Annotated in this window: 102 protein-coding genes and 2 pseudogenes (2 of these 104 only partly in view); 68 read left to right on the top strand and 36 right to left on the bottom strand. The window is 67.1% G+C overall.

Annotated features, from left to right (window positions below; translation table 11 throughout):
- Positions 1-743: the 3' portion of a DUF3307 domain-containing protein gene (locus ACZLHH_RS13130; protein ID WP_134951469.1), read on the top strand. 13 nt of this gene lie to the left of the window's left edge; only the last 743 of its 756 coding nucleotides appear in the window; the start codon falls outside the window, past its left edge; it ends in the stop codon at positions 741-743.
- 49 nt (positions 744-792) lie between these two features.
- On the opposite strand, the gene ACZLHH_RS13125 is transcribed toward ACZLHH_RS13130, so the two are convergent.
- The 7 genes from ACZLHH_RS13125 to ACZLHH_RS13095 all read right to left on the bottom strand — a co-directional run bounded on the left by ACZLHH_RS13125 (position 793) and on the right by ACZLHH_RS13095 (position 4,956).
- The gene (locus tag ACZLHH_RS13125) at positions 793-1,185 is read right to left on the bottom strand and encodes a diacylglycerol kinase (RefSeq protein ID WP_180844397.1); all 393 of its coding nucleotides are present in this window, start codon (positions 1,183-1,185) and stop codon (positions 793-795) included.
- 82 nt (positions 1,186-1,267) lie between these two features.
- Entirely contained in the window at positions 1,268-1,894 is a 627-nt protein-coding gene (locus tag ACZLHH_RS13120; RefSeq protein ID WP_180844398.1) for a hypothetical protein, read from the bottom strand.
- A gap of 49 nt (positions 1,895-1,943) precedes the next feature.
- The gene (locus ACZLHH_RS13115; protein ID WP_180844399.1) at positions 1,944-2,480 is read right to left on the bottom strand and encodes a nuclear transport factor 2 family protein; all 537 of its coding nucleotides are present in this window, start codon (positions 2,478-2,480) and stop codon (positions 1,944-1,946) included.
- 72 nt (positions 2,481-2,552) lie between these two features.
- A complete protein-coding gene (locus ACZLHH_RS13110) occupies positions 2,553-2,900 on the bottom strand; it encodes an RcnB family protein (RefSeq protein WP_180844400.1) in 348 nt (115 codons plus the stop codon).
- Positions 2,901-3,061: 161 nt separating this feature from the next.
- On the bottom strand, positions 3,062-4,093 hold the full coding sequence (arsB, locus tag ACZLHH_RS13105) for an ACR3 family arsenite efflux transporter (RefSeq protein WP_180844401.1): 1,032 nt from the start codon (positions 4,091-4,093) through the stop codon (positions 3,062-3,064).
- A gap of 14 nt (positions 4,094-4,107) precedes the next feature.
- On the bottom strand, positions 4,108-4,611 hold the full coding sequence (locus ACZLHH_RS13100; RefSeq protein WP_180844402.1) for an arsenate reductase ArsC: 504 nt from the start codon (positions 4,609-4,611) through the stop codon (positions 4,108-4,110).
- Positions 4,612-4,626: 15 nt separating this feature from the next.
- On the bottom strand, positions 4,627-4,956 hold the full coding sequence (locus tag ACZLHH_RS13095; protein ID WP_180844403.1) for an ArsR/SmtB family transcription factor: 330 nt from the start codon (positions 4,954-4,956) through the stop codon (positions 4,627-4,629).
- Between the two features lie 17 nt (positions 4,957-4,973).
- On the opposite strand from ACZLHH_RS13095, the gene arsH reads away from it, so the two are divergent.
- Positions 4,974-5,702 carry an arsenical resistance protein ArsH gene (arsH, locus tag ACZLHH_RS13090; protein ID WP_180844404.1) on the top strand — a complete coding sequence of 243 codons (729 nt, stop codon included), beginning with the start codon at positions 4,974-4,976 and terminating at the stop codon, positions 5,700-5,702.
- Here the strand turns inward: arsH and ACZLHH_RS13085 are convergent, their stop codons facing one another.
- Together ACZLHH_RS13085 and ACZLHH_RS13080 are read right to left on the bottom strand one after the other, a co-directional pair.
- Positions 5,703-7,685: a TonB-dependent receptor plug domain-containing protein gene (locus ACZLHH_RS13085; RefSeq protein WP_180844405.1), complete on the bottom strand. Its 1,983-nt coding sequence runs from the start codon at positions 7,683-7,685 to the stop codon at positions 5,703-5,705. It lies immediately after the preceding gene.
- Positions 7,686-7,758: 73 nt separating this feature from the next.
- The gene (locus ACZLHH_RS13080) at positions 7,759-8,169 is read right to left on the bottom strand and encodes a MerR family transcriptional regulator (RefSeq protein WP_180844406.1); all 411 of its coding nucleotides are present in this window, start codon (positions 8,167-8,169) and stop codon (positions 7,759-7,761) included.
- Between the two features lie 84 nt (positions 8,170-8,253).
- Between ACZLHH_RS13080 and ACZLHH_RS13075 the strand changes: the two genes are divergently transcribed.
- Positions 8,254-8,883 (top strand): cation efflux transmembrane domain-containing protein, encoded by a 630-nt coding sequence (locus ACZLHH_RS13075; RefSeq protein ID WP_180844407.1) that lies wholly within the window; start codon positions 8,254-8,256, stop codon positions 8,881-8,883.
- A gap of 1 nt (position 8,884) precedes the next feature.
- On the opposite strand, the gene ACZLHH_RS13070 is transcribed toward ACZLHH_RS13075, so the two are convergent.
- Positions 8,885-9,826 carry an aspartyl protease family protein gene (locus tag ACZLHH_RS13070; RefSeq protein ID WP_180844408.1) on the bottom strand — a complete coding sequence of 314 codons (942 nt, stop codon included), beginning with the start codon at positions 9,824-9,826 and terminating at the stop codon, positions 8,885-8,887.
- A 171-nt stretch (positions 9,827-9,997) separates the two neighbouring features.
- On the opposite strand from ACZLHH_RS13070, the pseudogene ACZLHH_RS13065 reads away from it, so the two are divergent.
- Positions 9,998-11,275, top strand: a pseudogene (locus ACZLHH_RS13065) (RHS repeat-associated core domain-containing protein); the annotation flags it as partial.
- A gap of 4 nt (positions 11,276-11,279) precedes the next feature.
- Positions 11,280-11,855, top strand: coding sequence for a hypothetical protein (locus ACZLHH_RS13060; protein WP_229298137.1), 576 nt, complete (start codon positions 11,280-11,282; stop codon positions 11,853-11,855).
- A 37-nt stretch (positions 11,856-11,892) separates the two neighbouring features.
- Here the strand turns inward: ACZLHH_RS13060 and ACZLHH_RS13055 are convergent.
- Positions 11,893-12,154: pseudogene (locus ACZLHH_RS13055) on the bottom strand (IS3 family transposase); the annotation flags it as partial.
- A gap of 220 nt (positions 12,155-12,374) precedes the next feature.
- Between ACZLHH_RS13055 and ACZLHH_RS13050 the strand changes: the two are divergent.
- Positions 12,375-12,710 (top strand): DUF6984 family protein, encoded by a 336-nt coding sequence (locus ACZLHH_RS13050; RefSeq protein WP_101765599.1) that lies wholly within the window; start codon positions 12,375-12,377, stop codon positions 12,708-12,710.
- Between the two features lie 45 nt (positions 12,711-12,755).
- On the opposite strand, the gene ACZLHH_RS13045 is transcribed toward ACZLHH_RS13050, so the two are convergent.
- Entirely contained in the window at positions 12,756-13,130 is a 375-nt protein-coding gene (locus tag ACZLHH_RS13045; RefSeq protein ID WP_180844409.1) for a hypothetical protein, read from the bottom strand.
- A 573-nt stretch (positions 13,131-13,703) separates the two neighbouring features.
- On the opposite strand from ACZLHH_RS13045, the gene ACZLHH_RS13040 reads away from it, so the two are divergent.
- The gene (locus tag ACZLHH_RS13040; RefSeq protein WP_180844410.1) at positions 13,704-14,033 is read left to right on the top strand and encodes a hypothetical protein; all 330 of its coding nucleotides are present in this window, start codon (positions 13,704-13,706) and stop codon (positions 14,031-14,033) included.
- On the opposite strand, the gene ACZLHH_RS13035 is transcribed toward ACZLHH_RS13040, so the two are convergent.
- Positions 14,027-14,431, bottom strand: coding sequence for a ribonucleotide reductase subunit alpha (locus ACZLHH_RS13035; protein WP_180844450.1), 405 nt, complete (start codon positions 14,429-14,431; stop codon positions 14,027-14,029). The two genes, ACZLHH_RS13040 and ACZLHH_RS13035, sit on opposite strands and share 7 nt — an antisense overlap.
- 194 nt (positions 14,432-14,625) lie before the next feature.
- Between ACZLHH_RS13035 and moaA the strand changes: the two genes are divergently transcribed.
- The 19 genes from moaA to ACZLHH_RS12940 all read left to right on the top strand — a co-directional run bounded on the left by moaA (position 14,626) and on the right by ACZLHH_RS12940 (position 34,514).
- A complete protein-coding gene (gene moaA, locus ACZLHH_RS13030) occupies positions 14,626-15,606 on the top strand; it encodes a GTP 3',8-cyclase MoaA (RefSeq protein ID WP_049462755.1) in 981 nt (326 codons plus the stop codon).
- Between the two features lie 8 nt (positions 15,607-15,614).
- Positions 15,615-16,610 carry a bifunctional molybdenum cofactor biosynthesis protein MoaC/MoaB gene (gene moaCB, locus ACZLHH_RS13025; RefSeq protein WP_180844411.1) on the top strand — a complete coding sequence of 332 codons (996 nt, stop codon included), beginning with the start codon at positions 15,615-15,617 and terminating at the stop codon, positions 16,608-16,610.
- Positions 16,610-17,863: a molybdopterin molybdotransferase MoeA gene (locus ACZLHH_RS13020; RefSeq protein ID WP_180844412.1), complete on the top strand. Its 1,254-nt coding sequence runs from the start codon at positions 16,610-16,612 to the stop codon at positions 17,861-17,863. The genes moaCB and ACZLHH_RS13020 overlap by 1 nt, the downstream gene beginning before the upstream one ends.
- Positions 17,863-18,123: a MoaD/ThiS family protein gene (locus ACZLHH_RS13015; protein WP_021204222.1), complete on the top strand. Its 261-nt coding sequence runs from the start codon at positions 17,863-17,865 to the stop codon at positions 18,121-18,123. The genes ACZLHH_RS13020 and ACZLHH_RS13015 overlap by 1 nt, the downstream gene beginning before the upstream one ends.
- 3 nt (positions 18,124-18,126) lie before the next feature.
- On the top strand, positions 18,127-18,693 hold the full coding sequence (locus tag ACZLHH_RS13010; RefSeq protein WP_478478674.1) for a molybdenum cofactor biosynthesis protein MoaE: 567 nt from the start codon (positions 18,127-18,129) through the stop codon (positions 18,691-18,693).
- 72 nt (positions 18,694-18,765) lie between these two features.
- Positions 18,766-19,314: a molybdenum cofactor guanylyltransferase gene (mobA, locus tag ACZLHH_RS13005; protein WP_180844413.1), complete on the top strand. Its 549-nt coding sequence runs from the start codon at positions 18,766-18,768 to the stop codon at positions 19,312-19,314.
- On the top strand, positions 19,311-19,676 hold the full coding sequence (locus tag ACZLHH_RS13000) for a DUF7009 family protein (protein ID WP_180844414.1): 366 nt from the start codon (positions 19,311-19,313) through the stop codon (positions 19,674-19,676). The genes mobA and ACZLHH_RS13000 overlap by 4 nt, the downstream gene beginning before the upstream one ends.
- Positions 19,677-19,820: 144 nt before the next feature.
- Positions 19,821-21,239, top strand: coding sequence for a NarK family nitrate/nitrite MFS transporter (locus tag ACZLHH_RS12995; protein ID WP_180844415.1), 1,419 nt, complete (start codon positions 19,821-19,823; stop codon positions 21,237-21,239).
- A 72-nt stretch (positions 21,240-21,311) separates the two neighbouring features.
- A complete protein-coding gene (locus ACZLHH_RS12990) occupies positions 21,312-25,067 on the top strand; it encodes a nitrate reductase subunit alpha (RefSeq protein ID WP_180844416.1) in 3,756 nt (1,251 codons plus the stop codon).
- On the top strand, positions 25,067-26,611 hold the full coding sequence (narH, locus tag ACZLHH_RS12985; protein WP_012511273.1) for a nitrate reductase subunit beta: 1,545 nt from the start codon (positions 25,067-25,069) through the stop codon (positions 26,609-26,611). Before ACZLHH_RS12990 ends, narH begins: the two co-directional genes overlap by 1 nt.
- Positions 26,611-27,291, top strand: coding sequence for a nitrate reductase molybdenum cofactor assembly chaperone (narJ, locus tag ACZLHH_RS12980; RefSeq protein WP_125426476.1), 681 nt, complete (start codon positions 26,611-26,613; stop codon positions 27,289-27,291). The genes narH and narJ overlap by 1 nt, the downstream gene beginning before the upstream one ends.
- On the top strand, positions 27,288-27,995 hold the full coding sequence (gene narI / locus ACZLHH_RS12975) for a respiratory nitrate reductase subunit gamma (protein ID WP_010485313.1): 708 nt from the start codon (positions 27,288-27,290) through the stop codon (positions 27,993-27,995). Before narJ ends, narI begins: the two co-directional genes overlap by 4 nt.
- A 3-nt stretch (positions 27,996-27,998) precedes the next feature.
- On the top strand, positions 27,999-28,898 hold the full coding sequence (locus ACZLHH_RS12970; RefSeq protein WP_180844417.1) for a peptidylprolyl isomerase: 900 nt from the start codon (positions 27,999-28,001) through the stop codon (positions 28,896-28,898).
- Between the two features lie 23 nt (positions 28,899-28,921).
- Entirely contained in the window at positions 28,922-30,253 is a 1,332-nt protein-coding gene (locus ACZLHH_RS12965) for an MFS transporter (RefSeq protein WP_180844418.1), read from the top strand.
- 150 nt (positions 30,254-30,403) lie between these two features.
- Positions 30,404-31,618: an oxygen-independent coproporphyrinogen III oxidase gene (locus ACZLHH_RS12960; RefSeq protein ID WP_180844419.1), complete on the top strand. Its 1,215-nt coding sequence runs from the start codon at positions 30,404-30,406 to the stop codon at positions 31,616-31,618.
- A gap of 11 nt (positions 31,619-31,629) precedes the next feature.
- Complete coding sequence (locus ACZLHH_RS12955; protein ID WP_014037435.1) at positions 31,630-32,406, top strand: helix-turn-helix domain-containing protein; 777 nt, start codon at positions 31,630-31,632, stop codon at positions 32,404-32,406.
- Between the two features lie 19 nt (positions 32,407-32,425).
- A complete protein-coding gene (gene modA / locus ACZLHH_RS12950) occupies positions 32,426-33,169 on the top strand; it encodes a molybdate ABC transporter substrate-binding protein (protein ID WP_180844420.1) in 744 nt (247 codons plus the stop codon).
- A 3-nt stretch (positions 33,170-33,172) separates the two neighbouring features.
- Positions 33,173-33,856, top strand: a complete 684-nt coding sequence (gene modB / locus ACZLHH_RS12945) for a molybdate ABC transporter permease subunit (protein ID WP_006371078.1) — start codon at positions 33,173-33,175, stop codon at positions 33,854-33,856.
- Positions 33,846-34,514 (top strand): ATP-binding cassette domain-containing protein, encoded by a 669-nt coding sequence (locus ACZLHH_RS12940; protein ID WP_180844421.1) that lies wholly within the window; start codon positions 33,846-33,848, stop codon positions 34,512-34,514. The genes modB and ACZLHH_RS12940 overlap by 11 nt, the downstream gene beginning before the upstream one ends.
- A 473-nt stretch (positions 34,515-34,987) precedes the next feature.
- Here the strand turns inward: ACZLHH_RS12940 and ACZLHH_RS12935 are convergent, their stop codons facing one another.
- From ACZLHH_RS12935 to ACZLHH_RS12920, 4 genes are all read right to left on the bottom strand, one after another.
- On the bottom strand, positions 34,988-36,517 hold the full coding sequence (locus tag ACZLHH_RS12935; protein WP_071227941.1) for a diflavin oxidoreductase: 1,530 nt from the start codon (positions 36,515-36,517) through the stop codon (positions 34,988-34,990).
- Positions 36,514-36,942 carry a PAS domain-containing protein gene (locus ACZLHH_RS12930; RefSeq protein ID WP_005409905.1) on the bottom strand — a complete coding sequence of 143 codons (429 nt, stop codon included), beginning with the start codon at positions 36,940-36,942 and terminating at the stop codon, positions 36,514-36,516. Before ACZLHH_RS12930 ends, ACZLHH_RS12935 begins: the two co-directional genes overlap by 4 nt.
- Positions 36,943-37,149: 207 nt before the next feature.
- On the bottom strand, positions 37,150-37,464 hold the full coding sequence (locus ACZLHH_RS12925) for an AzlD family protein (RefSeq protein ID WP_032128129.1): 315 nt from the start codon (positions 37,462-37,464) through the stop codon (positions 37,150-37,152).
- Positions 37,461-38,192 (bottom strand): AzlC family ABC transporter permease, encoded by a 732-nt coding sequence (locus ACZLHH_RS12920; protein ID WP_014037422.1) that lies wholly within the window; start codon positions 38,190-38,192, stop codon positions 37,461-37,463. The genes ACZLHH_RS12925 and ACZLHH_RS12920 overlap by 4 nt, the downstream gene beginning before the upstream one ends.
- 127 nt (positions 38,193-38,319) lie before the next feature.
- On the opposite strand from ACZLHH_RS12920, the gene ACZLHH_RS12915 reads away from it, so the two are divergent.
- The 16 genes from ACZLHH_RS12915 (at position 38,320) to ACZLHH_RS12840 (ending at position 66,567) form a co-directional block, all read left to right on the top strand.
- Positions 38,320-38,784 (top strand): Lrp/AsnC family transcriptional regulator, encoded by a 465-nt coding sequence (locus ACZLHH_RS12915; RefSeq protein WP_071227942.1) that lies wholly within the window; start codon positions 38,320-38,322, stop codon positions 38,782-38,784.
- Between the two features lie 477 nt (positions 38,785-39,261).
- Complete coding sequence (locus ACZLHH_RS12910) at positions 39,262-39,942, top strand: TonB C-terminal domain-containing protein (RefSeq protein ID WP_071227943.1); 681 nt, start codon at positions 39,262-39,264, stop codon at positions 39,940-39,942.
- Between the two features lie 16 nt (positions 39,943-39,958).
- On the top strand, positions 39,959-40,489 hold the full coding sequence (locus ACZLHH_RS12905) for an RNA polymerase sigma factor (RefSeq protein ID WP_180844422.1): 531 nt from the start codon (positions 39,959-39,961) through the stop codon (positions 40,487-40,489).
- Between the two features lie 69 nt (positions 40,490-40,558).
- Positions 40,559-41,539 (top strand): FecR family protein, encoded by a 981-nt coding sequence (locus tag ACZLHH_RS12900; RefSeq protein WP_071227944.1) that lies wholly within the window; start codon positions 40,559-40,561, stop codon positions 41,537-41,539.
- A gap of 58 nt (positions 41,540-41,597) precedes the next feature.
- Positions 41,598-42,149, top strand: coding sequence for a hypothetical protein (locus ACZLHH_RS12895; RefSeq protein ID WP_071227945.1), 552 nt, complete (start codon positions 41,598-41,600; stop codon positions 42,147-42,149).
- A 144-nt stretch (positions 42,150-42,293) separates the two neighbouring features.
- Entirely contained in the window at positions 42,294-42,854 is a 561-nt protein-coding gene (locus ACZLHH_RS12890; RefSeq protein WP_258014052.1) for a hypothetical protein, read from the top strand.
- A gap of 57 nt (positions 42,855-42,911) precedes the next feature.
- Positions 42,912-43,349 carry a type II secretion system major pseudopilin GspG gene (gspG, locus tag ACZLHH_RS12885; protein ID WP_014037416.1) on the top strand — a complete coding sequence of 146 codons (438 nt, stop codon included), beginning with the start codon at positions 42,912-42,914 and terminating at the stop codon, positions 43,347-43,349.
- A gap of 9 nt (positions 43,350-43,358) precedes the next feature.
- A complete protein-coding gene (gene gspK, locus ACZLHH_RS12880) occupies positions 43,359-44,264 on the top strand; it encodes a type II secretion system minor pseudopilin GspK (protein WP_071227947.1) in 906 nt (301 codons plus the stop codon).
- On the top strand, positions 44,261-45,424 hold the full coding sequence (gspL, locus tag ACZLHH_RS12875; RefSeq protein ID WP_071227948.1) for a type II secretion system protein GspL: 1,164 nt from the start codon (positions 44,261-44,263) through the stop codon (positions 45,422-45,424). The genes gspK and gspL overlap by 4 nt, the downstream gene beginning before the upstream one ends.
- Complete coding sequence (gene gspM / locus ACZLHH_RS12870) at positions 45,421-45,948, top strand: type II secretion system protein GspM (protein ID WP_071227949.1); 528 nt, start codon at positions 45,421-45,423, stop codon at positions 45,946-45,948. Before gspL ends, gspM begins: the two co-directional genes overlap by 4 nt.
- Positions 45,945-48,326, top strand: coding sequence for a type II secretion system secretin GspD (gene gspD / locus ACZLHH_RS12865; RefSeq protein WP_071227950.1), 2,382 nt, complete (start codon positions 45,945-45,947; stop codon positions 48,324-48,326). Before gspM ends, gspD begins: the two co-directional genes overlap by 4 nt.
- Entirely contained in the window at positions 48,323-49,756 is a 1,434-nt protein-coding gene (gspE, locus tag ACZLHH_RS12860) for a type II secretion system ATPase GspE (protein WP_071227951.1), read from the top strand. Before gspD ends, gspE begins: the two co-directional genes overlap by 4 nt.
- Before the next feature lie 7 nt (positions 49,757-49,763).
- Positions 49,764-50,963, top strand: a complete 1,200-nt coding sequence (gene gspF / locus ACZLHH_RS12855; protein ID WP_180844424.1) for a type II secretion system inner membrane protein GspF — start codon at positions 49,764-49,766, stop codon at positions 50,961-50,963.
- A 272-nt stretch (positions 50,964-51,235) separates the two neighbouring features.
- The gene (locus ACZLHH_RS12850) at positions 51,236-52,411 is read left to right on the top strand and encodes a substrate-binding domain-containing protein (RefSeq protein WP_049463074.1); all 1,176 of its coding nucleotides are present in this window, start codon (positions 51,236-51,238) and stop codon (positions 52,409-52,411) included.
- Positions 52,412-52,811: 400 nt separating this feature from the next.
- Positions 52,812-53,987: a substrate-binding domain-containing protein gene (locus ACZLHH_RS12845; protein WP_071227954.1), complete on the top strand. Its 1,176-nt coding sequence runs from the start codon at positions 52,812-52,814 to the stop codon at positions 53,985-53,987.
- 196 nt (positions 53,988-54,183) lie between these two features.
- The gene (locus ACZLHH_RS12840; RefSeq protein WP_180844425.1) at positions 54,184-66,567 is read left to right on the top strand and encodes a filamentous haemagglutinin family protein; all 12,384 of its coding nucleotides are present in this window, start codon (positions 54,184-54,186) and stop codon (positions 66,565-66,567) included.
- A 380-nt stretch (positions 66,568-66,947) separates the two neighbouring features.
- Here ACZLHH_RS12840 and ACZLHH_RS12835 read toward each other — a convergent pair whose 3' ends face one another.
- The 3 genes from ACZLHH_RS12835 to gspH are packed head-to-tail and all read right to left on the bottom strand — an operon-like array spanning position 66,948 to position 68,364.
- Positions 66,948-67,562, bottom strand: coding sequence for a prepilin-type N-terminal cleavage/methylation domain-containing protein (locus ACZLHH_RS12835; protein WP_180844426.1), 615 nt, complete (start codon positions 67,560-67,562; stop codon positions 66,948-66,950).
- A complete protein-coding gene (gspI, locus tag ACZLHH_RS12830) occupies positions 67,559-67,921 on the bottom strand; it encodes a type II secretion system minor pseudopilin GspI (RefSeq protein ID WP_032128115.1) in 363 nt (120 codons plus the stop codon). The genes ACZLHH_RS12835 and gspI overlap by 4 nt, the downstream gene beginning before the upstream one ends.
- Positions 67,918-68,364: a type II secretion system minor pseudopilin GspH gene (gspH, locus tag ACZLHH_RS12825; RefSeq protein ID WP_180844427.1), complete on the bottom strand. Its 447-nt coding sequence runs from the start codon at positions 68,362-68,364 to the stop codon at positions 67,918-67,920. Before gspH ends, gspI begins: the two co-directional genes overlap by 4 nt.
- A gap of 103 nt (positions 68,365-68,467) precedes the next feature.
- Between gspH and ACZLHH_RS12820 the strand changes: the two genes are divergently transcribed.
- Complete coding sequence (locus ACZLHH_RS12820) at positions 68,468-68,932, top strand: general secretion pathway protein (RefSeq protein WP_177179494.1); 465 nt, start codon at positions 68,468-68,470, stop codon at positions 68,930-68,932.
- A 130-nt stretch (positions 68,933-69,062) separates the two neighbouring features.
- Here ACZLHH_RS12820 and ACZLHH_RS12815 read toward each other — a convergent pair whose 3' ends face one another.
- A complete protein-coding gene (locus tag ACZLHH_RS12815; RefSeq protein WP_121503439.1) occupies positions 69,063-69,398 on the bottom strand; it encodes a hypothetical protein in 336 nt (111 codons plus the stop codon).
- Positions 69,399-69,599: 201 nt separating this feature from the next.
- On the opposite strand from ACZLHH_RS12815, the gene ACZLHH_RS12810 reads away from it, so the two are divergent.
- The 6 genes from ACZLHH_RS12810 (at position 69,600) to ACZLHH_RS12785 (ending at position 76,384) form a co-directional block, all read left to right on the top strand.
- Positions 69,600-71,216 (top strand): ShlB/FhaC/HecB family hemolysin secretion/activation protein, encoded by a 1,617-nt coding sequence (locus ACZLHH_RS12810; protein WP_180844428.1) that lies wholly within the window; start codon positions 69,600-69,602, stop codon positions 71,214-71,216.
- 38 nt (positions 71,217-71,254) lie between these two features.
- Positions 71,255-73,039, top strand: coding sequence for a DUF2341 domain-containing protein (locus ACZLHH_RS12805; RefSeq protein WP_071227961.1), 1,785 nt, complete (start codon positions 71,255-71,257; stop codon positions 73,037-73,039).
- A gap of 10 nt (positions 73,040-73,049) precedes the next feature.
- On the top strand, positions 73,050-73,463 hold the full coding sequence (locus tag ACZLHH_RS12800) for an ExbD/TolR family protein (RefSeq protein WP_005409874.1): 414 nt from the start codon (positions 73,050-73,052) through the stop codon (positions 73,461-73,463).
- Positions 73,464-73,502: 39 nt separating this feature from the next.
- Positions 73,503-74,168, top strand: coding sequence for a cell envelope integrity protein TolA (tolA, locus tag ACZLHH_RS12795; RefSeq protein WP_180844429.1), 666 nt, complete (start codon positions 73,503-73,505; stop codon positions 74,166-74,168).
- A gap of 42 nt (positions 74,169-74,210) precedes the next feature.
- A complete protein-coding gene (locus ACZLHH_RS12790; RefSeq protein WP_180844430.1) occupies positions 74,211-75,956 on the top strand; it encodes a putative porin in 1,746 nt (581 codons plus the stop codon).
- A gap of 98 nt (positions 75,957-76,054) precedes the next feature.
- Positions 76,055-76,384, top strand: a complete 330-nt coding sequence (locus tag ACZLHH_RS12785; RefSeq protein ID WP_005409871.1) for a hypothetical protein — start codon at positions 76,055-76,057, stop codon at positions 76,382-76,384.
- Positions 76,385-76,412: 28 nt separating this feature from the next.
- Here ACZLHH_RS12785 and ACZLHH_RS12780 read toward each other — a convergent pair whose 3' ends face one another.
- From ACZLHH_RS12780 to ACZLHH_RS12765, 4 genes are all read right to left on the bottom strand, one after another.
- Complete coding sequence (locus ACZLHH_RS12780) at positions 76,413-76,811, bottom strand: OsmC family protein (RefSeq protein ID WP_071227964.1); 399 nt, start codon at positions 76,809-76,811, stop codon at positions 76,413-76,415.
- Between the two features lie 116 nt (positions 76,812-76,927).
- Complete coding sequence (locus ACZLHH_RS12775) at positions 76,928-77,569, bottom strand: hydrolase (RefSeq protein WP_005409869.1); 642 nt, start codon at positions 77,567-77,569, stop codon at positions 76,928-76,930.
- A 55-nt stretch (positions 77,570-77,624) separates the two neighbouring features.
- Positions 77,625-78,305 carry a hydrolase gene (locus ACZLHH_RS12770; protein WP_180844431.1) on the bottom strand — a complete coding sequence of 227 codons (681 nt, stop codon included), beginning with the start codon at positions 78,303-78,305 and terminating at the stop codon, positions 77,625-77,627.
- Positions 78,306-78,376: 71 nt separating this feature from the next.
- The gene (locus ACZLHH_RS12765; RefSeq protein WP_180844432.1) at positions 78,377-79,243 is read right to left on the bottom strand and encodes a pirin family protein; all 867 of its coding nucleotides are present in this window, start codon (positions 79,241-79,243) and stop codon (positions 78,377-78,379) included.
- A gap of 151 nt (positions 79,244-79,394) precedes the next feature.
- Between ACZLHH_RS12765 and ACZLHH_RS12760 the strand changes: the two genes are divergently transcribed.
- The 11 genes from ACZLHH_RS12760 to ACZLHH_RS12710 all read left to right on the top strand — a co-directional run bounded on the left by ACZLHH_RS12760 (position 79,395) and on the right by ACZLHH_RS12710 (position 91,639).
- Complete coding sequence (locus ACZLHH_RS12760) at positions 79,395-80,321, top strand: LysR family transcriptional regulator (RefSeq protein WP_180844433.1); 927 nt, start codon at positions 79,395-79,397, stop codon at positions 80,319-80,321.
- A gap of 191 nt (positions 80,322-80,512) precedes the next feature.
- Entirely contained in the window at positions 80,513-81,016 is a 504-nt protein-coding gene (locus ACZLHH_RS12755) for an RNA polymerase sigma factor (protein WP_180844434.1), read from the top strand.
- An 82-nt stretch (positions 81,017-81,098) separates the two neighbouring features.
- Entirely contained in the window at positions 81,099-82,055 is a 957-nt protein-coding gene (locus ACZLHH_RS12750; protein ID WP_180844435.1) for a FecR family protein, read from the top strand.
- Between the two features lie 183 nt (positions 82,056-82,238).
- A complete protein-coding gene (locus ACZLHH_RS12745; protein WP_180844436.1) occupies positions 82,239-85,361 on the top strand; it encodes a TonB-dependent receptor in 3,123 nt (1,040 codons plus the stop codon).
- A gap of 53 nt (positions 85,362-85,414) precedes the next feature.
- A complete protein-coding gene (locus tag ACZLHH_RS12740; RefSeq protein ID WP_180844437.1) occupies positions 85,415-86,179 on the top strand; it encodes a Slam-dependent surface lipoprotein in 765 nt (254 codons plus the stop codon).
- A gap of 90 nt (positions 86,180-86,269) precedes the next feature.
- Positions 86,270-87,724: a surface lipoprotein assembly modifier gene (locus ACZLHH_RS12735; RefSeq protein ID WP_180844438.1), complete on the top strand. Its 1,455-nt coding sequence runs from the start codon at positions 86,270-86,272 to the stop codon at positions 87,722-87,724.
- A 136-nt stretch (positions 87,725-87,860) separates the two neighbouring features.
- Positions 87,861-88,265 (top strand): response regulator, encoded by a 405-nt coding sequence (locus tag ACZLHH_RS12730; RefSeq protein ID WP_019337750.1) that lies wholly within the window; start codon positions 87,861-87,863, stop codon positions 88,263-88,265.
- A gap of 9 nt (positions 88,266-88,274) precedes the next feature.
- The gene (locus tag ACZLHH_RS12725) at positions 88,275-89,870 is read left to right on the top strand and encodes a sensor histidine kinase (RefSeq protein WP_107433688.1); all 1,596 of its coding nucleotides are present in this window, start codon (positions 88,275-88,277) and stop codon (positions 89,868-89,870) included.
- A gap of 70 nt (positions 89,871-89,940) precedes the next feature.
- Positions 89,941-90,282, top strand: a complete 342-nt coding sequence (locus tag ACZLHH_RS12720) for a type II toxin-antitoxin system prevent-host-death family antitoxin (RefSeq protein WP_005413623.1) — start codon at positions 89,941-89,943, stop codon at positions 90,280-90,282.
- 3 nt (positions 90,283-90,285) lie between these two features.
- Complete coding sequence (locus ACZLHH_RS12715) at positions 90,286-90,912, top strand: ATPase (protein WP_132810239.1); 627 nt, start codon at positions 90,286-90,288, stop codon at positions 90,910-90,912.
- Positions 90,913-91,021: 109 nt separating this feature from the next.
- On the top strand, positions 91,022-91,639 hold the full coding sequence (locus ACZLHH_RS12710) for a hypothetical protein (RefSeq protein ID WP_125893630.1): 618 nt from the start codon (positions 91,022-91,024) through the stop codon (positions 91,637-91,639).
- Between the two features lie 84 nt (positions 91,640-91,723).
- On the opposite strand, the gene proP is transcribed toward ACZLHH_RS12710, so the two are convergent.
- The 3 genes from proP to ACZLHH_RS12695 all read right to left on the bottom strand — a co-directional run bounded on the left by proP (position 91,724) and on the right by ACZLHH_RS12695 (position 93,916).
- Positions 91,724-93,211 (bottom strand): glycine betaine/L-proline transporter ProP, encoded by a 1,488-nt coding sequence (proP, locus tag ACZLHH_RS12705; protein ID WP_049399749.1) that lies wholly within the window; start codon positions 93,209-93,211, stop codon positions 91,724-91,726.
- Positions 93,212-93,474: 263 nt separating this feature from the next.
- Complete coding sequence (locus tag ACZLHH_RS12700) at positions 93,475-93,603, bottom strand: hypothetical protein (protein WP_258014053.1); 129 nt, start codon at positions 93,601-93,603, stop codon at positions 93,475-93,477.
- 85 nt (positions 93,604-93,688) lie between these two features.
- Positions 93,689-93,916, bottom strand: a complete 228-nt coding sequence (locus tag ACZLHH_RS12695) for a hypothetical protein (protein WP_049462507.1) — start codon at positions 93,914-93,916, stop codon at positions 93,689-93,691.
- Positions 93,917-94,078: 162 nt separating this feature from the next.
- Between ACZLHH_RS12695 and ACZLHH_RS12690 the strand changes: the two genes are divergently transcribed.
- From ACZLHH_RS12690 to ACZLHH_RS12680, 3 genes are all read left to right on the top strand, one after another.
- Positions 94,079-94,495 (top strand): baeRF12 domain-containing protein, encoded by a 417-nt coding sequence (locus ACZLHH_RS12690; RefSeq protein WP_019337746.1) that lies wholly within the window; start codon positions 94,079-94,081, stop codon positions 94,493-94,495.
- Between the two features lie 5 nt (positions 94,496-94,500).
- Complete coding sequence (locus tag ACZLHH_RS12685) at positions 94,501-94,824, top strand: thioredoxin family protein (RefSeq protein ID WP_180844440.1); 324 nt, start codon at positions 94,501-94,503, stop codon at positions 94,822-94,824.
- Positions 94,825-94,926: 102 nt separating this feature from the next.
- A complete protein-coding gene (locus tag ACZLHH_RS12680; protein WP_197573200.1) occupies positions 94,927-97,272 on the top strand; it encodes a GH92 family glycosyl hydrolase in 2,346 nt (781 codons plus the stop codon).
- A gap of 935 nt (positions 97,273-98,207) precedes the next feature.
- Here ACZLHH_RS12680 and ACZLHH_RS12675 read toward each other — a convergent pair.
- Together ACZLHH_RS12675 and ACZLHH_RS12670 are read right to left on the bottom strand one after the other, a co-directional pair.
- On the bottom strand, positions 98,208-99,587 hold the full coding sequence (locus ACZLHH_RS12675) for a sensor histidine kinase (RefSeq protein ID WP_180844442.1): 1,380 nt from the start codon (positions 99,585-99,587) through the stop codon (positions 98,208-98,210).
- The gene (locus ACZLHH_RS12670) at positions 99,580-100,254 is read right to left on the bottom strand and encodes a response regulator (protein ID WP_180844443.1); all 675 of its coding nucleotides are present in this window, start codon (positions 100,252-100,254) and stop codon (positions 99,580-99,582) included. Before ACZLHH_RS12670 ends, ACZLHH_RS12675 begins: the two co-directional genes overlap by 8 nt.
- Positions 100,255-100,316: 62 nt before the next feature.
- On the opposite strand from ACZLHH_RS12670, the gene ACZLHH_RS12665 reads away from it, so the two are divergent.
- From ACZLHH_RS12665 to ACZLHH_RS12655, 3 genes are read left to right on the top strand one after another with little or no spacing between them, the layout of a single operon-like run.
- Positions 100,317-101,564: a TolC family protein gene (locus tag ACZLHH_RS12665; RefSeq protein ID WP_180844444.1), complete on the top strand. Its 1,248-nt coding sequence runs from the start codon at positions 100,317-100,319 to the stop codon at positions 101,562-101,564.
- A complete protein-coding gene (locus ACZLHH_RS12660) occupies positions 101,561-102,733 on the top strand; it encodes an efflux RND transporter periplasmic adaptor subunit (protein WP_180844445.1) in 1,173 nt (390 codons plus the stop codon). Before ACZLHH_RS12665 ends, ACZLHH_RS12660 begins: the two co-directional genes overlap by 4 nt.
- The gene (locus ACZLHH_RS12655; protein WP_180844446.1) at positions 102,730-105,807 is read left to right on the top strand and encodes an efflux RND transporter permease subunit; all 3,078 of its coding nucleotides are present in this window, start codon (positions 102,730-102,732) and stop codon (positions 105,805-105,807) included. The genes ACZLHH_RS12660 and ACZLHH_RS12655 overlap by 4 nt, the downstream gene beginning before the upstream one ends.
- Before the next feature lie 113 nt (positions 105,808-105,920).
- Here ACZLHH_RS12655 and ACZLHH_RS12650 read toward each other — a convergent pair whose 3' ends face one another.
- Positions 105,921-106,664 (bottom strand): SDR family oxidoreductase, encoded by a 744-nt coding sequence (locus ACZLHH_RS12650; RefSeq protein ID WP_180844447.1) that lies wholly within the window; start codon positions 106,662-106,664, stop codon positions 105,921-105,923.
- 106 nt (positions 106,665-106,770) lie between these two features.
- Between ACZLHH_RS12650 and ACZLHH_RS12645 the strand changes: the two genes are divergently transcribed.
- The gene (locus ACZLHH_RS12645; RefSeq protein WP_180844448.1) at positions 106,771-107,664 is read left to right on the top strand and encodes a LysR family transcriptional regulator; all 894 of its coding nucleotides are present in this window, start codon (positions 106,771-106,773) and stop codon (positions 107,662-107,664) included.
- Between the two features lie 65 nt (positions 107,665-107,729).
- On the opposite strand, the gene ACZLHH_RS12640 is transcribed toward ACZLHH_RS12645, so the two are convergent.
- From ACZLHH_RS12640 to ACZLHH_RS12620, 5 genes are all read right to left on the bottom strand, one after another.
- A complete protein-coding gene (locus ACZLHH_RS12640) occupies positions 107,730-109,097 on the bottom strand; it encodes a heavy metal sensor histidine kinase (protein ID WP_180845254.1) in 1,368 nt (455 codons plus the stop codon).
- Positions 109,094-109,792, bottom strand: coding sequence for a heavy metal response regulator transcription factor (locus tag ACZLHH_RS12635; RefSeq protein WP_180845255.1), 699 nt, complete (start codon positions 109,790-109,792; stop codon positions 109,094-109,096). Before ACZLHH_RS12635 ends, ACZLHH_RS12640 begins: the two co-directional genes overlap by 4 nt.
- A gap of 45 nt (positions 109,793-109,837) precedes the next feature.
- Entirely contained in the window at positions 109,838-110,722 is an 885-nt protein-coding gene (gene copD / locus ACZLHH_RS12630) for a copper homeostasis membrane protein CopD (RefSeq protein WP_180845256.1), read from the bottom strand.
- A gap of 10 nt (positions 110,723-110,732) precedes the next feature.
- Positions 110,733-111,110, bottom strand: coding sequence for a copper homeostasis periplasmic binding protein CopC (gene copC / locus ACZLHH_RS12625; protein ID WP_049399735.1), 378 nt, complete (start codon positions 111,108-111,110; stop codon positions 110,733-110,735).
- Positions 111,111-111,209: 99 nt separating this feature from the next.
- Positions 111,210-112,064, bottom strand: a complete 855-nt coding sequence (locus ACZLHH_RS12620; protein ID WP_180845257.1) for a helix-turn-helix transcriptional regulator — start codon at positions 112,062-112,064, stop codon at positions 111,210-111,212.
- A 188-nt stretch (positions 112,065-112,252) separates the two neighbouring features.
- On the opposite strand from ACZLHH_RS12620, the gene ACZLHH_RS12615 reads away from it, so the two are divergent.
- Positions 112,253-113,106, top strand: partial view of a TonB-dependent receptor gene (locus ACZLHH_RS12615; protein WP_180845258.1) — the 5' end (the start) only. The gene runs 1,279 nt beyond the window's last position; 854 of the gene's 2,133 nt are visible here — the first part of the coding sequence; the start codon lies at positions 112,253-112,255; its stop codon lies beyond the right edge, outside the window.

Below are 113,106 nucleotides of genomic sequence, written 5' to 3'. Positions count from 1 at the left end.
TGCTCGTACTGTTGACCGCTCACCTTGTCGCCGATTTCGTGCTGCAGACCACGAAGATGATCGCGCGCAAGCAGGAACTGCATGGCCTGCTGCTGCACGTAGCAGTGGTGCTGCTCGTCATCGCCGCGCTGACCGGTTCAATCAACCCATGGGTCTATCTCATCATCGGTTTCAGCCATGCGGTGATGGACTGGATCAAGGTGCATTGGCTCCCCGATGGCGTGCACGCATTCGTCATTGACCAGTTGGTGCATATCGCCTTCATCGTGTTGATCGCGTTGATGTTCCCTCACGTTGCCCGCGATGGCTGGTACGGGATGATCCCGACCCAGGTCCAACTGTTGATGTATCAGGGCATGTCGATCGCGAGCGGCTTGATCCTGGTGGTCAACGTCGGCGGCGTCCTGGTGGAGAAGCTGCTTGCGCCGTTCACGGCAGGACTCAATATGGGAAGCGCCGAATCGGCGCCTACGACCGCAGCCGTGCAGAGCGACGATCACAAGGGCATGCAGACCGCAGGGCGCTATATCGGGCGGCTGGAAAGAGGCTTGATCTTCATGTTCCTGCTGCTGGGCCAGCCGGAGGGCGTGGGGTTGATGCTGGCCGCCAAATCGGTGCTGCGCTTCGCCGACCGGCAGGCGCGGGCACACACCGAATATGTGATCATCGGTACCATGCTCAGCTTCGGTTGGGCCATCGCCGCAACCATGTTGACCAAGCTCGCCATCTCGCATTGGCGCTAGCGGCTGCGGCGTTGTGGCGCCGGGCCATGCCCGGCGGATCGGGCGCGAGCTAACCCAGCAGGATCACGCCCCACACCGTGCCGACCATCAGCAGTGCGGTGGTCTGGGCGGCGCTGCCCATGTCCTTGGCGTTCTTGGACAGTGGGTGGTGGTCAAGCGAGATGCGGTCGACCACCGCTTCGATGGCCGAGTTCAGCAGCTCCACCAGCAGGCTGATGAAGCAGACCGCCAGCACCACGGCGCGTTCGACCTGGCTGATGTCCAGCACGAACGCGGTGGTGATCAGCAGCGCATGCAGCAGCAACAGCTGCCGGAAGGCGGCTTCGCCACGGAAGGTGGCGATGAAGCCGTCGCGCGAATGGATCAGCGTGTAGAAGATGCGGCGAAGGCCGGTCTTGCCATGCGGGTACTTGCCGCTGTCCTTGGGGGAGGGTGGCTGCATGCCGGTCCTGCCATGAAGTGATCTCACGACAGGATGTGCAGGCGGGCGTCGGGAAAGCGTCGGACGCCCGTTGGATTTTCCTTCAGCCGGCCTGGCGCTGCGCCTGGATGGTCTGGTCGAGGGCATCCAGATCGTCCGTCGGCGAGGCCAGCCATGCCGGGTACGCCTCGGTCTCGACGAAGGCGGAGGATCGCAGCACATCATCGAACGCCGGATTGTCCTTCTCCGGGTGGCGCAGCAGGCCGGACATCAGCCCGCAGATGCGGACGGCCGCCTGGAAGGCGCCCTGCAGAGAACCGGCCGGCTCGGTGACCGTGTTGAGGAAGGCCGCATAGGCCGGGCCATCGAACACGAAATCCTCGCGGTTCTTGAATGCTTCGCCGCTGAGGTTGGTTTCGCCGGAGACGTGCCGGGAGAATCCCCAGGACCAGATGTCGAGGAAGCGCAGGTCATCCAGCATCCGGCGCGCATCGTCATTCAGTGGAACGGCGCCGGACAGGGCGTGCTCCAGCGTGGCCGCTGCGAACGGCTCGGTGCCCTGGTGGGCCAGGAAATCGCTCAGGCAGCGCAGTGCAGCGGGATGATGCGGGTCCAGTTGCAGCGCACGGTAGATCACGCGGGCGCCTTCCACGTGACGGCCCTGGGCGATGAAGATGGTGAGCGCGTGGTGGGCGAGCTGGTCGGCGCTGAGGTCGGCAATCCGGGTCATCGGGTCTGGCTGGCATGGACGGACGGTGGGCACCAGTCTGACAGATCACTCATTCGGCCGGGCTGCGTGAATCGCGGATCGAATAGATCACCGAGAAGATCTTCCAGCCCTGTTCGGTGCGGATCAGCTGCCACATTTCCTTCCCCCAGTTGGTCTTCACTCCATCGTCGTGGAAGCTGTAGTCAAACGACACCGAGGCCACATCGCCATCCGTTTCGATCTTCGTGCTGGAGAATGTCTCCTCCTTCGGTTTCGGCGAGGCAACAGCCCCGTCGATCAGCGCGATGAAGTTGTTGGCGGGAATCTGCCGTGCCTTGATCGCATCGGGCTTGGCCTTGCGGATGTCCTGCAGGCGCACATCCTCGGAAACATACTGCCAGCCGATGTCTTCCGGTTTGTCCGAGAAGAACAGGCCCATGTAGGTCGGCTTGTCCTTGTTGATCAGCGAGGTGCGGAACGATTCGACCACCTGTTCGATGGCTTTTTCATCGGCTGGACTGTGGGCTGGACTGTTGTTGCCGGCATGGCCTGGCGACGCTGACAGCAGAAGCGCGAGGAGGGCGAGTGGTGCTCTTGATGTCTGCATCTGCAGCTTCCGGGGACAAGGGGATGCTGCCGGGGCATTTCGTTACATCAGCGCCCCGGCGCATCCCCTCATTCAACGATGCAGCGCGTCGATGATCAACCCGGTAGCAATCTCCACCAGCAGGTACTCGCTATCGGACTGCCGGACCCAGCGCTGGTCGCGGCCCGGCTCGCGCAGGTGGTAGCGCGCATAGTCATCCACCCAGTAACGGCGGTCCACTTCCGCCCATGGCAGGCGCTCGCCGCGACGCCAGGCCTTCTTCTGCCAGCCCGGCGGCGGTGCATCACGGTTGTGCGGGCCACCGGCGTGCGGCGGTGGCCCGTTGCCGCGCGCATGGTGCGGCGGATCGGCGAAGGCCGGTGCCGCGGCCAGCGCGGCAGCCGTGGTCAAAACGATGGCGAACAAGCGTGCGGTGTTCATCGCAACCTCCGGGCCTTGCCGCTGCATGCGGCGTCGTGCCGTGAAGTATGGATCAGGGAGTGTGAACGGACTTTTGAGCTGTCACCGTTGCAGCAGGGCGCATTCCACGGCGTTGCAACTGGCGGCTCGGGCGCGACGCCGCCGCCTCAGGCATGGCCGCCTCAAACGCGCTCGCGTGCCTCATACCAGTCGCGTGACCGGTTCACGATCTTCACCACCGAAAGCATCACGGGTACTTCAATCAGCACCCCCACCACCGTGGCCAGCGCCGCACCGGAGTGGACACCGAAAAGGCCCACGGCCGTCGCCACCGCCAGTTCGAAGAAGTTGCTTGCGCCGATCAGTGCCGACGGCCCGGCCACACAATGCGCCACAGCCAGGCGCCGGTTGAGCAGGTAGGCCAGGCCGGAGGTGAAATAGACCTGGATCAGGATCGGGACCGCGATCAACGCAATCACCAGCGGCTGCTGCACGATCTGCCGGCCCTGGAACCCGAACAGCAGCACCAGCGTCAGCAGCAGCGCCGACAGTGACAGTGGCCCCAGCTGGCGCAGCGCCGTCTGCAGCCCGGGCTGGCCATGGCGCGACAGGATCCAGCGCCGCAGCAATGCGGCCACCAGTACCGGAACCACGATGTACAGGCCGACCGACAGCAGCAGCGTATCCCAAGGTACGGTGATGGCCGACAGCCCCAGCAGCAGCGCCACCACCGGCGCATAGGCCACCACCATGATCGCGTCGTTCAGTGCCACCTGGCTCAGTGTGAAGTTGGCATCGCCGCGGCACAGGTTGCTCCATACGAACACCATGGCCGTGCAGGGCGCGGCCGCCAGCAGGATCAGGCCGGCGATGTAGCTGTCGATCTGGCCGGCGGGCAGCCAGTCCGCAAAGACGTGACGCAGGAAGAGCCAGCCCAGCAGCGCCATCGAGAATGGCTTCACCGCCCAGTTGATGAACAGCGTCACCCCGATGCCTTTCCATTGCTGCCCCAGCTGGCGCATCGCACCAAAATCCACCCGCAGCAGCATCGGGATGATCATCAGCCAGATCAGCACCGCCACCGGCAGGTTGACCTTGGCCACTTCAGCCGCCGCCAGGGAGGCGAAAGCACCGGGCAGGAAGTGCCCGAGCAGCGTGCCGGTGATGATGCACAGCGCGACCCAGAGCGTCAGGTGGCGCTCGAACCGGCCCATGGGTGCCGCTGTGCTCATGGTGTGCGCGCTGCCGGCAGCAGGTGGCCGATCTGGTCCAGCGCCTGCTGCAGCATTCCGCGGTCCTGCCACACGTGCCCGGGCAGTGCCAGCAGGGCCTGCACGCGTGCCTTCACGATGGCATGCGCGTGGGCGAAGGCGGCGGCCTTGTCGGCATCGCTGCCCTCTGCCTCGGCTGGGTCCGGCAGGCCCCAATGGCTGCGGATGAAGTCACCGAACACCACCGGGCAGGCTTCGGCTGCCGCTGCATCGCAGACGGTGATCACCAGATCCATCGGAGCCGCGTCGGCGAACTCATCCCAGGATTTGCTGCGCAGTCCCGCGACCGGCATGCCTTCGGCGCGAAGCTGTGCAAGCGCGAATGGATTGACCTTGCCGGTCGGGTGGCTGCCGGCACTGTAGGCCGTGAAGCGGTCGCCGCCCCACGCGCGCAGGGTGGCTTCGGCCAGCACGCTGCGGGCGCTGTTGCCGGTGCAGAGAAACAGGATGGAGCGGGACATGATGGCGTTTCCGAATCAGCAGCTGCAGGGATTGCCCAACGGCGCGCACTGTTCGCTGGGCGAACCGGCGCAGCAGTTGTGCGTGAGGTACTCGATCAGGCCGCTCATTGCGCTGAAATTCGCGCGGTAGCAGACGTGGCGGCCCTGGCTCTCGCTCTCGACCAGGCCGGCCTGTACCAGCTCCTTCAGGTGGAAGCTGAGGGTGGCGGGAGGAACCTGGAGGGCTGTGGCGATGTCGCCGGCCATGCGACCGGCTGGGCCAGCTTCGACCAGCAGGCGGAAGGCTGCCAGGCGGGTGGCGTGGCCGAGTGCGGTGAGCGCAGCGATTGCATTTGATGTTTCCATATTTCTAGAATAGTCGAATGAATAAGCCGATCACAAGTCCTTCGCTGCCCCATCTGAGGCAAGCCTCGCTTCCCCAGCCTGATCACCAGCGGTTGGCGGCCGAACGCCAGAGACCGCCACGCATCCTGCTGCTGTATGGCTCACTGCGTCCGCAATCGTTCAGCCGCAAGCTGGCACTGGAGGCCGAGCGCCTGCTGCAGCATCTGGGCTGCGAAACGCGCGTGTTCGATCCACATGCCTTGCCGCTGCTGGACAGCGTGGACAAGGGGCATCCGGAAGTGCAGCGGCTGCGCGAGTGGTCGCACTGGTCGGAAGGGCAGGTGTGGGTCAGCCCGGAGCGGCACGGCACGGTGACCGGCGTGTTCAAGAACCAGATCGACTGGCTGCCACTGGAAGACGGCAGCGTGCGGCCGACCCAGGGCCGGACGCTGGCGGTGATGCAGGTCTGCGGCGGTTCGCAGTCGTTCAACACGGTCAATACGCTGCGGGTACTGGGCCGCTGGATGCGCATGCTGACCATTCCCAACCAGTCGTCGGTGGCCAAGGCCTGGCAGGAGTTCGACGAAGACGGGCGGATGAAGCCTTCGCCCTACTACGATCGTGTGGTGGATGTGGTCGAAGAACTGGTGAAGTTCACGCTGCTCACCCGCGGCCGCGCCGACTACCTCGTGGACCGTTACAGCGAGCGCAAGGGCGATGCGTTGGCGGTGGAGCTGGCGCGGGCGGCGGGAGCGACCGGCGTCTGACTAGAACTTCACGCGCATGCCGCCGTTGACCACGAAACCCTCCAACGGCGCCCAGGCATCCACCGTCCACTGCCCGTCGTCGGCGCGGCGTGGGCGCAGCATCGGGTTGTAGCCGCTCTGTCGCACGTTGAGCAGGTTTTCCAGGTTGAGGAACAGGCTGACCTTGCCCAATACGATTTCACCCAGAGCGCCCAGCTCTACATACGGCCGGCTGCGCTGGCGCCACGGGTTGTCATCCAGTGCCTGGATTCCGGTGTAGTACGCTTCAAGGCCGACCCGGCCCCGGCCATGCTGCTCCCACATCGCGACCAGTCCGGCAGTATGGCGTGGAGTCAGTGCGACCGTCCTGCGGCCAACTCCCTCCACGCCGGGCTCCCGCGCGTCGGTGTAGACGTAGCTGCCGGTCACCGTGACGTCCTGCCAGCGGTAGCGCAGCAACAGTTCGCTGCCACGTGTGCGGGTCATGCCCTGCACATTCACCAGTTGCACGCGCTCGCCGGGCATCGTCGTGGAATCGACCAATCGGACCGCATGATCGATGTTCGATGCGAACAGACTCAGATTCGCTTCCCAGGCACCCTGCGCATAGCCGACATCGATGGCACCGGTGGTCGCCGTCTCGGCACGCAGGCCCTGCAGTGGTTCGAGTCGTGACAATCCTGCAGCCTCGATCTCTTCCACGAAGGGCGTGGGTGCATGGAATCCCTTGCCCAGCGATGCACGCACGGTCCAGTCGCGAGGGCGGAACAGCAGTGACAGGCGCGGGCTCAAGTGGTTGCCATAGGCACTGTGCTCATCCCAGCGTGCGCTGCCGGACAGGATCAGATCATCGAGCAGCGTCTGCTCTGCCTGTACGAATACAGCGGGTACCGTATAGCGGTAGTCGAAGGACTGGAACTGGCGCGAGCGGAAGCGGTCCTGCTGCGCGGCCACGCCAGCCAGCCAATTCGTGTTGCCGAAACCTGAGCCATAGCTCAACTCGGCGAAGCCGGTCTGATGGGTGTCGTTTTCCGGCGATGCGCCGTAGCGGTGCCGATGGCGTGTGGTCATTGCCGAAGCGCGCAGCTGCAGGCGATCGCTTTCACGCATGGGCAGTTCGACCACGGCGCCAGCGTCATAGCGTTCGGTGTGCTGGGTCAATGTGAAGGGCTGCCCATCAGCCACAACCCGGCCGGGCAGGGTGCCGCCCTGGCGGTTTTCCCGGGTAGCACCCGCGGTCAGCAACGCACGCGCGCCGTCCTCCGATTCCCAGAACGCGCGCGGGCGCAGGGTCATGCGTTCGTAGCCAGGCATGTCCGCCCACCCGTCGCCATCCAGGTCCTGCCGATCCTGGCGGTGATAGCCGCCCACCATCGACAGGCCCCAGTGTCCGCCCAACGGGCCGGCCACATAGCCGGTAAGGTCCTGGCCGCCACGGCTGGTGGCATTGAGCAGTACTTCGGCCTCGCGGGTGTCGCGAGGGCGGCGCGAGATCAGGTTGACCACGCCGCCCAGCGCAGCCGGCCCATACAGCGCCGAAGCACTGCCCTTGATGATCTCCACACTTCCCAGATCCGTAGGCGGGATCTGCAGCAGGCCGATGGAAGACGATTGCCCTCCATACAACGGCAGGCCGTCTGCAAGCAGCTGCGTGTAGCGTCCGCGAAGTCCCTGTATGCGGATGTTCGATCCGCCCATGCCAGGCGAGGTGTTCTGCACGCGCACGCCGGCGGTCTCGGCCACCAGCATCGATACGTTGCCGGGCGACATCAGCTGTTTTTCTTCGATCTCTTCCTGCGATACCACGTCCACGCGGATGGGCTCGTCCGACACCCGGCGCCCCGAGCGTGTGGACTGCACCGTCACCGCGTCCAGTTCCACTGCTTCGTCGCCATGGCCTTCATGCGCCGCAGGAGGCTCATGCGCGAAAACGGGGGCGGTGCTGGCAAGGAGTGCAGTAGTGAGTGCCAGGAACAGGGGCGTGGAACGCAGGTGCTGGGGCATGGTGTCGTCAGGGCGGCCAGGCCGCACGGTGGCGAAGTGACCCGGCGTTGTAAACCTTGAAGCAGCTACAAGGTCAAGCTGCCGGCGCGGGCTGCAGGGCTTCCAGTACCCGGCAGTCGGCCACGCGCCCGCCGGGGCAGTTGCCGATCATCCGCTGCAGTTCGCCCTGCAGCGCCTGCAGGTCGGCAATCCTGCGCGCGATGTCGGCAATGTGTGCCTTCACCACGTCATCCACCGAACTGCATTGGTGCTCGCGTTGTTCGCCGAAGGCGATCAGTTCGCGGATCTGCTCGATGGCGAACCCCAGCTCGCGCGCACGGCGCACGAATGCCAGCCGCCGTTGGTCCTGTGCGTCGTAGCAGCGGTAGTTGCCCTGCGAACGCAGCGGCGGCTGCAGCAGGCCGATCTTTTCGTAATAGCGGATGGTCTCTGCCTTGGTGCCTGTCTGGCGGGCCAACTGGCCGATGGTGAGTGGGGCTGTCATGGGCTTGACCTTGTAGGGGCTACAAGGTTGATAAAGGCAGCTCCCTTTCATTTCAAGCCCGGGCACGCCCGGCGGAGCGCCCCCATGGACCAGTGCTGCGGCCACAAGCGCCAGGAGCTGGCATCGATAGCGCTGCACAGCGCCCAGCGGCGGGTGCTGGTGGCGGTGCTGGCAATCAACTTGGCGATGTTCTTCATCGAGTTCGGCGCGGGCGTTGCCGCGCGATCCAGTGCCCTGCAGGCTGACGCGGTCGACATGCTGGGGGATGCCATCGTCTATGGCCTGAGCCTGTGGGCGGTAAACCGGGGCGCGCGCTGGGAAGCGGGCGCGGCGCTGGCCAAGGGCCTGCTGATCCTGGCCTTCTTCGTGTTCATCGTGTTCGAAGTGGCCGGCAAGCTGGTCAACGGCGTGCCACCGTCCAGCACGCTGATGTTGATGTTCGGTGGCATTGCCCTGGCGGCGAACCTCACCTGCCTGGCGCTGCTATGGCGATTCCGCAGGTTGAACATCAACATGAAGAGCACGTTCGAGTGCTCGCGCAATGACGTGGCCGCGAACCTGGGCGTGCTGGTGGCCGCAGGTGGCGTGGCCATGACCGGGCGCGGCTGGCCGGACATTGTCGTCGGTGCGGTGATCGCCCTGTTGTTCCTGAGGTCGGCAGTGGGCGTGATCGCGGAAGCGTGGCCGGCATGGCGGGCAGCACGCCGACAGTGACTCAGTTGCGGTGGTGCCTGCTTGGGCAGATCGCCACCTGTTGGCTGCGCTGATCGATCAGCACCACCGCTTCCTGCAGCGCATGGGCGCCCACCACCGCTTCCGGATAGCGGTCGGACACCCGTACGTGCAACCCCTGCAGTGCCAGGCCGCCAATCAATACGGTGGCATCCAGCCGTGCGCGTCCGCCATCGACCTCGCCGTGACTGAGGGTCAGTCGATCCCCGGTGGTCACTGCGGTACCGGCGGCCTGCCGGAAGAGTGCAGTGGGCAGCACCATCGCGACGTTGGCGCCGGTGTCCAGCTGCGCCTCCGTGCTGACTGCTCCAATCTTCACCGGGATGCGGAAGGCGCGTGAGTAGGCGAGCGCGTCCGGTTGCGCGGGCAGGAGGTCGATGTCGCGGCGGAACTGCAGGCGCCGTTGCGGGTAATCGATGATCAGCACGCCATCAGCGAAGAATCCGCGCGCAAGGATGCCGTCGAACACTGCGTCTTTGGATTGCCGTGCGTTGTAGTCGCGGGTGAGCGCGATGACGTCGCTGTGGCGCAGCCCGCCGAGCGTGAGGGCGTTGATGCGCACCGTATCGGCCCAGGCTGTCTGCACACCGTCGGAGTGGCGGGTGCTGGCGTCCGCGGGTAGCGCCAGTTTCCGCACCAGACGGCTGTCCGCGCGGGCCATGCCGCTGGCGCCGGTATCGATGGCGAAGCGGTACGGGCCGCTGCCGTTGACCTGCACCTGCACATGGATGCGCCCGTCGATGACGTCAAAGGGAACGTCGATGATGCGCTCGCCCGGGCGGGCGGGGAGGGTACAGGTGCTATCCGCCACGGGTGAGGCGAGGGTGGCCACGGGAAGCGTCAGCAGAGTGAGGATGGCGATGGCAGTGCTGCGCCAACGGCGAGTGCCGAGTGCGGTACGGCGATGCGGGGGAATGCGCCTCATGATCCTGTTCCATGGGTGTCCAGGATCTTCTGATGCGTGAGGGATGCAGGCGGTTGCAGGTGTTTCCTGCCCGCCGGCTGCTCCGAAAGCTGTCGCGGTAATCGGCTGGATCTGGAATCCGCGCGGGTGGAAATGTGACGGATGTCGCGGGCCTTGACTTGAACATGTCACCGTAACGGCACTGGCTCGACGGTACTGGCCAAGTACGCCTACGACGCGCTGGGTCGCCTGACCCAGACCCAGGACGGTGCGACCGGCACGCCGATTGAAACCTATGCCTACGACGCCACCGGCAATCGCACCGCGCTGACCACTTCGGCGGGCACTGCCAGCTACACCTATCCCGCAACCAGTCATCGCCTGACTGCGGTGGATGGTGAAGCGCGCAACCATGACGCGGTGGGCAACACCACCAGCATCGGCGGCAAGACGTTCATCTACAACGATGCCAACCGCATGAACGCGGTGAAGCAAGGCAACGCCGTACTGGAAAGCTACGCCTACAACCATCGCGGCGAGCGCGTGCTGCGCACCCCGGCTGGTGGCGCTGCACAGATCACTCTGTATAACGAAGCAGGGCAGTGGCTGGGCAACTACTCGGCCACGGGCCAGGCGCAGCAGCAGGCCATCTGGCTGGACAACTACCCGGTGGCGCTGATCAGCGTGCCAAGCGAAGGTGTGCCGGAGTTGGCCTACATCCAGCCGGACCATCTGGGTACGCCGCGCGTGGTGATCGACCCGGCGCGCGATGTGGCGATCTGGGAGTGGAGCAACAAGAGCGAGGTGTTCGGCAACCAGATTCCGAGTACCGACCCGGACGGCGATGGCGTGGCATTCGAGTTGGCGCTGCGATTCCCGGGCCAACAGGCGACGGATGCGAGTGGGCTGTTCTACAACTATCGGAGGGAATACGACCCGGCAGTGGGGCGGTATACCCAGAGCGATCCAATTGGGTTGATGGGTGGACTGAACTCGTTCGCGTATGGAAGCGGAGATCCCACTGGCCGTGTCGATCCGCTAGGCTTGGCCGATAAAAAATACATACCTCAGGCCGTACCTGTTTCACCGGAGTTGCAGGCGGTCGGAAATCGGCTCCAGAGGCTGGCAAACCAAGCAGCGTCCACCATTGACGCCACCTGTGGATGGCGTTGCTCACTGCCTTGGATACGCGGAACGCTCATCCATAGTGAGTTCAAGCGCCTGGTGGATACCACATGCCCGACGTCTCAGTATGCGACTGAGGTGAGCTACGCTGGCCGTAGGGTTGTTAGGTATGGGTACCCGGGGTCCTCACGGGCGGACGTTGTGTACGGCCCAGTTGATGCACCTCAAGCCATCTTCGATCTGAAGACTGGTTGGGCTTACATCTCCTGGGATCAGTACAATAAGTACGTCAAGAATCTCCCCGAGGGAACTCTCGTGGTGGAACTTAAGCCTGAAGGCCGTTGATAAGATGAACAAGCGATACATTTGCAGCCTTCTGCGGAAAAGGTCCGGCCTGATCGGCGGGTCAAGCGGATATTTTTTCCGAAGTGACTATGACTATGTGGCACAAGGAATTGTTCTGGAGTTCGTCCCAAGGGGGCTCTATGTATGGAATTTTGTATTTCCATTGTTTGACTCCTTTGGGCCGCATCTTTCCTACAGCAGCCGAATCGCGGATCGGCCGTTTATCGGAAGGGATCAAATGGCAGACGATGATGTGGTTGAGAGCATTCTTTCATCGATCGAGCTGCGAAACGTTATTGAAGCGAAGTCTTCAATGACCTTGATGGAATTTGCATCATTTCTTGAGACGCGGGGCTTGAGAGGTGCTCACGCTCATATCAATCATGCAACTGCATTGGCGCTGTTGGGGAAGACGGATCTAGCGCTGAAGTTGCTGAAGGAACTAGTCCCGGCGTTGGATGATCATGATCTGAAACTTTGCGATTCTCTAATAGTGGCCCTGAATCATGGAGTTGAGGCGGTCAAATCGATGCTGGACGTGGTGAAGGAGAAGAATGTTAAGAAGCTGGGCGGGGCCTGATCCAAAGGTTAATCGTCCACTGTTCCCCGGGTAGCCATCAGCCGCCAAGTGCCTGCTGCGTCTCGAACTTTATTGGGGCGGCTCGTCGCTGGAGCGGTGGCGCTGTCTTGGGTTCTAGAACATCTCGATGTGCAGGGCGACGTTTGCGCGTGTCTCGTCGTGATTGCTTTAGATCCTCTGCTTTGTATGTTCCCGCTACTGTCGCTGGAAGAAGTTCTCCATCGATGCGTTGTCATGGCTGTTTCCTATCCGGCTCATGCTGCACAGGATGTCTGCTCGCGCAGAACGCTCTGCCAGTTTTACTGGGTGAAGAGCGAATTGAGTTCGCCAGGGTTGACGATAACGAGCCGGGACTTGCTGATCTTCTTGATCGTTGGAAGGCGGTCGGCTATCCGCTGTCCGGCCTGAAGTGTTTCCGTCTCGAAACCAGCTCGACCGGAAGCGTCATTCTCATCTACGCCAGGACATGGCAGATCGAGCATCCGCCGATGGCGGATGCAGTGCCCTGAAGGACATCCCGTGCCCAGATTCCTCACCCCCGACGAGGTCTCCCTCATCCACAGGCTGCTGCCCGAGACGACCGAGCTGTCCGAACGGTTGTTGAAGGATCTGGCGCTCGCCCAGGTGGAGGACGTGGAGGTCGTCGGATTCGGGGGCGTGGTGTTCCTGTCCAGCACGACCCAGCTCTTCGGCAGTGACATTGCCACGGCCATGCTTGCCGATGCTGACGGCGTGCCGGTGAGAGTCACCCTGTGCCTGGATAATCACGATCAGCTCTTCGAACTGGAGCTGTGGAAGGTGGACTTCTCGCCGATCATCGGCGTCGATCTGAGAAGCGCTTTCAGCGAGCATTGACGCCTGTTGAAAGCGGTCCTCGCTGAAGGCCGTGGCGCATGGCATTCACCCTTCGGGCTGCAACCGCCCCACCGCCTGCGCGCACAACGACTGGCAGGCCATGACCAACCCCTCCATCACCCGGTCGCCCACGTATTGCCCGGGTTCGCCGTTCTGGCGGGTGCGCTCCGCCGCCAACAGCATTTCCAGCACCACCCGCAATCCACTCAACGCGCAATCGGCATCGGCCAGGGCCAGGCAGCGCCCGGGCAGCTGATGCCGCTCCGGCCAGGGTTGGCCATCGGCCGCCGCACCGACGCCGATGCGATGGAGGTTGGCAATGAAGGTGTTCCTGTCCACTGCGGGCACAGCCTGTGGCGAACCGTCGTCGTGGGCGGCGCTGCGGTAGGCGTGCAGATGCGGGAAGTCCGATTCGTTCATGGCAAGGCTCCGTGCAGGGCAATCGGTAGCCGCCACTCATAAAAGTGGCGGACGGTACGTGGTTCGAACACCGGGTTGATGTCAGTCCGGCGGGCCCGAAGGCCCCCACGCACCGCCCGCCATAGCCGGCAGACGGATTGCCAGCCGGCGCCACGCTGAGGTGACGCCGGCTGGCAAGCGCATACATCAACATCAACTCGGGTGTTCGAAGCCCGGCCACCCTTTTCCGGTGGCACGCCATCTGAGCCCCTGGCGCTGTGCAATGCCAATCAGAAGAGTTGCAAACATCGCTCGATTGGAGACGCTTTCGGCATTCTCCCACGCTGTTAAGCACTGCCAGCGCGGGCTGGCGCGGTGATCCGCCCGCACCGTGCAATCTGCGACAGGTGTCGAGGTTGGGCGAGGAAAGGAAGCGGGTGGGGAGGGGCGATGGCGACAGGCTCTGCGGGAGGGAGCCTGAGTCGAGCCTGGCGGGGCCCCACCGGCGCCAAAGCGTGACGTGCGACTCGGGTTGACGTTCCCAGCCACCAAGCGCAGGCTTGTTCAGCACGTTTCCTAACCAGAAGGAGACTTATGACCGCGACCGCTTCGCTGCACCCAACCCCCGACACCCAAGGCCGTTCGCGCCTCTGGAGTGTGTTCTGGCTGCAGGGCGTGATTCCCAGCAACATTCTGTGGGCGGTCGCCCTCTGGGCGCTGGTCAACCAGCGCACCACGCTGCTGCTGGGGGTATTTGCCGTGCTGCTGCTCTATACCGGCTGGATCATCCCGGCGGTCTGGCGGGCGGCGCCGACCGCGCGCACCCCCAACCTGGGCGTAGCGGCGCGTGGGCTGACCGTCGCCTGGGGGCTGAACACCGTCCTGGTGATCTTCTTCTTGACCCTGCAGCTGGTGGCTCAATAGAACTGAACAGGCTCGCCGCCCCGGTCGAAGGCGGCGAAGCGGCCGATCTGACCGTCATGGATGGCGTTGACCATCAGCTGCAGCGGGCGCGCGGCTTCGTCGCTGTTGGGCGCGAAACCGGCGCGGCCGGCCAGCGCCGCCACGAACACCAGGTCCCAGTCGATGCCGGTGGTAGTCGATTCCGTAGCCAGCGCCTGGAAGCTGGGCACCTCGGCCGGCAGCTTGTCCACGCACAGCACCGGCGACAGGGTGCCGCCCTCGCGGCGGTCATGCCGGTCGCGCTGGTCGTCGGTGGGCGATTCGGGCAGCTCGGCGCGCACGAATACGAACAGCAAACGTTGCGGTTCAGCCTGCTGGCCTGCGGCGTGCAGCAGCTGCTGGAAATCGTTCATCATCATGAGGGTTGTCACACGCCCGCTGCACGGAAAGCCGCATGCTGCCACAACGCCTGCCGTGCAGGGCCGAAGACGATTGATTTAAGTCATGCCCATGGAACTGACTGCCGCGTACTCTGGCAATCGTTCCAGCAGACGAGGGTTTCCGGGCCGTTCCGGGCGCCGGCAAGACGGTGGAGCAACAAGGTGGACCAGCCATGAGCCAACTCACCGACGGTTTTGGACGCAGCTTTCCGTACCTGCGCCTGTCGTTGACCGAAGCCTGCAACTTCCGTTGCAGCTACTGCCTGCCCGACGGTTACCAGGCCGATGGCCGCCCGCGCTTCCTGCAGGTGGATGAAATCGCGCGCCTGGTGCGTGCGTTTGCCGCGCTGGGCATGAGCAAGATCCGCCTGACCGGTGGGGAGCCCAGCCTGCGCAAGGATCTGGACGAGATCATCGCCACCGTGGCGGCGGCGCCGGGCATCCGCAAGGTGGCCATCACCACCAATGGCACGTTGCTGCCGCGTCGCCTGCCGGGCTGGCACCGCGCCGGCCTGACCGCGCTGAACGTGAGCATGGACAGCCTGCAGCGCGAACGCTTCAGGACCATCACCGGGCATGACCGCCTGCCGGAGATCGAACAGGGCCTGGCGCTGGCGCAGGCGCTGGGCCTGCCGGCGATCAAGCTCAACGCGGTACTGCTGCGTGGCCTGAACGACGACGAGCTGCCGCAGTGGATGGACTACCTGCGCGACCGCCCCTTCAGCGTGCGCTTCATCGAGCTGATGCGCACCGGCGACAACGAAGCCTATTTCCAGCGCCACCACCTGCGCGCCGACGTGGTGATCGAGCAGCTGCTGGCGGCCGGCTGGCACGAACGGCCGCGCGCCGCCGATGCCGGCCCGGCGCGCGAGTTCGGCCATCCCGACCATCGCGGCAGCATCGGCATCATCGCCCCGTATTCGCGTGACTTCTGCAAGGGCTGCAACCGCCTGCGGGTGACCGCCAAGGGTGATCTTCGGCTGTGCCTGTTCGGCGAGTTCGGCGTGCCGCTGCGCCCGCTGCTGCAGAGCGACGATGACCACGACGCGCTGCTGGCACGCATCACCACACAGCTTGGCCTGAAAGCGGCCGGGCATGGACTGCACCAGGGCCAGACCGGGCTGACCCCGCACCTGGCCTCCATCGGAGGATGAGCAACACGATGAGTGGGGAATTGAATGCGGCCTTCCATATGGCCGATGTCCGCGACAAGCGCATCACCCGCCGCCGCGCGGTGGCGGTGGGCGAGCTGCATGCCGGTCCGGTGGCCTATCCGCTGATCGTCGAGCGCCGCCTGCCCAAGGGCGATGCGCTGGTAATGGCCGAGATTGCCGGCCTGCAGGGCGCCAAGATGGCCTCGATGCTGATGCCGCTGTGCCACCCGCTGCCGCTGGAGCTGGTGCAGGTGTTCTGCGCGGCGGTGCCGGAACGGCAGGCGATCCGCGTGTGGTGCGAGTGCGCCAGCGAGGCGCGCACCGGCGTGGAGATGGAGGCACTGGCCGGCGTCAACGCGGCGCTGCTGACCCTGTACGACCTGAGCAAGCCGGTGGAACCGGCCCTGCGCATCGAAGGCATCCGCCTGCTGTTCAAGGAAGGCGGCAAGCGCGGCGTGTGGCTGCACCCCGACGGCATGGACGATGCCGAGCGCGCGCGCTTCAAGCCGCGTGCGCCGAAGGGCCTGGAGGGCGCGGCCTGCGCGGTGATCACGCTGAGCGATCGCGCCAGCGAGGGCACCTATGAAGATGTGTCTGGCCCGACCCTGGTGAGCGGCCTGAAAAAGCTGGGCGGCGAGGTGGTGGCGGCCGAGGTATTGCCGGATGGCATCGAGCCGTTGGCGGGCCACCTGCAGGCGTTGGCTGCCAAGGGCGTGCGCCTGTGCCTGTGTACCGGCGGTACCGGGCTGGGCCCGCGTGACCTGACCCCGGAGGCGCTGCGTTCCTTGAACGCACGGCCGGTGCATGGCCTGGCGCAGATGGTGCGGGCACTGAGCGCACAGCACACGCCGATGGCCTGGCTGAGCCGCGCCGAGGTGGTGCAACTGGGCAACATGCTGGTGTTCGCATTGCCAGGCAGCCCGAAGGCGGCGGCGCAGTGCCTGGACATCCTGGCGCCGGTACTGGGCCACGCCCTGGCGATGGTCGAGGGGGGTGGCCACTGATGATTGCCTATAGCGAAGCCCTGCAGCACCTGCTGGATGCGGCCACGCCGCTGCCGGCCGAGCGCCTGCCGTTGCATGAGGCCGGCGGCCGCACTCTGGCCAGTGACATCATCAGTGGGCAGTCGCTGCCGCCGTTCGACAATTCTGCGATGGACGGTTTCGCGCTGCGCGCCAACGGCACGACGTTCGAAGCCGGTACCGAATTCGCGGTGCAGGGTTGGCAGGCGGCCGGCGATGCCGGCGCCGAAGGTGGCGAGGGTGCCTGGGAAATCATGACCGGTGCGCGCATGCCGGTTGGGCTGGATACGGTGGTGCCGGTCGAGAACGTGGAGATCCTCGCCAGCGAGGAGGGCCGCCCGACCCGCATCGCCCTGAAGGGCACGGTGAAGCCGGGCCAGAACGTGCGCCTGCGCGGCCAGGATGTACGCGAAGGCGAGCGTGTACTGCAGGCCGGGCAGGTGCTGGACATCAATGCGCGCACCCTGCTGCATGCCATCGGCGTGGGCCAGGTGGCGGTGGTGGCGCGGCCGAAGGCGGCAGTGATCGCTACCGGCAAGGAGTTGGTGACCGAGGCGGCGCAGACGCTGGAATCCGGCCAGATCCGTGACAGCAACCGGCCGTATCTGGTTGGCCGCCTGCAGGCCGCCGGTGCCGAAGTTGTCTGGCAGGGCACGGTGGGTGATGACGTGGCGGCGTTCAATGCGGTGCTGGATGACGCGCTGGCTGCCGGCGCGCAGCTGCTGATCAGCACCGGCGCGGTGTCGGCCGGCCGCTACGATTTCGTTCCCGATGCGCTGCGCGGCCGTGGTGCGCGCATCGTGTTCCACAAGGTGGCGATCCGCCCGGGCAAGCCGCTGCTGTTTGCGGTGCTGCCCAATGGCGCGCTGTATTTCGGCCTGCCCGGCAACCCGGTGTCGGCTGCGGTGGGCCAGCGCTTCTTCGTTGAGCCGGTACTGCGCCGCCTGCTGGGGCTGGCACCGGAGCCGGTGTTGACATTGCCCCTGCAGGCCGACGTGCGCACGCCGCCCGGCCTGCGCTTCCACGCGCGGGCGCGGGTGGAGGTGGACGCACAGGGGCGCCTGAGTGCGCGCGTGCTGGCCGGGCAGGAGTCGTTCCGTTTGATGTCCATGCTGCAGGCCAACGCCTGGGTGGTGCTGGAAGGCGAGGGAGGTCTGGCCAGTGCTGGCACCTACGTGCGCGTGCAGGGCTGGGGTCATCAGGACCCGGTGCAGCTGGCGAGCCAGGAGTCATGATGAGACAGGTCAATCTGCAGTTGTTCGGTGCGTTCTCCGATCTGGATGCCAGCCGCGAGATTGCCGTGGAGGTGGCCGGTGGCACCGTGGCCGACCTGCGCCAGGCGTTGCGCGAGCTGCTGCCGCTGCGTTGGCCCGGTTTCCGCGCGGGCCTGCTGGACTATTCGGCATTCGCCGACCAGCAACGTGTGCTGCGCGACCATGACGCGCTGCCAGACGATGGCCGGGTGGCGATCCTGCCGCCGGTGAGCGGGGGCTGAGCGATGAGCGAGAAGATCATCGCCAAGGTGGTGGACCGCGCGCAGGCGGCGATCGATCCGGCCGAGGGCATCGCTGCGGTGTCCGATCCGGGTTTCGGTGGCATCGATGTGTTCATCGGCAAGGTGCGCGACGTCAACATCGGCCGGCCGGTGACCGGGATCACCTACGACCTGTTCGAACCGTTGGTGTTGAACGAGTTCAAGCGGTTGGCCGCCGAGGTCGAGGCCACGTTTGGTCCGAAGCTGAAGCTGTATGTGGCCCATGCCAAGGGCCGGCTCGGCATTGGCGATGTGGCGGTGGTGGTGGCGGCGGGCAGCCCGCACCGTGACGAGGCGTTCCGGGCCTGCCGGCAGTTGATCGAGGTGGTGAAGCACCAGTGCCCGATCTGGAAGCAGGAGCATTACGAGGACGGCGACAGCGAGTGGAGCGAGGGCTGCAGCCTGTGCCACGCGGACAGCGAGTCCGCACATGCCCATGACCATGCGCACGACCACCACCATGGAGTCCGCTGCAGCCACGCATGGCGTGGCTCTACCACCGAATGTCTGGATGGCCGTGGGGTTCAGTAGATCCACGCCATGCGTGGATGGGGCCGTTCCCGCGTATCCAACCGGCGCAGCCACGCATGGTGTGGCTCTACCATGAATGGAACCATCAACGGCATCGTGCTGGCCGGCGGCCTGTCCAGCCGGATGGGGCGCGACAAGGCGCTGCTGCCGTGGCAGGGGCGCACGCTGCTGGAACACATGCGTGGCCTGCTGCTGCAGGCTGGCGCCGGTCGGGTCTGGGTGAGCGGTGACTATCCGGCCTTCGGTGGCATCCCCGATCAGGTGGCGCGCTGCGGTCCCCTGGGTGGACTGCACAGCGTGATGCAGCAGGTGCCCGACAGCCCGGCCTGGGTGGTAGCGGTGGATACGCCGTTGCTGACGCCACGGCTGCTGCAACGGCTGGCTGCCGAGGGGCAGGGCGCATGCACGATCTTTGACGGGCATCCCTTTCCCATGCGGTTGAATGTGGACAATGCCACTCGTAGCGTGCTGGCCACGATGTTGGATGATGCGGACGGGCCGCGCTCGGTACAGGTCTTCCAGCGCCGCCTGCAGATGCACGCGCTGCTGCTGGAAAGCGTTGACGAAGCCTGCCTGGTCAACTGCAATACCCCCGAACAATGGGAGGATGTTGCGTCATGAAAGTGCAGTTGCAGGACCAATCAGTACGGCTTCGCCTGGATGAGGCCGAACTGGCGCGCCTGCTGGCCGGTGAATCGGTCGAGAACATGACCCGCTTCGGCGGTATCGAGGGCTGGGGCATGGCGGTGTCGCTGCATGGCGGCGAGCAGCCCGTGCTGCTGGACGGGGGCACCTTCTGCCGCCTGGTACTGCCGCGCCCGGCCGTCGAGGCCTTGGCGGCGCGGTTGCCGTGCCGGGAGGGCCTGCCCTTCGACATTGCCCTGGAAGATGGCAGCCAGCTTCAGCTGCAGTTCGATGTGGACGTGCGCGACAGCGTGCGCCAGCGCGGGGTGACCCGCCGCAACACCACTTCACCGGTTTGACATTTGTCAGGGGCACGGCGGAAACCGGCCTCTGATTGATCCAGATCAACCCCGTCGTAGTTGCTGCGCGGCCTAATGGCTGCATGACGACGGGTCACAACTTGAAAGCAATACCCACGTCATTCCACAGCCTTGGAGCCATGTATGACCGTCGGTAGCGATCCTGTTGTCCGCAGCACTGCCCGTCCGGGTCGCGTCATCAGCGACTGGACGCCGGAGGACCCCGGCTACTGGGCGCGCACCGGCAAGCGGGTCGCCACCCGCAACCTGGTCATCTCGATCCCCTCGCTGCTGCTGGCCTTCTCGGTCTGGGTGCTGTTCTCGGCGGTGTCGATCAGCCTGCCGAAGATCGGCTTCAAATTCAGCACCGACCAGTTGTTCTGGCTGGTGGCGCTGCCCAGCCTGTCCGGCGCCACGCTGCGCATCTTCTATTCGTTCGTGATTCCGATCTTCGGTGGCCGCCGCTGGACCGCGCTGTCCACGGCCTCGCTGCTGGCGCCGACGCTCTGGCTCGGCTTTGCGGTACAGAACCCGGCCACGCCGTACGGGGTGTTCGTGGCCATCGCGATCCTGTGCGGGTTCGGTGGCGCGAATTTCTCGTCGTCGATGTCCAACATCTCCTTCTTCTACCCCAAGCAGAAGCAGGGCCTGGCGCTGGGCCTGAACGCCGGCCTGGGCAACGTGGGCGTGTCGGTGGCGCAGGCGGTGATCCCGCTGGTCATCACCGTGGGTGTGTTCGGTGCGCTGGGTGGTGCACCGTTGCCCACGGTGGAGGGTGGGGCGCCGTTGTTCCTGCAGAACGCCGGCTTCATCTGGGTGCCGGCGATTGCGCTGTGTGCCATCGCGGCCTGGTTCGGCATGAACGACCTGACCAGCGCCCGCTCGTCGTTCTCCGAGCAGGCGGTGATCTTCCGCCGCAAGCACAACTGGCTGATGTGCTGGTTGTACATCGGCACCTTCGGTTCCTACATCGGTTTCTCGGCCGGCTTCCCGATGCTGGTGAAGAGCCAGTTCCCGGAGGTGAACCCGCTGGCCTACGCCTTCATCGGCCCGCTGCTGGGCGCATTGATGCGCTCGGTGGGTGGCAGCATGGCCGACCGCTGGGGCGGCGCACGCCTGACCTTCTGGGTGTTCGCGCTGATGATCGCGGCCGTGTTCGGCGTACTGCACTTCCTGCCCAGCCACGGCCAGGGCGGCAACTTCCATGGCTTCCTGCTCAGCTTCATGGCGCTGTTCGTGCTCAGTGGCATCGGCAACGGCACCACCTTCCGCATGATCCCGGTGATCTTCCGCACCCTGCATGAGCGCTGGTCGGCCAACGACAACGCCGAGGGCAAGGCTGCTGCTGCCCACCAGGCCAGCATCGAGTCGGCCGCGGTGGTCGGCTTCTCCGGTGCGATCGGTGCCTACGGCGGCTTCTTCATTCCCAAGAGCTACGGCTCGTCCATCACCTTGACCGGCAGCCCCGACATGGCGCTGTACGGATTCGTTGTTTTCTACGTCACCTGCCTGGCCGTGACCTGGTGGTGGTACTACCGGCGCGGTGCCGAGACACCCTGCTGACGACATGAAAACGCACCGCAGCCAGATGACACACACAGCCACGATGCCGATGTCCGCAAAGGGAGACCCCCGATGAGTTATTTCCTCGATCGCTTGCAGTTCTTCAAGCGTGACCCCCAGACCTTTGCCGATGGCCACGGATTCGCCAAGAGCGAAGGCCGTGACTGGGAAAACAGTTACCGCGCCCGCTGGCAGTACGACAAGATCGTGCGTTCCACCCACGGCGTGAACTGCACGGGTTCGTGCAGCTGGAAGATCTACGTCAAGAACGGCCTGGTCACCTGGGAAACCCAGCAGACCGACTACCCGCGCACGCGCCCGGACCTGCCCAACCACGAACCGCGTGGCTGCCCGCGTGGCGCCAGCTATTCCTGGTACCTGTACAGCGCCAACCGGCTGAAGTACCCGCTGATCCGCGGCACGCTGTTGCGCCTGTGGCGCGAAGCGCGCAAGAGCAAGGCGCCGGTCGATGCCTGGGCCGGCATCGTGGAGGACAAGGAGAAGGCGCGCTCGTACAAGACCCGCCGCGGCATGGGCGGCTTCGTGCGCCTGCAGTGGGAAGAGGCCAACGAGATCATCGCCGCCTCCAACCTGTACACGGTGAAGCAGTATGGCCCGGACCGCGTGGTCGGCTTCTCGCCGATTCCGGCGATGTCGATGGTGTCCTACGCCGCCGGCGCGCGTTACCTGTCGCTGCTGGGCGGCGCCTGCCTGTCCTTCTACGACTGGTACTGCGATCTGCCGCCGGCCTCGCCACAGATCTGGGGCGAGCAGACCGATGTGCCCGAGTCGGCCGACTGGTACAACAGCCGCTACATCATCGCCTGGGGCTCGAACGTGCCGCAGACGCGCACGCCCGATGCGCACTTCTTCACCGAGGCGCGCTACAACGGCACCAAGACGGTGGCGATCTGCCCGGACTATTCCGAGCTGGCCAAGCTGACCGACCACTGGCTGCACCCCAAGCAGGGCACCGATGCGGCACTGGCCTTCGCCTTCGGCCATGTGATCCTGCGCGAGTTCCACGTCGATTCGCCCTCGCAGTACTTCCAGGACTACTGCCGCCAGTACTCGGACATGCCGATGCTGGTGCGCCTGGAACGCCGCGACGACGGCCGCCTGGTGCCGGGCCGTTTCCTGCGCGCCAGTGAACTGGGAGGGCTGGGCGAAGCCAACAACCCGGACTGGAAGACGCTGGCCTATGACGAGACCAGCGGCCAGATCGTGGTGCCCAACGGCTCGATCGGCTTCCGCTGGGGCGAGAAGGGCAAGTGGAACATCGAGGAGAAGGAAAGCAAGGGCGCCGATACACGCCTGCGCCTGAGCCTGGCCGATGGCCATGAGGGCATCGAAGCGGTGAGCTTCCCGTACTTCGGTGGCATCGAGACCGATGGCTGGACCGCGGCGCCGGCCGACGACGTGCTTGAGCGCAACATCCCGGTGCGTCGCCTGGCGCTGGCCGACGGTGGCGAGACCCTGGTGGCCACGGTCTACGACCTGCTGCTGGCCCAGTACGGCGTGGACCGTGGCTTTGGTGGCGGTAACGTGGCATCGAGCTTCGACGACATGGTGCCGGGCACCCCGGCGTGGCAGGAGCGCATCACCGGCGTGCCGCGCGCCGAGGTGATCGAGATCGCCCGCGAGTTCGCGCGTACCGCCGACAAGACCCACGGCCGCTCGATGATCATCGTCGGCGCGGGCATGAACCATTGGTTCCACAACGACATGAACTACCGCGGCCTGATCAACATGCTGATCATGTGCGGTTGCGTGGGCCAGACCGGTGGCGGCTGGGCCCACTACGTGGGACAGGAGAAGCTGCGCCCGCAGACCGGCTGGCAGCCACTGGCGTTCGGCCTGGACTGGAGCCGCCCGCCGCGCCACATGAACGGCACCTCGTTCTTCTACTTCAACACCGGGCAGTGGCGCTACGAGAAGCTGCAGGTGGACGAACTGCTGTCGCCGCTGGCGGATGCGAGCAAGTACAGCGGCAGCCTGGCCGACCTGAACCTGCGCGCGGTGCGCATGGGCTGGTTGCCGTGTGCCCCGCAGCTGGACCGCAACCCGCTGCAGTTGGCGCGCGAGGCCGAAGCGGCCGGCGTGGCCCCGGCCGACTACGCGCTGGGCAAGTTCAAGGACGGCTCGCTGGACTTCGCGTTTGCCGATCCAGATGCACAGCAGAACCACCCGCGCATGATGTTCATCTGGCGCTCGAACCTGCTGGGGTCGTCGGGCAAGGGCCACGAGTACATGCTGCGGCATCTGCTGGGCACGCGTCATGGCCTGCAGGGCAAGGACCTGGGCGAGATGGGGGCGATCAAGCCGGAGGAAGTGACGTGGCGTGACGAGGCACCGGAAGGCAAGCTGGACCTGCTGGTCACGCTCGACTTCCGCATGTGCACCACCGCGCTGTACTCGGACATCGTGCTGCCGACCGCGACCTGGTACGAGAAGGACGACCTCAACACCTCGGACATGCACCCGTTCATCCACCCGCTGTCGAAGGCGGTGGACCCGGCCTGGGAATCGCGCAGCGACTGGGAGATCTTCAAGGAGGTCGCCCGCACGGTGAGCGAGATGGCGCCAGGCGTGCTGGGCGTGGAGAAGGACCTGGTGCTGGTGCCGACCCTGCACGACACCCCCAACGAGCTGGGCATGCCGTTCGGCGTGGCCGACTGGAAGAAGGGCGAGTGCGAGGCCATCCCGGGCCAGACCATGCCGTCGATGACGGTGGTGGAACGCGACTACCCGAACCTGTACCGCAAGTTCACCTCGCTGGGCCCGCTGCTGGACAAGCTGGGCAACGGCGGCAAGGGCATGAGCTGGGACACGAAGCACGAAGTCGAATTCCTCGGCAAGCTCAACCACACCGTGCACGACGCGGGCGTGAGCCAGGGCCGCCCGGCTATTTCGACCGCGATCGACGCGGCCGAAGTGATCCTGCACCTGGCACCGGAAACCAATGGCCACGTCGCAGTGAAGGCCTGGGAATCGCTGGGCACCTTCACTGGCCGCGAGCACACCCACCTGGCGGTGGGCAAGGAGCACGAGGCGATCCGCTTCCGTGACATCCAGGCACAGCCGCGCAAGATCATTTCCTCGCCGATCTGGTCGGGCCTGGAAGACGACAACGTCAGCTACAACGCCGGCTATACCAACGTGCACGAGCTGATTCCGTGGCGCACGGTGACCGGCCGGCAGCAGTTCTACCAGGACCACGAGTGGATGATCGACTTCGGCGAGGCCTTCATGGGCTACCGGCCGCCGGTCAACACGCGCACGGTGGAGCCGCTGCTGAACCAGCGCCCGAACGGCAACAAGGAGATCGTGCTGAACTGGATCACGCCACACCAGAAGTGGGGCATCCACAGCACCTACAGCGACAACCTGATCATGCAGACGCTGTCGCGCGGTGGCCCGATCGTGTGGATCAGCGAGGACGACGCGCGCAGCGCCGGCATCGTCGACAACGACTGGATCGAGCTGTTCAACGTCAACGGTGCGATTGCCGCGCGTGCGGTGGTCAGCCAGCGCGTGATGCCGGGCATGGCGATGATGTACCACGCCCAGGAACGCATCATCAACGTGCCGGGCTCGGAGATTTCCGGGACCCGCGGTGGCATCCACAACTCGGTGACCCGCATCGTGCTCAAGCCCACCCACATGATCGGCGGCTACGCGCAGTTGGCGTACGGCTTCAACTATTACGGCACCTGCGGTACCAACCGCGACGAGTTCGTGATCGTGCGCAAGATGGACAAGATCGATTGGCTGGACGATGAACAGCCCGCTGGTGCTTCGGCATCGGCCAGCAAGGAGGTGGTGTGATGAAGGTCCGTGCACAGATCGCGATGGTGCTGAACCTGGACAAGTGCATCGGCTGCCATACCTGCTCGATCACCTGCAAGAACGTCTGGACCTCGCGCGAGGGTGTCGAGTACGCCTGGTTCAACAACGTGGAAACCAAGCCGGGTATCGGCTACCCGAAGGAATGGGAGAACCAGGACAAGTGGAACGGCGGCTGGGTACGCACCCGCGCCGGCAAGCTGGTGCCGCGCGCCGGTGGCCGCTGGCGCATGCTGGCGAAGATCTTCGCCAATCCGGACCTGCCGCAGATCGACGACTACTACGAGCCATTCGATTTCGACTACCAGAACCTGCACACCGCCAAGGACAGCCAGCACCAGCCCACCGCGCGGCCGCGCTCTCTGATCAGTGGCGAGCGCATGCAGAAGATCGAGTGGGGCCCGAACTGGGAGGAGATCCTCGGCTCGGAGTTCAGCAAGCGCTCGCGCGACTACAACTTCGACCAGGTCCAGAAGGAGATCTACGGCGCCTTCGAGAAGACCTTCATGATGTACCTGCCGCGCCTGTGCGAGCACTGCCTGAACCCGGCGTGCGTGTCGGCGTGCCCCTCGGGTGCGATCTACAAGCGCGAGGAAGATGGCATCGTGCTGATCGATCAGGACAAGTGCCGCGGCTGGCGCATGTGCGTGTCGGCCTGCCCGTACAAGAAGATCTACTACAACTGGAAGAGCGGCAAGTCCGAGAAGTGCATCTTCTGCTACCCGCGCATCGAGATGGGTGAGCCGACGGTGTGCTCGGAGACCTGCGTGGGCCGCATCCGCTACCTGGGCGTGATGCTGTACGACGCCGACCGCATCGCCGAGGCCGCTTCGGTGGCCGCCGAAAAGGACCTTTACCAGGCCCACCTGGATATCTTCCTGGACCCGAACGATCCGGCGGTGATCGCCGCCGCGCGCAAGGAGGGCATCCCGGACAGCTGGCTGGATGCGGCCAAGCAGTCGCCGGTGTACAAGCTGGCGATCGACTGGAAGCTGGCGCTGCCGCTGCACCCGGAATACCGCACGTTGCCGATGGTCTGGTACGTGCCGCCGCTGTCGCCGATCCAGTCCGCCGCCGAACGTGGCCGCGTGGGCATGAGCGGCGAGCTGCCGGACGTGGCTTCGCTGCGTATTCCGATGCGTTACCTGGCCAACCTGCTGACGGCCGGTGACGAGGCGCCGGTGGTGCGTGCGCTGGAGCGGCTGATGGCGATGCGTGCCTGGCGCCGGGCCAAGAACGTGGACGGCGTGGAAGACACCGCCGTGCTGGAACAGACCGGACTGAGCATCGCCCAGGTGGAAGAGATGTACCGCTACCTGGCCATTGCCAACTACGAGGACCGTTTCGTGATTCCGACCGGCCACCGCGAGTACGCCAACGATGCCTTCGGCGAGCGTGGCGGCTGCGGCTTCACCTTCGGCAACGGCTGCAATGGTGACAGCCCGGCCGACCTGTTCGGCCAGCGCAAGAGCACCACCTTCGTGGTGGACAAGGGCCCGAACCACCGCCGCAAGGAGGTGGTGTGATGAGCGTGCTCAAGCTGGTCGGGGTGCTGCTGGACTACCCCCGCGAGGAACTGTGGGAGCACGGCGAGGAACTGCTCGCCGCCTGCGACGACCCGGCGCTGAATGCCGCCCGCCGCCAGCAGTTGCGCAGCTTCGTGCAGCAGCTGCTGGACACCGATGCGCTGGATGCGCAGGCGGCGTGGCTGGCCAGTTTCGACCGTGGCCGCTCGATGAGCCTGCTGCTGTTCGAACACATCCATGGCGAATCGCGCGACCGCGGCCAGGCCATGGTCGATCTGGTCGAGACCTACCGCCGCAACGGCTTCGAACTGGATGCGCGCGAGTTGCCGGACTACCTGCCGCTGCTGCTGGAGTTCCTGGCCCATCGCCCCGGCAGCGAGGCCCGCGAGTGGCTGCACCACATCGGCCATATCGCCGGGATGCTGGCGGCGCGTGCCGCCGAGCGTGAGCTGCCGCACCGGGTGCTGTTCGAGATCCTGGTCGAAGCCGGCGACGGCAAGGCCGATCTGCAGGCGCTGCGCCAGCGTGCCAGCGAGGAAGTCCGCGACGATACCGCCGAGGCCATGGACCGCTTGTGGGAGGAGGAGGCGGTGCGCTTCGGCGCCGAAGCCCCTGCCGAAGACTGCAAGCCGCCCGTGCGTTCACCGGCCCGTCCTTCGCATCGAGAGGTCCAGCCATGAGTTACTCCCTGCATCAATTCGCCTTCCAGTACTACCCGTACATCGCCGTGGCGGTGCTGCTGATCGGCAGCTGGGCCCGCTACGACAAGGCCATGTACACCTGGCGCACCGGCTCCAGCCAGATGCTGTCGGACAAGGGCATGCGGATCGGCAGCAACTGCTTCCACATCGGCATCCTGGCCATCCTCGGTGGCCACCTGGTCGGCCTGCTGACCCCGCATGCGGTGTACGAGCACTTCATCACCTCGTCGCAGAAGCAGATGCTGGCGATGGTGGTCGGCGGTGTGTTCGGCGCGCTGTGCTTCATCGGCATCAGCATCCTGCTGGTGCGCCGGCTGTTCAATGCGCGGGTACGGGCCACCGGCAGCTTCGGTGACACGCTGGTGCTGGTGCTGCTGTTCGCACAGTTGTGCCTGGGCCTGTACAGCATCCGCATCTCGTCCGGCCACCTGGATGGTGGGGTGATGGTGCAGCTGGCCGAATGGGCGCAGCACATCGTGACCTTCCGCGCCGGTGCCGCCGACTACATCGAGGGTGTCAGCTGGGTCTACAAGATGCACATCTTCCTGGGCCTGACCCTGTTCCTGATCGCGCCGTTCACCCGTCTGGTGCACGTGTGGAGCATCCCGATCAGCTATCTGTGGCGGCCCTACCAGGTGGTGCGCCGTCGCCAGGCCACGCTGCGCTACGGTCCGCGGGAGTAAACCATGGGCAGCCTGCCGAAGTTCCTGCCGATCACCGTGATCGACTCCGCCGCACCGGTGCCTGCCGAGGCGCATTCGCACCACCACGACGCGGCAGAGCAGGGGCCGCGCTCGCTCGGGCAGCCGGCGCCGTGCCGGCTGTTCGTGGACGAGACCGCAATCAGCGAGGCCGACATCGCCCGTGAGATGCAGCACCATCGGGCGATGCGCCCGGAACAGTCACGCGCCGAAGCGGCGCGTGCACTGGTGGTGCGCGAGCTGCTGCGCCTGGAAGCGCAGCGGCTGGGCCTGCAGGCGCCGGAGGGCGGCCGGGTCAGCGATGAAGAGGTGCTGATCCAGCAGTTGCTGGAAGACGCGATCGAAGACCGCGTGCCGACCGACGAGGACTGCCGCCGCTACTTCGAGCAGAATCCGGAGCGCTTCCGCTCGCCCGATCGCGTGCGCCTGCGCCATATCCTGCTGGCCGCGCCGGCCGACGACGTGGCCGGGCGCTTCGCTGCACGCACTGAGGGCGAGCGATTGGTCAGCCGGCTGAAGGAGTCGCCGCACCTGTTCGCCGATTTCGCCCTGCGCCATTCGCGCTGCCCGTCCAGCAGCGAAGGCGGCGACCTGGGCTGGTTGCAGCGCGGGCAGACCACGCCGGAGTTCGATCGCCAGGTGTTCCGCCTGCGCGAGGGACTGGCCGGTTTCCCGGTGGAATCGCGCTGGGGCTATCACGTGGTCTGCGTCGATGCCCGCGAGGAAGGCCAGCCGCAGCCATTCGAGGTGGTGCTGCCGCAGCTGCGTGACTATCTGGAACTGCAGGTGCGCCAGCGCGAGGTGCAGGCTTACCTGCTGCAGCTGCAGGAACGCTACCCGGTGCGCGGGCTGGATGAGATCGAAGCCGAAGCGGATATCGGCTGACCCCCATTGAACGAGGAAACCCCATGAACCAGGCCCTTGCCCCCGCCAGTGCCGGGCAGCAGCAACGTGCGCTGTGGCTGAGCACGTTTGCCTTCACCGTGTGCTTCGCGGTGTGGATGATCTTTTCGATCATCGGCATCCAGATCAGTCAACAGCTCGGATTGAATGACACCCAGTTCGGCCTTTTGATCGCCACGCCGGTGCTGACCGGTTCGGTCAGCCGGGTCTTCCTCGGCATCTGGTCCGACCAGTTCGGTGGCCGCAAGGTGATGGTGCTGGTGATGCTGTGTGGCGCTGTGGCTACCTGGATGCTGACCTACGCGCAGACCTACACCCAGTTCCTGATCGCCGCGCTGTGCGTGGGCATCGCCGGTGGCAACTTCTCGGTGGGCGTGGCCTACGTCTCGAAGTGGTTCCCGGCCAGCAAGCAGGGCACTGCGCTGGGCATCTTCGGTGCCGGCAACATCGGCTCGGCGGTGACCAAGCTGCTGGCGCCGCTGGTGATGGTGGCCGCGGGTTGGACCATGGTTGCCAAGGTCTGGGCGGTCGCGCTGGCGGTCACGGCGGTGCTTTTCTTCCTCTTCAGCAAGGAAGACCCGTCGCTGGAACAGCGCCGCCGCGAAGGCGTGAAGCCGGTGCCGTTCGCCGAGCAGATGGCGCCGCTGAAGAACCTGCAGGTGTGGCGGTTCTCGCTGTACTACTTCTTCGTGTTCGGTGGCTTCGTGGCGCTGGCGCTGTGGCTGCCGCACTACCTGGTGGGCGCTTACGGCATGGACGTGGGCCACGCCGGCATGCTGGCGGCGTGCTACTCGATCCCGGCCAGCCTGTTCCGCATGGTCGGTGGCTGGATGTCAGACCGGATGGGCGCGCGGCGGGTGATGTACTGGACCTTCGGCGTATCGGCCATCTGCACGTTCCTGCTGGCCTACCCGGATACCGAGTATGTGGTGCAGGGCATCCATGGCCCGATCCACTTCCATCTGGCGATCGGCGTGGTGATGTTCACCGTGCTGGTGTTCGTGCTGGGCTTCTTCATGTCGCTGGGCAAGGCCGCGGTCTACAAGCATATTCCGGTGTACTACCCGCAGCATGTGGGTGCGGTAGGCGGCGTGGTCGGCATGATCGGCGGCCTGGGTGGGTTCATCCTGCCGATCGTGTTCGGCGCGTTGAACGATGCGGTGGGCATCTGGAGCAGCTGCTTCATGCTGCTGTTCGTGCTGGTGGCGGCCGCACTGGCGTGGATGCATTTTGCGATCCGTCGGATGGAACGCCGCCACTTCCCGCAGATCGACCGCGAAACCGATCTGCCCGAAGCCATCGATGCGGCCGCCGCCGAGCGGGTACGCGGCAGGTGAACGGGGCTGCCGGCCAGCGGCCGGCACTACCAATGCGGTGAGCCACGCGGCGCCTGGTAGTGCCGGCCGCTGGCCGGCAGGAACCCATCGATGCGCCACGCTTGATTTCAATCAGGGCCACGCGAAGAGGAACGCCCGAAGATGTGTGCCATGAGCTTCCACGTCGATGAGAGTGAGGACACTGCGCTGCAGGCGGCATTGCTGCGGCAGCCCCGGCACGTGCTGTTCCCGCCGGCTGACCAGTTCAGCACCGGCTTTGGCGAAAGCGGCTGGCGTGCCGCCGTGCGCGCCAGCAACGAACACCTGATCCCGCGCGGCTTGACGCTCGGCTTCCAGGCCGGTCGCGGTGGTCGCGATGTGCCGCCGCAGGCCTATCTGGACACCTTGCTGCTGGCCCTCCGGCTGCAGGCCGATGCCCTGGCCGAGGACCGCGAAGTAGTGGCGATGGTGTTGCAGCTGGGACTGGCCGAGACCTTGCCACCGCCCCAGCTGGGCCAGCTGCTGGACGCCGTGCCGCAGCACCTGCGCACAGTGGCGCGGCCACAGGTGGAGGTGCGGCTGGACGCGGGCAGCGCGCTGGCGCCGGCGCAGCTGCGGGCGGTGGGCTGCACCCGCCTGAACGTGATCGATCGCGCCGATGCACCGGGGCCGACCCTGCTGGCGCAGGCGCGACAGGTGGGCTTTACCGCGCGCTACTACCAGCTGCGCGTGCCCGCCAGTGAGGACACCGGCTTCATCGAGCGTCTGCATGAGGTGCTGGCCGAAGCGCCCGAGCGCATCCTGTTGCCAGCGCCGTGCGCATTGCCACGGGATCCCTCGGCGGCCCACTGGCTGCAGGCCTGGCGCCTGCTGCGCGCGGCCGGTTACGAACCGATCGGTGGTGACCACTACCAGCGCGGCGACCTGCCCAACCCGCATGGGCCGGGTGACGGCCAGCGCCATTGCGACCTGGCGGGTGTGCCACGGCGTGACCGCAGTGATTTCATCGGGCTTGGCCTGTCCGCCTGCAGCCAGATCGGCGAAGTGTTCTACCGGCTGGAGGACGAGCTGGGCGAATGGCGGGCGCGATTGCAGTCCGGACACATGGGCGTGGCCGCGGGCTTGATCCTGTCCGAGGACGAGCGGATGGCGGCCGAGGTGGCACAGAGCATCGCCTGCGACCATGCCCTCGATGCCGCGGCCTTCGAGTGGCGTAATGATGAACCGTTCGAGGAATGCTTCGCCGAACAGCTGCCGGCGCTGTCGCCGTTGCTGGCGCGCGGCTGGGCGCAGTGGGATGCACGCATGCTGCGGCTGGCCGAAGAAGGGCGGTTGCTGTGGCGTATGATGGCCGCATGCTTCCGGCCGGCGGCCGCCATCGCTTGAGTCCTGCCTCGATGTCTTCGAATCCGCCTTCCCAGGGCCGTCTCGGACGGGCCACGCCGAACCCTGCCGCCGCTGATGACGGCGACGCGCTGCACTTCTGCAGCACCTGCGCGTTTTCCGATGCCTGCATGTCGCAGGGTTACGACAAGACCGCACTGGGCGACCTGCACGTGCTGGTCGACCACGTCGGCCCGTTCCATGCGGGTGACTACATCTTCCGCGCCGGCGAATCATTCGATTCGATCGCTGCGGTGCGCGCCGGCATGGTCAAGACCTTCGTCGATGACAGCCAGGGCAACGAGCAGGTGCTGGGCTTCAGCCTGCCGGGCGAGGTGATCGGCCTGAATGCGATCCACGGTTCGCGCTTCCCCTGCAATGCGGTGGCGCTGGACACCGTGCACCTGTGCCGCATCTCGTTCCCCAAGCTGAGCCTGCTGGCCACGCGCATGCCGGGGCTGCAGGCCAAGCTGTTCAGCCTGCTCAGTGCGGAGATCGGCAAGGTCGCCACGCTGGCCGCGAATCACCGTACCGAAGAGCGCATGGCGGCGTTCCTGCTGGACATGTCCGAGCGTTACGCGCGGCGCGGTTTTTCCGCGACGCGCTTCAACCTGACGATGGCACGCACCGAGATCGCCAATTACCTGCGGATGGCGCCGGAAACCGCCAGCCGCGTGCTGCGCCGCCTGAGCGATGATGGGATCATCGCGGTGAAGCAGCGCGAGATCCTGCTGCTGCAGCCCGAGCGCCTGGCGGCGCTGGCGGTGGCTGACGAATCCGATCCGAACTGAACCTGGCCGGGAGCCGACGATGAAGCGCGCTGGACTGTTGTTGCTGGGACTGCTGGCCACTGTGCCAGCCTGGGCGGCCGAGCTGACGGTGTCGGCGGCATCGAGCCTGACCGAGAGCTTCCGCGAACTGGGCACCGCCTATGAGAAGGCGCACCCGGGAACCAAGGTCGATTTCAACTTCGCCGCGTCCGGCGTGTTGCTGCAGCAGATCAGCCGTGGCGCACCGGTGGATGTGTTCGCGTCGGCCGATGAAACCACGATGGACCAGGCCCAGCAGCAGGACCTGCTGGCGGCTGGCACCCGCGAGGTGTTCGCGGTGAACGCGCTGTGGGTGGTGGTGCCGCCGCAGGCCAAGGCCGCGCCGCGTAGCTTGAAGGACCTGGCCGGTGCCGGTGTGCAGCGCATCGCACTGGGCAACCCGGACAGCGTGCCGGTCGGCCGCTATGCCAAGGGCGCGCTGGAAGCAGCGGGCCTGTGGCCGTCGGTGCAGGGAAAGACCATCACCACGCAGAACGTGCGCCAGTCGCTGGATTACGTGGCGCGCGGTGAAGTGGACGCCGGCTTCGTCTATGCCACCGATGCGCAGGCAATGCCCGACCGCGTGCGCCGCGCTTTCGCGGTGCCTGTGGCGGGGCGCATTGCCTATCCGCTGGCGGTGACCAAGGCCAGTACGCAACCGGCTGAAGCCAAGCGCTTCACCGCCTTCGTGGGTTCGGCACAGGGCCAGGCGATCCTGGCCAAGCACGGGTTCGGCAAGCCCTGAGGCATGGATCTCGACTGGAGCGCACTGGGGTTGTCGCTGAAGGTGGCCGGTTGGGCCACCGCGATCAATCTGGTGCTGGGCGTGGCACTGGGCGCGCTGCTGGCGCGTCGGCGCTTTCCCGGCCGTGAGCTGCTGGATTCGCTGCTGACCCTGCCAATGGTGTTGCCGCCGACGGTGCTGGGCTATTACCTGCTGGTGCTGATCGGCCGTAACGGACCGATCGGTGCGTGGTTGCAGTCGTGGTTCGGCATCAACCTGGTGTTTACCTGGCAGGCGGCGGTGATCGCTGCGGCGGTGGCCTCGCTGCCGCTGGTGTTCAAGCCGGCACGCGCCGCGTTCGAGGAAGTGGACGGACAGCTGGAGCAGGCCGCACGCACGCTCGGCGTGTCCGAAGCGGCGGTGTTCTTCCGCATCACGCTGCCGCTGGCCTGGCGTGGCATCCTCGCCGGCCTGCTGCTGGCGTTTGCACGTGCGATGGGCGAGTTCGGCGCCACTTTGATGGTGGCTGGCAGCATTCCGGGCCGCACGCAGACATTGTCGATCGCCATCTACGAGGCGGTGCAGGCCGGTCAGGACGGCAAGGCCAACGCGCTGGTGATCCTGACCTCGGTGGTGTGCATCGTGATCCTGCTGCTGGCCGCGCGGCTGGTGGGCGGGCGTCGCCGGGAGCTGCGTGATGTGGCTTGACCTGCAGGTGCAGCGTCGTCTGCAGGCGGCCGGCCAGGATTTCGTGCTGGACGTAGCGTTGCAGTGCACGCAGCGGCAGGTGGTGCTGTTCGGGCCCTCGGGCGCGGGCAAGAGCCTGACCTTGAAGGCGGTGGCCGGGCTGCTGCGGCCGGGCCAGGGCCATGTGCGCCTGCAGGGGCAGACCCTGTTCGATGCGGCCGCCGGCGTGGATCTGCCGCCGCAACGCCGCCGGCTGGGCTATGTCTTCCAGGACTATGCGTTGTTCCCACATCTGAGCGTGCGCCAGAACGTGGCGTTCGGTCTGCAGAAGGGGTGGTTGAATCCGCGGATCGGCCAGCGCTTCGATGCGGTGGAGCAGTGGTTGCACGCATTCCGCATCGACGCGGTCGGTGATCTGCTGCCGTCGCAGGTATCCGGGGGACAACGCCAGCGCACGGCATTGGCGCGCGCGCTGGTGACGCAGCCGCAGGCGCTGTTGCTGGATGAGCCGTTCTCCGCGCTGGACCACGACCTGCGCCAGCACCTGCGCCAGGAGCTGGAGACCGTGCTGGACAGGACCGGCATTCCGCTGCTGCTGATCAGCCACGATCCGCAGGATGTGGCCATGTTCGGCCAGCAGGTGGCGCGCGTAGTGGATGGCCGCATCGTCGGCGGTTGATCCGTGATGGACGCACGGGCGATGGATGGCTACAGCTGATGGTAGTGCCGGCCGCTGGCCGGCAACCGTGGAATCCGGAGCAGCCGGCCAAGGGCCGGCCCTACCGGTTCGGGGGTTCCGCGACGCTCAGGTGATGAATGGTTGCATCTGATGGTAGTGCCGGCCGCTGGCCGGCAACCACGGATTCCGGAGCAGCCGGCCAGCGGCCGGCTCTACCGGTTCAGGAGTTCCGCGACGCTCAGGCGATGAATGGTTGCATCTGATGGTAGTGCCGGCCGCTGGCCGGCAACCATGGAATCCGGAGCAGCCGGCCAGCGGCCGGCTCTACCGGTTCAGGGGTTCCGCGACGCACAGACGATGGTTGACTACAGCTGATGGTAGTGCCGGCCGCTGGCCGGCAACCACGGAATCTGGGGCAGCCGGCCAGCGGCCGGCTCTACCATTCCAGCGTTCGCGCAATCCAGTGGAATGGATCAATACAGCTCGCAATGCGTGCGGCCTTCACCTCGTAGCGTGTCCCAATGCCCTTCGCCACTGATGGCATCGATGGCCTCGCGCACCGCGCCTTCCAGGTGGCTCTTGTTGCCGCACAGGTAAAGATGCCCGCCGCGGGCCAGCACATCGCGCACTTCATCGCCGCGCTGCTGCAGCACATGCTGCACATAGACCTTTTCGGCGCCATCGCGCGAGAACGCGGTATGCAGGCCGGCCAGCACGCCACGCGCGTGCCAGTCCTGCAGCTGTTCGCGGTACAGGTAATCGTGCTGGCTGTGCTTCTCGCCGAACACCAGGTGCACTTCGCGCGCGCAGGCGCTGGCCTGCAGCTCCTGCATCAGGCCCATCAACGGTGCGATGCCGGTGCCGGTGCCGACCAGCAGCAGCGGTGCCTCGCCGGTATCGGGCAGGTGGAAGCCGGGATTGGAGCGGCAGTACACCCGAGCGGTATCGCCGCCGTGCAGCAGACTGCCTGTGGCGGTGCCAAAGCGCTCGCGACCGCGCAGGGTGTAGCGTACTTCGCGCACGCACAGGCTTAGCTGGTCGTTGCAGGGGTGCGAGGCGATCGAGTAGGCGCGCGGCAGGCGCGGTGACAGCAGCTCGCGCAGGCGGGCCAGCGGCACGCTGGCCGGCGTGGCGTGGTCCTGCAGCACGTCCAGCAGGTCCAGCCCGTGCAGGTAGGCTTCCAGCTCGCGCTTCTGGCTGACCTTCAACAGGCCCTTCAGTACCTCGCTGCCACCTAGCTTGGCCAGCTCGCGCAGCACGCCCTTGCTCAGCAGGCGCAGCTCCCGGTCATGCAGCGCAGCCACAGCGGCGGTGTCGCCGTACCAGGTGGCCAATGCCTGCAGCAGGGCAGGGTCGTTCTCGGGTACCACGTGCAGGGTGTCGCCGGCGCGGTAGGCCATGCCACTGCCGGCAATGTCCAGTTGCAGGTGCCAGGCGGCCGGGTCGCTGCTGTTCAAGCGGCGGCGTTCGAGAATGCGGGCGGCAAAGGCATTGTCTTCGCCATAGGCGGTGACCTGCAGGTGCAGGTCCTGGCCAGCGTTGAGGTCGCCATCCAGAACCTGGCCCAGCACCGGCTGCCATTGCTGGAAGAACTGCTCGTAACCCAGGTCGGCATCCACGCGGTGCAGCAGCGGCTGCGCCTGGCGCTCGCTCAGCGCGGCATCCAGCGCCTTGGTGAAGCCGCAGAAACTGGGGTAGCCGGTGTCACCAAGGCCGAATACTGCATAGCGCAGGCCGCTCAGCGTCGGGGTCTGGCGCAATGTTTCGAAGAACTGCTCGCCGTTGGCTGGCGGTTCGCCGTCACCGAAGGAACTGGAAATCGCCAGCAGTACATCGCCTTGGCCGAGACTGGCCACGTCGATATCGTTGAACGGAAGCACCTGCGGCGCGTGCGGCTGCAGGTCCGCGCCCAGGCGCTGGGCCAGGGCGCGGGCATTGCCCGACTCGGACGCGAAGCCCACCAGCAGGCGGCTGAAGGGCGTGCTTGTCGGGAGGGCGTTCACGCGGCCTCGTAGAAGTCGTCGAACTTTTCCTTGCTGAACTCGACCAGGTCGTAGTTCTGCATCAGGTCGTTCACCACGCGGCGGATGCTGATGTACGAGGTGATGTTGCCGTCGGCGTCGAACAGCGGTTGCACGGTGGTGTCGACCACGTAGAGCACGCCACCCTTGCCGAGGTTGGGCACGATGCCGGTCCAGGTCTTGCCAGCCTTGATGGTGTCCCACATGTCCTTGTAGACCGCCTTGGGCACGTCAGGATGGCGCACGATGCTGTGCGGCTGGCCGATCAGCTCCTCGCGGGCGAAGCCGGTGAGCGTGCAGAACAGGTCATTGGCGTAGGTGATGTTGCCCTGCAGGTCGGTGGTGGAGATCACCATGACGTTCTGCATGGCATTCAGCAGCTGGGCGTTGTCGGGGGTGTAGCTCATCGCAGGGTCCTTGTGGATGCCGGTAACGCCGGCGTGTTCGGGTCCTGCATAGAAATACGCCCGCACGGCGGCGGGCGGTTTGACATTGATCAAGTGGGTGGCGGGATCGGCTGCGACTGGGTGTCGCAGGGGGGCCGCCGGGCATGGCCCGGCGCTATCAGGGTGGCGGTACAAGTGTAGCGCCGGGCCATGCCCGGCGAAGAGGTATCAGCCCATCAGATAACGCAACACACCCGCCGAGACCACGCCGATCAGCACCGTCGGCAGCATCGACAACCGCGTGGCGGCCAGCAGGGTGATCGCCAGCGCGGCGAGGTCGGCGGGCTTGTCGGCGACGAAGTCGGGCGCGATCACCGAGATCAGCACGCAGCCGGGTGCGGCTTCCATCACCGTCACTGCGCGCTTGCTCAGTGTGCGGTTGCGCAGTGCGAGGAAGCCGATGATGCGGGTCAGGTAGGTGGCAGCGGCCATCAGCACGATGGTCAGCACCGAGGTCCAGTGGATCAGTCCGTTGAAGATCATGCCGCGTCCTCCGCCAGCAGCCAGGCTGCGGCCAGACCGGCCAGCGCGCCGCTGGCCACGTACCAGGCGCCGGGAACCAGCAGGTAGGTGGCCGCGGCCACCACCAGGCTGACCAGCCACGGACGCGCTGCTTTCATGCCCTGCCACATGCCGCGCAGCAGCACCAGGAACACGGCCGGGAAGGCCATGTCGAAGCCGTAGGCGTGGATGTCGCCCAGCATCGGCCCAACGATCGCGCCCAGCGCGGTGCAGGCGACCCAGACCGTGTACAGGCCTGCCGACACGCCCAGGTAATAGGCCAGGCTGAAGCCGAGCGCACGGCGGCGCGCGTCGGCCACGCCCATCGCCCAGCTCTCGTCGCACATGAAGAACAGCGCCGGCAGCACGCGGCGGCGCGGCAGGTGCTGCAGCAGCGGGGCCAGGCTGGCGCCCATCAGCAGGTGGCGGCTGTTGACCAGCGCGGTGATCGCCACGATCAGCGCGATATGCGGCGGCGAGGTCCACAGTTCGACGGCGGCGAATTCCGAGCCGCCGGCGAAGTTGAGGCCGGTCATCAGCGGCACTTCCAGTGCGCTCAGGCCCTTCTGCGCGGCCTGGGCGCCGAGCACCAGGGCAAAGGGAATGAAGCCGATCATCACCGGCACGGCAGCGCGCAGTCCGCGCAGGAATTCGGCACGCGGCGCGGTATCGCAGGTGTCGGGCAGGGGGAGGGTGGTACGGGCGTCCATGGAACGGCACAACGAGGTGGGGGTGGCCCATGCTAGCGGTCCAATCGCGAAATCGGGTTGCGTTGATGCCATTCAATTCGGGAATATTGAGATTCCATGCGGCGAAGGTCGCCAAAGGTGAAATCCCGTGCAGTATCAGCTCGACAACCTCGATCGCCGCATCCTCGATGCCCTGCAGCGTGACGGACGGCTGCAGAACCTGGAGCTGGCCCGGCTGGTGCGCCTCTCGCCCTCGGCCTGCCTGCGGCGGGTGCGGCTGCTGGAGGAGGGCGGCTACATCGACCGCTACGTTGCCCTGCTGAATGAGGCCAAGGTGGGGCGTGGCTTCACGGTGTTCGTGCGGGTGTGGCTGCGCGGGCAGGACGAGGACACCACCAATCACTTCATCAACAGCATCAAGTCTTTTCCGGAAGTGCTTGAATGCCATCTGATGGCCGGTGACTGCGATTTCCTGCTGCGGGTGGCGGTGGCGGACCTGGATGCTTACCGGCAGTTCCAGATGCAGCACCTGAACCGGATTGCCGGGGTGCAGAACACCAAGACCGAGATTCCGATGCAGCGGATCAAGCAGACGACCCAGTTGCCGCTTTGAGGGATGGGGGTTCCGGCCGGGTTGCACCCGGCACCCGCGGTAGTGCCGGCCGCTGGCCGGCAACCTCAGGAGCAACAGCAACCGCAACGGCGATGTTCCCAGGGCGGCGGGGCGGTGTGGCCAGGCAGGACACGCCGTAGACCCATCCATGGGGGCTCGATGGCGCCATCCATGGCGCCAACGGTCCTGCCTGCCCACACCGCCCCGCGCCTGACAGTTCCCCGCGACCTGTTGGGGTCGGATCCCGTTGCTGTGCAACGGGCTCTGACCCCGGGAGCAGATGGACATGTCTGTTCGATTCATTGATTCCTGATGCGTGACTGGGTTCACGGAGCCTGGCTCAACGCCGGGCGTAGGCAGCGGTCATCGCAATGACATCTGGCCCCGGTACGGTTTGAGCCTGCTTGCTGGTCGCGCGGGCCGGGTCTGCGGTCGTGGCGCGCGTCCACTGCAGCTGCTGTCGCTGCCGAGGGTCATGTGTTCTACGTCAGGGGGCTGAATGGACACCATGCGGTCAGAACTTGGAAGGTGGCCATCGCCGCATGGCTGCTGCTGTCCTTTGCCGCTGCCGCGCAGGACGGTGTTCATGCCTACGACATCCCTGCGCAGCCGCTGGAACAGGCGGTCGAGCGCTTCAGTGTCATCAGCGGGTGGTCGGTGATGTACCCGGGCGATCTTGCCGCCGGCCGTAGCAGCCATGCGCTGCGCGCCAGCCTTGCGCCGCTGCCTGCCTTGCAGATGCTGCTGCAGGATTCCGGTATCGAGGCCGAGGTGATCGGCGAGCAGCGCGTGGTGCTGCGCCGGGGCACGCCCGCGGCAGCCGAACCCGGTATTGGCGCCGAGCTCCCGGATGCTGAACGTCGGCGTCGCTACGGCGGCCTGCAGCAGCGGCTGCGTGCGGCGTTCTGTGACGACCCCGAGATCGCGCCCGGCCGCTATGCCGCAACGCTGCGCTTCCGCGTCGACGGCGAGGGCCGGGTGCAGCAGCCCGAGCTGCTGTCGGGCAGTGGCAGTGCCCGCCGCGATGCGCGCCTGGTGCAGGCGCTGCAGAGCCTGGTGCTGGCGCCCGAGGCCGCCGCGCTGCCGCAGCCGGTGACGCTGCAGATCCGACCTTCCGGCACCGACCACGACTGTGGCCGGCGCGCGCCCCTTCCATGACTTCAAGGATTCGAACATGAGCAACGGTACGGCTGGGGCAGGCGACCTGATGGACCACCTTCTGGGGGCCTACGACGAGCTGAAGCGCCGCCTGGTGCGCAAGCTGGGGTCGGAGGAGCTGGCCGGCGATGCGCTGCAGGACACCTGGATGCGCCTGAGTGCGCGCCGTGACCGCCTGGATGCGGTGCAGAACCCCGCGGCCTACCTGCTGCGCATGGCGATGAACACGGTGATCGACCGCCAGCGTGCCGACCACCGCCTGCTGAGCCTGGAAGAGGTGGATACGCTGATGGAGATGGCCGACCCGGCACCGGGCCCGGCGCAGGCGGCCGAACTGGATTTCGCGCTGGAAGACATGGTCGGCCTGCTGCAGCGCATGCCCGAGCGCCGACGCCGCATCCTGCTGGCGATCCGGGTCGATGGCCTGCAGCAGCGCGACGTCGCCGACCAGCTGGGCGTGTCGCTGCGGCTTGTGCAGCGCGAGCTGAAAGCGGCCCAGGACTACCTGGCCGAGCGCAGCGGACAGGGGCGTCAGGTGCGGTTCTGAGCGGCGGCATCCGTCTACACTTTGACGCCGAGCAGAACCCCGCAGCGTGCGGGTCCGGCATGAGCCCCCATGGATCCTGACGATCGCCCGCAACGCCCGCTGGATGCCGTCGAGCGTCAGGCCCACGCGTGGGTGGTGCGGCTGACCTCGGGCGAGGCGACCGCCGCCGATGGGCGCAGGTTCCGCGAGTGGTGCGAGGCTGACCCGCGTCATCGCGAAGCATTCGGCCGTGCGCGCCGGCAATGGGAGCAGGTAAGGCTGGCCGGCGAGCAGCTGCCCGCCGCCGCCCGCCAACCGGTCGCGCCGACGCCGTCCCAGCGCTGGAGCCGGCGCGCCTTCCTGGGCGCCGCGATTGCCGCCCCGGCCAGTCTGGTGGTGGTGGCGGCGATCCGCCCGCCGCTGGGGCTGTGGCCCTCGGTGAGGGCGATGGCGGCCGATTTCCACACCGGCACCGGTGAACGGCTGCAGATCGCGCCCTTGCCGCAGCTGAAGATCGAACTGGATACACAGAGCAGCCTGCGCCGTCGTTCGGACACGCTAGGCGAAGGCTTCGAGCTGGTGCAGGGCCAGGCCGCGATCGAAACCCAGGCAGGCCTGCGCCTCGCCCTGTTCGCGGGGCCGGGCTGCGTGATCGCCGATGAAGGTGCGGTGCGCCTGGACGTCCGCAACACCCACGGCCAGGTACGGGTGACCTGCCTGCAGGGCAGCGCCCGCATCGAGCACCCGCAGGGCCGCCTGCAGCTGCAGGCGGGCCAGCAGACCCAATACGACGAGCGCCTCAGTGGCGTGGTGGCCGAAGCCCTGGCCTCGGAAGTGAGCGCCTGGACCGAGGGCATGCTGGTGTTCCGTCGCGCTCCATTGCGCGAGGTGGTGGATGAAATCAACCGCTACCGCCGCGGCAAGGTGCTGCTGGGCGAATCGGCATTGGCGCGGGCCCCGGTCAGCGGCCGCTTCCGCATCGATGATCCGGACGCGGCGCTGGAGCAGCTGCGACTGACGATGTCGCTGGATCTGCGTCGCTTTCCGGGTGGCATTGCCGTCCTTGGTTAGATGAAGACGCTGGCCGTGCGCGCCGTGCAGGGCTGTTGCAAGCAAGGAGACGCCAAGGATGCGCAACGAGATCATCGGTGTGCTGGATCTGCGCCGCAACCTGTCGGCGTTGCTGGAAACCACGCAGCGACGGCCCTTGATGGTGCATCGCTACGGCTCGCCATGGGTGTGCGTGGTGTCCGACGCGCAGTGGCAGCAACAGGCCGTGCTGCTGGACTTCGATCCGCAGTCGCACCCGTTGGCGATGCTGCTGCGGCTGCAGCAGCAGGTGCTGCCCCTCGCTGAGGCCGGCACGCTGCCGCCTGCGGCGATGGCGCGCGTGCTGCTGCTGATGGGCATGCACGGCATCGACGATCTCGTGCAACTGCACGAGCAGGTACAGCATCATCGTCTTTGGCACTGGTTCGTGGCCGGCAGCCATGGCGTGATGGATGGCTGGCAGCTGCCAGCGCTGCGTGTTGCTATGGCGTCATGGTGCGATGACGCGGAGATGACCGACGCGCTGGCCGCGTTCGCCGCGCGCAGCGATGTGGCGATACTGGCGCGCCGTTGCGGGGGCGAAGCACCGCGACTGGAGCGCGAAGCCTGCAGGCAGGTGACGCTGCGATGACGTTGTCGATGAAGCGCCACGCAGCGCACAGAGCTGCATGCGCGCTGTCGTTTCACCTGCCTTGCTGACGTCTTCTCCAGAGTACGGCGCACCATGCGTCGCGGAGCACGGGCGGCGCCGATGGCAGAGAGTCGCAGGATCAGCATGCTGGAGCTGGATCGTCACCTGAGCCAGTCGCTGGAACAGGCACGGCATACGCCCGTGAACGTGCAGCGCTATGGGCACTCGTGGGTCTGGGTACTGTCCAGTGACGCCTGGGCAGATGCGGCGCGCTGGGCGGCACTGGACAGCAGCGCGCATCCGCTGGCGGCGTTGCGGCGCGCCCTCGATCTGCAGCTGCGGCCCTGGCCCGAAGCGGCCATGAACGCGCTGCCGCTTGACGCGGGCGATGTGCGGCAGCTGCAACGTGCGGCGTTGCTGGTGGTCGTGCGTGATCTCACCAGTGCGCAGCGCGTGCACGACGATCTGCGCTACCACCAGGCCTACCGGATGTTCATCGGCCTCGACCATGGCACCGCGTGGTCGCCGATGCAGTGCCTGCGCCTGCTGCAGGCCTGCGCGCACCCGTTGCTGCGCGGCTGCATCGACGATGCGCTGGCCAGCGTGCCGCAGCACTTGTTCGAGTCTGCATGTGTACCTGCGGCACGTGCTGCGCCTGCACAGGCACACGCGCAGCGAATAGCAGGCGGATGTTTATCGTACTGACACATGCACCGCTGACCATGGCGCAGCGGTCTCTTCCAGGATGACGAGGGCGGAACAATGGCAAGGCAGGTGGGTGGTCGCAGGGCTCGGCAGCAGGGCTTCAGCCTGATCGAGATCATGGTGGTGGTGGTGATCATCGGCATTCTCGCGGCATTGATCGTGCCGCGGTTGATGGACCGTCCCGACCAGGCGCGCGTGGTGGCGGCGCGCCAGGACATCGCGGCGCTGATGCAGGCGTTGAAGCTGTTCAAGCTGGACAACGGGCGCTACCCCAGCGCCGAACAGGGCCTGCAGGCGCTGGTGAAGCCGCCGCAGGGCAGCGGTGCGATGCCGGTGACACCGTATCTGGATCGCCTGCCGAATGACCCATGGGGCCATCCGTACCAGTACCAGATTCCCGGAACCCATGGCGACATCGATGTGTTCTCGCTGGGTGCGGACAGCAAGCCCGGTGGCGACGCCGGGAACGCGGACATCGGCTCCTGGCAGCTGTGAGGCGTGCAGATGACAGCCCGGACGCGTTCGGTCCCGTGCACCCGCCAGCGCGGCATGGCGGTGATCGTCGCCCTGCTGGTGGTGGCATTGGTGGCGGTGATTGCCACTGCACTGCTGACCCGGCAGTCGGCACAGCTGCGTGCGCTGCGTGGCGACCAGCTGCGTGCGCAGGTGCGCATGGCGGTCGATGCCACCCTGGAGCGCGCGGCGCAGCAGCTGCGTGACGATGTAAAGGAGCAGTTGACCACGGTGCGCAGCGGCCGTTGGGCGCGTCCACTGACGCTGCAGGCGCCGCTGCCGGTGCAGTTGCAGCTGGTCGATGCACAGTCCATGTTCAACCTGCGCAACCTGCTGGCCTATGGCAAGCCGGACCTGGAGGCACGGCGCGCGTTCATCGCGCTGTGTGCCGGGCAGGGACTGGGGCAGGGTGCTTGTGCATCTGCTGCCGACCACATCCAGGCGCGGCTGCGTGATGGCGACCTGCAGGCGCAGGCGCCGTTGCCGCGTGAATCGCTGATCGAGCAGGCCCTGGCGGGCGCCGACCCAGTGGCGGTGCAGGCACTGGCACGGCGCACCGTGGTGCTGCCGGCCCAGACCCTGGTCAATGCCAACACTAGTGACATCAGCGTGTTGCAGGCGGTCACTCCCGGCGTGGAGCCGGGGCGCCTGCAGGCGCTGCTCGGTGAGCGCGACGGTGGCCACTGGCTGCTCAACCGCGGCGATATCGCCAATCGACTGCAACTGAGCAACGCGCAGATGGCCGTGGTGCCGCTTGGCATTCATAGCGAGTGGTTCCTTGCCGTCGGCCAGGTACAGGCCGATGGCAATGCGGTCGACTTCAGGGCCCTGATCTGGCGAGAGTATCGCGATGACAGTGTGCGCGTGCAGCGTGTGTGGACGAGGATTGGAGCATGAGCGTGCAGCTGAGGGTGCGCCTGCCGGCGCTGGAACACCTGCGCGCCGACAGTACGGTCGAGTGGGCGCGGTTGCACAAGGGTGGGGTGCTGGCCCATGGCCGCGAGGGCTTGGCCGTGCTCGGGCAACGTCATCCGCAGGCCGAGGTGCTGGCCTGTCTCGATCCGCAGGACCTGATCCTGCTGGAACTGCAGCTGCCGCCACTGTCGGGCCGCAGGCTGCAGGCCGCACTGCAGGGCGAAGTAGAGGCGATGCTGCTGGATGACCTGCAGGAGGTCGCGTTGGCACACGGTGCGCAGGCGGCGGACGGCACGGTTCCTGTGGCGTGGCTTGGCCAGCAGGCAGTCCTGCAGGCGCAACAGCTGCTGGCCTCGTGCGCACTGCAGCTTCAGGCGCTGTATCCGACGCCGCTGCTGCTGCCGTGGCAGAACGGCCAGGCAACGCTGCAGGCTGACGGTGAGCATCTGCTGGTGCGCTGCGGGCGCGATCGTGGTTTTGTGCAGTGGTGCGGTGGGCGGGACACGGCGGCGGTGCTGCAGTCGCTCGCGACGCGTCTTCAGCAATCCGGGGTGCAGGCCGTGCAGTGGATCGACAGCGTGCCGTTGGCGTGGCCGGAGAACCTGCCGGCCACCGTGGTCGCGCATGAACTGCAGGCCAGCGGACCCGTGCCAGCGTGGTCGTTGCCACTGCCTGGTCGCAGCAGGCAGGCACCACGCGTGGCGATCGGCCTCGCATTGGCGGCGGTGTTGCTGGCTGCGCTTGGGCTGCAGCTGCAGGTCTCGCGCTGGCGCAGCGAGGGCGAGGCGTTGCAGCAGGACATGGCGCGGCAGTTCAGCTCGCACTTTCCGGAGATCACCGATGTGGTGGACCCGGTGCTGCAGGCGCGGCGCGCGCTGGCCGTGCCGTTGCCGGCGCCGCCGTTGCCACCGGTGCAGCGGCAGGTCGCAACGACGCTGCAGGCGATTCCGGAGTTGGGCGGCCAGGTGCGCGGCCTGCACTATCAACCCGGCCAGCTGGAACTGGAGCTGGACGCCGATGCGCAGGCGGTAGCCGATGACGCACAGCGGCTGGAGCAGTGGCAGCAGGCGGCGCAGGCGCAGGGCCTGCAGCTGGCGCGCGAGGCCGGTGGACGCCTGCGCGTGAGCGGGGGCGGACAGTGACCGCCAGAGCCGTGCGCCTGGGCGAGGGTGTGGCCGGTCTGCAGCGACGCTGGCAGCACCTGCCGCCGCGCGACCGCTGGATGCTGTGGGTGATGGTGCTGGCGCTGCTGGTAGCGGGGCTGTGGTCATTTTGGCTGGAGCCGCTGCTGAAACAGCGTGCGCACTGGCAGGCTGAGCTGCCGCGGCTGCAGGCGCAGGCGCGCGCACTGGCGCCGCTGCTGCGTGCACGCGAACGCCAGCAGCAGGTGCAGGGGCAGCGCCCGACGCTGGCCTCGCTGCGTAATGGAATCAAGTCCGCCGGCCTCGCCGATGGACTGCATGTCGAAGCACGCGACGGGCGTTGGCACCTGCAGGTGCAGGCCGTACCTGCTGACGCACTGTGGAACTGGCTGCTGCCCGTGCTGGCCGATCCGGCCATCGAACTGCAGCAGCTGCAACTGACACGCACAGGGGATGCGAACATGCCGGCGGCACGGATATCCGGAAACATCGTGGTGGCACTCACTGCGGGTGGCCATTCATGAGGGCGATGCGCAGCCTTGCCTGCAGCACTGTACTGGCCCTGATCGTGGGTTCCGCTCACGTTGTTGCACCGGCACAGGCGCAGGACGCCCCCGATGAGCCGGTGCAGCTGAACCTGGTGGATACCGATATCGGTGGCGTGCTGCGCATGGCAGCACGGTTCACCGGCCGCCAGTTCCTGGTCGACCCACGGGTGACCGGCAAGATGACGGTGGTCTCCGATGGCCCGGTCAGCCGTTCCCAGGCCTACCAGCTGCTGCTGGGCGCGCTGCGCATGCGCGGCTTCGCCGTGGTCGAGAACGGCGGGGTCAGCCGGGTGGTGCCGCAGGCCGACGCCAAGCTGCTCGGTGGCCGCGTGGGCAGCGGCGGTGCAGGGGGTGAGATCGCCACGCGCACCTTCGCGCTGCGCTACGAGAATGCGGCCGCGCTGGTGGCAGTGCTGCGGCCGATGATCAGCCCGGACAATCCGATCACTGCCAACCCGGGCAACAACACCCTGGTGATCACCGACTATGCCGACAACCTGGAGCGCATCGCGCGCGTGATCGCCAGCGTCGATACACCGGCCGGCATGGACACGGATGTGGTGAAGCTGCAGCAGGGCATTGCCGTTGACGTAGCGGCGATGGTCGCGCCGTTGCTGGATGCGCAGGGCGCCGAGCCCAGCCAGAAGGTGGTGGTGATGGCCGACCCCCGCAGCAACAGCGTGCTGCTGCGCTCCAGCAGCCCGGGCCGAACGCGCCTGGCGCGGCAGTTGGTGGAGAAGCTGGACCGTGCCCAGGACGAGTCCGGCAACCTGCATGTGGTCTACCTGCGCAATGCCCAGGCCAACCAGCTCGCCGGTGTGCTGCGCGGCGTGGTGGCCGGGCAGAGCGATGCACCGGCAATGGGCAGCAACGAAGGCATCACGCCACTGCCCGGCGATGCAAACCGTTCCACACCCGCGCAGCCGTCGCAGCCACAGCAGGCCAAGACCGGTGGCAATGCGCTGGAATCGCAGCGGCTGGACCCGAACCGCCGCGACCCGATCGACGCCGGAAGCACGGGCTTCAGCCAGAACGGCATTTCGGTGCAGGCCGACGTGGCCACCAACACGCTGCTGATCTCGGCGCCGGAGCCGGTCTACCGCAACCTTCGGCGGGTGATCGACCAGCTCGACCAGCGCCGTGCACAGGTGCTGGTGGAAAGCCTCATCGTGGAGGTCAACCAGACCGACGCGGCCGAACTGGGCGTGCAGTGGATGCTGGGCAATGGCCGCACCTTCGGCGGCACCCATTTCGGTGGTGTCACCGGCGGCAGCGGCCTGAACACCGCCGCGCGCACCACCCTGGACGTGCTGCCCAAGGACGGTCTGAAGATCGGTGTCATCGACGGCACCATCAACCTGCCCGGTGTCGGCCAGATCCTCAACATGAAGGCGTTGGCCAATGCGTTGCAGAGCAAGGGTGGTGCCAACATCCTGTCCACGCCGAACCTGATGACGCTGGACAACGAGGCGGCCAGCATCATGGTCGGCCAGACCGTGCCGTTCGTCAGCGGTCGCTACGTGACCGACGGTGGCGGCGGCAGCAACAACCCGTTCCAGACCATCGTGCGCGAGGACGTGGGCCTGAAGCTGCGGGTACGCCCGCAGATCTCCGAGGGCGGCACGGTGAAGCTGGACATCTACCAGGAAGTCAGCAGCATCGACGCGCAGAGCGCGAACAGCACGGCCGGCATCATCACCAACAAGCGCGCCCTGGATACCAGCGTACTGCTGGACGATGGCCAGATCATGGTGCTGGGTGGCCTGCTGGAGGACAACGTCAGCCACGGTCGTGACGCGGTGCCGGGGCTGGGAAAGATCCCGGTGCTGGGGGCGCTGTTCCGCAGTGATACGCGCAAGCGCGCCAAGACCAACCTGATGGTGTTCCTGCGCCCGCACGTGGTGCGCGACCCCGCCGCTAGCCAACGCCTGACCCGCGACCGCTACGACTACATGCGCAACGCGCAGGCCGGCGCGCAACCGGTGCAGAGCTGGGCATTGCCGGCGCTGTCGGCACCGCAACTGCCGCCGCAGGACCTGTCTGTACTCGGCCAGGGCAATGCGCGCGATGGCCAGGGCCAGCCGCTGCAGAGCAGCAGCCTGGCGGCGCTGTACCCGTCCGGTGACAGCGACGCACAGCTGGTGCAGTTCGCGCAGGGGCTGGACCCGGCCCGTGCCAGCCAGGGCGTGGCGCAGGTGCGGGCACTGGGCCTGCAGGCCTATGCCGAAGCGACGCCGGGCGAGAGCGGGCAACGCCTGCGGGTGCGATTGCCGCGCGACCCGGCGACGCTGGACCCGGCGCTGCAGCAGCTGCGCGGGCTGGGCTACACGCCGGAACTGGTGATCGGGCCGTGAGCGCGGCCGCGCCACTGCCGTACGCCTGGGTGCGCAGCCATGGCGTGATGCTGTCCGAAGTTGGCGGCGAGCCGGTCCTGCTGGGCACCGCCGACACCGCGGCGTGGGCCGTGGCCGAACTGCGCCGACGGCATGGACCGCTGCCGTTCCAGGCGCTGGATGCCGCGACCTGGCAGCAGCGGCTGGGTGAGCAGTACCGTGACGGCGGCGATGCCGCTGCCGTGGTCGGTGCCGCCGAAAGCGAAGTCGATCTGGACCGGCTGATGCAGGACATGCCGGAAGTCACCGATCTGCTGGACGCGCAGGACGATGCGCCGGTGATCCGCATGATCAACGCGCTGCTGGCACAGGCCGCACGCGATGGCGCCAGCGACCTGCACATCGAGCCATTCGAGACCCACTCGGTGGTGCGTTACCGGGTGGACGGCACGCTGCGCGACATGGTGCAGCCGCGGCGCGCACTGCACGCGGCGCTGGTGTCGCGCATCAAGATCATGGCCCACCTGGACATCGCCGAGAAGCGCCTGCCGCAGGACGGGCGCATCGCGATCCGGGTGGGCGGGCGGCCGCTGGATATCCGTGTCTCCACGGTGCCGACCGGGCATGGCGAGCGCGCCGTGCTGCGACTGCTGGAGAAGGATGCCGGGCGGCTGCAGCTGCAGCGACTGGGCATGGCCGATGACACCCTGGCCACGTTCACCGGATTGATCCGGCAGCCGCACGGCATCGTGCTGGTCACCGGCCCGACCGGCAGCGGCAAGACAACGTCGCTATACGCCGCGTTGGGCCAGCTCGACAGCAGCACCAGCAACATCCTCACCGTGGAGGACCCGGTGGAGTATGACTTCGCCGGCATCGGCCAGATCCAGGTCAATGCGCGCATCGGCATGAGCTTCGGCACGGCACTGCGTGCGATCCTGCGCCAGGATCCGGACACCATCATGATCGGCGAGATCCGCGACCTGGAGACCGCACAGATTGCGGTGCAGTCGTCGCTGACCGGCCATGGCGTGCTGGCGTCGCTGCATACCAACGACGCGATCTCGGCGGTGACCCGCCTGGCCGATATGGGCGTGGAGCCGTTCCTGCTGGCCTCGTCGCTGCGCGGCGTGCTTGCGCAGCGGCTGGTGCGGCGGCTGTGCACGCAATGCCGGCGTGCCGAGGTGGATGGCGACGGCCGTACCGTGTGGCGCGCGGTGGGCTGCGCGGCCTGTGCCAACAGCGGCTACCGGGGGCGTACCGGCATCCACGAGCTGTTCGTGGTGGACGATCGCGTGCGTGCACTGATCCATGAAGGGCAGGGTGAACCTGCGCTGCGCGAGGCGGCGCGGCGTGCCGGCATGCGGACCTTGCGCCAGGACGGCCAGCGTTGGGTCGACAGCGGGGTGACCACACTGGAAGAGATCCTGCGCGTCACCGGCGACGACTGAGGCCTGCATGGCACTGTTCGACTACCAGGCTGCCAACGCGCAGGGCCGCATCGAGAAGGGTCAGCTGGACGCCGACAGCCCGCGCGGCGCGCGCCAGGTGCTGCGCGGTCGTGGGCTGACGCCCGTGCAGGTCAGCGCGGCGCGCAGTGTGGGCAGTGGCTGGGGCACGCGCCGGCTGTCCGCCAGCGAGCTGGCCTGGGCCACGCGCCAGCTGGCCAGCCTGCTGGCCGCGAGCCTGCCGTTGGAAGGTGCATTGAGTGCGGTGATCGAACAGGCCGAGCGCCCGCATGTGGCCCAGGCACTCACCGCCGTACGCGCCGACGTGCGTGCCGGCCAGCGCCTGACCGTTGCGCTGGCTGCGCGGCCGCGCGATTTTCCGCCGATCTATCGGGCGCTGGTAGGCGCAGGTGAAGACTCCGGCGACCTGGCACGGGTGATGGAGCGCCTTGCCGACTACATCGAAGAACGCAACGCGCTGCAGGCCAAAGTACTGACCGCCTTCATCTACCCAGCGGCGATCAGCCTGGTGTCGGTGGCGATCGTGATCTTCCTGCTCAGCTACGTGGTGCCGCAGGTGGTGACCGCGTTCGTGCAGGCGCGGCAGACGCTGCCGATGCTGACCCAGGTGATGCTGGCGGCCAGCGCGTTCGTGCGCAGCTGGGGTGTGTGGGCAGGGCTCGGCGTCGCTGCGCTGGTGGTGGCATGGCGGTTGGCGTTGCGCCGGCCCGAACTGCGCCTGCGCTGGGACGCGATGCTGCTGCGGATGCCGATGATCGGACGCTTCGTGCTGGGCGTGAACAGTGCGCGCTTCGCCTCGACGCTGGCGATCCTGCTGGATGCCGGTGTGCCGCTGCTGCGTGCACTGGAAGCAGCGCGACAGACCCTGGGAAACGCGCTGCTGGCGCGCTGTGCCGATGATGTGGCTGCGCGCGTACGCGAAGGTGCGGCACTGGGTGCGGCGTTGAAGGTACAGAAAGTGTATCCGCCGATCCTGGTGCACCTGGTGGCCAGCGGCGAGAAGACCGGTTCGCTGGCGCCACTGCTGGACCGCGCTGCACAGACGATCTCGCGCGAGATCGAGCGCCGCGCGATGGCACTGACCGCACTGCTGGAACCGACCATGATCCTGGTGATGGGCGGCGTGGTGTTGACGATCGTGCTGGCGGTGCTGATGCCGATCATGGAAATGAACCAGCTGGTGCAGTAGTTCCACGCCATGCGTGGATGGATCGCGCGACTCGCGTCATATGCGGTGCGTCCACGCATGGCGTGGATCCAGTGACACCTGGATTTTCTCCACACAATCCTCCACACCTTTTTTCGATCTTCCACAGGTTTCTTAAGCGGCCTGTCATCGGCACGGACCAGCATAGTCACGTCGTCGCAGAGCGGGCTGGGAGGCCCCTGGCGACAGCAGGCGTGCAATGACCGTTCCTCCCTTGGCGTTTCCCTTCGCAGTAAACCCTTCAGGAGAAGATCATGACCAAGTACAAGACCCTGGCCGCGCTGGTTGCCACCGCGCTGCTCGCTACCGTGGGCGCCGCGTCGGCGCAGACCGTTACCGGCGGCGGTGCATCGCTGCCGGCCGACCTCTACAAGGGCCAGGCTGACAGCATCCTGCCGGCCAACTTCAGCTACGCCGTGACCGGTTCGGGCACCGGCAAGAAGGCGTTCCTGGAGAACAATTCGGCGCTGTTCTCGACCACCGGCACCGTCCATTTCGCTGGCAGCGACTCGGTGCTGAGCGCGACCGAACTGAGCACCTACACCACCAACTACAACCAGTCGACCAATGCCAACCGCTACGGCGCGCTGATCCAGGTGCCGTCGGTGGCCACCTCGGTGACCATCCCGTTCAACAAGCCGGGTTCGGCCGTCAACCTGAGCGTGGCGCAGATCTGCGGCGTGTTCTCGGGCGCGATCAGCGACTGGTCGACCATCGACGCCAACCGCAGCGGTCCGATCCGTGTGGTCTACCGCACCGAGAGCAGCGGAACCAGCGAAATGTTCACCCGCTTCCTGGCTGCCGCCTGCGCCGCCGAGCCGGCTGCGACCTCGAACCTGGTCGGCGGCACGTTCGCCGTGAAGTCGACCTTCGCCGACCTGTACAAGCGCGATGCCAACAACAATCTGCCGGCCTTCCTGGTTGCCGCGCCGGCCACGGGCGGCACCTCGCTGTACAACGCTGTCTATGCGGCGGATGGCCGCATCGGCTACGTCGGCCCGGACGTGATCCCGAGCCTAACCGATGCGACCAAGGTTGCCAAGGTCAAGGGCTTCTCGCCTGACCAGGTGAGCGTGCAGGCCACCCTGGATACTGTCGCTCCGCCGACCGGCACCGCTGCCGAGAACCCCGCCAACTGGGTGCCGGTGTTCGGCAACCCGTCGGCCGGCTATCCGATTGCCGGCTACACCAACCTGGTGATCGGCCAGTGCTACAAGGATTCGGCGGTTGCCACCAGCCTGCGCGGCTTCCTGGCCCGTCACTATCCGGCGACCTACCCGGCGGCCTACGAGGCGTCGATCACCGGCCATGGTTTCATCCCGCTGACCAAGGCCTGGCGCGATGCGATCCGCAACCGCTTCGTGCTGGCCAGCAGCGCGGCCGGCCTGAACAATCCGAGCACCTGCTCGGGCATCGGCCGTCCGCTGTAATCCGCAGCACCGCGTGAACCCAGCTTGACCCGGCGCCGGCCCCTATGGCCGGCGTCGCCATTTCCGCCGTGCGGCGTGCAACGTCATGGTCCGCTGCACGCTGTCGGCTTCATGTCACGCGAACCGTCTATCAGTGGCAGGGCATGCGTTGCGCGTGTCTCCGATCACCGCCGCCGGTGCGGTCCAGTGCGCGGTCACTCGCATCAGGCGAATGCACGACGTCGGACGCCTCCAGCTGCGGTTGGTGGTCCGGCAACACGGGGCTGCGCTGCAGAGCTCGCGTAGGCACGAATGAGGATGGACGTGTCCTCATGCAGCGGGCTGGGAGATGACAGTAGGCGTGCAGTAACGGTACCTCCCTTGGCGTTTCCCTTCGCAGTAAACCCTTCAGGAGAAGATCATGTACAAGTACAAGACTCTCGCCGCGCTGGTTGCCACCATGCTGCTCGCTACCGTGGGCGCCGCCTCGGCGCAGACCGTTACCGGCGGCGGTGCCTCGCTGCCCGCCGACCTCTACAAGGGTTCGGCCGACAGCATCCTGCCGGCGAACTTCAGCTACGCCGTGACCGGATCGGGTACCGGCAAGAAGGCGTTTCTGGAAAACAATTCGGCGCTGTTCTCGACCACCGGCACCGTCCATTTCGCTGGCAGCGATTCGGTGCTGAGCAGCGCCGAGCTGAGTACCTACACCACCAACTTCAACCGGCCGACCAACGCCAACCGCTACGGCGCGCTGATCCAGGTGCCGTCGGTGGCCACCTCGGTCACCATCCCGTTCAACAAGGCCGGTTCGGCGGTGGACCTGAGCGTGGCGCAGATCTGCGGCGTGTTCTCGGGTGCGATCAGCGACTGGTCGACCATCGACACCGACCGCAGCGGCCCGATCCAGGTCGTGTACCGTCCGGAAAGCAGCGGAACCAGCGAGATTCTCACCCGATTCCTTGCCACTAACTGCGCCCGTGAGCGGGCTGAGACCTCGAACCTGGTGGGCGGCACGTTCGCCATCAAGTCGACCTTCGCCGACCTTTACAAGCGCGATGCCAACGGCAGCCTGCCGGGGTTCCTGGTGGCCGCCCCGGCCACCGGGGACACCTCGCTGTACAACGCTGTCTACGCGTTTGAAGGCCGTATCGGCTACGCCGGGCCGGACGTGATCCCGAGCCTGACCGATGCGACCAAGGTCGCAAAGGTCAGAGGCTTCTCGCCGGATCGGGCGCAATGGGAATTCATCCTGACTGTTTTCGATCCTCCGTCCGGCATCGCTGCTCAGGACCCTGCCAACTGGGCTCCCTACATGGGCAATCCTTCAGTCATCTACCCCATCATCGGCTACACGTACCTCTTGATTGGTCAGTGCTACAAGGATCAGACGGTTGCCAATAAGCTGAGGGGTTTCCTGGCTCGCCACTATTCGGCGGCCTACCCGGCAGCCTACGAGGCATCGATCACCGGCCATGGCTTCGCCCCGTTGCCCAAGATGTGGCGCGATGCGATCCGCAACCGCTTCGTGCTGGCCAGCAGCGCTGCCGGCCTGAACAACCCCAGCACCTGCTCGGGCATCGGTCGTCCGCTGTAATCCGCAGCACTGGTTGAGTCCTGCTTGACCCGACGCCGGCCTCCTGGGCCGGCGTCGCCATTTCCGCGACGGTGCCACTGCAGCGTTTCGCTGTCGGCTTCGTGTCACGTGAACCGTCTATCAGGGGCAGGGCATGCGTTGCGCGTGCCTCCCCGATCGTCGCCGCAGCCGCGGCCCCCAGGTTGATGAGGTTCCGATGTCGCACCCGCTCCCGTCCGCTGTTCATCCGGCCGCGCCGATGCGCCGCAATCATCCGATGGCGTGGGCCATCGCGGTCGCACTGGGCAGCATGGTGGCCCCGGCCAGCCAGGCGCAGCAGGCGTTCAGCCCGGGCTGGTTCGCCGAACGGGGCGCGGCTCAGGGCAGCGCGGCACAGAGTGGCCGGATGCCCAACGGCGTGCCGATCCAGTTCCAGTTGCCGGCCCAGCAGCAGGATGCAGCACGGCAGAAGCTGCAGCAGTCGATCGACAATCTCGGCACCGCGGCGCAGGCGATTGCCTTGCAGCAGCGCTTGCAGGAACAGGCGCGGCAGGCGCGCCGCGAGGCTGGCTTCATCGTTGCCGATGGCCTCGGCAAGGACGGCCTGAGCGTCGACCAGAACCCGCTGACCCGCGGCTGGCTCAATGCGCGCGAGGCGATCCAGTCGCAGGGCAGCGACGGGCGGGTGCAGGTCACGGTCGAGCAGACCGCGGACAAGGCAATCCTGAACTGGGAGACCTTCAACATCGGCGGCAACACCACGCTGAACTTCCTGCAGAACCCTGACTGGGCCGTGCTGAACCGGGTCAATGATCCGCAGGCGCGGCCCAGCCAGATCCTGGGCCAGCTGAAGGCCAATGGCACGGTGTTCGTGGCCAACCGCAACGGGGTGGTGTTCGGCAACAACAGCCAGGTCAATGTACGCAATCTGCTGGCGGCTGCAGCACGGATCAGCGATGCGCAGTTCCGCGACAATGGCCTGTACAGCCCCGACGCCAGCAGCAGCGCGCTCAGCGATGCATTCGGCAAGGTGATGGTGGAGCAGGGCGCCCGCATCGCGACCCATGAGCCGACCAGTGCGACGCGCGGCGGTGGTTACGTGCTGCTGGCCGGGCACAGCGTGGAGAATGCAGGACATATCGAGGCGCGCAAAGGCCAGGTGCAGCTCGCTGCCGGTGACAGTTTCGTGATCCGGCGCGGCGTGGGTACGGCGACCAATACCAGCTCCACCACCCGCGGCAATGAAATCGCGCCGCGCTTCATCGCTGGCAGCACGGCTGGCAGCGTGCGCAACACCGGCCTGCTGCGCGCCCGCGAGGGTGACGTGACCCTGGCCGGGCGCAGCGTCGAGCAGGCCGGTGTGGCCGTGGCCAGCACCACGCTTGCGCAGCGCGGCACCGTGCATCTTCTGGCTTCGGCCAGTGATGCCGGCAGCAGCGTCACGCTTGCCGATGGAGCCACCACGGCGGTGCTGATCGAGGACGATGGCAAGGCCACGGTGCTGGATACCCAGCGCAACAGCCTCATCAAGGAGTCGGCAGAGCAGGACGCGATCCGCGCCGGCGCGCGCTCGGCAACTTTCGACAATCTGTCCCAGCACAATGATCGCCGGGACCAGTCGCGGGTGGAGATCGTTTCGGGTGGCAACATCCATTTCAGTGCGGATTCGCTGACGGTTGCCACGGGCGGCCAGATCATCGCCGATGCGGCGGCCCGCAGCTACGTAGGCGACGCCGCGCGCGTGGACGTGTCCGGCGCAGTGGGCGTACAGGTGTCGATGGAGAGCAACAATGTCCAGGTCAAGGTGCAGGGCAACGAACTGCGCGACGCCCTGGACAACCGCGACAGCGGCAAGCTGACCAGCAGCGAAGTCTGGGTCGACCGCCGCAGGCTGGTCCACGTTCCGGCCGGTACCGGGGGCTACGAGGGTGAGCGCTGGTACGCTGCAGGCGGCCTGCTGGAAGTGGGTGGCTATCTCGACAACCAGGGGCACTCGATCGGCGAATGGGCCGCGCAGGGAGGCACCGTCCTGCTGGGCGGCAGGGAAGTGATCACGCATGGCGGCTCACGCATCAACCTTGCCGGCGGCAGCCTGGATGTGCAGAGCGGCGTGATCCGGCAGAGCTGGGTGCGCGGCGTCGATGGCCAGGTCTACCGCCTTGATGATGCGCCGGCGGAGATGCTGTTCGATGGGTTGTACAGGGGCCACGAAGTAAAGCAGGAGCGCTGGGGCATCACCGAGACCTTCCGTGATCCGATCGTATTCGCGGCGCAGCGTGTCGATAATGGGTACACGGTCGGCCGTGATGCAGGACGCCTGATCGTCTCCGCACCCACTGCGGTGCTGGACGGGAAGGTTGAGACTGCCACCTTCCAGGGCGCGCAGCAGAACCGCAGGCCGGATACCGGGTTGGACGGCTATGCGCAGGCGCAGACGGCGGTCGCGCGCAATGCGCAGCTGTACCTGGGGCGCTACGACGGCCAGGGTCGCAGCGGTGTGTTCGGCTCGGAGGTGCGCCTGGATGACAAGGCTCCGACGAAGGCGGCGTGGTCGCTGCTGGCGCCGGTCAACGAGGAGCGGCGTGACACAGTGTGGCTGGATACCGCAGAGCTGAGTGCCCAGCAGTGGGGACGGATCGACCTGGCGACCGCCGATCGCATCCGCATCGATGGCAGCCTTCGCCTTCAGGCAGGCGGACAGCTCAATCTGACCGGCAGCGAGGTGGAACTGGCAGGCGACATCGGCATTGCCGGCGGCCAGCTGTCGGCGGGCAACCTGCTGGACGTCCAGGGCCGGCCGACGGCGCTGCTGCACGATGGCCGCGCCCGCACCGCCATTGCCGACGGCACGCGGATCGATCTCTCCGGTGAATGGAGCAATGCGTCACTGGCGATGCCGCTCGACGCGAGCGGTGCCTGGACGGATGGCGGTCGCCTGAGCCTGAGCAACAGTCATGACGTGGTCGTGGGCGCCGAGGCAACGGTTGACGTGGAGGCCGGCGCCGCGTTGGACCTGCGCGGCAAGGGCCGCATCGGCAAAGGGGGCAGCGTCAGCCTGCAGGCGAACAGCAGCACAGTTGCGACCGACGGCAGTGGCCGGGTGCAGCTGGGCGAGGGGAGCCGGTTCAGTGGCCGTGGCCAGGGCAGCGGCACGTTCTCGCTGGGCACCGGTGGCCGGGTGCGGGTGGGCGATGCGGATCCGGCGGACCCAGCAGCGCTGCAGGTGGATGCCGGCCTGTTCGGCAGTGGCTTTGCCCAGTACGACATCAATGGCCATCAAGGGCTGGAGGTTGCCGATGGCACGCAGCTGGCAGCGCGCATGCCGGGCCTTCGGATGACCGCAGACGCGCGCGTCGCGACGGACCGGAAGGAGGCACTGGAGAGCTGGCTGGCACCGCTCTACAGTGCCGATCCGATGAGCGGGCTGGTCCGCCAGCGCAGCGGTGCCAGCGTGAGCCTGCGCTCGGATCGCAACAGCGTCGGCGGCGACCTGCGGGTGGGCAAGGCCGCACTGATCGAGGTCGACCCGGGGCAGGCGATCTCCCTGCTCGGCGCCGGCAACATCGATGTGGAAGGCACGCTGCGTGCGCAGGGAGGACGCATCAGCATCGACGATGTGCGCCTGCCGACCACGCTCTATGCCGGGCAGCGGAGCGAGCGGACCTGGCGGTTCGCCGACGGTGCGCTGCTGGATGCCAGTGCGGATGCGGTGTCACTGGCCGACGCCGGTGGCCGCCTGCAGGGACAGGTGCGGGCGGGGGGGCGCATCGAGATCGGCGGCGCGCTCGACTGGGAGAGCTCCGCGTCGGTGGACAACCGTCCGCCTGAAGCCTTCGTCGTGCTCGAGCGTGGCGCGCAGCTGCGGGCAGCGGGCGCCTCGGCGCCGTTGGATGTCGACGGGAAGGGGCGCACCCGGGTAGACAGCGACGGCGGGCAGATCGTGCTGCGTTCGGCCAACGCTCTGTACCTGGACGGCGCAATGGATGCCTCTGCCGGCGGCAGTGGCGCGCATGGCGGCACCTTGGGCGTGGCCTTTGGTGGCAGCGTTCATGCGCGCGGCGCGAGCAAGGAGGTGCTGCGCGCGCGCGGCATTACGCTCAGCCAGCGCAGCCCGGCCGACGCGGTGCTGCCGGACCGGCTGGAGTATGGGCACGCGGCGCTGTCGGTGGAGCAGATCCAGGCCGGTGGCTTCGACACCCTGTCCGTATTCGGTGACGTCCGCGCGGAGGGCGATGTCGACCTGCGCATGGGCCAGAGCCTGCGCATCTACGGACAGGGGCAGTCAAGCCTCGGCATGGCCGTGGCAGCACCGCAGTCCAGCGGCATTTCGCTGAGTGCTCCGCACCTGCTGCTGGCACAGTCGCACTGGCAGTCGCTGCCGGGTGAGAACCTGGTGGTCACCGATACCGTGGCGTCGGCTGCGGAAGGCGACCACGTGCTGTCGGCGAGGGCTGATCTGATCGACATCCGTGATGTCACCTGGCTGCCCGGCTTCAACCAGGTCGTGCTCGACAGCCGCAGCGACGTGCGGCTGCTCAACGCGGTGTCCAACGGCGGATCGATCAGTGCGTTGATGGCGAGCGGGTCGATGGACGTGAGTGCCGCCCGGCTGTACCCCACCTCCGGTGCGACGGGCTATCTGGTCGCGGGTGCGTCTGCGGCGACCGTGGCGACGCCCGGATACTGGTCAGATCCGGATGCGGTGCTGCGCATCCGGGGTACGGGTACGGCGGCGACCACTCCGCCCGAGTCAGCGCTGGGCGCGTTGCAGCTGGTGGCAGCCACCGTGCAGCAGGGCGGCAACGTGCAGGCGCCGATGGGGGCGCTGCAGCTGGGCGGCCTGGTCCTGGGCGGCACACGCGCCAGCCGGGTGGAGCTGCTGCCGGGCAGCATCACCTCCACCAGTGGCGCAGGTCTGGCGCTGCCCTACGGCGGTACCGTGGACGGTGTGTCGTGGAGAAGGGGCAGCAGCAGCCTGGAGTCACTGACGCCGGCCGGCATTGCGTCCAAGGGCGTGACCCTTACCGCCAACGACGTGGATGTGCATGCCGGTGCGCTGCTGGACGTGTCAGGTGGCGGCGAACTGACCGGCGCGGCATTCGTCTCAGGCCGCGGTGGCTCCGTCGACGTGCTGCGCACCGCGTTGGCCGATGCCAACCCGCGCTATGCGTTCAGTGCCTCCGGCAACCCGGTGTACGCGATCGTGCCGGGACGTGCCGGCAGCTTCGCACCCAGCAGTGATGATGGCTTCGCTGCTCCAGCGGTGGGCCAGCAGATCACCGTACCCGCCGGCGTTCCCGGCCTGCCTGCGGGCACCTACACATTGCTGCCGGCGAGCTTTGCGCTGCAGCCGGGTGCATTCCGCGTCGAGCTGGGCGCGACGGGGACCTCCGGCGTGCCACAGCCGATCCAGACCGGCACCGGTACCTGGCGCGTGTCCGGCCGGCAGGGATCGGCACTGGGCGGGGTGGCGTCGCCGCTGCTCACCGATATCCTGCTGACGCCGGCGGCGGTGGTACGCCGGCATTCCGGCTACAACGAAACCAGCTACAACAGCTTCGTGCAGGCCACCGCCGACCGTCGTGGCGAGGCGCGCGGCTGGCAGACCATCGATGCGCTGGGCCTGACCCTGGCACTGGGTGAAGGCGCTGGTCGCGAGGGAACCGCGGCCATCGACTTCGCCGGCACGGCGCGTTTCTCCGCGGCCAATGAAAAGGGACGCGGCGGTACCTTGGTCGCCACGCTCGCCAGCCCGGCCGTGGGTTCGCTGGAGGTCGCTGCTGCCGGCAGTCCGTCGCAGGCGCACGATCGCGGCGCGACCTTCACCGACGACGCACTCAATGCGCTGCGGCCGGAACGCATGGTGATCGGCGGACAGTTCAACGAGTCGGCTTCGCTGGTGGCGGTGTCCGGCTCGGTGCGCGATGTGGCGATCCGCTCCGGTGCGACCCTGCAGGCACCGGAGATACTGGTGGCTGCGGCGTCCGGTGGCAGCGGCATCCTGGTCGAAGCCGGGGCGACACTCGACACCTTGTCTTTCGCACGCGACAGCGCGTCCGCGCCGACCGTGCCCTATCAGGTCAATGGCGGCCTGCTGGCCGTCTCGAACCAGCGCCTGAACCTGATCACCGGTACGACCGGTGTGGCGGCCGGGCCGGTCGCGATCGACATCGGCGGCTGCCAGAACGACTGCGAAGGCGAGGCACGGCTGGTGTCCGATGGCAGCATCGGGGTGGCCACCGATGGTGTGCTGCAGATGCGCGATTCCGCCCGTTATGGCACGCGTCAGCTTGGCGTGAGCATGGCGGCGCTCAACCTCGGCACCGCCGAGGCGATCGCGCAGGCGGCGGCCGCAGGGGCGTTGCCAAATGGCATGACCATGAACCAGTCCGTGCTGCAGCAGCTGCTGCGCGGCAATGATGCCACCGGCGCACCGGCGCTGGATACGCTGAGCCTGGTCGCACGGGATTCGGTCAACGTCTTCGGCAGCGTCGACCTGGATGCGCGCGACAGTGCCACCGGCCGCGGTGGCCTGCAGACGCTGGTACTGGGCGCGCAGGCCATCCATGGCTATGGTGCGGCGAGCGACCGTGCGCGCATCCTGGTGGACACACTGGTCTGGGACGGTTCGCTGGCGGCGACGCAGGCGCCGGGCAGCGATGCGTCGGTGCCGCCGGCCGATCCGATGGTGGACCGGCTCGGCGCGGGGCAGCTGGACATCGTCACCCGCAACCTGCAGCTGGCGCGCGCCCCGTTCAGCCGTCCCAGCTCCGAGGTGCCTGCCAACCGTCAGGTACTCGGATTTAGTGCGCTGAACCTGAGTGCTTCGGAGCAGCTGTCGTTCTCCGCGCAGGGCACGCTGGACGTGTTCCAGCAGCGCGGCGACTATCTGGCCGACAAGGGCTGGCAGTACAGCGGAGGCAGCCTGGGTATCGATACACCGCTGTTGACCGCCGATCCCGCCGCGCAGCTGCGCGTGCGCACCGGCGGCGACTTCCGCCTGCAGGGGGGCACCGGCAAGGCGGGTGGCGATGCACTGGGCAGTGAGCTGAGCATCGACGCCAACCGGATCACGCTGGACAGCACGATCGCGCTGGCGTCAGGACGGCTGTCTGCGAACGCGCGCGAGGGCATCACGCTTGGCAGCCGGGCGGCGCTGGATCTGGCCGGGCGCAAGGTCTCGCTGTACGACGTGGACAAGTTCAGCTGGGGCGGTGATGTCCTGCTGTCCAGCGACACGGGGGACATCCGCACCGATGCGGCCTCCCGCATCGATGTTTCCGCCCGCAACAACCGCGGCGGGCGCATGACGGTCACCGCAATGGCCGGCCGAGCCGATCTGGCGGGTGATCTGCAGGGCACCGCCAGTGGCCGCTACGATGCCGGTGGCACGCTGGTGCCCTACGACGGTGGTGAACTGGTGGTGCGGGCACGCCAGTTGCAGGACTTCACCGGCCTCAACCAGCGATTGACCGCCGGCGGCGTCGTCGGTGGTCGCAGCTTCCAGATCGGTGAAGGCGATCTGCGGATCGGCGACGAAGTGAAGGCGCGCCGGGTCGACATCAGTGTCGACGCGGGCAGCATGACCGTGGCCGGCCGCATCGATGCCAGCGGCGAGCAGGTCGGCAGCATCCGCCTGTACGCCCGTGATCAGTTGCAGGTGGACGGCACGCTGGACGCGCACGGTACCGGCCTGCGCGTGGACAGCCATGGCAAGATCATCGACAGTCCGAACCGGGCCACCATCACGCTGGGCAGCGCCGAAGGCGCCGTTGGTCTGGGCAGCGCGGCACATCTGGACATGCGTGCAGGCAGCGACGTTGCCCTCGGTGACGGCCCTGGACAGAACGACGGCATGGCGCGGGGCTCGCTGAAGATCGATGTGCCGCGGCTGGGCAGCAACGACGCGGCGATTGCCGCGGCCAGCGGCCTGCGCATCGATGGCGCGGCCGACATCCAGCTCAATGGTGTCCGTCGCTACGACGATGCGCCCCTGGCCACCACCGCGGATGTGCGCGGCAACCGCGCGCAGCTGGTCACCCAGCAGTGGCTGGACCAGGTGGTCGATCCGCACAGCGTGGCCTGGATCGATGGCGCGCTGGGCAATCCGGATCTGCAGCAGCGCACCGCCGCGCTGGGCGACGTCCGCCTGCGTCCCGGCGTGCAGGTGGTGGCGCGGCGCAGCGACGCCAATCCCGAGGGCGACCTGACCATTGCCGGCGACATCGATCTGTCCGGCTACCGCTACGGGCCCGAAGCCAACCGCGCCGATCCATCGCGGCGTGGCTTCGGTGAATCGGCTTCGCTGGTACTGCGCGCCGAAGGCAACATCAACGTCTATGGCAGCATCAACGATGGTTTCGCACCGCCGCCGTCCACGCCGGACGAGGGCGGTTGGCAGTTGTATGAGGCTCGCAATGGCAGCGCCGGGCACACGCCCTTCGGTAGCGGCCTGGTGGTGCCGGTGGACGGAGTGAAGCTGCAGCCCGGCACCGAGTTCCAGGCCGGCACCCGCCTGAACTATGACGTGCCGTTCGAATCGGTAACGCTTCCGGTCGGTACCGTGCTGCCCGCGGCGATGGTGATCTCGCAGACCCTGCGCCTGCCTGCGGGCACGGTGCTGGGTGCGGCGGTGACCACCGATTCCGGGCAGACGCTGGCGGCGGGTACCGTGCTGCAGGAGCCGCTGGTGCTGGCGGCCGGTGCGCGCCTGGGGGCCGGTTTCCGCCTGCGCAGCGCCGTACAGATGGCGGCACAGGAGTGGCCCGCCGGCGCGGTGCTGCCGGTTGCGCTGCGCCTGGCACGCGAAGTCGAGCTCAAGGTGGGCGCGTACATCCCATCGTTGACCAAGGTGGAGCTGCCCGGCAACGGGCCGGTGAATCTGCGGCCGGCCGATGCCGACGGCAACCAGGGGCGCAACTGGGCGCTGGCGCCGATGCTGGCCGAGGGCACCACCTCCTGGGACCTGACCGTGGTTGCCGGCGCCGATGCCGGGGCAGCCGATCCACGCAGCCGGCGCTGGGGCAGCGAAGGCAGCGTGGTGCTGGCCGACACCCACCAGGGCTCGATCGGAACGGTCAAGACCGAAATCATCTGGGTGGGTGATCGCGCGCTGACCGAGCAGGCATCGCTGGACTGGATCGGCGACACCTCCTATGCGGGCCGCCCGATCGCGGAGCTGGCCGACATGTTCGGCTTCACCGAAGATGAGTTCTGCGCGATGTCGGCCGACTACTGCGGCCCGGCACCCCGCCAGGTGGCCGCGCAGGGCTCGCTGGATTACTGGGGCGACGAATCCTACGTGGGCACCCCTGCGAAGGACTTCGCGGCGATGTTCGGCATGACCGAAGACGAGTTCTGCAGTACCGCACCCAGCTACTGCGCCGGTGGTGGCACGCAGACCGAAGTGACCACCTACGGCAAGCGCGCGGGCACGCCGGCCTGGAGCGTGCTGCGCACCGGCAAGGGGGACCTGGAGCTGCTCGCTGCCGGTGACGTCGTGATGAAGTCCGGCTTCGGTGTATACACGGCCGGCACTCCCACAACGCTGGGCGAGGGCCGCGACGCGGCCTTCAATTCGCCCCGTGCAGCAGCCCCCAGGAACACCGCACTGCTGGGTCCGAACCTGGTGCCGGGCAGCTATGATGCCGCGTTGGCCGGCTACCAGGCCTGGTATCCCGATCATGGCGGCAACCTGCGCGTCGAAGCCGGGCGAGATATCGTCGGTGACGTCTGGACCGGGCGCGCAGAGTCGGGCACCAGCGAGCGCGACTGGGCGCTGTACTCCAGTGCCGCGGTCGGCAATTGGCTGTGGCGGCAGGGAACCGGCAGCACCACCGGCGTGGAGCCGGTGCCGACCAGCTGGTGGGTGAACTTTGGCGCCTACACCAACGTGTCCGCTGCTGCTGGCGCCTCTCCGCGGATGGTCGGCTTCACCGGCTTCGGTACATTGGGCGGCGGCAACTTGACGCTGGAGGCCGGGCGTGACGCCGGCGTGCGCGATGCGATAGGTGACGCGCTGGACTCGACGATCGCACCGCGCTCGGGTGCGATCATCGCGGCGGTGGGATCGACCGGCCGGGTCAGCGATGGCCAGCTGCACCTGACCGGCGGAGGCGACCTGCAACTGCGTATCGGTGGCGCACTGAATCCGAATCTGCGGGCGACGTTCTCCAGCCTCAATGCCTCCAGGGCGGGACAGAATCTCGACCTCAACGGTACCTTCAGCAATCTGCGTGGCAGCCTGCAGCTCGACGCGGGGCGCATCGGTGCAATGGGCGTGACCCTGGAAAGCTACGCCACGCTGGGTCAGCAGCGCGCGGCAGACCTGTTTGCGCCCGACGCCGCCCGCGCGATGGGCGGGCCGGTGCTGGTGCTGGGCGACGCCGCCGCGCAGCTGCAGGCGCGGGGCGATGTGGTGCTCGGCGGCGTCGCCGATGCCGGCCGGGTTCCGCTGGCCAACTACAGCGCGGTGGTGCAGGACAACGGCAGCCGCGCTGCGGGCAGCACCTGGTTCTCCCTGTGGACCGACACGACCGCCGTGGACCTGTTCAGTGCCGGTGGCGACCTCGCGCCGGGCCTGGCCGGGCCGGAGAACGTGACCGGCAGCAATCTGTGGCCTGAGCAGGTTGCGCTGGCACCGGGCAGCCGGGAGGAGCTGCTGAACTACTGGCTCTATCCTTCGCGCTTCAGTGCCATTGCTGCGCAGGGCGACATCAAGCTGGACCGGATCAGCACCACGCCGGGGACGCAGGATGTGATCCTGCTGGCACCCTCGGCGACAGGACGGCTGGACGTCCTGGCCGGTGGCGGCATCTTTGCCCAGCGTGGCGCGACCCAGATCGCGCGCTCCGCCAGCGACGCGCGCCTGCCGGGACCCTTCGACCCGGCATTCATGGCCGAGCAAGGGGATTCCAGCGGCAATGTGACCCGCTCGCGGCACAACCTGTCGGTCGACGGCAACATTGCATCGCCGGAGGCATCGCTTCCGCTGTTTGCGTTTGGTCCGAATACTCCGCTGTCCACCGTGTCTGCGGCCCTGGCGCCGAGCCGTTTCTACGCGGTGCAGGGCGACATCATCGGTCTGGCCACCGGCGCCCAGCGCACGCTGAATGCCAACGTCGGGCAGCGCACGCAGCTGAACTGGTTCGAGGCCGCCGGCGCCATGCAACTGCGGGCAGGCCGGGACATCCTCGGGGTGTCGATGACCGCGCTGAACACCGCGCCCACCGACATCACGGTGGCGGCGGCGGGCCGCGACATCGTGCATCTGAACGCGACCATCGCGGGCCCCGGCAACACCGAGATCAGTGCCGGCCGCCAGCTGCGCCAGGAGGATGCGGGCAGCATCGTCAGCCTCGGTGGCATCGTGCAGGGCGACACCCGTCCCGGTGCCAGCATCGCGCTTGCGGCCGGCAGCCAGCAGATCGATTTCGCGGCCCTGCGTGCCCGCTATCTGGACCCGGTCAACCTTGCCGATCCCGCGCAATCGCTTGCGTCGCAGCCGGGCAAGGCAGTCAAGGTATACGACCAGGAACTGAAGCAGTGGCTGCAGCAACGCTTCGGCGTGGCTGCCGACGGTGACAGGGCGCTGGCTGCGTTCGATGCGCTGCCGCAGGAACAGCAGCGCATCTTCCTGCGCCAGATCTATTATGCCGAGCTTCGCGAAGGTGGGCGCGAGTATACCGATGCAGAAGGGCCCCGCTTCGGCTCCTACCTGCGCGGGCGCGAAGCCATCGCCACGCTGATGCCGGACAAGGATGCGACCGGTGCGACGATCGACCGGACCGGCGATATCGTGATGTACGGCGGCTCCGGCGTGCGCACCGAGGCGGGCGGCCACATCGAACTGATGGCGCCGGGCGGCCAGATCGTGGTCGGCGTACAGGGCGTGGTGCCGCCTGCCAGCGCTGGCCTCGTCACCCAAGGGCAGGGCGATATCCGGCTGTTCAGCCAGGACAGCGTGCTGCTGGGTCTGTCGCGGGTGATGACGACGTTCGGTGGTGACATCCTGGCCTGGTCGGAGCGGGGTGACATCAATGCCGGACGCGGTTCGCAGACTACGCTGCTGTATACGCCTCCGCGTCGCGTCTATGACGGCTGGGGCAATGTGATCCTGTCGCCGCAGGCTCCCGCCAGCGGTGCTGGCATCGCCACCTTGAACCCCATCGCCGAAGTATCGCCGGGCGACGTCGACCTGATCGCGCCGCTGGGCACCATCGATGCGGGCGAGGCCGGTATCCGCGTCTCGGGCAACATCAATCTGGCAGCGCTGCAGGTGCTCAACGCCGCCAACATCCAGGTGCAGGGCGAGAGCAAGGGCCTGCCGGTGTTGGCCACGGTGAACGTCAATGCGCTGGCGTCGGCCAGTGCTGCAGCGAACAGTGCCAGCCAGGCCGCACAGGACGTGATGCGCAAGAGCCAGGACGACGCACGGCGCAACCAGCCGTCAGTGATCAGCGTGCAGATTCTCGGCTTCGGCAGCGGCACCAGCAGCATTGCGCCGCCGGCGCGCGGCACGACCGCCAATAGCGGCTACGACGCCAACAGCGCCTTCCAGTTCCCGCAGGCAAGCCGCGACGAAGGCACGCAGCGCCGATAGGCATAGCACGCCCCGGTAGGTGCCGACCTTGGTCGGCACGCATTGCCCGATGCAGCGCATCGGGCTGCAGCATCGGGCCAGCCGCCAGGGAACGGTGGCGGCCCCAGCCAGGACGGCACGGAGGGCAGGGAGCGGCCATCAGCGGTGAGGACCACCGACACAGCGCCGCCGGGTGCAGGAGAGCACCCGGCGGCAGGAGGGACGCGCGCATGTGTCACGGTAGATGCCGACCTTGGTCGGCAGTAGATCCTCGCCATGCGTGGATGCCCGGACAGCCTCAGTGCCGACCAACGGTCGGCACCCACCAGAGCAGGCGTGGCAGCAGGAGCCGCTCGGCCGTAGATCCACGCCATGCGTGGATGCGGTGCCACGAACGAGTCCTAAAGCTCCAGCACCCGCCGGTAACTCAACGGCCCACGCCCATCGCGAAGGCCAAGCCGCAGCTCCAGCCCGGTGGCCGGCAGCACCTCGCCCTTGCTCGGCAACATTGCCCAACCGGCGCCGGGCTGCCAGGCGCGCACCTCGAACCGATGCACATCCCGGGCCACCGCGATGCCTCTCGATTGCTCAGGCGCTGGCAGCGGATACCGGTCCGTAGCCGCACCACTGGCCCGCCACAGCGTGCTGCCCTGCCGCCACCAGCGCACCCGCTGCCAGTGCAGCCCATCACTGCCGACACTGCGGGTGATTTCCAGCGCGAAGCTGCCATCCGGGTGCCGCTCGCTTACCAGCGACGGGGGCAGCAATCGCTGCGGACGATCTGCCGGGCGCACTGCGCCATTCATCAGCGCGTCGTCGGCACGCATCTCGATATCACGCTGGAACTGCTGCAGCACGCGCAGCGCCGTCGTGGTCTCGGCATCGGCCTGGCGCAGGCGCTGGTCGCTGTTGGCCACGCTGTCCAGCGCACGCCAGCAGATCAGCGCCAGCACGCCCATGATGGTGATCGCGATCATCACCTCGATCAGGGTGAAGCCGCGTGCGGCGCGCCTCATTGCGCCGCCGTCCACGGCAGCTGCATCCGCGCCAGCGACTGTCGCGGTGCATCTTCGGCCACCACGGTCAATTCCAGTTGCGGCTGCCCATCGCTGCCAGTGCCCAGATGCTGCAGGACCAGGAAGCTGCCGCGTCCCTGCACACAGCGCTGCCGCGCATCCTGCGGCGGCTGCCCGGCCAGGCGCAGTTCCTGCCAGCGGTCCTGCGCGCACAACAGCGCCAGGCGACGGTCGCGCAGCCGTGACTGATCGTCGGTCGCCACTGCCACCGAGCGCATCACCGCAGCCAGTGCAATCGATACGATCGCCAGTGCGATCAGCACCTCGATCAGGGTGAAACCGCGCGCCGTCTGCTTCACTGCACGACCTGCAACTGTCCGCTGCCATCATCACGAACACGCAGTGCGCGGCCGTCCAGCGACAGTCCAAGCTCCCAGGCGGTACCGATCCACTCCGGGCTCAGCTCGATGGCGTTGGTGGGCTGCACCGTGATGCCTGCAGCCTGCCACTTCTGTGGACGCAGCAGATCATCGCGTTCAACGGTGACCCAGCGGCTGCCTTCGAGGCGGCTGAAACGATAGCCGGCGGCGTCGGCCTGCCAACGCAGGGGGCGGCCATCGATGCGGGCCTCGTCGCGCGCCACCTGCAGGCGCTGCGCCAGCCGCTCGCCTTCCTGCCGCAGCTGCCGGCCCGGGTCGAGCAGGCTGCCCAAGCCCAGACCGATCCCGGCCGTGCAGATGCCGATGATCACCAGCACCACCATCAGTTCCAGCAGGGTGAACCCACGCGGCACACGCTGCATCGACGTTGCCTCCTGTCCTGGCCGATACCTGCCAGCGTAGGCCCGCATGATGAAACAAAAGCGTCAGCCGCACCTGCTAGCGTGGGCGGACACGAACGTGGCGATGATGTGGAACATGGACGGCAGGCGCTGGGATCGGAATCGGATGTTGACCCTGCTGGCGGCGACGCTGCTGCTGGCCGTGGTGGCCTACTGGAGCGTCACCCTGTCTGCGGTGGCGCCAGCGGCGGCCGCGAGCGAAGCGCATGCCGAGGCGCCGATACGGCCGATGTTCGATGCAGTGGCCAGCCTGCCACTGGTGCGGCTGCTGTCTCCCGGCGCGGTGCAGACCGAGGTGGTCGTGCTGGGCGTGATGGCGGGTGACCATGCGCCATTGGCCCTGCTCTCGGTAGATGGACGCCCAGCGGAAGCGTATGCGCCCGGCCAACGACTCGGACCCTGCACGGTACTGGCCAGCATCAGCGCCAGCGCTGTGGAACTGAACCAGGCCGGGCAAACGCGCAGCCTGCCGGTGCCTGAGCTGCCGCCGGTGCCGACCGATGGCATCGTGCCGGGCGGGTCCCTGTAGAGCCGAGCCCGCGCTCGGCTGCGTCTGGAAGAACAGTCGAGCAAGGCTCGACTCTACAAAATCCAGTGGAGCATGGCTCGACTCTACAAAATCCTGCCGAGCGCGGGCCCGGCTCTACAGCTGCGCAGGCTCAACGCGCCGGACGCTGCGGTTCCACCGAACGACCAAAGGCATCGCCCATGCGCTGTCGTGTGCCTTCCAGGTTGTACTGCATCAGCTGGTTGCCCGGCTGCCGCATCAGGCGTTCGGCTTCAGGCAGCGCCGGTGACTTCGCCGATTTCGGCGCCGGAGCCAGTTTGCGTTGCAGGCACTCCCAGGCGGGGATGCGCTCGCCGTTGACCTGTACTTCGATGCACGGCGCGGCATCGTCCTGCTTCTTCGCCTCTCCGGCCCAGGCCGATGGCAACGCCAGCAACAAGGCAAGGGCGAGGGCAGGGCGAAGGCCCGCCTCCAACGACTCACTCATCTTGAATCTCCTGCGAAAACCGACGCTCAGCAATGAAGACGTATGGCGAAGACAGTGTCCGCCTGCAACTGTTCCGGCGCTGTCAAAAGATGACAGTACTGTCACAAAACTATTGGCGGTTTTGACGCGACGTACACGTCCTGTTGATAGACCCACGCGCCGCTCCCTGGCCACTCCCTTCGATACGACGCGATGCCTTCGATGACTCCTGTTCCGTGCCGAGCCGTCCGCCTTCCGCTGCGCCTGCATCCGCTGGTGCTGGCTCTGGCCGCGATGCCGCTGCCATTGTTCGCGCAGGACGCGGCGCCTGCGCCCAGCGTGAACATCAATGAATACATCGTGCGCGGCAACACCGTGCTCGATCCGCGCCAGATCGAACGTGCGGTGGAGCCGTTCCTCGGCCCGGGCAAGACCCTGGCCGATGTCGAGAAGGCGCGCGATGCCGTCAATGCGCTGTACCAGCAGGCAGGCTACCAGTCGGTCTACGTCGAGCTGCCCGAGCAGCAGGTCAGTGGTGGCGTCGTGCTGCTGAAGGTGCAGCAGACGCCGATCGGGCAGCTGCGGGTCGTAGGCACGAAGCACGAATCGCCCGAACGCATCCGCGAACGCGTGCCGGCACTTGCCGAGGGCAAGGTGCCGGACTTCGACCAGGCGCAGAAGGAACTGACCGCGCTGAATGAAGGCGGACGTCGCCAGGTGATGCCGCTGGTGCGAGAGGGCCAGGTGCCGGGCACGATGGATGTGGACCTGCAGGTCGAGGAGAAGTCGCCGTGGCGTGCCAGCGCGGCGCTCAACAACGACCACAGCGCCGATACCGAGAAGCTGCGCCTGAGTGCGTCGCTGGCCTACGACAACCTGTGGAAGCGCGGCCATAGCGCCAACATCGGCGTGTACCTGGCGCCGGAAGATACCAAGCAGGCCAAGGTGTTCTCGGCCTCGTACATGATGCCGTTCGAGGGCACGCCGTGGAGCCTGGAAGCGTCCGGCTACAAGTCCGACAGCCGCGTGCTGAACGCGGGCGGACAGGTCGGTACCGGCACCGGAACCAATGTGATCGGCAACGGCCATTCGATCGGCCTCAAGCTCAACTACCGCCTTGCCGGCAGCAGCCAGTGGTGGCGCCAGCTCAGCCTTGGTGTGGATTTCAAGGACACCGAGGAAGACACGCAGATGGGCGGGGACAGCCTGAAGACGCCGCTGAAATATGCGCCGATCACGCTGGCCTTCGTCGGCGTGCGCCAGGGCGAGCACGATCAGCTGAGCATCAACACCCAGCTGGTGGCCGGCACCCGCCGCCTGTTCGGTTACGGCAGCGACGCCACCGCCTTCGGCCAGAAGCGCTACTGGGCCGACCCGAGCTTCGTGGCGTTCAAGGCCGATGTCGCCAACACCCATACCTTCGGCAGCGACTGGCAGTGGTACGCGCGCGGCTCGCTGCAGGTGACCGACGCGCCGCTGGTGTCGGCCGAGCAGTTCGCCGCCGGTGGCATGTATACCGTACGTGGCTATCTGTCGGCCGAGGCGATCGGCGACTACGGCGGCCTGGCCAGCCTGGAATGGCGCACCCCGGCGTGGTCGCTGTGGAATGGCAGCGATCTGCGCGTCTACAGCTTTGCCGACGCGGCCTACCTGCGCCTGCGCCAGCCGCTGCCCGAACAGCGTGACAAGTACAACCTGGCCTCGGTCGGCCTGGGCGCGCAGCTGCGCCTGGGTGAGCACCTGCAGCTGCGCCTGGACTACGCCTGGCCCTATGCCGATGGCCCGGTCACGCGCAAGGACGACCCGCGCCTGCATTTCAACATCAGCACCAGTTACTGACCCATCCCTTGAACATGCGTTCTCCGGAGACCCTTCGCATGGACCGTTTGCTTTCCCGAGTGTTGCTGCTGCTGGCCGCGCTGGTTGCGTTGCCTGCTGCTGCGGCCGATGCCAATTGGTGGCAGGCCGAATGGAAGTACCGCAAGCCGATCACCGTCGACGCCGGCCCGCAGGGCGCGGGCCTGGCCGGTGACCCGGGCCGCACGCCGCTGCTGCTGCGCCTGCATACCGGCAACTTCGGTTTCGACGGTACCCAGGACGCGGGCAACGACCTGCGCTTCGTGTCGGGCGATGGCCGCACCGTGCTGGCCCATCAGATCGAACAGTTCGATCCCAAGCTGGGCCTGGCCCTGGTCTGGGTGGACGTGCCGGCAGTCAGCGCCGCCGCGCCGCAGACGATCTGGATGTACTACGGCAATGAGAAGGCACCGGCCAGCGGCAACGGCCAGCAGGTGTTCGACCCGGACTACACGCTGGTCTACCACTTTGCCGAGGCCAATGCGCCGGCGCGCGACACCACCGCTTACGGCAACAACGCCGGCGCCGTCGTGCCGCCGTCCGAGGGCGCGGTGATCGGTCGTGGCGTGCAGCTGGGTGCGGGCCCGCTGCCACTGCCCGCCAGCGCGTCGCTGGCCCAGGAAGCGGGTGCGCCGCTGACCGTCTCGGCCTGGATCAAGCCGGACAGCAACAATGCCGCGCAGGCGATCTACGCCCGTCGTGATGGCGCGTCCGAGCTGGTGCTGGGTATCGAGAACCGGGTGCCGTTCGTGCAGCTCAACGGCCAGCGCAGCACGCCTGCACAGCCGATTCCGGAAGGGCAGTGGGCGCACGTGGCGCTGACGGCGGAGAAGGGCGCGTTGCAGCTGTACCTCAACGGCCGTGTGGTGGCCCAGCTGAGCGGCGAGCTGCCGGCGCTGGGCACCGCGCCGGTGGTCGGCGCCGATGCCCCGGGTGCGGCGCAGCCGCTGGCCAACTTCGAAGGAGCGCTGGATGAGCTGCGCGTCTCGCGGGTGGCACGCCCGGCGGCGCTGCTGCTGGCCGACGCCACCGCGCAGGGCGCCGATTCACGCTTGATCAGCTACGGTGCCGACGAGCAGTCGGCTGGCCAGAGCCACTTCGCCTTCATCCTCAAGGCGATGCCGTTCGATGCCTGGGTGGTGGTCGCCATCCTTGGCCTGATGATGCTGCTGTCGTGGGCGATCATGATCGCCAAGAGCCGCCACTTCGGCCGTACCAGCAAGGCCAATGCGGTGTTCACCGAGAGTTTCGGCAAGCTGTCCGGCGTGCCGCTGCGCACCCTGTCGGACATGGATCGCCAGGGCAAGGCACCGACTGCGATGCACGATGGCTCGTTGTGGCGCATCTACCAGGTGGCCATCGAGGAAATGCAGCAGCGCCACCAGCGCGATGGCAACAGTGGCTACCTGAGCGGCGCCACCATCGCCGCGATCCGTGCCTCGATGGATGCGGTGATGGTGCGCGAGCAGGAAGCAATGGCACGGCGCATGAACTGGCTGTCGACCACCATCGAAGGCGCGCCCTACGTGGGCCTGTTCGGCACCGTGATCGGCATCATGCTGGTGTTCGTGGTGGCGGCGATGGCCGGCGCGGTGGACATCAACTCGGTGGCGCCCGGCATGGCCGCGGCGCTGCTGTGTACCGCTGCCGGCCTCGGCGTCGCGATCCCGGCATTGTTCGGCTACAACTACCTGGGTGCGCGTGCCGAAGCGATCGGCGCCGACATGGCGGTGTTCATCGACGAGTTCGCCGCGCGCCTGGCCGAAGAGCAGGACGGGCGCGGCCCGGCCGCGGTCCAGGGCTGAGGGGCGCGCCATGGGCCAGAAGGCGAAGTTCGGCATCAAGAAGCGCGAGAAGGGCATCAACGTAACGCCCTTCGTCGACGTGCTGCTGGTGGTGCTGGTGATCTTCATCCTGACCAGCAACGCCTCCATTCCCGGCATCGAGGTCAATCTGCCGAAGGCCAGCAACAGCGTGGCCCTGGAAAAGCCGAAGACCAAGGCGATCACCATCGACCCCAGTGGCCAGGTGTTCCTGGATGCCTATCCGGTGACGATGGCCGAGCTGGAAGACCGGCTGCGTACCGAACGCGCGACCACGCCGGATTTCCCGGTGATCGTGCGCGGTGACGCGCAGGTTCAGTACGCCCGCGTGGTCGAGGTGCTGGACCTGCTGCGGCGCCTGGAGCTGGCCCAGGTCGGCCTGGTCACCGGCAAGGCGCAGGGCTGAGGCATGACGGCCCATCAACCCCCTCGACCGGAGCCCGGCATGCGCGGTCGCCAGTTGCTGGTGACCGTGGCACTGGTGCTGGCCGCGTTGCTGGTGCTCGGTATCGCGGTGTGGTGGCTGTTGTTCAAGGACACCGCCAGCACCCGCCGGCCGGTGGTGCAACCGCCGATGCTGGCGCTGCCAGCCCCTCCGCCGCCGCCCCCGCCGCCCCCGGAAAAACCCCCGGAGCCGGAGACGCCGCCGGAAGAGACGATGCCCGAGCCGGAACCGCTGGATCAGCCGACGCCGGCCGAAGAGCCGACGCCGACGCCGGATAACAGCGATCCGGTGACGATGAATGCCGACGCGCAGGCCGGTGGTGACAACTTCGGTATCCAGTCCGGCAGTGGTGGCGGTTCGTCCGGCGTTGGCCGTGGTGGCGCCGGCAACGCTACCTACGGCCGCTACCTGGGCTACCTGATGCAGCAGGCGATCTCGCGCGACGACAAGGTCAAGCGCCTGGCATTCCAGCTGCAGGTGAACGTATGGCTGGCCAGCGATGGCCGCCTGGAAAAGGTCGAGCTGGTGCGTGGCAGTGGCAACGAGGAGGCCGACGCGGCCGTGCTCGATGCACTGCGCCGCATCGGCAAGGTCGACCAGGCACCGCCGCCGTCGCTTGATTTCCCCGCCCGCGTCCTGATCCAGGGCCGCCGGCCCGGGGCCTGATTCCCGACCTCCGTGATTTCCCTTCTTTCGATGAGAACCGTGATGAACGACCACGTCCGCGCACGAACCGACTCCCGCCGCCCGCGGCCGGCCCGACGGGCGCTGCTGTGCTGCGCCGTGCTGCTCAGCCTGGCCGCCCCGGCCGGTGCGATGGCGGCCGAAACCACCATGGTCAAGCTGATCAAGGGCCTGATCGCCAGCGGTGCACTGAAACCCGAAGACGGCCAGGCACTGCTGGTACAGGCCGAAGCCGAAGCGGCGGCCGCACAGCGCACTGCAGCCACGGACAGCGCCGCGGCGAGTGGTGGCGTGGCCCTGGAGGCCGGTGACGTGCGCGTGCCGTACGTGCCGCAGAGCGTGCGCGACGGTATCCGTGACGAAGTGCGCCAGGACGTGATGGCGCAGGCGAAATCGGAAGGCTGGGCGGCACCCAACGAAGTGGCCGAGTGGACCAAGCGCATCAAAGTTACCGGTGACATGCGCGTGCGCAGCGAGTCGCGCTTCTTCTCCGAACGCAACAGCGACATCGTGAGCAACTGGTCGTCGATCAATTCCGGCAACGGCTTCGACACCAACACCAACACCAACCTGCAGCTGCCGCCGCTGCTGAACACCCGCCAGGACCGTCGCAACCTGTGGCGCATCCGCGCCCGCCTCGGCATCGAGGCAATGATCGGGCAGCACACCACGGCCGGCGTGCGCCTGGCCAGTGGCAGCAGCAATGGCCCGGTGTCGACCACCGAGCAGCTGGGTGGCGGCCTGAGCAAGAAGGATGTGTGGCTGGACCAGGCCTGGCTGGCCTACAGCCCGGCGGACTGGGTGACGGTGCGTGGCGGCCGCTTCGGCAATCCGTTCTGGACCAGCGACACGCTGTTCTCCAACGACCTCAACTTCGATGGCCTGGCCGCGAACCTGAAGTATGACTTCGACGGTGGCGACCTCGACCTGTTCGGCAACCTCGCGGTGGTGCCGCTGGAATACACCTCCGACAGTTCGCCCAGCCAGAGCCGGGTCAAGACCCCGAACGAGAACAAGTGGCTGTCCGGTGCGCAGGTGGGCGTGAACTGGCGCTTCAACGACGACAATGCGCTGCGCGCGGCGCTGGGTTACTACGACTTCAAGAACATCAGCGGCCGCCTGTCCTCGCCGTGCGCACTGTATGCGGGCGCGGTGGGCTGCGACACCGACTGGTCGCGCCCGGCGTTCATGCAGAAGGGCAACACGCTGATGCTGATCCGCGACATCGCGCGCAATCCGCTGGACCCGGCCAACACGCCGACCCCGCAGTATGTCGGCCTGGCTTCGGCGTTCCGCCTGGCCACGTTCAACATTCGTTGGGATACGCAGCTGGCCCAGGGCATCGGCCTACGCCTGGACGGCGACTACATCCGCAACCTGGCCTACGACAAGCAGGCCATGTTCAATCGTGCCAACAACGGCATCGTCAACAATTACGGCGCCGGTGGCACCGCCAGCATCGACACCTTCCGCAGCGGCGACACCGCGTGGATGGTGCAGGCCACCTTTGGTGCCACCGAGCTGAAGGAGAAAGGCCAGTGGCAGGCGCTGCTGGGTTACAAGCACATCGAGGCCGACGCGCTGCCCGACGCCTACAACGATCCGAACTTCCACCTGGGCGGCACCAACGCCCGCGGCTACTACGTGGGCGGTGCCTATGCGCTGGATGCGCGCAGCTGGATCAGCGGCAAGTGGATGGCGGCCAAGGAAGTGTCCGGTGCGCCGCTGTCGATCGACGTGTTCCAGCTGGAGTTCAACACCGGGTTCTGAGTGGCGAGCGTGATGCGGATCACGTAGTGCGTGGCGGGGGCGCAGCGATGCGCCCGTCTAAGGAAAGGAGACCACGCGTTGTACATAAGGAGGAGTGGATGAGCCGTCGCAAGCTGTTCGAGAGTCCCGAACCGTCCAGCCAGATGCTGGGTGTTGGACCGGCCTATGTTTCAGTGGAGGGCCTGCGCCAGCACCTGGCCGAGTTCCTGCTGTATGCGGGCCGGCCGGTGGTGATCATGCGCGGGCGCAGCGAAGTGGGCTATTTCCTGCCGGCGCGCTGCTGGCGCCAGCGTGACGATGATCCGCTGGCGGCGGCTGCCGCCGACCAGCTGCTGGATGCGGCCGGTTTCCAGGCCGAGGACATCCAGCAGGTGGAGCAGGAATTCAACGCCATGCGCCAGCGCACCGTGCTGCATTCGCGGCGCTGAAGCAGATCCACGCCACGCGTGGATGGGGTTACGCTGCGCCCCCGCGCTCACTGGTGATGCGCGCACCTTCGCGCATCACCAGCGTCACCGGGGTCTTTTCCACCACCTCCAGCAACCGCTGCCACTGCGCATCGCTCAGCTCGGCGCTGGCATGCAGCACGCGGTGCACGTGGAAGCGTCCATCTTCGTCGCGTTCCGAGCGCAGCTCGGCATGGAACTCGCCCAGCTCCCAGCCCTTGCGTTGCGCATACATGCGCAGGGTGATGGCGGTGCAGGCGGCCAGCGAGGCCAGGTACAGATCGAAGGGCGCGAAGCCCTTGCCCTGACCGCCCAGCGAGGCGGGCTCGTCCGCGTCCACATCAAAGCTTCCATTGCTGATGTGGTGCAGGTAGTTGTCGCCGGTCGAAACAATGCGCGCGTAGGCCATCACATTCTCCATCTGTCTCTAGCGTCGAGCCACGCTCGACCAAACCCACTGTAAAGTCGAGCCGTGCTCGACTGCTCCAAAAGGCGGCGCCAGCCAAGGCCGGCGCCGCCACCCAATCACTCGGTACGATCGTACGAGAACTGGATGCCTGCCGTACCACCGGTTTCGATGAAGAGGTTCATGAACGCCGGCACCGTTTCTGAGCGGGCCCAGTCGCGCTGCAGCTCGCAGAACAACTGCGGCACGCTGATCAGCTGGCCCCCGGCCTGTTCGATGCGGCGCAACGCGGCATCATGCGCCGCCAGCGAAGTGCCGCCAACGGCATCGACCACCACGTACACCTCATAGCCTTCCTTCAACGCATCCAGGGCCGGGAAAGTCAGGCAGGCTTCGGTCCACAGTGCGGTCATGATCAGCTTGCGGCGGCCGGTGGCCTCCACCGCCTTGCGGAACTCGACGTCTTCCCAGGAATTGATGGTGGTGCGGTCGTAGGTGGGGTAGTCGCCCAGCACCTTGCGCAGCTGCGGAATCGGCGGCTTGTTCAGGCCGGTCTTGACGTTGACCGTCGAATGCACGATCGGCAGACCGTAAGCCACAGCGGCCTTGGCGGTGCCGACGATGTTGTTGACCAGCAGCTGGCGGTCCATCGAGGCGATGGAGTTCACCTGCACCGGCTGGTAGTCGATGATGATGAAGGCGGAATTCTGCGGGGTCAGCAGGTGGTCGCTGGCCGGGTCGCGGATCGGTTCACTGGACATGATGGGTCTCCGGTTGGGAGGAGTGCCGGCGGAGGGCCGGCACCCCGGGGGCAGCTCAGCTGCGCTGCGAATCCAGCTGCTCCTGGTTCTTCTGCACGTCCTGCGCCTTCAGGTAGCTTTCGATCAGCAGCTGGTAGTTGGGGAAGATCTTCGTGTAGACCTCGGCCCACTGCTGGGCATCGTCGCGGTTCCAGCTGCGCTGGATCTCCGAGGCCACCGTGGCGGTGTCCATCGGCACCACGCCGGCCTGCACCACGCGGGCCAGGGTGATCTCTTCGGCCATCTTCGAATAGGTGCCCGAGGCATCGATCACCGCGAACACCTGGTAGCCATCGGCCACGGCGGCGATCGACGGGAAGGCCATGCACACGCTGGTGATGGTGCCGGCGATGATCAGCTGCTTGCGGCCGGTGGCCTTCACTGCAGCAACGAATTCCGGGTTGTCCCAAGCGTTGATCTCACCCTTGCGCGCCACGTACTGAGCATGCGGGGCCGCGTCGTGGATCTCCGGGATCAGCGGGCCGTTCGGGCCCTGCGGGACCGAGGCGGTGGTGATCACCGGCATCTTTGCCAGCGTGGCCATCTTCGCCAGCGCAGTGGCGTGGGCGCGCACGCTGGTGAATGGCATGTCACCGATGGTCTGGAACAGGCCGCTCTGGTGGTCGATCAGCAGCATCGCGGCGTTGTCCGGATCGATCACCGGGCGGGCACCGTTGAAGTTGGCGGGGGTACTCATGGTCGGTCTCCTGGGGAAGGTGGGCGATGGCCCGTTGGCGCGGCGGGTCATCACCCGCCGCGCGGAAGCGCTCAGTGCGCGATCTGGCCGAAACGGCCGCTGTTGAAGTCGTTGACCGCCTGTGCGATCTCGGCCTGGCTGTTCATCACGAACGGGCCATAGCCCACCACCGGCTCGTTGATCGGCTCGCCGCTGAGCAGCAGCACAGTGGCGTCGCTGTCGGCGTCGACGAACACGTCCTCGCCGCTGCGGTCGAAGGTGACCAGCTGTGCTTCGCCGACCGGTTGGCCGCCGTTGATCCGGACCGTGCCCTTCAGCACCACCACCGCCAGCGTGCGGCCATCGGCCACCGGCAGTTCGGCGTGGTGGCCCTGCTGCAGGCGGATGTCCCAGACATCCATCGGCGTGTGGGTACGTGCCGGACCGGCGTGGTCGTCGAAGCGGCCCGCGATGACACGCACGCGGCCGGCGCCTTCAGGCAGATCCACCGAGGGAATGTCGGCGTCGAGCAGGGTCTGGTAGCCCGGTGCGCCCATCTTGTCCCGCGCCGGCAGGTTCACCCACAGCTGCACCATGTCCAGGGTGCCGCCGCGCTTGCTGAATTCCGGCGTATGGAATTCCTCGTGGAGAATGCCGGAGGCAGCGGTCATCCACTGCACGTCGCCCGGGCCGATGGTGCCGCCGGCACCGGTCGAATCGCGATGCGCGACCTCGCCTTCATAGACGATGGTGACTGTCTCGAAACCGCGGTGCGGATGCTGGCCGACCCCACGCGGGGTATCGCTGGGCGCGAAGCTGTACGGGCCGGCATAGTCCAGCAGCAGGAACGGGCTCAGGTGCTGGCCGTGGGTGTTGTAGGAAAACATCGAGCGGGCGGGGAATCCGTCGCCTACCCAGTGCGGGCGGGGGGCGCTGTAGCTACCGGTGACACGCTTCATGGCGATCTCCTGGCCGGGGCTGCCGGCCGCTGTTCTTCGTTGCAGGAGACGATATCGTCGCGACAATTGGGCCGGTAGACGCCAATATTTGCCGTCATAGTCCTATCTGGTGAACAATGGCGGCAGGCCGTGGGCCGCAGGAGATCGCCCCGTGTTCATCGCAGATATCCGCCGTTGTGACCTCAACGATCTGTTCTATTTCGCCATGGTGGTCGAGCACGGCGGCTTCTCGCAGGCCGGTCGGGCGCTGGCCATGCCGAAGTCGAAACTGAGCCGGCGCATCGCGCTGCTGGAAGAACGGTTGGGCGTGCGCCTGATCCAGCGCTCGACCCGGCGTTTCTCGGTCACCGAGGTCGGCCAGGACTACTACCGCCATTGCAAGGCAATGCTGGTCGAGGCCGAGGCGGCCGAAGAAGCGATTGCGATGTCACGCGCCGAGCCGCGCGGCACCATCCGCCTGGCGTGCCCGATCGCGATCCTGCACGCGCGCATCGGCCCGATGCTGGCCGACTTCCTGGCCCTGCACCCCCAGGTGACGGTGCAGCTGGACGCCACCAACCGCCGCGTGGACGTGGTGGGCGAGGGTGTGGACGTGGCGATCCGGGTACGGCCGCCGCCATTGGAAGACAGCGACCTGGTGGTGCGCGTGCTGGCACGCCGGGTCTGGTGCACCAGTGCCAGCCCGGCGCTGCTGCAACGGTTGGGCACGCCGCAGGTGCCGGCCGATCTGGCGATGATGCCGACCGTCGATCTGGCCTCGCCCAGTCAGCAGCATGTGTGGCAATACAGTGGGCCCGGCGAGATCCAGGCCAGCGTGCATCACCGCCCGCGCCTGGTCAGCGATGACATGATCGCGTTGCGCGCAGCCGCGGTGGCCGGGGTCGGGCTGTTGATGCTGCCGCGGATGATGATCACCGATGAGCTGGAGAGCGGGGCGCTGCTGCCGGTGCTCCCCGAGTGGGTGCCGAAACACGGCATCGTGCATGCGGTGTTCCCTTCGCGCCGTGGGCTGCTGCCGGCGGTACGCGCGTTGATCGATTACCTCGCCGAGCGTTTCGAGGCGTTGGACGAACCGTAGGCTCCGCATCCACATCCACGCATGGCGTGGATCTACTGGATCCGGCGCCGCCTGGGAGATCCACGCCATGCGTGGATGATCCTGGTGCCGCGCGACGGGCCTTCGCTTGCCGCCTGCGGCCGCGCAGCCCACAATCCATGTCCGGACCGTCGCCATCACGCCCATCATTCCCCGGTCCGGCCTTGGCACCTATGTCTCCCAATGCCCTGGCGCTGGTCGAGCTGCTGATCCGTGAGCGCCGTGCGTTGTCTCGCTTCATCGCGCGCTATCTCGACCCGGCCAGTATCGAGGACACCCTGCAGAACCTGTACCTGAAGGCCAGCAGCGTGCCCGGTGATCCACCGATCCTGGAGCCACGCGGCTATCTGTACCGGATGGCCTATCACCATGCGCTCAACCGCAGCCAGGCCGACGCCCGCGAGCGGCGCGCGATGGCCGAGTACGCCGCCGACATGGCCGAGGCGGGCCACGACGGCGAGGCCCAGGCACTGGACCAGGCACAGCTGCGCGAGATCACCCAGACCATTCTCGCGCTGCCAGCGCAGGTCCGCGAGTGCTTCGTGCTCAACCGCTACCTGGGCCTGAGCGAGCGCGAGATCGCCACACGGCTGGGTATTTCCAAGAGCCTGGTCGGCAAGCATGTGCTGCGCGCGGCGCTGTTGATCCAGCAGCATCAACAGGGAACGCGCCGATGACCGGCGATTGCCGTGGGCAGATCGCGCCCGCCGTTGTCACAACAGGAAAGCGCACCCGTTCGTGGTGCGGCAGGCCACAACCATGACCACGTCCGAACCCTCGCCGCGTCAGGCCAGGCAGGCGTTGCGCTGGGTGATCCAGTGCAGTGCAGGCCCGCTGCCGGAACGCCAGCAACGAGCCCTGCAGCGCTGGCTGCGGGCCGATCCGCGCCATGCGCTGGCCTGGCGCCAGCAGCAGGCCTTCTGGCAGGGGTTGGATGCCGCCGGGCCCGACGTGCTGGCGGCGCTGCCCGAGCTCACCACCGATCGCGAGGGCCTGCGCCCGATCGCGCCGCGCCGTCGCCTGCCATGGCTGCTGGCCAGTGCCGCCGCCGTCGCACTGATGGTGACGGCGGCACCGCACGCGCTGCTGCTGGCACGCAGTGACCTGCGCAGCAGCGATGCGCCACGCGTGGTGCAACTGGAAGACGGCAGCACCGCCGTGCTCGATGCGGGAACCGCATTGGCGGTCGAGTTCGATGGCCAGCAGCGGCACCTGCGCCTTCTGCGCGGGCAGGCCTGGTTCCAGGTGGCGCACGAAGCTCGCCCGTTCCAGGTCGAGGCGGTGGGCGGCCTGATACGTGACATCGGTACCGCCTTCAGTGTGTCGATGCTGGATACCACGGTCACCACCCAGGTCAGCGAGGGTGTGGTCGAGGTGCGTCCGGGCGATGGCAGCGTACAGCGCCTGCATGCGGGGCAGTCACGGGCGTTCCGTGACGGTCGCTGGCTGCAGCCTGTGCGGCTGGAAGATCCCGAGGCCGTGGCGCCATGGCGGCGAGGTGAGGTCGCGATCGACAATCTGCCGGCCGCGCAGGCCATCGCCGATCTGGCCCGCTATCGGCGTGCACCGGTCTGGGTACTGGGCGGGCAGGGCGCGAACGTGCGGGTCAGTGGCCTGTTCCACCTGCAGCAGCCGGAGACCGCCATTGATGCCGTGGCCGCACAGGCAGGACTGCGCGTGCAGCGCTTGCCCGGTGGCGCGTTGGTGCTGTGGTGAGGTGCCGCCGGTTCATGGCGGAATACGCGGCATGAAAAAAAACATGAAAAAACCGTGGGCACCTGCAGTGTCCCGCTGTCTATAGAGGTATAGCCAGAGCGAAACACCGTTTTTCCTCAAGCCAGACACACCACCGGCACCGGATGTGCCCGTGGTCCAGCCACGCTTGAGGAGTTCCTGTCCATGCCGTCCACGGCATCCGCCTGTCATCGTCGCGCCACCGTTCTGGCCCTGGCCGTTTCCACCGCATTGCTGCCGCTGGCCTGGGTGCCGGCCGTGCAGGCACAACCGGCGATCGTCGCGCCGGTGCGCCAGTACGCCATCCCGGAGCAGCCACTGGCTGATGCCGTACGTACCTTTGGCCGCCAGGCCGATGTGCAGGTGGTGTTCCGCAGCGACCTGGTGGAAGGCCGCCGCTCCAGTGCAGTGAAAGGCGAGTACAGCCAGATGCAGGCCCTGCAGCAGCTGCTGCGCGGCAGCGGCGTGCGCGCGCAGCGCGGCATGGACGGCACCTGGAGCCTGCGGGCTGCAGCGGAAGCGGGTGAGGGGGAAGGGGTGCGGGTGACCGAGACGCTGGACGTGGCCGGTCGCCTGCAGTCGGAAGGGGGCGAGGCCCGCGATCGGCGCGGCTACGATGATGTGTTCGCGCTGGACCTGACCACGGCGTATTCGGGGCGCGACCGGGTGGAGCGCTATCGCGGTTCCAATCCGGCCGACGTGGTCAAGGATCTGGTCGGCGTGTTCAGCGGCGATGCGCGCAACAGCGGCGCGCTGGACGTCAACATCCGTGGCATCCAGGGGCCCGGGCGGGTGCCGGTCAGCATCGACGGTGGCGAACAGGCGCTCACGGTCTGGCGCGGCTACAACGGCGTCAGCAACCGCAACTACATCGATCCCAACCTGATTGGTGGCATCCAGGTCATCAAGGGGCCAGGGCTGGTGCGCGATGTGCACAGCGGGATCGGCGGTGCGCTGGTGATCAAGACCATCGACGTTGACGACATTGTTACTGCCGGCGAGCGCTTCGGCGGGGAGCTGAAGATCGAAGGCAGCAGCAATGCGGTGGCACCGCGCCTGCCGCGCCTGCACACCGGCGAGGATTACCGCACGGTGCCGGGGTTCCCGCAGGGCTCGCCGAACTCACCCTATGACGACCGCACCCTGGTGGTGCCGGTGAAGTCGCGCAGCGGCAACACCCCCTTCGATGGCGAAGACCAGGCCTGGCGGTTGGCACTGGGCGTACGCGGCGACAACGTCGACCTGATGGCTGCCTACGCCTGGCGCAAGCGCGGCAACTACTTCTCCGGCAGCAAGGGGAGCGCGTACTACGACCAGGACCGGCGCGAGCAGTACGAGTACCAGGGCATCGACTACATCACCACGCTGGCGCGTTACTTCAAACCGGGCGATGAAGTGCCCAATACCTCCAGCGAACAGGAGTCCTGGCTGGTCAAGGGCAGCTGGCAGATCAACGACGACCAGCAGCTGAAGGCCACCTGGCGGCGCACGCTGTCGCACTACGGCGAGATCATGCCGTCGCGCATCCTGTCCGCGCCCGACTACGGACGCATCCAATGGCCGCTCAGCCGGGTTGCGTCCGATGCCTGGAACCTGGAATACCGCTTCCAGCCGGCCGGCAGCCGCTGGCTGGACCTCTACGCCAACCTGTGGCGCACGGAGACGGACAGCGATACCTACAGTGCTGGCGGCTTCCCGAACTTCGCAGTGGGTAATCCGGCATGGAACCCGGACGCCAGCCCGATCCTGCGCAACACCGCGCTGGCCAACGCGCGCAACGACCGCACCGGCCTGATCCTGAGCAACCGCTTCGCGCTGCATTCGACCCTGGACCTGACCGTGGGCGGCAACTGGCAGTACGAGAAGCTCGGCTCGAGCGATCCGTACTTCGGTACCACCGATGGCTGGCGCATGTTCCCGCGTGCCGGGCGCCGACAGGAGGGCGAGGGCTACCTGACCCTGGAGTGGCGGCCGGTCGACTTCCTTACCCTCAATGCAGGCGTGCGCTACAGCCGCTACTGGGCCTTCGACGATTTCCTCGAGGCGCACCCCGAGCTGCTGACCAAGGGCGTAGGTGGCAAGGAAGCGCAGTATACCGTGAACGAGTTGCCGCCCCGTCCCGCCAATCTGCAGGCCCGCATCGACGCGTTGGAAGCACGCCGCGCCGTATGGGAAAAGCGCGGCATGGGCTGGTTCATCGATGACAGCATCCGTGCCTTGCTGGCACCGTACGAGACGCCGCGTCCGGTCAGGTACACGCGGCCCTGGCTGCCCGATGCCGATGGCAACTACACCCGCGCCGGCAATCCCTGCCTCAATGGCGAAGTGGCGGCCATTCCCGGCGTGCAGCCGGTGTTCGCCGGCAGCGACCAGGTCTGCAACATCGGCAACAGCGTACAGTCGCAGCCGGTCGATGCACGCAACAGCCGCCGCCGCGACCATGCCTGGCTGCCGACCTTCTCGGCCACTGCACACCTGTCCCCGGCCGCCCGTGCCTACGTGCGTTACAGCGAAGCGGTGCGCTTCCCGAGCATGTTCGAAAGCACCATCGCCTTCTCCGGCAGCCTCAATCCGCTGCATGCGCTCAAGCCCGAGCACGCCTACAACTACGAAGTGGGCTACGTGCACAACCTGTCGGCGCTGTTCGGCAACACCGCCGATGCCGACGTCAAGCTGGCGTACTACGTGCACAAGACCCGTGACGTGATCGAGCGCGATGGCAACTTCCTGTTCGACAACATCGACAAGCAGACCATCCGTGGCATCGAACTGCAGGCCCGCTTCGACAACCGGCGCTTCTTCACCGATCTGGGCATCACCCGCACGTTGGAAAACGAGGTGTGTGACGAGAGCACGGCGGTGCTCCTGGATGCGAACCGCGGCCTGGTCCCGAACTGCGTGCAGGATGGTTTCGTCGGTGGCTACCTGCTGACCCAGGCCATTCCCAAGCTGTCGATCAACGGGTCGCTGGGCACGCGCCTGTTCGATGAGCGCCTGGAGCTTGGCAGCCGCATCGTGCACTACCAGCGCCACGAGAACCCTGATCTGCAGGCCTACCGTGACCGCCTGCTGAGCGGTGGCAGCGGCCTGCTCTGGCAGAACGTGCCGTTCACCTGGGGAAACATCACCACCGTCGATGCCTATGCGCGCTGGCGCTTCAACGAGCATGCCAGCGTCGAACTGGTCGGCAGCAACCTCGGCAACCGCTACTACGTCGATCCAGCCACGCGGTCCACGCTGCCGGCCCCGGGTCGCGCCCTGAAGCTCGGCGTCACCGCACGTTTCTGATCTCCCACCTTCAAGCGTTGTACCCGTAGTTCCCTCAACCAAGGAGCAATACCATGAAAATGATCTCCCGTTCGGTTCTCGCCGTTGCTGCCTCGCTGGCTCTGGTCGGTGCCGCGCATGCTGCCGATATCGTCGGTGCCGCCAGTGCCAAGACCGATGCCGAGCTGTATGTGGCGGTTGGCGAATCGCAGGTCAATGGCGGCCCGCACCGTGCTGGCAAGGCCGGTATCGGTGTCGGTACCGTGTCCCAGGCCAAGCCGGTGGACTTCCAGGGCCTGAGCGCCTACTCGGCACCCACCACCGTCGATGGCGTGACGGTACGTACCCTGGCCATGCCGATCACCGGCGCACCGGGCAGCCACGCCGGCATGGGCCACTTCAACTTCGTCAAGGTCGGCAGTGGCGATGTCTGGTTCGGTGAATGGTCCAAGGATGGCGCCGCCGGTGGCTTCAACAACCGCCAGGTCTACTTCGTCGGTGACCGCGCCGGCACCACGCTGCCCGCCGGCGTGGCGTCCTACACCGTGGCTGGCCTGAACAAGTTCAACGGCAGCAACCTGCTGAGCGGCACCTTCGACGCCGACTTCGGCGCCGGCACCCTGGATGGTGCGCTGTCGGGCAATGGCCTGAACCTGGCCATCGTTGCCAACATCAACAGTGCCGACGCATCGTTCGCCGGTTCGGCCACCGCCAACGGCAGCGTTGCCGGCACCACCCAGGGGCAGTTCTTCGGCGCCAACGCGGCCGCCCTGGCCGGTATCGCCACCTTCAGCGGCAACAGCCAGTACGACACCGCCTTCGGCGGCAGCAAGAACTGATTGCCACGCCCCTGACGGGACAGGGCAGGGACAAGCCGCGATCCGCCAGTCCCTGCTTCGGCCCGCTGCACGCATCACCACGGATCGACCATGCGCCATCCCATCTTCCTTGTCGTACTGCTGCTGGCGGCCGCCGACGTGCGCGCCCAGCAGGACGATCTTCGCCGCGTGCTCGAACAGGGCACCGACCTGCGCCACCAGCAGCAGGACCAGCAGCGCCTGCAGCAGGCCGAGTCGGAGCGTCCGACCATCACCATCGACGGCCAGACCCTGCGCGTGGAGCGCACGGTCGATGATCTGGGCCAGGCGCTGTACCTGTCGCTGCAGCATCAGCAATGGGGCGCCGCGCAACGCTTCCTGGATGAATACATCGAACTGCCTGGCCACGACCCGTTGCTGCGCCACTATGCGCAGGGCGGCCTGGCGCGGGTGGCCGGCAATCACCATCGCGCGGCAAACGAGTACGAGGCGCTGCTGGAGGCACAGCCGGATTTCCTGCCGGCCCGCCTTGAACTTGCGCGCGTCTACGCCGAGGACCAGCGCGATCGCGATGCGGTAGCGTTGTTCACGGCAATCGCGGATGGCATCAGTGCCGATGACCCCGCCACCGCAGGTGTACGCGGACGGGTGGACGCCTATCTGGCTGCGCTGCAGGCGCGCCCGCGCTGGAAAGGCGCGCTGTCCGCCGGCCCGGCATGGAGTGACAACATCAACCGCAGTTCGGCCAGCCGCACCTGCCTGTTCGGGGTAGGCGACACCTGCATCATCCAGCGCAATCTTCCCGATGCCCAGCGCGCCATGGGCCTGGACTACGACGGTAACCTCGAACATCGCTGGGCCCTGAAGGGCCACCATGGCGTGTACGTGCGTGGCCTCGCATTCGGCCAGGCATGGCGCGGGCACAGCGCCTACAACGAGCTCAATGCCAACGTGCAGGCGGGTTACAGCTGGCGTAGCGCACGGCATACCCTGCAGATCGCCCCCAGCTATGACTATCAGGGCCTCGGCAACCGGGCCCTGCAAGGCGGCAGCGGGCTGCATGGCGAATGGCAATATGCGCTGGACGCGCGCAGCCTGCTCAAGCTGGAGGCCGACTGGAAGCGCCAGCGCTATCGCCAGCGTGGCCTGGCCAGCAATTACGACGGTGAGCTGGCCGCGGTGTATGCCACCTGGTTCCGTGCGCTCAACCCGCGCTGGACCCTCTTTGCCGGGCTGGACCTGAGTGACAGCAGCGCCGCCAACCCAGCCAACGGCTATCGCCAGCGCGGCGTGCGGCTGGGTGCGGCGCGGCAATGGAGTGGCACCACCGCCACCGTATTCGTTTCGTTGCGCGAGTGCGACTACGACGCGTGGAGTCCGTTGCTGGAGGCGCGGCGTGAGGACAGCGAACAGAACCTGATCGCCATCGTGCGCAGCGAGCGCCTTGCCGTGGCCGGGCTGGTACCCAGCCTGAGCCTGCGCTACGCGCGCATCGACAGCAACGTTGGCTGGCTGTACAGCCACGACCGCAGTCTGCTCAGCCTGAAATGGGAGCGGGCCTTCTGAACACGCCGCTGCAATGCCGCGGTGAACGGGCCGTGGCCGCGATCTTCATCCATCATCACGCGCTCTTGTAGCCCGGTTCGCGCATCCTGCGGGCGTTGCGGCAGAGCTGGGCCGCGTGTATCGAGGAGCGCCGGTCGTGCTGGAAGCGGGCAACAAACCAGAGGGCCTGAAAGGGCTGCGTGTACTGGTGGCGGAGGATGAATTCGCCATCGCGATGTTCCTGGTCGACTATCTGGAGCTGAAAGGCGCACAGGTGGTGGGGCCGGCCGGTGACCTGCAGGCGCTGGGGCAACTGGTCGATACCCATCCCATCGATGTGGCATTGCTGGACATCAACCTGGGCGGTGAGCAGGTCTATCCGCTGGCCGATCGGCTGGCCGAGGCGGGTACGCCCTTTCTGCTGACCTCCGGTTACGACGACAACCTGCCCAGCCGCTTCGCCAGCGCGCCGCGCTGTACCAAGCCTTATCACATCGAAACCCTGGTGCAGCAGCTGGCCGGGCTGGTGGCGGCGCCGCAGGTCTCTGCGGGCATCGCCTGATTGCGCGGCATGTCGCGCCGTCCTGAAGGCATCCACGCTGCCAAGCTGCGTGGCTCGATGCCACCTGCGCCGCGCCTGCATGCGCGCCACGATGGCATGGCCGCGCGCATCGCCCGCCACGACTGGTCGTCCACGCCATTGGGTGCCTGTGAGCAGTGGCCGCCCCACCTGCGCGCCACTGTCGACCTGATGCTGGCCCATGGCTTCCCGATGATCGTGCTGTGGGGCGAGCAGCTGGTGCAGCTCTACAACGATGGTTATGCCGAGATCCTGGCCGACAAGCATCCCGGCGGGCTCGGCCAGCCGACCCGCGAGTGCTGGCCCGAGGTGTGGCATATCAACGGGCCGATCTACCAGCGCGTCTGGCAGGGCGAAACCATCACTTACGAGGACAAGCTCTATCCTCTGGCGCGCCGAGGGCGGTTGGAGGACGTCTGGTTCACCATTACCTACAGCCCGATCCGTGGCGAGGAGGGACGCATCAACGGCGTGTTGGTGACCATGTTCGAGACCACAGCGGCACATGTGGCCCAATTGGCACGCGAGCGCGAAGAGCAGAAGCGGCGGGAGGCGGACCGGCGCCTGGCATTGGCCTTCAAGGTGCTGCCGGTAGGTGTCTGCATTGTCGACACCGAGGGGCGCTTGCAGCTGTCCAACGACCAGATGCGTGCCTACCTGCCCAGCGGCAAGGTGCCTTCCACGGATGAGGTGAACCTGCATCGATGGCGCGGGTGGCATGCGGACGGTAACGCCATCGAGGCGCACGACTTCGCCATCGCCCGCGCAATGCGCGGCGAGACCGTGGTGCCGGGGCTGGAGTTCCAGTACCTGCATGATGATGGCCGCGCGCGCTGGACCCGGGTCGCTGCCGCGCCCCTGCGCGATGGCGACGGTGAGGTCAGCGGGGTATTTGCCATCGCGGTGGACATCGACGACCTCAAGCGTGCCACTGAGCGTCAATCGGTATTGCTGGCCGAACTGCAGCACCGGGTGCGCAACATCATGTCGACCATCCATGCCATTGCCTGGCGGACCCGCGAGTCGGTCAGCAGTGTGGATGAATACGCTGAACGGTTGTGCGGGCGACTGATGTCGCTGGCACGCACGCAGAGCCTGCTGACCCGTGGTGCCAATGCCGGCGTCTGCCTGCGTGGCATGCTCGACGAGGAGATCGCTGCGCAGACGCCTGCAGCGGCCGCCTACCGCCTGCAGGGCGAGGACGTGCTGCTGCCGCCGAAAGCAGCCGAAGTACTGTCCCTGGCGATCCACGAATTAGCGACCAACGCGCTGAGGCATGGCGCGCTCACCCATGAGGATGGCCGGATCGAGGTCACCTGGGATCTGCAGGTTCAGGCCGGCCAGCCATGGCTGGGCCTGCACTGGTGCGAGCGTCATGCCGAGGTGGAGGACTGGGAGCTGCCCCGCCAGCGCGGCCTGGGCCGGGCGCTGATCGAGCAGCGCGTGCCGTACGAGCTGGCTGGCAGCGGGGAGCTGCGCTTTGGCCCGCAAGGCCTGGATGCCTGGATCCGCTTCCCGCTGCGGGAGCGCGACAGCCTGCTGCAGACCGATGCGCCGGGCGCGGCGGCGGAGGGTTCCGTCAGGTAATGGTCCATTTATCCCCAATTGGGCCAAATTGGGCATAATGGCCTCAACTATCCCCGTCTGGAGCCGTGCCATGACCCTGCCGCTGGATCTGCCAGGCCTTGAGAAGGCCCCGGCCTCGTCGGTGAAGACCCGGGGCTGGCCGAGCCTGATGCGCACCGTGCGCGAGAAGCAGGCACTGGTCATCACCAACCACAATCATCCGGAAGCGGTGATCGTGGATATCCGCACGTACCAGGAGCTGCTGGCCAAGGCCGCCGGCGGTGACGCCGGTGAGCGCAGTGAAGAACTGCTGCGCCTGCGCGGTGAGTTCGACCAGACCCTGGCCAGCCTGCAGCGCGGTGAGGGGCTGGGCAAGGTGCTGGGCCAGCCGATCCGCCGTGGCCGCAAGGTCACCCTCGGCCGTCCGCTCTGAACGATGGGGCGGATCCTGGTGCTGGCCGGCGTCAATGGCGCCGGCAAAAGTTCGCTGTTGGGTACCTGGCTGGAAGCCGAAGGACTGAGCTGGTTCAACCCCGATTCGTTCACCCGCCGCTTGGTCGAGGCTGGCTGGCCGCTGCCCGAAGCCAATGCCGAGGCCTGGCAGGAAGGCACCCGCCGCCTGCGCCAGGCCATGGCCGATGGCACGGACTTCGCCTTCGAAACAACGCTGGGTGGCAACACCATTCCGCGCCTGCTGCGCGAGGCCTGCGAGCACCATCACGTCGCGATCTGGTTCTGTGGCCTGGCCACGGTCGAGCTGCACATCGCCCGCGTGGCGGCGCGGGTAGAGGCCGGTGGCCACGATATTCCGGTGGAAAAGATCCACGCCCGCTTCGATTCGGCGCGCGAGAACCTGTTGGACCTGCTGCCGCACCTGGCTGAGCTGCATGTCTACGACAACAGCGCGCCGGCCGACGCAGAAGGCTGCGCCGCGCCCCTCCCGGTGCTGGCGATGGAGCGCGGCCAGCTGCAGTACCCGGTCTCGGTGGCCGAACTGCTGCACACGCCGGACTGGGCCAAACCGATCGTGATGCGTGCGATGGAGTTGGACACCCCGCAGTAGATCCACGCCATGTGTGGATGTCTTTCACGCATCGCGCGAAACCGCGCCGTGCACGACCGGGCGCCACCGGAGCTGCGGTTAGACTGACCGCACACTCATGGAGGACGACATGCACGGACCTGCGACGTTCCGCTCCACTTCGATCTGTCTGGTGCTTGCTGCGCTGGCGCTGTCCAGCCTGACGGCGACGGCCGCGCCTGCCGCGTCCAAGCGGGTGGCGCCGCCGCCCAGCCTGGTACAGGCCTACCACGCCGCCGAAGCCAACCTGCGGCTGATTCCCGGCGACGACATTGAATCCGATTTCCGTCCGGTGTGGACCGCTGTTGCCGACCTCGATGGCGATGGCCGTGCCGAGGTCGTGTACTTCTATACGTCCACCTACACCGGCGGCAGCTTCGCGCAACGCAATGTGGTGGCGGTGATGACGGCGCTGACGGCAAACGATCCGCGCGGTCAGGAGAACCCGAACAGCCTGTCGCCGGTGGAAGCAGAGGACTATGCCGCCATCCGCCAGTATGGCTATGGTGACGACGCGGTTGAACAGATTCCAGGCGCCATCCGCGCGATCCGCATCCAGGGTGATCGCATCATTGTCGATTTCACCGTCAGTGCCGGGGCGACGGTCTGCGAATGGAAGAGCCCGAACCGCCACGTCTGTCCGCCGGACGGAAACTACACCTGGACGCTGCGTTGGACGCCGGGGAAGCTGACCCGCATCAAGAAATAGCGCCAGGTAGCGCCGGGCGCATCCGCCCGGCGCTACAGGCCCCATGTAGATCCAGGCCATGCGTGTGGCATTTCGCGGCGAGCCTCAGGCCGGCTTCACCTGCTCGGGCTCAGCAACGTCCGGCAGCGGCGGCAGGCTCGGGTCCACCGTGACCGGCACATCGCTCTTCAACAGCGCCGCAGCTTCCCTGTCGCTGCCGACGGCCGGCGGTGAACCACGCAACGGCAGGCCGGCGGTTTCCTTCACGAACAGCATCGTGATCAGGCCGACCACCGCCGCGCCCATCAGGTAGTAGGCCGGCACCAGCGGGTCGCCGGTACGTTCCACCAGCCACGCGGTCACCAGCGGCGTGGTGCCACCGAACAACGATACCGAGACGTTGAAGGCGATCGACAGCGCGCTGTAGCGCACCGGGGTATAGAACAGCGCCGGCAGCGTGGACGGCATCGAACTGGTGAAGCACACCAGCGCCAGGCCCAGCAGCATCAGGCCAAGGAAGATCATCCAGTCGTTGCCGCTGCCGACCAGCAGCAGGCATGGAATCGCCAGTACCAGCAGCGCGATGCAGGCGCCGATGATCATCGGGCGGCGGCCCAGCCTGTCACTGAACAACCCGCCGACAATGTTCAACGGCATCATCACCAGCATCACGATGATGATCAGCAGCAGGCCCTTGCTCTCGGCGTAGCCCATGGTCACGCTGAGGTAGCTGGGCATGTAGGTCAACAGCATGTAGTCGGTGACGTTGAACACCAGCACCAGGCCCATGCACACCAGCAGCTGGCGGCCGTGCACCTGGAACAGCGCGCCAAGCCCGGGCCGATCATGTTCGCGCTTCTCGGCTTCCTCGGCGAAGGCGCGGAATGCCGGGGTCTCTTCCAGCTTCATGCGCATGTACAGGCCGAGAAGGCCCAGCGGGCCGGCCACCAGGAATGGAATGCGCCAGCCCCAGTCCAGCATCTGTTCGCTGCTCAACAGCATGTGCAGCGCGGTCACGGTACCGGCGCCGGCGATGTAGCCGCCCAGCGTACCGAACTCCAGCCAGCTGCCCATCAGGCCGCGGTTGCGGTCGGTGGAATACTCGGCGATGAAGGTGGCCGCACCGCCGTACTCGCCGCCGGTGGAAAAGCCCTGCACCACACGCGCCAGCAGCAACAGCACCGGTGCCCAGATGCCGATCCGCTCGTAGGAAGGAATCAGGCCGATCGCAAAGGTACCCAGCGCCATCAGGATCATGGTGAACGCCAGCACCTTCTGGCGCCCATAGCGGTCGCCGAGCGGGCCGAACACCAGGCCGCCGAGTGGACGCACCAGGAATGCCACGGTGAAGGTGGCGAAGGCCGCGATCACCTGTGCGGTGGGATTGCTCGACGGGAAGAACACCTGGCCGATGGTGACGGCCAGATAGCCGTAGACACCGAAGTCGAACCACTCCATGGCATTGCCGAGTGCAGCGGCACCGACGGCACGCTTGAGCATGGGCTTGTCGACGACGGTGATCTCATCGACCTTCAGGTGGCGGCGGCGTTTGAACCAGCCGAAGTGGGCATGGGAATCGGGCGTGTCCTGCATAGGGGCTCCCTTGTAGGTATGGAATAGGGGAATGGGTGCTGTGGTGTGTCCCGGAAATCGGAAACGGCGATGCAGGCGCAAGTGGCGCAGGGGCATCGGAAGGCGGCGTGGGGGCCGGGGAATGTGTGCAGGCGCAACGCCACGCGCACGGCAAAGCACCGCCGCAACGGCGGAAACGCAGCAACGGGCTCACAACGGCCGCGCAGTTGGCAGCCGCGTGTCACATCAGCGTGTGGGGAAGGCAGGCCGTGGGCCTGCGGGCGTCATCCGCCGGGATCCAGCGCAAGGCGATGGAAATGCAGGGCGGGAGCATTCGTGGCAAGCGAAGCGCCGGTCGGCAGTGCTTTCCACGTAACAGGTGCGCCCGTCACGTAGTGGGTCGTGTCGATCATCCGTTCATCATAACGGCACCGGCGTGAGCGTGCAGCGAAGCGGGCTGATCTGCACGCTGTGTTCCACGTCGCCTGTTCAGAAGGCTCAGGCCGACTTCGCCAGCAAACCGAACACCGTGCAGGCCATCGCCAAGGCGCCCGGCAGTGCCAGTTTCCGCGTGACCAGTGCGGCGCCGATCATCGTGAGCACCGAGAGCATGATGGCCAGGGCGAAGAACGGTTGGCCCTGCAGGAACTGGTGGATGCAGCCGGCGCAGCCGGCAATGGCCAGGCTGGTGGCGAAGCAGACGTGGAACAGTGAGCCAGCGTGCACAGCGGTTCCTCGCGATGATGGAGGCCATAGCGGCAGGCCTCCGGGTAAATTTAGGGCGGATTTCAGATTGCGATGACGGAATCACATCCTGTACGCGCTCTGGTGACATCGGCGTGCATAAGGTGGAGCGCACACCCACTTTTTGGATTGATGGAGGATGCAATGGCGCGGACGATTCCCGAAGGAACGCTGATCGTGGTTGCCGACGGTGGTTCGGCGCGGGTGTTCACCAACGTGGGCAGCAACCATCAGTTGACCCTGAAGCAGGAGGGCGAGCTGCGCCTGCAGGACATCAGTGAGCAGGGCGTGTCCGGGCAGGGGCCTGCGGGTGCAGTGCCGAAGGACATGTCGGTCTCGCAGCTCAACGAGGCGACGTTCGCCAAGCAGGTGGCCGAACAGCTCAATGAGGATGCCTTGAAGAACCGCTATGCGCACCTGGTGCTGATCGCCGACCCGACCACGCTGGGTCGCATTCGTCCGCTGCTGCACAAGGAGGTCCAGGCGCGATTGCTCGGGGATATTGCCAAGGATCTGACCAACGCGCCGCTGGAAGACATCCAGAAGGCACTGGCGGCGTAGCGCTCATGCCGTTCATGTGTGATCACCTTCCGAACGAGCCCACCTTTGCGGGGGTGGCGGCGCAGGCTGGGTGGCAGGTGCTGGAGTTCGGTGCGCCCTGGTGCGGTCATTGCCAGGCCGCGCAGCCCGCGTTGCAGGTCTTCGTCGAAGCGAACGATCTGCCGCATTGGAAGATCGAGGATGGCAAGGGAAGGCCATTGGGGCGAGCGTTCAAGGTGAAGCTGTGGCCGACAGTGGTGCTGCTGCGCGATGGAGAAGAGGTCGCGCGGGTGGTGAGGCCGCTGGACAGTGCGGACCTCATGTCGTTGCAGAGCGCGCTTCCCGGTTGATGATTGAACCCGGCGCGGGACACCGGGCAGTCGCACTGCAGCATGCGGCGTGACAGGCCCAGTGCTAGCATCCGGCTACCACCTGAATCGATCCAAACGCCGATGCCCACGCTGAACCGTCGTCTCCTGATTGCTGTCGCCGCCACGGCAATGCTCGCTTCCGGCCTGGCGTCGGCCGCTCCCGCCAAAACCGCCGCCGACAAGGCCTACGCCTCGGTCGACCCGTTCATTGGTACTGGAGGTGAAGGCCACACCTACCCGGGTGCCACAGTGCCGTTCGGCATGGTCCAGCTCAGCCCGGACACACGCATCCAACCACGCGAAAAGGCCTATGGCTGGGCAGCCGGCTATCGCTACGACGACAGCAGCATCGTCGGCTTCTCGCACACGCATTTTTCCGGCACCGGTCATTCGGACCTCGGCGACATCCTGCTGATGCCGTTCACCGGCAATCCCGGCCTGGAGCGCGGTGATCCGGAAAAGCCACGCAGCGGCTACGCCTCGCGTTTCCGCCACGACGACGAGAAGGCCGAGCCGGGCTACTACGCAGTCACCCTGGATGACTACAAGGTGCGCGCGGAGCTGACCACCAGTGCGCGCGTGGGCGTGCACCGCTATGCCTTCCCCAAGGGCACCGATGCCAAGGTGCTGCTGGACATGCGCACCAGCATGTACGACTACCCGGGCAAGGTGCTGTGGTCGCGGGTTCGGGTGCGCGCCGATGGCACGGTGACCGGCTTCCGCGAAACCCGTGGTTGGGCGCCGGGCCGCCAGCTGTATTTCGCGATGCGTTTCTCGCGGCCGCTTTCCGGGCATGAGCTGCACAACACCGAGCAGGACATTGTCTACAAGGGCTTCCCGCCGCCGGGCGAGAAGGATCCAGCGCAGCGGGCGCAGATCGAAGGCCGTCAGCTGGTCGGTACCTTCGCATTCGGCAAGCTGGACGCACCGCTGGTGGTCAAGGTTGCGATCTCGCCGGTCAGTGAAGCCGGTGCCATCGCCAATCTCGACGCGGAAGTGGCGGACTTCGATTTTGACCGCATTCGCGCGCAGGCAAAGCAGGAATGGACGCAGGCGCTGTCGGTGCTGGATATCGAAGCGCCGGAACATGCGCGACGCAGCGCCTATACCGCGCTGTACCACACGATGCTGGGGCCGACGCTGTTCATGGATGCCGATGGCCAGTACCGCGGTTCGGACAACGCGGTGCACCAGGCCAAGGGCTACACCAACTACTCCACGTTCTCGCTGTGGGATACCTACCGCGCGCAGCATCCGCTGCTGACGCTGGTGCAGCCGGAGAAGCGCAACAGCGACTTCGTCAATTCGATGCTGGCCCACCATGAGCACAGCCCGTACGGCATGCTGCCGGTGTGGTCATTCCATGGCCTGGAAGACTGGTGCATGATCGGCTACCACGCCGTGCCGGTGATCGCCGACGCCTACGTGAAGGGCATTCGTGGCTTCGACGCCGACAAGGCGCTGAAGGCGATGGTCGAGACCGCCAACTACGGGCCCTACGACGGCATCGCGCAGTACCGCGAGCTGGGCTATGTGCCGATCGACGAGGAAGGCGAAGCGGCCAGCAAGACACTGGAGTACGCCTTCGACGACTGGACCATCGCGCGCATGGCACAGGCGATGGGCAAGACCGATGTTGCGGCCACCTTCGACAAGCGCGCCGGCAACTGGCGCAACGCCTTCGACAAGGACACCGGCTTCATGCGCGCACGCAAGCGCGATGGCAGCTTCCGCACGCCATTCGACCCCAGCGCCAGTGGATACGGCACCGACTACACCGAGGGCAATGCCTGGCAGTACTCATGGTACGTGCCGCAGGATGTGGCCGGTCTGGCGGCAGCGCACGGTGGCAGCGACAAGCTGCTCGCGCGCCTGGACGAGGTGTTCAACGCCAAGGTCGATCCGTCCATCTTCGAGCACATGGAAGACATCACCGGGCTGATCGGCTGGTATGCACATGGCAACGAACCCAGCCACCATGTGGCCTACCTGTACTCGTACGCCGGCCAGCCGTGGCGCGCCCAGGCGCGCCTGAAGCAGATCATGGACACCCAGTACGCCGACCGTCCGGATGGTCTGGCCGGCAACGATGACGTCGGCCAGATGTCGGCGTGGTATGTGTTCACCGCGCTGGGCTTCTACCCGGTGGCGCCGGGCTCGGGTGAGTACATCCTCGGCCGCCCGTTCCTGCCGAAGACCGTGATGCGCCTGCCGAACGGCAAGACGTTCACCATCGTGGCCGATGGGCTGGATGACAAGCACAGCTATGTGGGCAATGTGAGCCTCAACGGCAAGCCATTGCAGCGCACCTTCCTGCGCCACGACGAGATCCTGGCCGGTGGCGAGCTGCGCTTCAGCATGCAGGCCGAGCCGAACAGGGACTGGCCGGGGCAGGGCGCGCAGGCGCCGTATTCGATGAGCCGATGATGATGGGTAGGCGCCAACCAAGGTTGGCATCTACCGGGATCCGCCGGCTGGGGTGCTTTTGGTAGGTGCCAACCAAGGTTGGCGTCTACCGGAATCCGCAGGCTGGGTGCTTTTGGTAGGTGCCAACCTTGGTTGGCATGCGGGACGTCAACAGCGCCCACCAAGGTGGGCGTCTACCGGGATCCGCCGGAGGGGTGCTTTGGGTAGGTGCCAACCTCGGTTGGCACGCGGGAGGTCAACGGCGCCCACCAAGGTGGGCGTCTACCGGAATCCGCCGGCTGGGGTGCTTTTGGTAGGTGCCAACCTTGGTTGGCATGCGGGACGTCAACAGCGCCCACCAAGGTGGGCGTCTACCGGGATCCGCCGGAGGGGTGCCTTTGGTAGGTGCCAACCTTGGTTGGCACGAGGAGCATCAACGGCGCCAACCAAGGTTGGCATCTACCGGGGCCCGCCGGCTGGGGTGCCTTTGGTAGGTGCCAACCTTGGTTGGCACGCGGAGCATCAACGGCGCCAACCAAGGTTGGCATCTACCGGGGCCCGCCGGCTGGGGTGCCTTTGGTAGGTGCCAACCTTGGTTGGCACGCGGGAGGACAACGGCGCCCACCAAGGTGGGCGTCTACCGGAATCCGCCGGCCGAGGCGCCTTTGGTAGGTGCCAACCTCGGTTGGCACGCGGGAGGACAACGGCGCCCACCAAGGTGGGCGTCTACCGGAATCCGCCGGCTGGGGTGCTTTTGGCAGGTGCCAACCTTGGTTGGCACGCGCGAGGTCAACGGCGCCCACCAAGGTGGGCGTCTACCGGAATCCGCCGGCTGGGGTGCTTTTGGTAGGTGCCAACCTCGGTTGGCCCACGGGACGTCAACAGCGCCCACCAAGGCGGGCGACTACCGGATGGCGTGACCGGGTAGGTGCCAACCTTGGTTGGCACGCAGGACGTCAGCGGGATCGAAACCGCATCCCCACCCGCGCGCCACCGATCGGGGCGGTATCGATCACCAGCGCCGCATCATGCCGCTGCGCGATCTCGGCCACGATCGCCAGTCCCAGCCCGCAGCCATCGCCTTCGCTGCTGGCCCGGTAGAAGCGTTCCGTGACGCGCGTGCGCTCGGCTTCGGCAATGCCGGCGCCATCATCGTCCACCCATACCTGTACGCCTTCGGTCTCCTGCCGAAGGCCGAGGGTGATCACACCTGGTAGGGAACCGTAGCGCAGCGCGTTGTCCAGCAGGTTGCCCAACGCCTCGCGCAGCAGCTGCGGATCGCCCTGTACCTGCACGCCGTCGTCGGGCCCGTCATAACCCAGGTCCACGCCTGCAGCCAATGCACGGTCCGCATAGCGCTCCACCACGCTACGCGCCAACGCGGCCAGGTCCACTGGCTGCAGCGGCAGTGCGCTGCCATGTGGATCTTCGGAGCGGCTGAGCATCAGCAGCTGGTTGACCAGATGCTGCAAGCGGGCCAACCCGGCCAGCGTGCCGGACAACGCCAGCTGCTGGGCCTGCGGATCATGCTGGCGCAATGAGCTCTCCAGCTCCACCTGCATGGCCGCCAACGGTGTGCGCAGTTGATGTGCGGCGTTGCTGACGAAGCGCCGCTGCGCATCCTGCATCGCGTCCAGGCGCTGCAGCAGGGCGTTGTAGGCCTCAACCGCCGGCCACAGTTCGCGCGGTGCCTCCTGCGCCGGGTCCAGCGGCGCCAATGGATCCGGCCGCGGGCTGGCCAGCTTCCGTGCGACCAGGTTCGCGTGGCGTGCGGCGGCGCCGGTGCCGGACCAGGCCAGCCACGCCGCCAGTGCCAGGATCGCGGCCTGGAACGGAACGCTGGTCAGCAGCAGCTTGCGTTCCAGCCGGTGACGCTTGCGCAATGTCTCGGCCACGCGCAACCGGATGTCATGGCCCTGCCCGGCGCTGACCACCACTTCGACCATGCGCACCGGCTGCCCACGCAGGCGGGCATCGTAGTAGACCGCATCGTCATCCGCGGCAGCGCTCGCCGGGCGCGGCAATGCTTCGGGCAGGTCGCCATACAGGCGCCCGCCTGCAGCGTCGACCACCTCGCCATGCACTTCGTCGGCGGTGTCCCAGGTGAACATGCGCGATACGGCCGGGGTGATCTCGATCGAGGCGCGGCCATCCCGCACTGTCACCAGCTCGGACAACGACATCGCCGAGTCCAGCAGCCAGCGGTCGTAGACCTGGCCGGCGTAGAAGCGCGCCAGCGCGAACGAACCTACTGCGCTGCACAGCAGCAGCACCAGCAGCGGCAGCCACAGGCGTCGCAGCAGCAGGCCGCGCAGGCTGTGCACGCGCTCAGTCACCCACGGCCTCCAGCCGGTAGCCAAGGCCACGCAACATGCGGATGCCGACGCCGGCGCGCGCCTGTTCCAGCTTGCGGCGCAGGCGGCTGACATGCACCTCGATCACCGACAGGTTGGCCTCGTGGTCCCAGCTGTACAACGCATCGAACAACCGCTGCTTGGTGACGGTGCGGCCCGGATGCTGCATCAGCGCTTCGACCAGAGACAGCTCGCGTGCGGTCAGCTCGATGCGCTGGCCTTCCACCTGCACTTCATTGCGGATGCTGTCGAAGCACAGCCGGCCGAGTCGCTTCTGTGCCGGCGCGTCGCTGCGGCGGCGTGACAGCGCACGCAGGCGGGCTTCCAGCTCACCCAGTGCGAACGGCTTGGCCAGGTAATCATCGCCACCGCGGTCCAGGCCAAGAATGCGGTCCTCCACACCATCGCGTGCGGTCAGGATCAGCACCGGCAGGGTGACGCCGTCGTTGCGCAGGCGCGAGAGCAGGTCCAGGCCATCGACGTCGGGCAATGAAAGGTCGAGCACCATCACGTCATACGGTGCGCTGGCCAGTGCAGCCGGCGCGTGCAGCCCACGCGAAAGGTGGTCGCACAGATGGCCGGCACCCTGCAGGGCGCGGATCAGTCCATCGGCCAGGGCGGCATCGTCTTCGATCAGCAGGATTCGCATTGCAAGCTTCGTGCAAGGTTGGGGCAAGTTTGGCGCAAGTGCGTCACCTTACCGTGACGTGCATGAATTTCTCCCCTCGTCTTGCGGTCGTGCTGGCCGCCCTTTCGTGCGCGCCTGTGGCTTCGGCGCTATCCCTGGCGGATGCGCAACGTGCAATGGAAGCGCACAACCCGGACCTGCGCGCGGCGGCACTGGAGCTGCGCGGGGTGCAGGGCGATGCGCAGACAGCGGCACTGCGCCCGGCCACCGAGCTGTCGATCGGTAGCAGCAAGATCAGCCCCAAGCACGGCATCGGCCCGGGGCGCTGGCAGGACAAGCGGGTGGACAGCACGCTGGGCCTGGGCTGGACCTGGGAGCGCGGCGGCAAGCGCGCATTGCGCATCCGCCAGGCGGAGGCGCTGCTGGAAGTGGCCGGGCTGGACATGCTCGATACCCGGCGCCGCCAGCAGGTGGCACTGCATGAAGCCTATTTCGGCCTGAAGGGCGCGCAGGAGCGGGCGCAGATTGCCGACGCCAACCGCCAGAGTTCGGTCGAACAGATGGCGGCGGCCGACAAGCAGGTCGCCAGCGGGGCGATGGCGCCGGTCGACCGCGCGCGACTGGCGGTGGACGACCTGGCGGTGGCCGACGCGGCGCGCGAGGCGGCCCTGGATCTGCGCGATGCGCGGCATGCGCTGGGCCTGCTGCTCGGCAGCGATGACAGCCGCGACCTCAGTGCCGATGACCCCTGGCCGGATGCCAGCAGCGTGGCCGATGTGCGCGCGTTCGATCCGCAGCAGCGCGCCGATCTGCGTGCGGCGCGTTCGCGCCTGGCCGCCGCCGACGCGGGCGTGGCACTGGCGCGTAGCGAGCGCCATCGCGACATCCAGCTGGGCGTGGAGGCGGAGCGCGAGCCCACCGACATCAGCGGTGTCACGTGGGGCGTGTCGTTGACCATTCCACTGGGCGGCCCGTCGCGCGCACGCGGTGCGATCCAGCGTGCCGAGGCCGACCGCGACAGCGCCGCGCTGGAATTGCAGGTGCTGCAGCGCGAAGCACGCGCCGAGCTTGACCAGCTGCAGGCCAGCGCGCAGTCCGCCGCACAGCGCCGCAGCGACTACGAGGGGCTGCAGTCCGACGCTGCACGCAAGGCGGTGGAGGGCATCGAACTGGCCTATCGCCGTGGCGCCGCCAGCCTGACCGATCTGCTCGACGCGCGCCGCAGCTGGCGCGATTTCGAGGCTGCGCTGATCGAAGCGCGTGCCGACCATGCCATTGCCCTGGCGCGCTGGGAAGCGGCCACATCCGTTGCTGAAGGAGAGTCCCGATGAAGTCCACCGTCGCCCATCGCCTGCGGGCGCGACACGCCCTGCTGCCGGCCTTGCTGGCGCTGGCCCTGCTGGGCGGCTGCGGCCGCGAGCCGGCGTCCTATGCGGAGGATGCGCCCCAGGTCAGTGCCGGCCAGATCCAGTTTCCCGCCGACAGCCGCCAGCTGGACGTGCTGCGCAGCGAGGCGGTGACCGCCGGCGCCAGCGCCAGCCTGCAGCTGCCGGGCCGGGTGGTCTGGGACGAGACGCGCTCCAGCGCGCTGCGCACGCCGCTGGCGGGGCAGGTGGCGCGCATCGAGGCGCAGCCGGGGCAGAAAGTGAAGGCCGGCCAGGTGATCGCCTGGATCACCTCGCCCGAGTTCGGCCAGGCGCAGGCGGAGGGCGTGCGTGGCCGCGCCGAGCTGCAGCAGGCGCGCAAGGCGCTGGACCGTACCCGCGAACTGCATGCCGCGGGCGTGGCGTCCGGCCGTGAGCTGGATGAAGCCGAGGCCAACTTCGCCGGCAGCCAGGCCGATCATGCGCGCGCCACCGCCTTCGCCAGGGCCTATGGCAATGGCCAGCACGTCGACCAGCGCCTGCCGCTGCGCGCGCCCATCGATGGCGTGCTGGTGGAGCGGCGGATGAGCCCGGGCATGTCGGTCAGCCCGGACAGTGAACAACCCTTGGCGGTGATCGGCGATCCGGACCGCCTGTGGCTGTTGCTGGACATTCCCGAAAGCCTGGCCGGACGTTTGAAGGCCGGCATGCAGGTGAGCGTGCCGGGTGCAGATGGCCAGCCGCTGCAGGCGACCCTGCAGCATGTGGATGACTTCGTCGACAGCGAACGCCGCGTGGTGCAGGCGCGCGCCGAGCTGGACAATCGCGCACGCGGCTTCAAGGCGGGACAGTATGTGCGCGCCCAGGTGGCGTTGCCGGCCGAGGGCGGTGTCTCGCTGCCTGATGCCGCGGTGCTGCTGATCGATGGGAAGCAGGTGGTGTTCGTGGAAGAAGGCAAGGGCCGCTTCGTGCGCCATGCCGTGCACGCGGAGGAGCTGGGTGACGGCCGTCTGTGGGTACGTGAGGGCCTGCCCGTGGGTAGCAGGGTGGTGGTCGAAGGCGGCCTGCTGCTGCAGCAGCTGGTCGACAGTGCGCCGGCAGCGGCCAGCACCGGCACGGGGCATGCCGCGCCATGATCGATCGCCTGATTGCCTATTGCCTGCGCCAGCCGCTGATGGTGATGCTGGCGTTGCTGTTGTTCATCGGCGCTGGCATCGCCGCGTTCCGCGTGCTGCCGGTGGAGGCCTTCCCGGATGTGTCCGACACCCAGGTGACGGTGGTGTCGCTGCACCCGGGCCGTGCCGCCGAAGAGGTGGAGCGCGAAGTGACGATGCCGCTGGAAGTGGCGCTGTCCGGCATCCCGCATTCGGTGCGGGTGTTCTCGCATACCCAGTTTGGCCTGTCGATGATCATCCTGACCTTCGACGACAAGGCCGATGACTATTTCGCGCGCCAGCAGGTGCTGGAGCGCCTGCAGGGCGTGGAGCTGCCGGAAGGCGTGACGCCGGAACTGGAGGCGATGAGCTCGGCGGTGGGCGAGATCTACCGGTACGTGCTCAAGGGCCCGCACCTGACACCGACCCAACTGCGCACCGTGCAGGAATGGACGATGGAACGCAGCCTGCGCACCGTGCCCGGCGTGGCTGATGTGATCAGTTTCGGCGGCTTCGCGCGCACCTTCCAGGTCAAGCCGGACCTGGACAAGCTGCGCGACCGCGGGATCAGCCTCGGTGAGTTCGCCGAGGCGCTGGAAAAGGGCAGCTCGAACGCCGGCGGCGGCTACGTGGAGCGCGGCCAGCAGCAGTTCCTGATCCGCGGCGTGGGCCTGATGCGTTCGCCGGCCGACATCGGCAACGTGGTGGTGGCGCAGCGTGGTGGCACGCCGATCCTGGTACGCGACCTGGCCAGCATTGCCGATACCGGCCTGCCACGGCAGGGCCTGGTCGGCCAGGACGACAATGACGATGCGGTGTTCGGCATGGTGCTGATGCGCAAGGGCGAGAATCCGTCCGACGTGCTCGACGCCCTGCATGCGCGCATTGCCGAGATCCAGGCGAACCAGCTGCCGGCCGGGGTCAGCATCGAGCCGTTCTACGACCGCTCGTGGCTGGTGTCGACCACGCTGAAGACCGTCTTCCGCAACCTGCTGGAAGGCGCGGTACTGGTGTTCCTGGTGCTGTGGCTGTTCCTGTACAACGCCCGCGCGGCGCTGATCGTGGCGGCGATGATGCCGCTGGCGCTGCTGTCGACCTTCCTCGGCCTGCACCTGTGGGGCGTACCGGCCAACCTGCTGTCGTTGGGCGCGATGGACTTCGGCATCATCATCGATGGCGCGGTGATCGTGACCGAGCACATCGTCTCGCGATTGTCGAAGCTGCCACCCACGGCTGATCGGAAGACGCGGTTCTCGACCATTCTGTCGGCCGCATCGGAAGTGGGCCGCCCGACGTTCTTCTCGATGCTGATCATCATCGCCGCGCACATTCCGATCTTCACCCTGCAGCGCCAGGAAGGCCGCATGTTCGCGCCGATGGCGTACTCGGTGACCTCGGCGTTGATCGGTGCGTTGATCCTGGCACTGACCGTGGTGCCGCTGTTCTGCTACTGGTGGCTGCGGCGTGACCGCATGCGCGACGGCAACCCGCTGATGGACCGCCTGACCGGCTGGTACCGGCCGATCCTGGAGCGGGCACTGGCCCGCCCGCGTGCGGTGGTGCTGACCGCGGTCGCGCTGCTGGTCGGCACGCTGGCACTGGGTACCCGCCTGGGTTCGGAGTTCCTGCCCGAGCTGGATGAAGGATCGATCTGGCTGACCGCCACACTCGACCCCAGCACCAGCCTGGCCGAAGCACAGCAGCAGTCGCGGCGCATCCGTGAGCTGGTCGGCACCTTCCCGCAGGTGTCGACGGTGGTGGCCAAGCTGGGGCGGCCGGAAGACGGCTCCGATGCCAAGGGCGCCAACCAGATCGAAGCGCTGGTGGCGTTGAAGCCGGAGAAGGAATGGCCGAAGGGCGTGGACAAGCGGCAGCTGGTGAGCGACCTGCAGCGCACGCTGGAGCAGCGCATTCCGGGGCCGGAATTCTCGATCTCGCAGCCGGTGCGCGACAACATCCTGGAGAGCATCTCGCAGATCAAGGGCCAGGTGGTGATCAAGGTCAGTGGCTCGGATCTGGACGTGCTGAACCAGCACGCGCAGGCGATCCTGGGCCAGGTGCGTGGCGTGGAGGGCGTGGAGAGTGCCTTCATTGACCGCGACGGCTCCTTGCCGCAGCTGCAGATCGAGATCGACCGCGATCGCGCCGCGCGCTATGGCCTGAACGTGCGCGACATCGACGAGGTGATCGAGACCGCACTGGGCGGGCGCCAGGTCGGCGAGCTGTGGGAGGGCGACCGCAAGTTCCCGATCACCCTGCGCCTGGACGATGCCGATCGTGACCTGCAGCGGCTGCGCACGGTACCGGTGGGCATCGGCGATGGCCACACCGTGACGCTGTCCGACGTGGCCGACTTCCGCATGGCCAGCGGCGCGATCAACATCTCGCGCGAGAATGCGCAGCGGGTGAAGGCGGTGAGCATCTTCATTGCCGGGCGTGACATGGGCAGCGTGGTGGCCGACATGCGCAAGCGCGTGGATGCCAGCGTGCAGCTGCCGGAAGGCTATCGGCTGGAGTGGTCCGGCGAGTTCGAGAACCAGCAGCGTGCGATGAAGCGGCTGGGCTGGGTGATTCCGCTGTCGGTGCTGATCATCTTCGTGCTGCTGTTCGACGCCTTCAAGGACATCAGCAGCGCCGCATTGATCCTGGCCAACGTGCCCCTGGCGATGATCGGCGGCATCCTGGCCCTGTGGCTGACCGGCATTCCGCTGTCGGTGTCGGCGGCGATCGGCTTCATTGCATTGTTCGGGCAAGCGGTGCTGAACGGCGTGGTGATGCTCAGTCGCTTCGCGCAGCTGCGCGAGCAGGGCATGGACCTGCTGCAGTCGGTGGTGCAGGGCTCGCTGCAGCGCCTGCGTACGGTGCTGATGACCGCGCTGCTGGCGATGTTCGGCCTGCTGCCGATGGCGACCTCGCATGCGATCGGTGCCGAGACCCAGAAGCCGCTGGCGGTGGTGGTGATCGGCGGCCTGCTGTCGGCGATGCTGCTGACACTGCTGGTACTGCCGACGCTGTATTACTGGGTGCACCGGCGCCGCGAGGCACGCGCCGGATGATCGGCACGGTAGATCCACGCCACGCGCAGATGCGACCCGGTCGCCAGGCATGGCCCGGTAGGTGCCCACCTGGGTGGGCACGCGGCGACGCGCCCACCAAGGTGGTCGACTTCCTACACCATCCCGCCATTGGCGCGCAGCACCTGGCCATTGATCCACCTGCCATCGGCACCGGCCAGGAAGGCTACCGCACCGGCGATGTCCTCCGGCGTACCCAGCCGCTCCAGGGGGTTCATCTTCGCCAACCGCTCGATCAGCTCGGGTGACTTGCCCTCCAGGAACAGATCGGTGGCCGTCGGGCCCGGTGCCACTGCATTGACGGTGATGTTGCGCCCACGCAGTTCCTTGCTGAGGATCGCGCCCATCGTTTCCACGGCTGCCTTGCTGGCGGCATACACGCTGTAGTTCTCCAGCCGGATGCCGACCACGCTGGTGGACAGGCTGATCAGGCGGCCGCCGTCGCGCACCCGTCGCGCACTTTCGCGCAGCACGTTGAAGGCGCCCTTCAGGTTGATCCCGATCACCCGTTCGAACAGGGCATCGTCGCTGTCGGCCAGCGGCGCCAGCTGCAGCACGCCGGCACTGTTGACCACCACGTCGATGCCGCCGAAACGGGCCTCGATGGCGTCGAACAGCTGGCGCACCGCCTGCGGGTCGGCCACATCGGCCTGCAGGGCAACGGCCTGCGCGCCGGCGGCGTTGAGCTCGGCGGCCAATGCCTCGGCATCATCGCGGCGGCCGGCATAGTTGATCACCACGGCGTGGCCATCGGCGGCGAGCCGGCGCGAAATGGCGGCACCGATGCCGCGGGAGCCGCCGGTGACCAGGGCGACAGAGCGGGTGGGGGAGAGGGTCATGGTCGGTTCCAGCAGGGCGCGCCGGAGTGGCGCAGGGCCATCTTCGCGACATTGTCTTTTCGGATAATCCTGCATAATCCGTCAACATCATCCGGATCACCGAACAATGGACCGCTTCACGGCCATGCGCGCCTTCGTCCGTATCGTCGAGCGCCGCAGCTTCACCCAGGCTTCCGAGGACCTGGGCCTGCCGCGGGCCACGGTGACCGACGCGATCAAGGCGCTGGAGCATCGGCTGGGCGTGCGCCTGCTGCACCGGACCACGCGGCTGGTGGTGCCGACGCTGGAAGGCGAGGCCTTCTATGGCCGTTGCCTGCGCCTGATCGCCGACATGGACGACGCTGAAGCCGCGTTCCGTGACGTGCCGCCACGCGGTCCGCTGCGCATCGAGGTACACGGCACGCTGGGCCGGCATCTGTTGTTTCCGCATCTGCCGGACTTCCTGCAGCATTACCCCGAGATCGAACTGGAGGTCAGCGAAGGCGACCGCTATGTCGACCTGCTGCGCGAAGGCGTGGATGCGGCGTTGCGGGTGGGGACGCTGGCCGACAGCGATCTGGCGGCGCGCCGGTTGACCATGCTGCGGGAAGTTACGGTGGCCGCACCGGGTTATGTGCAGGCGCACGGCGTGCCCGAGACCATCGAATCGCTGGAGCAAGGCCACCAGATGGTCGGCTATCGCTCCAGCGCCACCGGCCAGCTGATTCCGCTTGAGTTCCAGCAGGGTGGGCAGGTGCGCTATGTGCCGCTGCCCGCGCGGGTGAGGGTTTCCGGCGCGGACGCATTCCTTGGTGCCGCCTTGGCGGGTCTCGGCATCATCCAGGCACCGCGCTACCGGATGGACCCCTACATCGCGCGCGGGCAGCTGGTCGAGCTGTTGCCGGACGCGCCGCCGACACCGAGTCCACTGAGCCTGGTCTACCCCCGCAACCGCACACCGTCGCCGCGGCTGCGGGTGTTCATCGACTGGGTGGCCGGGGTGTTCGACCCGATGAGGTAGTGCCGGCCGCTGGCCGGCAACTGCAACACGCGTGATGTGCCAAGGTTGCCGGCCAGCGGCCGGCACTACCGGGCTGATGCGCTTGGCAGCACCAGCTCGAACACGGTGCCGGTTTCATCGGAGGCCACGCTTACCGTTCCGCCATGCGCCTGTGCAATCGCACGGGTGATCGCCAGGCCCAGTCCTGCACCTTCGTGGCGGCCACGCTCGCCGCGATAGAAGCGATCGAACAGGCGCGGCAGTGCTGCTTCGGCAATCGGCGGGCCGAGATTGTGCACGCTGACCCTGCACACGCCATCGCCCTCGACCAGCTGCACCCGCACCTCGCTGCCCACGGCTGCGTGCTTCAACGCGTTGGACAGCAGATTAGCGATCGCCCGGTGCAGCATCAGACGGTTGCCTTCCACGCTCGCCACGCCGTCGCGGCGCAGGGTCAAGTGTCGGTCCTCGGCCAGCAGGTCATAGAACTCAAGCAGCGAATCCACCACCCCATCCAGTGCCACCGGCTCGCGCGAAGGCAGTGCGCCCGGCGCCTCGGCCTGCGCCAGATACAGCAGGTCACCCACGGTCTGCGCCAACTGCTGTAGTTCTTCGGCACACGACGCCAGCGTCTCGCGGTAGGCCTCGTTGCTGCGCGGGTGGGCCAGCACCACCTGTACCTGGGTCAGCATGTTGGTGATCGGCGTGCGCAGCTCATGGGCCAGATCACCAGAGAACTCGGTCAGACGCGCGAAGTCCTGCTGCAGGCGCGCCAGCATGCCGTTGAGCGTCTGTGCCAGCTGTTCCAGTTCGGCCGGCGCCGTGCGTGCGCTCAGACGCCGCTGCAATCGACCGGCGGTGATCTGCCGGGCTTCATCGGCCAACGTGCGCAGCGGTCGCAGCGTGCGTCGCACTACGTAGCCGCCGAGCAGGCTGCTGGCCACGGCGGCGCCGATGATGGCGATCGCCAGAAGATGGCGGAAGCGCTGCAGGAAATCGGCATGGCGGTCGTCATCGATGGCCAGCAGGGTGACCAGCTGGCTGCCGTCGGCCAGGGTCTGCCGCAGGTGCAGGGCATGCATGCAGCGACCATCGTCGAGAATCCAGTCGTGCCGCCGTGGCGTGGCGTCGATGGGCTGGCTGCGTGCGTGCTCGCGCAGCAGTGCAGGTGCGGTCGAGAACAGCACGGCTCCGTGGCCATCGACAATGTGGAAGGCGATATCGGGATGATGGCTGAGCGCCTCTGCCAACCGCGGGCCGCGTGCGGCGGCGGGCCCATTGCCAGCAAGATCGCGGATCAACGCAACCTTGTTCTCCAACTCGGTGAAATCCTGTGCGACCAGATCGTGACGGGCACTGACGTAGATCGCCACGCCCAGTGCCGCCAGCACCAGCGTGGCCACGGTGGCGAACAGCAGCGTCAGCCGCACCGCGATGGAGCGGCGCAGGCTCATCCGTTGCGCGCGGCGCCGTCGTCCGGCGCCTCCAGTACATAGCCCATGCCGCGCACGGTAATGATCAGCTTGTCGGCGAAATCATCGTCGATCTTGGCGCGCAAGCGGCGGATCGCCACATCGATGACATTGGTGTCGCTGTCGAAGTTCATGTCCCACACCTGCGAGGCGATCAGCGAGCGCGGCAGCACTTCGCCACGGCGGCGTGCCAGCAGCTCCAGCAGGGTGTACTCCTTCTGGCTGAGGGAGATGCGCTGGCCGCCACGCTCCACCCGGCGGCGCTGGGTATCCACCACCAGATCGGCGATGACGATGCGTTCGGCCTGCGGCACCGCCTGGCCCCGGCGCAGCAGGATACGCACGCGCGCCAGCAGCTCGGCGAAGGCGAACGGCTTGCCCAGGTAGTCGTCGGCGCCCAGCTCCAGGCCCTGCACGCGGTCGGCGATGCTGCTGCGCGCGGTCAGGAACAGTACCGGCACCTGCCAGCCGGCCTCGCGCAGCCGCGACAGCACATTCCAGCCATCCAGACCGGGCAGCATCACATCGAGAATGACCAGCTGGTACTCGCCGCTACCGGCCAGGTGCAGCCCGTCGACGCCGTTGCAGGCGAGATCGACCACGTAGCCGGCCTCGATCAGGCCCTGGCGCAGGTAGTTGCCGGTCTTGGGTTCGTCTTCGACGATCAGCAGTTTCATGGTGCGCCCATCATCGCAGCTTGGACGTGGGCTGGCTGCGCAGTCTCATGCCAGCGGATCCAGCGTGCCGAGAATCGCGACACAGGCCAGCACCAGCAGCGCCAGTACCGATTCGCAGGCCAGGCTGTGGCGCAGTGAACGCAGCGGCCTGGGCTGCCAGCCACCCCGGATGGAGACCGCCAGCGCCGGCACCAGCCGCCAGCGATGCAGCGCGGCCAGGCCCAGCATGCCACCCACCAGCACCAGCTTGAGCAGCAGCCAGCGTCCATGCGCGGCGCCGGTCAGGGTCTGTATGGAACCGCCGAGATCGACATAGGTATAGGTGCCGGTCATCGCCAGCAGGGCGACGATGATCGTGCCGGGCACGGCGAAGCCGTGCGCGGCCTGCCATAGTTCGTGGGTGCGTTCGCGCAGGCGCAGGCCCTGGCGGCGCAGTGCCAGCTGCACGATGGCGGCGATCGCACCGATCCAGGCGCCGGCCGCCAGCAGGTGCACGATGCCGGCAGCAAGACGCAGCCTGCCAGCGATCCCATCCCCAGCAGCGGCGTGGCCGTTCCAGGCGAGGCTGGCGAGGGTCACCGCCGAGAGTGCCAGCAGTGCAGGACGGCGCAGGCCCTGCACCGGGCGATTGACTGCCAGCAGCGGCAGCATCGCCAGCAGGGCCAGGATGCGCATCAGTCCCGCCTCGCCCATCGGCGTACCGGTAAGAAACCAGCGCGCTGTCTCGCCATCGATGTCGACCGGTGGTATGCCAAGCACGCCGGACAAACGGGTGACCGCATCGATGCCGACCAGCACCAGTGCCACCAGAACGAGGCCCAGCGAGACGCTGCGCGGCAGTCCGGGGCGGACGAACAGCATCCGCCCGAACAGCAGCATCAGGGCCAGATACAGCGCCAGCCGCAGCGCATACGGCGAAAGCTCGGCCACAGCAGCGGCCTTACTTCACGGTGAAGCGGTAGGTGCCGGTGATCGGATGGCTGTCCTGGCCGACCGCGCGCCACTGCAGCGCGTAACTGCCGGCGGGCAGCGGCTTGGCAAAGCGCGCGCGCAGGGTGTGGCCGTCCTCGGAGATCTCCTGCGCCGTGGTTGGCATCGCCATCTTCATGCGGCCGTGGTCCATGCTCAGTTCGATGCGGGTGGCACGCGGCATCACCTTCTCACTGAACTGCAGCTCGATCTGGCTGGCCGGGGCCACGGTGGCATCGGCCGCTGGCGTCGAACGCACCAGGCTGGGATGGGCCAGCGCCAGCGGCGCGGCCGAAAGGCCGGACAGCAGCAAGGCGAGCGGGGCGACGCGGAACAGGGAGCGGGTCATATGCGGATCACCGATGAGGAAGTGGCCTGCAGGGTGACGTCCACCGCCTTTCGAGGCCCTGACCTGGACATTACCAGTTTGTAATGTTTGCGGCCGGCACTACCGGGCCCGTGACTGCGCGATCCATGCTGACGGTGAACAACCGACCACACGCCGGAACGCCGCGCTGAACTTGCTGGGATTGGCGTAGCCACTGGCCAGCGCAACCTCGGTGACACGCCGGCCCTGCGCGAGTTCGGCGCGCGCCCGCTGCATGCGGTGCTGGGTCAGGAAGGCAAAGGGCGGCAGGCCAGTGGCCGCACGCAGCGCGCGGCCGAACGTCGCGGCCTCCATCTGCACTGCAGCGGCCAGCTGTGGAACGGTCAGCGCCTGGCCGTGTTGCGCATCGATGTAGGCCTCCAGTTGCCGCAACCGTCGTGCCGACAGTGGGGACACCGTGCCACGCGCCTGGCGCGGCTGACCGGCAAGCTGACCCAGGCGGTGCAGCAGCACCTGCGCGCCATGCTCGAGGAAGCCGGGCAGGCAAACATCAGCCTGCGCGCTGCACCACAGCGCCTGCAGCACCGAAGTAATCACCGGGTCGTGGTGCAGCCGCGCCGCCAGCGGCTGCAGCTGTTGCAACTGCTGCGGATCCTGCGGATGCAGGTGGGTATCGATGGCGATGCCGAGCAGATCGACCGCGGGGCTGGCATAGGTGCCGGTGTCTCCCGGCAGCACCAGATTGAACTGGCCGGGCCGCCACGGAGCCTGCAGAAGACCGCTGAGGGTGTGCTGCTGCAGCCGACCGCCGCCGCCCACGGCCAGGCCCAGGCGCAGTTGCTGCGGATGTCCCATCTCACCTTCGCTGGCATCGAAGCGATGGCGCAGCAGCACCACCGCACCATCGTGGCTGGCGTAGGCCGCAGGGGCCTGCGACCGGGTTTCCTGCAGCAGCTGGTCGGCGAGGGCGGGCATCACGGATCCGGGAATGGAGCGGCGCTGCCGGAAATGGAGTGGCGGCAGGACGCGAATGTTACAGGATAACACTCTTGTCCCGCGCTGCCGCCGCCCGCGCGTCCGCCACTCCATCCGTCGAGGTTCCCGCTTTGAAGTCGTCCACGCCTGCTGCCGCGCTCATCGCAGCATCCCTGCTCGTTCCTGCCTTGCCCGCCCTTGCCCAGCAGGCCGACCCGGCCACGCTCGACGGTGTCCGCGTCACCGGTTCCAAGCGCGATACCCCATACCTGAAGAGCGATCTGTCGGTGACGGTGCTCGACAGGCAGGCGCTGAAAGAAGCGGGCGTCACCGAGTTCCGGGACCTCGACAAGCTCGCGCCGAACGTCAAGTTCAATGCGATGGGCCAGCTCAGCAACATGTTCATCTCGATCCGCGGCATCGAGTCCAATCCATTCCTGGTCAATCGTGCCTCGGTCTACATCGATGGCATTCCGTTCCGCGAGCTGAGCAATGCCGTGCTCAACCAGGTCGAGTCGGTGGAGGTGCTGCGCGGCCCGCAGGGCACGCTGTACGGCGCCAACAGCGAATCCGGCCTGGTACTGGTGCGCACACGCGGCCCGGCTGATGCAGGCGAGGGCGAGATCAATGTGCGCAGCACCTGGTTCGGCAACGGCAATGGCACCGCTCTCGATGGCTTCCTGGCAGGGCCGCTGAACAAGACGGGCAGCCTGTCCGGCTCGGTGGCGTTCATGGGCTCCGATGAGGACGCCTACCTGAAGAACATCACACCTTCCGGTGCGCGCGGCAAGGTCGGCGAAGGCTACCTGCAGGGCAAGCTGCGCTGGCGGCCGAGCGATTACGTTTCGGTGAACGCGCTGGCCTATCATCTGCGCACCCGCGCGCCGGGCATGTTCGAGTATGAATACCTGCCGCTGGATACCGGCCTCTACAACCGCACCTACGGCACATCGCTCAATGGCGGCCGCCGTGCCGGTGACTTCACCTACATCAACGATGCCCCCAAGCGCACCGAAAAGGACGAAACGGTGGGCGGCCTCAG

The organism is Stenotrophomonas sp. 28608_Sma (genome assembly GCF_056486185.1).
The sequence above is the reverse complement of the archived record's forward strand: the minus strand, read 5'-3'. Positions and strand labels throughout refer to the sequence as shown.

What these genes read in the sequence shown, in the direction of transcription:
- ACZLHH_RS13125 (WP_180844397.1), bottom strand. Translation starts at nt 1,185, where the DNA reads ATGCAGCCACCCTCCCCCAAGGACAGCGGCAAGTACCCGCATGGCAAG.
- ACZLHH_RS13120 (WP_180844398.1), bottom strand. Translation starts at nt 1,894, where the DNA reads ATGACCCGGATTGCCGACCTCAGCGCCGACCAGCTCGCCCACCACGCG.
- ACZLHH_RS13115 (WP_180844399.1), bottom strand. Translation starts at nt 2,480, where the DNA reads ATGCAGACATCAAGAGCACCACTCGCCCTCCTCGCGCTTCTGCTGTCA.
- ACZLHH_RS13110 (WP_180844400.1), bottom strand. Translation starts at nt 2,900, where the DNA reads ATGAACACCGCACGCTTGTTCGCCATCGTTTTGACCACGGCTGCCGCG.
- arsB (WP_180844401.1), bottom strand. Translation starts at nt 4,093, where the DNA reads ATGGGCCGGTTCGAGCGCCACCTGACGCTCTGGGTCGCGCTGTGCATC.
- ACZLHH_RS13100 (WP_180844402.1), bottom strand. Translation starts at nt 4,611, where the DNA reads ATGTCCCGCTCCATCCTGTTTCTCTGCACCGGCAACAGCGCCCGCAGC.
- ACZLHH_RS13095 (WP_180844403.1), bottom strand. Translation starts at nt 4,956, where the DNA reads ATGGAAACATCAAATGCAATCGCTGCGCTCACCGCACTCGGCCACGCC.
- arsH (WP_180844404.1), top strand. Translation starts at nt 4,974, where the DNA reads ATGAATAAGCCGATCACAAGTCCTTCGCTGCCCCATCTGAGGCAAGCC.
- ACZLHH_RS13085 (WP_180844405.1), bottom strand. Translation starts at nt 7,685, where the DNA reads ATGCCCCAGCACCTGCGTTCCACGCCCCTGTTCCTGGCACTCACTACT.
- ACZLHH_RS13080 (WP_180844406.1), bottom strand. Translation starts at nt 8,169, where the DNA reads ATGACAGCCCCACTCACCATCGGCCAGTTGGCCCGCCAGACAGGCACC.
- ACZLHH_RS13075 (WP_180844407.1), top strand. Translation starts at nt 8,254, where the DNA reads ATGGACCAGTGCTGCGGCCACAAGCGCCAGGAGCTGGCATCGATAGCG.
- ACZLHH_RS13070 (WP_180844408.1), bottom strand. Translation starts at nt 9,826, where the DNA reads ATGAGGCGCATTCCCCCGCATCGCCGTACCGCACTCGGCACTCGCCGT.
- ACZLHH_RS13060 (WP_229298137.1), top strand. Translation starts at nt 11,280, where the DNA reads ATGAACAAGCGATACATTTGCAGCCTTCTGCGGAAAAGGTCCGGCCTG.
- ACZLHH_RS13045 (WP_180844409.1), bottom strand. Translation starts at nt 13,130, where the DNA reads ATGAACGAATCGGACTTCCCGCATCTGCACGCCTACCGCAGCGCCGCC.
- ACZLHH_RS13040 (WP_180844410.1), top strand. Translation starts at nt 13,704, where the DNA reads ATGACCGCGACCGCTTCGCTGCACCCAACCCCCGACACCCAAGGCCGT.
- ACZLHH_RS13035 (WP_180844450.1), bottom strand. Translation starts at nt 14,431, where the DNA reads ATGATGATGAACGATTTCCAGCAGCTGCTGCACGCCGCAGGCCAGCAG.
- moaA (WP_049462755.1), top strand. Translation starts at nt 14,626, where the DNA reads ATGAGCCAACTCACCGACGGTTTTGGACGCAGCTTTCCGTACCTGCGC.
- moaCB (WP_180844411.1), top strand. Translation starts at nt 15,615, where the DNA reads ATGAGTGGGGAATTGAATGCGGCCTTCCATATGGCCGATGTCCGCGAC.
- ACZLHH_RS13020 (WP_180844412.1), top strand. Translation starts at nt 16,610, where the DNA reads ATGATTGCCTATAGCGAAGCCCTGCAGCACCTGCTGGATGCGGCCACG.
- ACZLHH_RS13015 (WP_021204222.1), top strand. Translation starts at nt 17,863, where the DNA reads ATGAGACAGGTCAATCTGCAGTTGTTCGGTGCGTTCTCCGATCTGGAT.
- ACZLHH_RS13010 (WP_478478674.1), top strand. Translation starts at nt 18,127, where the DNA reads ATGAGCGAGAAGATCATCGCCAAGGTGGTGGACCGCGCGCAGGCGGCG.
- mobA (WP_180844413.1), top strand. Translation starts at nt 18,766, where the DNA reads ATGAATGGAACCATCAACGGCATCGTGCTGGCCGGCGGCCTGTCCAGC.
- ACZLHH_RS13000 (WP_180844414.1), top strand. Translation starts at nt 19,311, where the DNA reads ATGAAAGTGCAGTTGCAGGACCAATCAGTACGGCTTCGCCTGGATGAG.
- ACZLHH_RS12995 (WP_180844415.1), top strand. Translation starts at nt 19,821, where the DNA reads ATGACCGTCGGTAGCGATCCTGTTGTCCGCAGCACTGCCCGTCCGGGT.
- ACZLHH_RS12990 (WP_180844416.1), top strand. Translation starts at nt 21,312, where the DNA reads ATGAGTTATTTCCTCGATCGCTTGCAGTTCTTCAAGCGTGACCCCCAG.
- narH (WP_012511273.1), top strand. Translation starts at nt 25,067, where the DNA reads ATGAAGGTCCGTGCACAGATCGCGATGGTGCTGAACCTGGACAAGTGC.
- narJ (WP_125426476.1), top strand. Translation starts at nt 26,611, where the DNA reads ATGAGCGTGCTCAAGCTGGTCGGGGTGCTGCTGGACTACCCCCGCGAG.
- narI (WP_010485313.1), top strand. Translation starts at nt 27,288, where the DNA reads ATGAGTTACTCCCTGCATCAATTCGCCTTCCAGTACTACCCGTACATC.
- ACZLHH_RS12970 (WP_180844417.1), top strand. Translation starts at nt 27,999, where the DNA reads ATGGGCAGCCTGCCGAAGTTCCTGCCGATCACCGTGATCGACTCCGCC.
- ACZLHH_RS12965 (WP_180844418.1), top strand. Translation starts at nt 28,922, where the DNA reads ATGAACCAGGCCCTTGCCCCCGCCAGTGCCGGGCAGCAGCAACGTGCG.
- ACZLHH_RS12960 (WP_180844419.1), top strand. Translation starts at nt 30,404, where the DNA reads ATGAGCTTCCACGTCGATGAGAGTGAGGACACTGCGCTGCAGGCGGCA.
- ACZLHH_RS12955 (WP_014037435.1), top strand. Translation starts at nt 31,630, where the DNA reads ATGTCTTCGAATCCGCCTTCCCAGGGCCGTCTCGGACGGGCCACGCCG.
- modA (WP_180844420.1), top strand. Translation starts at nt 32,426, where the DNA reads ATGAAGCGCGCTGGACTGTTGTTGCTGGGACTGCTGGCCACTGTGCCA.
- modB (WP_006371078.1), top strand. Translation starts at nt 33,173, where the DNA reads ATGGATCTCGACTGGAGCGCACTGGGGTTGTCGCTGAAGGTGGCCGGT.
- ACZLHH_RS12940 (WP_180844421.1), top strand. Translation starts at nt 33,846, where the DNA reads ATGTGGCTTGACCTGCAGGTGCAGCGTCGTCTGCAGGCGGCCGGCCAG.
- ACZLHH_RS12930 (WP_005409905.1), bottom strand. Translation starts at nt 36,942, where the DNA reads ATGAGCTACACCCCCGACAACGCCCAGCTGCTGAATGCCATGCAGAAC.
- ACZLHH_RS12925 (WP_032128129.1), bottom strand. Translation starts at nt 37,464, where the DNA reads ATGATCTTCAACGGACTGATCCACTGGACCTCGGTGCTGACCATCGTG.
- ACZLHH_RS12920 (WP_014037422.1), bottom strand. Translation starts at nt 38,192, where the DNA reads ATGGACGCCCGTACCACCCTCCCCCTGCCCGACACCTGCGATACCGCG.
- ACZLHH_RS12905 (WP_180844422.1), top strand. Translation starts at nt 39,959, where the DNA reads ATGAGCAACGGTACGGCTGGGGCAGGCGACCTGATGGACCACCTTCTG.
- ACZLHH_RS12900 (WP_071227944.1), top strand. Translation starts at nt 40,559, where the DNA reads ATGGATCCTGACGATCGCCCGCAACGCCCGCTGGATGCCGTCGAGCGT.
- ACZLHH_RS12895 (WP_071227945.1), top strand. Translation starts at nt 41,598, where the DNA reads ATGCGCAACGAGATCATCGGTGTGCTGGATCTGCGCCGCAACCTGTCG.
- ACZLHH_RS12890 (WP_258014052.1), top strand. Translation starts at nt 42,294, where the DNA reads ATGCTGGAGCTGGATCGTCACCTGAGCCAGTCGCTGGAACAGGCACGG.
- gspG (WP_014037416.1), top strand. Translation starts at nt 42,912, where the DNA reads ATGGCAAGGCAGGTGGGTGGTCGCAGGGCTCGGCAGCAGGGCTTCAGC.
- gspK (WP_071227947.1), top strand. Translation starts at nt 43,359, where the DNA reads ATGACAGCCCGGACGCGTTCGGTCCCGTGCACCCGCCAGCGCGGCATG.
- gspL (WP_071227948.1), top strand. Translation starts at nt 44,261, where the DNA reads ATGAGCGTGCAGCTGAGGGTGCGCCTGCCGGCGCTGGAACACCTGCGC.
- gspD (WP_071227950.1), top strand. Translation starts at nt 45,945, where the DNA reads ATGAGGGCGATGCGCAGCCTTGCCTGCAGCACTGTACTGGCCCTGATC.
- gspF (WP_180844424.1), top strand. Translation starts at nt 49,764, where the DNA reads ATGGCACTGTTCGACTACCAGGCTGCCAACGCGCAGGGCCGCATCGAG.
- ACZLHH_RS12850 (WP_049463074.1), top strand. Translation starts at nt 51,236, where the DNA reads ATGACCAAGTACAAGACCCTGGCCGCGCTGGTTGCCACCGCGCTGCTC.
- ACZLHH_RS12845 (WP_071227954.1), top strand. Translation starts at nt 52,812, where the DNA reads ATGTACAAGTACAAGACTCTCGCCGCGCTGGTTGCCACCATGCTGCTC.
- ACZLHH_RS12840 (WP_180844425.1), top strand. Translation starts at nt 54,184, where the DNA reads ATGTCGCACCCGCTCCCGTCCGCTGTTCATCCGGCCGCGCCGATGCGC.
- ACZLHH_RS12835 (WP_180844426.1), bottom strand. Translation starts at nt 67,562, where the DNA reads ATGAGGCGCGCCGCACGCGGCTTCACCCTGATCGAGGTGATGATCGCG.
- gspH (WP_180844427.1), bottom strand. Translation starts at nt 68,364, where the DNA reads ATGCAGCGTGTGCCGCGTGGGTTCACCCTGCTGGAACTGATGGTGGTG.
- ACZLHH_RS12820 (WP_177179494.1), top strand. Translation starts at nt 68,468, where the DNA reads ATGATGTGGAACATGGACGGCAGGCGCTGGGATCGGAATCGGATGTTG.
- ACZLHH_RS12815 (WP_121503439.1), bottom strand. Translation starts at nt 69,398, where the DNA reads ATGAGTGAGTCGTTGGAGGCGGGCCTTCGCCCTGCCCTCGCCCTTGCC.
- ACZLHH_RS12810 (WP_180844428.1), top strand. Translation starts at nt 69,600, where the DNA reads ATGACTCCTGTTCCGTGCCGAGCCGTCCGCCTTCCGCTGCGCCTGCAT.
- ACZLHH_RS12805 (WP_071227961.1), top strand. Translation starts at nt 71,255, where the DNA reads ATGGACCGTTTGCTTTCCCGAGTGTTGCTGCTGCTGGCCGCGCTGGTT.
- ACZLHH_RS12800 (WP_005409874.1), top strand. Translation starts at nt 73,050, where the DNA reads ATGGGCCAGAAGGCGAAGTTCGGCATCAAGAAGCGCGAGAAGGGCATC.
- tolA (WP_180844429.1), top strand. Translation starts at nt 73,503, where the DNA reads ATGCGCGGTCGCCAGTTGCTGGTGACCGTGGCACTGGTGCTGGCCGCG.
- ACZLHH_RS12790 (WP_180844430.1), top strand. Translation starts at nt 74,211, where the DNA reads ATGAACGACCACGTCCGCGCACGAACCGACTCCCGCCGCCCGCGGCCG.
- ACZLHH_RS12785 (WP_005409871.1), top strand. Translation starts at nt 76,055, where the DNA reads ATGAGCCGTCGCAAGCTGTTCGAGAGTCCCGAACCGTCCAGCCAGATG.
- ACZLHH_RS12780 (WP_071227964.1), bottom strand. Translation starts at nt 76,811, where the DNA reads ATGGCCTACGCGCGCATTGTTTCGACCGGCGACAACTACCTGCACCAC.
- ACZLHH_RS12775 (WP_005409869.1), bottom strand. Translation starts at nt 77,569, where the DNA reads ATGTCCAGTGAACCGATCCGCGACCCGGCCAGCGACCACCTGCTGACC.
- ACZLHH_RS12770 (WP_180844431.1), bottom strand. Translation starts at nt 78,305, where the DNA reads ATGAGTACCCCCGCCAACTTCAACGGTGCCCGCCCGGTGATCGATCCG.
- ACZLHH_RS12765 (WP_180844432.1), bottom strand. Translation starts at nt 79,243, where the DNA reads ATGAAGCGTGTCACCGGTAGCTACAGCGCCCCCCGCCCGCACTGGGTA.
- ACZLHH_RS12755 (WP_180844434.1), top strand. Translation starts at nt 80,513, where the DNA reads ATGTCTCCCAATGCCCTGGCGCTGGTCGAGCTGCTGATCCGTGAGCGC.
- ACZLHH_RS12750 (WP_180844435.1), top strand. Translation starts at nt 81,099, where the DNA reads ATGACCACGTCCGAACCCTCGCCGCGTCAGGCCAGGCAGGCGTTGCGC.
- ACZLHH_RS12745 (WP_180844436.1), top strand. Translation starts at nt 82,239, where the DNA reads ATGCCGTCCACGGCATCCGCCTGTCATCGTCGCGCCACCGTTCTGGCC.
- ACZLHH_RS12740 (WP_180844437.1), top strand. Translation starts at nt 85,415, where the DNA reads ATGAAAATGATCTCCCGTTCGGTTCTCGCCGTTGCTGCCTCGCTGGCT.
- ACZLHH_RS12735 (WP_180844438.1), top strand. Translation starts at nt 86,270, where the DNA reads ATGCGCCATCCCATCTTCCTTGTCGTACTGCTGCTGGCGGCCGCCGAC.
- ACZLHH_RS12725 (WP_107433688.1), top strand. Translation starts at nt 88,275, where the DNA reads ATGTCGCGCCGTCCTGAAGGCATCCACGCTGCCAAGCTGCGTGGCTCG.
- ACZLHH_RS12720 (WP_005413623.1), top strand. Translation starts at nt 89,941, where the DNA reads ATGACCCTGCCGCTGGATCTGCCAGGCCTTGAGAAGGCCCCGGCCTCG.
- ACZLHH_RS12715 (WP_132810239.1), top strand. Translation starts at nt 90,286, where the DNA reads ATGGGGCGGATCCTGGTGCTGGCCGGCGTCAATGGCGCCGGCAAAAGT.
- ACZLHH_RS12710 (WP_125893630.1), top strand. Translation starts at nt 91,022, where the DNA reads ATGCACGGACCTGCGACGTTCCGCTCCACTTCGATCTGTCTGGTGCTT.
- proP (WP_049399749.1), bottom strand. Translation starts at nt 93,211, where the DNA reads ATGCAGGACACGCCCGATTCCCATGCCCACTTCGGCTGGTTCAAACGC.
- ACZLHH_RS12700 (WP_258014053.1), bottom strand. Translation starts at nt 93,603, where the DNA reads ATGATCGACACGACCCACTACGTGACGGGCGCACCTGTTACGTGGAAA.
- ACZLHH_RS12690 (WP_019337746.1), top strand. Translation starts at nt 94,079, where the DNA reads ATGGCGCGGACGATTCCCGAAGGAACGCTGATCGTGGTTGCCGACGGT.
- ACZLHH_RS12685 (WP_180844440.1), top strand. Translation starts at nt 94,501, where the DNA reads ATGCCGTTCATGTGTGATCACCTTCCGAACGAGCCCACCTTTGCGGGG.
- ACZLHH_RS12680 (WP_197573200.1), top strand. Translation starts at nt 94,927, where the DNA reads ATGCCCACGCTGAACCGTCGTCTCCTGATTGCTGTCGCCGCCACGGCA.
- ACZLHH_RS12670 (WP_180844443.1), bottom strand. Translation starts at nt 100,254, where the DNA reads ATGCGAATCCTGCTGATCGAAGACGATGCCGCCCTGGCCGATGGACTG.
- ACZLHH_RS12665 (WP_180844444.1), top strand. Translation starts at nt 100,317, where the DNA reads ATGAATTTCTCCCCTCGTCTTGCGGTCGTGCTGGCCGCCCTTTCGTGC.
- ACZLHH_RS12660 (WP_180844445.1), top strand. Translation starts at nt 101,561, where the DNA reads ATGAAGTCCACCGTCGCCCATCGCCTGCGGGCGCGACACGCCCTGCTG.
- ACZLHH_RS12655 (WP_180844446.1), top strand. Translation starts at nt 102,730, where the DNA reads ATGATCGATCGCCTGATTGCCTATTGCCTGCGCCAGCCGCTGATGGTG.
- ACZLHH_RS12650 (WP_180844447.1), bottom strand. Translation starts at nt 106,664, where the DNA reads ATGACCCTCTCCCCCACCCGCTCTGTCGCCCTGGTCACCGGCGGCTCC.
- ACZLHH_RS12645 (WP_180844448.1), top strand. Translation starts at nt 106,771, where the DNA reads ATGGACCGCTTCACGGCCATGCGCGCCTTCGTCCGTATCGTCGAGCGC.
- ACZLHH_RS12640 (WP_180845254.1), bottom strand. Translation starts at nt 109,097, where the DNA reads ATGAGCCTGCGCCGCTCCATCGCGGTGCGGCTGACGCTGCTGTTCGCC.
- ACZLHH_RS12635 (WP_180845255.1), bottom strand. Translation starts at nt 109,792, where the DNA reads ATGAAACTGCTGATCGTCGAAGACGAACCCAAGACCGGCAACTACCTG.
- copC (WP_049399735.1), bottom strand. Translation starts at nt 111,110, where the DNA reads ATGACCCGCTCCCTGTTCCGCGTCGCCCCGCTCGCCTTGCTGCTGTCC.
- ACZLHH_RS12620 (WP_180845257.1), bottom strand. Translation starts at nt 112,064, where the DNA reads ATGCCCGCCCTCGCCGACCAGCTGCTGCAGGAAACCCGGTCGCAGGCC.